Raw genomic sequence first — 113,299 nt, 5'->3', positions numbered from 1 at the left:
CGCATTGATGGCACATGAGACGCTTCAAAAATCGATGCTCAACCATGCGCGCATCGCAGTGCTCACAGCCAATCTGATGCCCGCATGCCCGGCACAGCGTCACCGGCGCATAGCCCCGGCGATTTAGGAAAATCAGCGATTGTTCCCCTACAGCCACCCGCGCCGAGATCTCATGCTGCAAGCTTGGCGACACCCAGCGCGACCCCGGCAAATCCTCGCTGCGCATATCTATCGCGCGCATATCCGGCAGCACCGCCGCCCCAAAGCGTGAGGTCAGTTCAAGCCGTTGGTACTTCCCGGCCTCCGCATTGGCCCAGCTTTCCAGCGACGGTGTGGCCGACGCCAGCACCACACGCGCCGCACAGACAGAGGCCCTTAACACGGCCATATCGCGGGCGTTGTACAACACGCCATCTTCCTGCTTGTAGGATGTGTCGTGTTCTTCATCCACGACGATCAGCCCCAGATCGCGATATGGTAAAAACAGCGCCGACCGCGCGCCGACCACCAGTTGTGCGCCACCTTCGCCGACCATGCGCCAAACCCGGCGACGCTCGGTCATGGTGACGCCAGAATGCCATTCCGCAGGCTTTGCGCCAAATCGCGCTTTCACACGGGTCAAAAATTCTGAGGTCAGCGCAATCTCGGGCAATAACACCAATGCTTGTCGTCCGGCACGCAGACAGGCGGCAACTGCCTCCAGATACACTTCCGTTTTGCCAGACCCGGTCACACCCTTAAGCAAGGTCGTCGCGTAGCCATTCCCCTGGCTCAAGCGCGCCACAGCACTGGCCTGATCTTCGGTCAACTCTTTGCCCGGCAGGTTGGGGTCAAGCCGCGCGAAAGGTGTGTCACGCGGCGTATCCTGCTCAAACACCGCATCCTTTGCCACCAGCCCCTTGATCACCGATGCGCCAACCCCGGCCTGTTCAGCCAGTTCTTTCAAGGTAAACACCTGATCGGCAAACTCTTCCAGCACCGCCAGTACTTTCTCGCGGGCAGGCGTCATGCGGTCCACCTCACCGTGGCCCAGTTTGTAAATCTTGCGCATCGACGGCGGATCCCCCAACCCCGGTGCGCGCGTTGCCAACCGCAACATCGCAGGCATCGACGTCAACGTGTAAGCCCCCGCCTTCATCAGGAACTCTCGCATGTCCTCACGCATTGGCGGCACATCCAGCACCCGAATGACCGACCGCACTTTGGAGATATCCCAATCCCCGCGCCCCGACCCCCAGATCACACCCAGTACTTTGCGCGGCCCCAAAGGCACCTCAACAAAAGCGCCTTCAAAGCACCCACCTTCCGGTGCTTTGTAGTCCAGCACCCGGTCCAACGGTTGCGTGGTCAGCACGCCAACCAGCTCACCCTCGTGAAAAAACCCCGCACTCACACTTCCGGGCCTCCACGACATGCGTTACACCAGCCCCAACCGACACAGGAGCAAGCCATGAAATTCTTCGTAGACACCGCCGAGATCGACGCCATCAAGGAACTCAATGACCTTGGAATGGTAGATGGCGTGACCACCAACCCATCCCTGATCATGAAATCAGGCCGCGATATTCTGGAAGTCACAAAAGAAATTTGTGATCTGGTAGATGGCCCTGTCTCGGCCGAGGTCGTCGCAACAGAGGCCGATGACATGATCGCCGAGGGCCGCAAGCTGGCTAAAATTGCTGACAACATTGCTGTGAAAGTTCCACTCACTTGGGCTGGTCTTAAAGCCTGCAATGTACTGACGAATGAAGGCAACATGGTCAACGTGACATTGTGCTTCTCTGCCAACCAAGCGCTATTAGCCGCCAAGGCGGGCGCCACGTTCATCTCTCCCTTTATTGGGCGGTTGGATGACCTCAACTTGGACGGCATGGAGCTGATCGCAGATATCCGGGAGATTTACGACAATTATGGTTTCGAGACGCAAATTTTGGCGGCCTCGATCCGCAGCGTAAACCATATGTCCGACGCCGCCAAGATCGGCGCAGATGTCGCAACTGCACCTCCGGGCGTGATCAAGCAAATGGCAAACCACGTCCTGACGGATAAAGGCCTTGCGGCGTTTATGGCGGATTGGGCCAAAACGGGTCAGAAAATCCTCTGACCTCACAGAAACGTGACGCCCTGAGGGGGTTTGTGAATCCGGCTGGCTCAACTACCCTTGCGCGGCAGAGGGAAGACCTATGAAGAAGCAACGCAACCGCGGCAATCAGAAAGCCAAGCGCAAGACCGTCACCCAGACGGCCGAGCCAGAGTCGTTTGACCGACGCAAACTGCTGCGCAATGTCGCCATTGGTAGCGTTGCTCTAGCTGGGGTTGGGGTGTTTAGTGTGCGCGCAGTTCGGGCCACGATGTTCGAGCACGACCTGTCCCGCATTGGTCAGGGTCGGCCTTCGGTTGTGCAAATCCATGATCCCCAATGTCAACTTTGCACCACTTTGCAACGGCAAGCCCGCAAAGCTCTGGGTAATTTTGAGGAAGACGATATCGACTATGTGGTCGCTAATATCCGCACGCCCGAAGGTCAGAGTTTCGCCAACTTCCATGGCCAGCCCCATGTCACACTGATGCTGTTTGACAGCCGTGGTAATGTACGCGAAGTGCTAAATGGCGTCCGTCAAGCGTATGAATTGCGCGAAGCTTTCGACGCCCATATCAAGGCTGATCGTCGCGTTAATTAAATTATTATCAGTTGTTTAACGGCAATATAACGCACGGCTCACGCCGCGCCTGCAATCAATAAGAACCTTTTCTCTTTCATCAAAAGGTATCCGCCTCGTGTTGAGGTGGCCGGCACTGTTGTGCCGGATGTTTAACAAGTAATTTTGAGAGGAAATTTCCATGGCTGTAAACAGAAGACAGCAATCTTTCATAGCCCGAACCGCCGCCGCTGAAATGGCGCGGGATCGGGAACACCCCAACCATCTTGCCAATGGTGATGAGCAGAAGTTCTCAGGCGCAAAATACGCGCTGAGTTTCACCAAGGGGCTCGATCACGACGATACAACCGGGTTGATCAAGGAGGCTGACCACTTCAAAGCGTTCCGTGAAGCAATTGATGCGGGCCATATAGACGCTTTCACCAACCGCGTGCCAGTGCCAGCCTGCGAGCCTAAGCGTCGATTATGGGAAGCCCCGACCGCAGGCACGGCCTATGATCTGGAAGGCCCCGACTGTCAGGCCGTGACCATGGCGCCTGCTCCTGCCCTTGGCTCGGACGAGCTTTCTTTTGAGATGGCCGAGGTCTATGAATTGGCTCTTTTACGCGACGAGCCACTGGAAAACTTCTCGACCACAGGCAGCGCCACCGTGCAAGCTTCGGTCGACCGTCTCAATGGATATGCCTACGCGCAAGATGGCTTCCCCGTGCGACCACGCAAGGCGGACGGCAAAACGATCACGGCTCAGACCGCCTTCCGTGGGTCTTCGCGCGGGGTCGAGGTTGGGCCTTACGTCTCGCAATTCCTGCTTCTGGGTAACAATGCACTTGGCGGTACGGATACGCATGTTGCGGGAAATATTGGCTACGGCGCGCTGACGATCTGCCAGAAGCTGCCCAAAGCAAAACAGATTGATTTTATGACTACCTGGACAGATTGGCACAAAGTTCAGCAAGGGTGTGATGTCAACGACGGTTCGCCCGGTCAGGAATTCGTCTCCGATCAACGGACCTTTATCCGTACCCCACGCGATTTGGCGACATATGTGCATTTCGACGCGCTTTATGAAGCTTACTTGAACGCTTGCCTGATCCTGTTGGGCATGAAGACACCGTTTGATCCTGCGTTTTCAAATGTTGCCGGGATGCGCGATGGCTTCGCAGCCGGGGATGGGTCAAACAAACGGCAATTGAATGCTGGCGGTTTCGCGCTTTATGGGGGGCCGCATATTCTGACCCTTGTCACCGAGGTCGCAACGCGAGCGCTGAAGGCCGCGCGGTTCCAGAAGTTCAACACCCATATCCGGGCGCGCCCCGAGGTGTTGGCCGCGCGCATCCACAAGACTGATCATCTTGAGACGCACTATCCGCAATTTTGCGGTGATCTTGCCGCAACACGCGCGGGCATTGATCCAACAGTGCAAGAGATTTGCAAAAAGAACCCCGGCAAGAACAATGCGCTTCTGCCTATGGCCTACGCGGAAGGCTCACCAATGCACCCATCCTATGCTGCAGGTCATGCGACCGTTGCCGGGGCTTGCGTTACCGTGCTGAAAGCCTTCTTCGACACCGGTACTGTTTTGACAAACAGAGGCGGCAATGCCGCTTTCCGCCACCCAGAAACAGGGGATACGCCCATTGCCTATCAGGCCGATGCAACCGGCTGCATGCTGTCCCCTCATGAACCGGATTGCCCGCTGACCTTGGAAGGTGAGCTGAACAAGCTCGCTGCCAATATCTCTATCGGGCGCAATATGGCGGGGGTACATTTCTTCTCGGACTATTATGACAGCGTGCGCATGGGGGAAGAAATCGCCATCGGACTTCTGCAGGAACAGGCGATCTGCTACCCGACCGACCCATTTGTGATGTCTGTGCCAAAATTTGATGGCGAGACTATACGCATCGGAGCCCGATAAACAAAAGCCCCTGCGCAGACGATGAAAACCTGCGCAGGGGCCATCTGCAAAACCGCCTGTCCCTTAGTCAAATCCCTTCACTGTGTCCTCTGCGGATCAGATCTGGCAAAAGCGAAACTGCGAGGATGAAATCCCGCGCGTCCCGCAGTATAGTCAGAAAAAAGACGTCGAAAAATGAGGACAGAAAATGAGCAGTGAAGCCCAAACGCTTGATGCGTTGCGCGAAAAGATTATCTCAAAGCCAGAAGTTATTCTTGAAGATCAAGATCTTATGAAAGCCCTTATCACAGCGAATGAACGCGCGCTGGGGGGCAATATCGTTGACCTGCGTGGCATTGCCATGGATCGTCTGGAACGCCAGCTTGGTCATCTAGAAGACACACACCGCACGGTCATCGCTGCTGCCTACGACAATATCAGCGGGATGCATATGGTCCATAATGCTGCCTTACGCATTTTAGAGCCTACGGATTTCGCACAGTTCCTGAACATCCTGACGCGCGAATTACCAGATATTTTACAAGTTTCCCGCACACGCCTGATTTTGGAAAGTCAGGACAGCCCCGATAGTCTGGGGTTCGAAGCTGTCCTATCCGTGGTCGAACCCGGCGTGGTCGACCATTACATCAGCGCTGGACGTGATATTGCGATCCGCCCCGTAACGCTGCGGCAGGTCTCGCCGGCATCGGAAGATGTCTACGGCATCGCAGCTACGCGTATTTCATCCGAGGCGCTGCTGAAACTTGACCTTGGCGAAGGCCGCTTACCCGCCCTACTGGCGATAGGGTCCGAAGACCCAAGCCAGTTCCGCCCCAGTCAGGGCACCGATCTTCTGGCGTTCTTTGGCGCTGTGTTTGAACGGACCTTGCGTCGCTGGCTGGCATGAGCCTGATTTCGCCCGCGGCACGCGATAGGCTTGAGGCGTGGCTGACCCATCTCAAAGCGCTGGACAATGTCGCTGACAACACAATCGAGGCCTACCGCCATGATGTTGTAGGCTTCCTGAGTTTTTTGGCCCAGCATCTTGGGGAGGCAACCGGCCTTGCCCCGTTGAGACAGGTCAAGCAGATCGACATGCGGTCCTGGATGGCATCCGAGCGATCCCGAGGCGTTTCGGCGCGCAGTCTTGCCCGGCAGCTTTCAGCAGTGAAAAGCTTCTATCGCTGGTTCGCAGAACGCGACGGGTTCGAGGCCACAGCCGTATTGGCCACCCGCGCCCCGAAATTTCACAAAAAGCTGCCCCGCCCGTTGGCCAAAGACGCAGCGCGCGCCATGATCGACATGGTCGATACGCAGGCTCGTCAGGATTGGATTGCAGCCCGCGATACGGCAGTTGTAACCTTGCTTTATGGGTGCGGATTGCGAATTTCCGAGGCTCTGTCACTGACCTATGCGGACACGCCCTTGCCCGATGTCCTGCGCATCATCGGCAAAGGCGGTAAAGAGCGCATCGTTCCCGTTATCGATCCCGCCCGTAATGCTGTCGCGCAGTACGTGAAACTTTTACCTTACGAGCTGGCCCCAAAAGATGCCCTGTTTCGTGGCGCCCGCGGAGGGCCGCTCAGCTCACGATTGATCGCCAAAGCCATGGAAAGCGCCCGGATGCAACTTGGCATGCCAGCAACAGCGACACCGCACGCCATGCGCCATTCCTTTGCAACACATCTGCTGGAGGCTGGCGGCGATTTGCGCGCAATACAAGAATTGCTGGGTCACAGCTCTTTGTCCACAACACAGGCCTACACCGCAGTCGACACAGTCCGCCTGATGGAAGTTTACGACCGTGCCCACCCGCGCGCCACCGGTTGATACACTGCCTTAAAGGCAGCTGGGTATATGTCAGGAACACAACAAAACCTCACGCCATTGTGTAAAACTTTTTAACCACATTTCCGATCAGCTATGCGAACAAGGTGCGACATTTTGTCGATGATGTTTATTCACACCGAAGGAAGACCACATGACTTTTCGCCTTGGCTTTGCAGCCGCTGCTATTCTGACCAGTTCTGTTTTTGCAACCACAGCTTCCGCTGCTGATTGCTCTATCGATGTCGAAGACCCGTTCGAGTTGGAAGAAGCGGGCGTTAACGCGCTTTATGACTGCATCAAAGATGCCATGGCAGAAGGCTACGCCAAAGAGGGCGACGAAATTGGCAGCACCTACCGCAGCTGGACCGTCACCTCGACCCGCCCTGCCGTTGCAGGACCGCACGGCAATCGCTTTCTACAAACATTCGCTAATGATATCGCAGCAGAGCAGTATCTGAAATTCGAAGAAGAAGGCGTTGTTATGCCAGTGGGCTCTGTGCTTGCCAAGGAAAGCATCACGATCAACAAGAAACAGGAAGCCAAAGTTGGCCCACTGTTCCTGATGACCAAACTGGAAGCCGGTGGTGCACCAGACGCTGGTGACTGGCTCTATGGCGGTATCCAGCCCAATGGCAAGCCTATGAAGGTCAAGCAAAGCTTTTGCCACGACTGCCATTCAGGCTGGGCCGATCAGGATAGCCTTGGGTATCCTCTGGAAGAAGTGCGTGTGTCGAACTAAGCCCACGCCAATCTGAAGTTTAAAAACCCCGGCCCCGCGCCGGGGTTTTCTTTTGGCAGCAAAGAAAACTACTGAAGGTTTTGCGGCAACCCATCCGTGATGTCGTAGTAATCGCCCTTGTCTGCAACAAAGATATGCATCGCAAGTGCCGTGCGCGTTGGTGTATCAAATGCGCCCATCGCGATGGCCGTCCAATCCTTGAAAACTGGATCCCAGAACAAGGACGACCCGCAGGTCGTGCAAAATCCGCGCCGCACCTTCTGGGATGACTGATACCAGGTTACGTTCCCTTCACCGTGAACTGTCACCACATCGCGCGGCACATCCACGGACACTTCAAAATGCCCTGAGTGCTTGCGGCATTGTGAACAATGGCAGGCACTTGGAGCGGGAAGGTCGCCAGCAACTTCAAAACTCACCGCACCACATAGACAGCTTCCTTTATGCATCCGTTGTTCCTTTCAAGAATTCACTCGATTTGGCAAAATGGAATACGCATGAGATATGCAAAGACAGAGCTACCCTGCAAGGCCATGCACTTTGAATAAGCCGGCAATCAAACCACTTAAGGCATATTTCTGCCAGCTTTCTCTTTGCAAAACCCGCTGCTTTGGGCCATGACGGTTTTATGACTTCACAGATGCGCGCCCTCTCCGTTCACCTCCTTACTGCTACCGGCGCCGTCTTCGCAATGCTCGCCATGCTTGCTGCCGTCGAGCAGAAATGGGCTCTCATGTTCGTTTGGCTTGTTGTGGCGTTCGGTGTGGACGGCATCGACGGCCCGCTTGCGCGGAAATATGACGTCAAGAATAACGCACCGCAGTTTGACGGGGTGCTTTTGGATCTAATCATCGACTATCTGACCTATGTGTTCATCCCTGCCTTTGCCCTGTTCAAATCGGGCCTCATGGATGGTTGGACAGGCTGGTTTGCAATTATCGTTATCACCTTCACTTCAGCCATGTATTTTGCTGATACGCGCATGAAAACGAAAGACAATTCCTTTTCTGGCTTTCCTGGCTGCTGGAATATGCTGGTCTTGGTGATCTTCGCGATTGAGCCCAGTTTTTGGGTCAGCCTGACTTTGGTGACGGTGCTGGCAATCGCAATGTTCGTACCGTTGAAATTTGTCCACCCTGTCCGAACCGAGCGCTGGCGCGCTGTCACCCTGCCCATGGCCTTAGGCTGGACATTCTTCGCCGGTTGGGCGGCCTGGGTCGATTTTCACCCTCAAGCATGGGCATTGTGGGGATTGGTTGTGACCAGTCTCTATCTGACATTTGCCGGGATTGCGCAGCAGATCATCTATGATTTCGGCAAGGCCGCGCGCTAGATCAACAAAGACGCAGCACCTTCCAGTTTGAGCAAGGCCACCTTTGCTTCCACCCCGCCTGCACCGGAAAATCCGCCCAGCCCATTTGCGGCCAATACCCTGTGACAGGGGATCAGAATAGGGATAGGATTTGCCCCACAGGCCTGCCCGATAGCCTGCGCGCTGACGTCAAGATCCTGCGCGATATCGCCATAGGTTCGTGTTTCCCCGTAAGGGATCGCACAAAGCGCTGCATAAAATTTTTCCTGAAATGCCGTCCCGCCGGGCGCCAGCGGGGCTGAAAAATTTTCCAGCGCCCCGCTGAAATAAAGCTTCAGCTTTCGAACCGTATCACACAGAAGCAGTGTCTCTGTCGTTTCGTCGGATTTTCCCCATTCAAGCCGCGTGATGCTGCCCGCATCTTCCCAGATGGTCAGAGGCCCCACTGGGCTGTTCAGGCTCGCAGCCTTCATAACGCGCGACCAGTGACAGCCATCATGGTAGCGCTCATGGTCGAGACCAGAACCTGCGCATCCGAGCTCACCGCATAAGCGTGCCCCTGCACAAAGGTTAGCGTCCGTCCTGACTTGACCACCTCGCCCACAAAGCGGAACCGTGTGCCCTTCGCCGGAGCAAGGAAGCTGGATTTGAACTCTACCGTCAGCACTTCGGCCGCCGGTTCCATCAAGGTGAAGGCCGCATAGCCGCAAGCGCTATCAAGCGCCGTTGTCACGATGCCCGCATGCATGAAGCCATGCTGCTGCGTCAAGTCGTCACGAAACGGCATCTCCAGTACAACCCGTCCCGGTTCCAGTTCAGCCAGTACGATACCAAGCGCACCCATCACGTCTTGTTCCGCGAAACTCGCACGTGCCCTTTTGTCGAAATCAGGATTACGCGGCTGCAACAAGATCACCCCAATGCTTCATCACATCTTCCGCATACACCTGAATGCGCATGCGTCCCAACATCCGGCAAAATCTTCCAACAACGCTGGCATTTCTCGCCATCGGCTTTGGCAAACACTGCTGCGATACCTTTGGCGTCATCCAACGTGAAAGCCTCAGCGGGGCCAGCATCCGTTGAGACCTGAATGCTTGACGTGATGCATATATCGTCAAACGCAACCGTCTTCAGTACCTCTGCCGTATCCGCGTCAACAAACACCGTCGGTGCAGCTTCCAGCGAAGATCCGATCACCTTCTCGGTCCGTTGCACCTCCAACGCACCTGTCACCACACGGCGCACACGGCGGACTGTTGCCCATTTCGTCGCCAGCGCCTCATCGCGCCACGCGACAGGCGTTTCGGGGATATCCTGCAAATGCACCGATGACGCATCGCCGGGGAAGCGTTCCAGCCAAACCTCTTCCATTGTGAAGACCAGCACCGGGGCAAGCCATGTGGTCAGGCGGTGGTAGAGAATATCCAGAACCGTGCGCGCCGCACGGCGTCGCGCTGTATCGCCGTCACAATACAAGGCATCTTTGCGGATATCGAAGTAAAACGCCGAAAGATCAACCGTCGCAAAGGTAAACACAGCCTGAAATACGCCCTGAAAATCGTATTTCGTATAGCCGTCACGCACGACCTGATCCAGTTCAGCCAACCTGTGCAGCACCCAGCGTTCCAGCTCAGGCATATCCTGCGGCTCAACCCGGTCTGTCTCGGAAAACCCGCTGAGCGAGCCAAGCATGAACCGCATCGTGTTGCGCAGACGGCGGTAGCTGTCAGCGGTTCCTTTCAGGATTTCCGGACCGATCCGCTGGTCATTCGTGTAGTCCGTCTGAGCCACCCAAAGCCGCAAAATATCCGCACCGTATTGCTTCACGATCTGCTCTGGTACGATAGTATTTCCGATGGATTTGGACATCTTCATGCCCTTCTCATCCAACGTGAACCCATGGGTCAGCACGCCCCGATAGGGTGCACGACCAATCGTGCCGCAAGCCTGCAACATCGAGGAATGGAACCACCCGCGATGCTGGTCTGTCCCTTCCAGATAGAGATCCGCCAACCCATCCTCGGACCCGTCCGCCCGGTCACGCAACGTGAACGCATGGGTCGAGCCGGAATCGAACCACACATCCAGAATATCCATAACCTGATCGTAGTCTTCCGGGTCGACGCTATTGCCAAGGAACCGCTCTTTCGCGCCGTCCTTGTACCAAGCATCTGCGCCTTCAACCTCGAACGCCTCAAGAATACGGGCGTTGACCTCGGCATTGCGCAGCAGGAAATCGTCGTCGGTTGGCAGCGCGCCCTTCTTAGTAAAGCAGGTCAAAGGCACACCCCAGGCCCGTTGCCGCGACAGCACCCAGTCGGGTCGCGCTTCGATCATTGAATGTAGCCGGTTGCGCCCGGTCTTGGGCGTCCAGGTCACCAGCTCATCAATACTGCGCAACGCCCGTTCACGGATGGTTTTGCCATAGGTATCCTGCCCGTCGCCCACCGGACGGTCGACAGCCGCAAACCATTGCGGCGTGTTGCGATAGATCACCGGCGCTTTCGAACGCCAGGAATGCGGATAGCTATGCTTGATCTTGCCACGCGCCAGAAGGCCACCGACCTCGATCAGCTTGTCGATGATCGCGGTGTTGGCATTGCCCTCTTTACCATTGGGCTTAAGGATCGCCTTGCCGCCAAAGAAGGGCAGGTCATCGCGGAACCGCCCATCTTCCATGACATTATAAGTGATAAACTGCTGAAGCATGCCCAGATCACGGTATAGCTCAAACTCCTCCATCCCGTGGGACGGCGCACAATGGACAAAGCCGGTGCCTTCTTCATCAGTCACAAAATCGGCGGCACGGAAATCGCGGATGTCATCCCATTCGCCATCGCCGCCTTCGGCCCCCTTCAGCGGATGGGTAAGCTGGATCTTGGCCAGATCGTCCGGCTTCACATCACACAGGCGACGATACATCGTATCGTCCAGACGTGCTTTCGCCAAGACATCGGCAGCCAGCTTGTCAGACAGAATGTATCGCTCACCGATCCGCGCCCAGCATTCCTCGGGACGTCCGGTGATCTCATAAAGACCATAGGAGATATCCTCTCCATAAACGACCGCCTTGTTGGACGGCATCGTCCAAGGGGTCGTGGTCCAGATCACTACAAAAGCATTATCAAGCGTTACATCGCCTGTATTCACCACCCGGAATTTCACCCAGATGGTCGGGCTTTCCTTGTCGTGATACTCCACCTCGGCCTCGGCAAGGGCGGTTTTCTCGATAGGCGACCACATCACGGGCTTCGATCCCTGATACAGCACACCGGTCATCAGAAATTTCTGGAATTCCTCGGCAATGACCCGTTCCGCATGGAAGTTCATCGTCAGGTAGGGATCATCCCAATTGCCTGTGACGCCCAACCGTTTGAATTCTTCGCGCTGAATATCCACCCAACCCGCAGCGAAATCGCGACATTCCTGACGGAATTCGACGACATCAACCGCGTCCTTATCGCGGCCTTTCTGGCGGTATTTCTCTTCGATCTTCCACTCAATCGGCAGACCGTGACAATCCCAACCGGGAATATACCGGGCGTCATGACCCATCATCTGCTGGGACCGTACCACCATATCCTTCAGGATCTTGTTCAACGCGTGGCCGATATGCAGATGCCCGTTTGCATAGGGGGGCCGTCATGCAGGGTAAAGGGCGTGCGCCCCTCTTTCTCGCGCAGTTTGTCATAGACCCCGATCTTTTCCCAACGCTCCAACCAGTCTGGCTCACGCTTGGGCAGACCAGCGCGCATGGGGAAATCGGTTTCGGGCAGGTTCAGGGTAGATTTGTAGTCAGGTGTATCGGCGCACATATGGAGCGTCCTCAGGTCAGATAGTCGGAAATAAAGCGGAACGGTGCGAGGGTCTCAAACACCTTTGCCCGGCGTCTCATATATCAGAGCGCCGGGGATATAATTCGAATGATGATCACCAGAACATGGTTCATGGGTCGGCTTATAGCCCTACTATATCAAAGGGTCCAGAGCTTGCGAAAACCCATATGAAAATCGCACCCGTCGTGTATATGCGGGTCGGAATGAGACAGAGACTACACATAGGCATCGCTGGGGCTGGCATTGGCGGATTGACTGCTGGCGCGCTTCTGGCAGCGCAAGGGCATCGCGTGCAGGTCTTTGATCAGTTTGCGTCACCGCAACCTGTGGGCTCTGGCCTTGTGATACAACCAGTCGGTCAAGCAGTGCTGGACGCTATCGGCGCAGGCGACGCTGCACAGGCCAAGGGCAACCGCATCAGACGCATGCTGGGACATGAAGCTGATAGCGGCCGCCGGGTTCTGGACGTCTGGTATGACTGTAAAGACGATGGGCAGCGGTTTGGATTGGCAATCCACCGCGCCAGCCTGTTCGATGCGATTTTCAACGCAGCGATTGCAGCAGGGGTAACGCTGGTCTCGGACCATCCTGTCGCAAGCGCGAATGCAGGCCGGATCACCTTTGAAAATGGCACCGTCGCTGGTCCCTTCGATTTAGTGATAGATGCATGCGGCGCTAAATCACCCCTGACCCCGATCCGCACCCGTGCCCTGCCCTATGGCGCGATCTGGGGCACGGTGCCGTGGCCCGAAACCAGCCTGCCCAAAGATCAGCTCAGCCAAACCTATCGCAAGGCAGACCGTATGATTGGCACCCTGCCCATCGGAACGCTGCCAGGCGATGACGCCCCGCAGGCCGCCATCTTCTGGTCACTGCCAGCTGACAGCTTTGATGCATGGCGCGCCGCACCTTTAGAAATATGGAAGGCCGAGGCAACAACGCTCTGGCCTGCCTTTGCCCCATTCTTGCAAACGGTGACACAACATGACCAGATGACCATGGCACGCTACGCTCATGCCACCTTGCGCAAACCTTACGGCAACCGGCTGGCGGTTATCGGTGACGCTGCCCACAAAGCCAGCCCACAATTGGGGCAAGGGGCCAATATGGCCCTGCTTGACGCCCATGCCTTGGCCGAGGCTTTGAAAAACTATCCTGTGGAGGACGCCTTGCCAATCTACGCGCAGGCCCGGCGTTGGCATGTGCGCATCTATCAGGCGATGAGCTGGGCCTTTACACCACAATATCAATCCGACAGCCATGTGTTGCCGATACTGCGGGATCGGCTGATCTTCCCGATCTCCCAAATCCCGCCTGTTCCTCGCCTGCTGACCCGCTTGGTCTGCGGAGACATGCTGCCCCCGCTCGCTTCGTTATCACGGTAAGGGCAGGTTTGATGGGGCCTGTTCAGCACCAGTCAGCATCAGATAAGCAAAGTCACTATTCGCAAAGCGAGTGATCATATCCTAACCCGGAAATAACCCGGTTAGCGCGCGTTTCACCAGCCCAGTTACGGAGGGGCGTTTCTCGGTAACAAACGGCAGCGGGCGGCAGACTTCGATAGCGGCCACACCCACCCGCGCGGTTAAGGCACCGTTGATCACACCCTCGCCAAAACGGCGCGACACCTTGGCCAGAACACCACCCCCGGCGATAGAGCCGATCAGGTCGTCGCCTACGGCGACAGCACCTGTTGCCACCAGATGGGTCAGCACAGCACGGGTCAAACGCCAGCTTCCCAATGTGCCGGATCGACCACCATAGATTTCAGCGATGCGGCGGATCATCCGCAGGTTCGAGGTCAGCGCGACCACCAGATCAGCCAAAGCCAGTGGTACAATCGCGGTAACGGTAGCAACCTGACGGGCAGCGGCTTCAACCTCAAGGCGGGCCAGTGCATCAAGCGGCCCCAGCAAATGTTGCTCAGCCAGCCCAAGTGCTGCATCCGCATCGAAGCTGTCGCTGGCACGGGCCGCCATGGCGCTACGGGCAGCGGCAAGATCTGCGCGGTTTGCATAGAGACTTAGCAGCCGGTCACTGACTGCACGCGCAGCTTTCAAATCACCTGTGGACAGTGCCGCATCGGCCTGCGTCCGCAGACCGTCAATCCGTTTCAGGCGGCCAAGCGCCAACCATTCCCGCCCGGCGATCAGAAGTAACGCCAGAACGAATAGCCCGGTCAGCACAGTGGCGGTCCAACCAAGGATAGGGCTGCGCTCGATCAGCCCCGTGACGAACTCCCACGCGGCAACAGATGCCGCGAAACTGACCAGCGCCAGCAGCGATGACCAGAAGAACCGCGTCAATCCCGACGACCGGCGCGTCGCCAATGTAGCAAGCGTTTGCATTGCGCGGCCCGTTGGCACGGGTAGGTCCGCATCGGGAACTGGGGGTGCGGTGGCCGGTGTTTCGGCCTGCCCCTCGTCCAGCTCGATCAAGACCGGACCTGTGGATTTCTGGGTCATCTCAAGCGATCTCCAATCAGGAATTCTGTGGCCTTGTCCAGCCTGATGTGAGGTGGACCTTCACCCGGTTTCAACTCTTGCCGGGCCGGAGCAAAAGACATAATCGAATAATCCGCATCAAGCCACGCAGTCTGACCGTCACGCGCACGGCAGAGCAGTTGGGCCGGATTAGATGGCAAATGGCCGGGAAAGAACGCCGCGTGCTTGCCAGTCTCCAGCAAGCGCCCCCGCACCACGTCAAGCTTTTCGCCACCATGATCGATCGTGTCTTCGACCGTTGTGCGCAGAGCAGCAATAGACATCGCAGCCGTCTGTGCCCCGGCAAAGTCGGCGCGGTCACGGGCCTCGCGTAGAAGCGCATCCATAATCGCGGTCAGTTTTCCATGTTGCGCATGGTGCAGGTGGTCCGCTTTGGTGGCTGCAAACAGAATTTTCTCGACACGCTTGCCAAATAGGATTTGCGACAGCCACGCATTGGGGCCGGGGCGGAAGGCACCCAGAATATCGGCCATGGCACGGCGCAGATCATCTACCGCTTGTGGGCCTGCATGGATGGCGCCCAGTGCATCGACCAGCACGATCTGGCGGTCAATGCGAGCGAAATGGTCCCGGAAGAACGGCTTGACCACCTTGGATTTATAGGCCTCATACCGGCGTTCAAATTCCCGATACAAGCTGTTGCGCGGCGTGGATTCAGGGCGCGGCAAAGGTGCGAAGGTCACAGCAGGCGATCCTTCCATATCGCCCGGCAGCAGGAACCGGCCGGGGGTATAGTCGCTGAGACCTGCTGCCCTGATCGCTGCCAAATAGGCCGTATAAGCTGCTGCAAGCGCCTGTGCTTGCGGCTCATCCAGCTTGGCAGCAGGATCAGTCGCCGCAACCAGCGTCAGGTAGTCTTTCGCATCCTCGCGGGGTTTGGCACGGGCAAGGCTTTCATCAGACCAGTCAGCGAAGGATTTCTCTAGCAGGCCCAGATCCAGCAACCATTCGCCGGGGTAGTCAACGATATCCAGATGCACAACGCGCGGCCCAGAGAAGCTGCCGAGCAAGCCCGTCGGCTGCACCCGCAATGAAAGGCGCAGCTCCGAAATAGTGCGGGTCGAGTTGGGCCAAACCGGATCAGCGCCAGTCATCGCAGCCAGGTGAGTTTCGTAATCAAATCGCGGGATCGTATCGTCGGGCTGCGGTTGCAGATAGGCGGCTTGAATAGCACCCTTGGCCGCAGCGGTCAGTTGCGGCATCCGGTCCCGGTTCATCAGATTGGCGATCAGTGACGTAATGAACACCGTCTTACCCGCGCGGCTCAGACCCGTAACACCCAAACGGATTGTCGGCTCAAACGCACCAGTAAATGTCGAGGTGACACCTTCGATGCCGCGGCCCAACCCCTCTGCAATGTCATGAAGTATCACGTGAATTCCTTTTGTCGCCGCCTATACATAGGCCGCACAGGGCGATCTGTGTAGGGGGAAGGGGCTTGGCAGCCTCAGCCGCAAAGGCTATTCGGTCAAAATGCCCAGATATGCCTTGAGAATTGAATATAACGGCACGCCTTTTGCCGGGTGGCAACGGCAGGACAATGCGCCATCCGTTCAGGGAGCTGTGGAAGCCGCGCTCCGCAAGCTGGAACCTGACTGCCCCGGTATCGCTGCGGCTGGGCGCACAGATGCAGGCGTGCATGCTTTGGCACAAGTGGCTCATTGCGACATGGCAAAGGACTGGGATGCCTTCCGATTATCCGAGGCGCTGAACTATCATCTGAAACCAGCCCCCGTGGCGATATTGCAGGCGGTGCGCGTAGCAGATGACTGGCACGCCCGGTTTTCAGCGACCGAGCGGCGCTACCTGTTTCGCCTTCTCTGCCGTCGCGCCCCCGCAACCCATGAGGCAGGTCTCGTCTGGCAGATCAATCATATGCTGGACCTTGAGCCGATGCGCGAAGCCGCCGCGCATCTGATCGGCAATCATGATTTCACCACCTTCCGGTCGACCATGTGTCAGGCAAAGTCGCCAGTAAAGACGCTGGATGAGCTGCGGATCGAACGGCTGGACGTAGCTTACGGTGCCGAATTCCGCTTCCACCTGCGGGCGCGGTCATTTCTGCATAATCAGGTCCGCAGCTTTGTGGGCTCTCTGGAGCGAGTAGGCGCAGGCAGCTGGCATCCCAATGATATGAAGCACGCACGAGAGGCTTGCGACCGCGCGGCCTGCGGCCCCGTTTGTCCGCCGCAAGGGCTATATCTGGCAGAGGTTGGTTATCCGGAAGATCCATTTGCTAAGACCGCAGCAGGGCTCTGACGGTTTGCAGGGGCCTTTGAAAGACGACCACCTAAAAAATAAATTTCTAACGTATTCTAACATGCTTTTGATCTGCTTTTTAAGAAGTCCTCAGCTAAACTGACGAAAATGTCTTTTGTTCGGAGACCGCGATGCGCCTTCTCGTTTGTTTTGCAACTTTGCTGGCCTTCCTACCCCTGCACGTCTCGGCGGATCAGACCTGCCAGGATCAGACCCCATGTGTTCTGGGGGACAGGTCTTATCACGTGAAGGTGCCCGAGAATTGGGATGGCGTGACACCGATGCCCGTTATGCTGCATTTCCACGGCTGGGGACGGCAAGGAACGCTGGTGGTCAAACACAAACGCATTGCCGGCGCGACAGACCCACGCGGTGTATTGTTACTGGCCCCGAACGGCCTTGGCAAAACTTGGGATTTCTGGCGCAGTGGTACGTCGGATGTGGAGTTTGCGGATCAGGTTCTGCAAGACGCGGCAAAGCATTATCCGATCGATACAAATAACATCATCGTATCGGGCTATTCCTACGGCTCGGCCATGGCGTGGCGCTTCGTTTGCGAACGTGGTGCAAAGGTGAAGGCGCTTCTGGCCGTCTCTGGCTCGATCAATCAGGACGAAAACTGCGATACGCATCCGCAAGAGGTCCGCCATGTGCATGGTAAGAAAGACAATGTGATGGATTTCCCAATGGGTCCGGGGGGCGACACAACTTATCCGGTGGCCTTATGGCGAGCCCGGATGGGGTGTGCGACACCAACCGGCACCAATGCCTATGCAACGACAGAAAAGGACAAGTTCAATCGCACCATCTGGGCCACTTGCGACACCGGTGTCAGCGTAACGCTTGACCTGCATGAACGCGGCCACTTCATTCCACGCGGCTGGCTGGCCCAACAACTGGATGAGGTTTTGCCGCGAAGCTAACAGTCGCGGAGCGTCTGGTTGCAGGTAAGCCATAAAGCGTCGGCATCTATTCGCGCTTGTCAGGCAAATGGCCAAAGCCCACGGCAACCCTGTTCCAAGCATTCATCTGAGAAATAATCAGCGTCAGATCGACGATCTGCTGATCCGAATAATGAAGCTTTAACGTCTCAAACAGTTCAGCCGGAGCACCGTTTTCGGGAAGGCATGTTATAGCTTCGGCCCATGCAAGAGCAGCTCGTTCGCTTTCCTCGAAGAAACGACATTCGCGCCAAACAGCAAGACAATCAAGTCGTTGCTGCGTTTCACCAGCAGCCCTTGCCTGAACTGAATGCAAATCGACACAGTAGACACAACCATTTATCTGAGAAACCCTCAATTCAATCATTGCGCGCAACTGATTATCGATAGAATCCATATGCTCTTTGGATGCCAACATACTTTTGATTGCTGGACCATTTATAGCGACATAGTTTAGGCGTTCGGTCATTGCGGGGGCTCCGAGTATGTTGCTATCTACATAATAGAAAAGTCTGCTCGACATTAAAGATTATAGAAACAGCCGCGCATTATATGCGATACGTAAGATCAAGCGCTCTACGGCTTCAACCTATATCCCGTCCTGAATATCCACGCGATGACACCTATGCAGACGGCTGTGAACAGACCAATAGCCAGCAAGCTGACTCCAATTGGCACGTCGGATACTCCGAAAAAAGACCAGCGGAAACCTGAGACCAGATAGACCACCGGGTTGAACATCGCCACGGTCTGCCATGCCCCGGGCAGCATCGAGATGGAATAAAAGCTACCGCCCAAAAACACCAGTGGCGTGATGACCAGAAGCGGGATCAGCTGTAATTGCTCGAAATTCTGCGCCCACAGCCCAATGATAAACCCCAGCAAGGCAAAGCTGAGGCACGTCATGACCAGAAAGGCCAGCATCGCCACCGGATGGACAATGCTGAGATCAACAAACAGATGCGCTGTGGCAAGGATGATCACACCGATAAACAACGCCTTGGTCGCCGCCGCACCAACATAACCGATGACAATCTCGAAAAAGCTGATCGGGGCAGAGAGCAGCTCATAAATCGTGCCAATGAATTTCGGGAAATAGATACCGAAAGACGCGTTCGATGTGGCCTGCGTCATGACCGACAACATGATCAGCCCCGGCACAATGAACGCGCCATAGCTGACGCCTTCGACCTGCTCAATACGGCTGCCGATGGCGGCACCGAACACCACAAAGTAAAGCGAAGTCGAGATCACCGGCGAGATGAAGCTTTGGGTCAGCGTCCGGAAAAACCGCGCCATCTCAAAGATATAGATAGACTTGATTGCCTGCCAGTTCATGCGGCATCCCCCACAAGACCTACAAAAATATCCTCAAGCGAGGATTGCCGCGTCGAGACATCCTTCAGGACCAAACCTGCCGCAGCAATGTCGCCCAGCAACTTGGTGATGCCAGTCCTCTCAGCGCTGGTGTCGTAGGTATAAATCAAAATCTTGTCATTCTCGGCCAGCTTCAGATTATAGTCAGACAGCGCCTCCGGGATGGCCATAAGCGGGCTTTGAAGCTCGATCCGCAGCTCTTTCTGACCCATCTGCGCCATCAGCGCCTGCTTCTCCTTGACCAGCAGGATTTCCCCGCCATTGATCACGCCAACCCTGTCGGCAATAGCCTCGGCCTCTTCGATGTAGTGGGTCGTTAGAATGATCGTAACCCCATCGTCCTGAAGGCCACGTACCACTTGCCACATGTCCTTGCGCAATTCGACATCCACTCCGGCGGTCGGCTCATCCAGAAACAGAATGCGCGGTTCGTGACTAAGTGCCTTTGCGATCAGCACGCGACGTTTCATGCCGCCGGACAATTCCCGGATGCGGGCATCTTTCTTGTCCCACAGTGACAATTGACGAAGCACTTTTTCCAGATAGGCAGGATCAGGCGACTTACCGAACAGGCCACGCGTGAAGCGAACCGTGTTGATAACCTTTTCGAACGGCTCAAGCGTGATTTCCTGTGGGACCAACCCGATCAGACGGCGAGCCTCGCGAAAATCAGTGATGATGTCATGCCCACCAACCGAAACACTACCCGAAGACGGGTTGACCATGCCACAGATGACCGAGATCAGCGTCGTTTTTCCAGCGCCATTCGGCCCCAAAAGGGCAAGGATTTCGCCCTGTTCAATCTCAAGCGAGACGCCTTTCAGCGCCTCAAATCCGCCCTCATAGGTTTTGGCCAAATCTCTGACAGCAACGATGGGCGCCATATCAGCACGCATCCCGAATGGCGCGCATATTTGCACCGTATACATCCGGGGCCTCGACCGAACCGCCTTTGAAAACGGCAGAGCCTGCAACCAGCACATCAGCACCTGCCTTTGTCACCAAAGGCGCAGTCTCAGGGGTAACACCCCCATCAATCTCGATATGGATAGGGCGATCACCGATCATAGCCCGAAGTTTTTCGACCTTCGCAATCTGGGAGTGGATAAATTTCTGCCCCCCAAAGCCCGGGTTAACGGTCATCACACAGATCAGATCGACCATATCCAGCAGGTGCTCTACATGGCCCGCAGGGGTGCCGGGATTCAAGGCAACACCGGCTTTGGCTCCGGCCCCACGAATGGCTTGCAGCGTGCGGTGGATATGCGGGCCGGCCTCTGCATGGGCGGTGATGATGTCAGCACCGGCTTGTGCAAAGGCTTCGATATACGCATCCACAGGTGCAATCATCAGATGCACGTCCATGACCCCTTTGATATGGGGACGGATCGCCTTGCAGGTCTCAGGCCCGAAGGTGATGTTGGGCACGAAATGCCCGTCCATCACGTCCACATGAACCCAATCCGCCCCTTGCGCCTCAATTGCTTCGCATTCCTTGCCAAAATTGGCGAAGTCAGCGGACAGGATGGAGGGGGCGATTTTTATGGATCGATCGAAGGTCATGGTAAGGGTCCTTTGGTGGATACCCTTCCCTATCCCCGATAGGCCGGTACGGGCAAGACTGGATAACCAAGAATACTGACAGACCGCAGCCAATGGCTTTCCTCACCTTGCAACTGACGCCTGTGCGTGGCACGGTTTTGTCTTCCACACAGGTGAGGTTTTTCTTGAAACTGGCCACGCAGAAACACGTTAAAGCCGCACCTGCGCAATTGCCGCAGGTTCATCTGCCGCGCAATCCCGGTATGCCCCTTGATCTGGACTGGGTCGCGCGGGTGCAGGCGAATACCTCTGCGATTGAGCGGCGCGCGGCGTCTTTGCCCGGACGCAGATCCGTCAAGAAAGCGCATCAGGCGGCATGGCTGCTGAAGGCCGTGACCTGCATCGATCTGACGACTCTGTCAGGCGACGATACAGCAGGCCGGGTCCGCAGGCTTTGCGCCAAAGCGCGCCAACCCGTGCGGGCAGACATTCTGGAAAAACTGGGTGTTGAGGGGATCACCACCGGCGCGGTCTGCGTCTATCACGACATGATTGCGCCCGCAGTTGAAGCCTTGGAAGGCTCTGGCATCCCTGTCGCTGCCGTATCTACCGGATTTCCAGCAGGCCTGTCGCCGTTCCATCTGCGCGTGGCCGAGATCGAGGAAAGCGTGAAAACAGGTGCAAAAGAAATCGACATCGTCATTTCTCGCCGCCATGTGCTGACCCAGAACTGGCAAGCGCTGTATGACGAAATGCGCGCCTTCCGTGCGGCCTGTGGCAACGCTCATGTGAAGGCGATCCTTGCAACAGGGGAGCTTGGGTCACTGCGCAACGTCGCTCACGCTTCGCTGATCTGCATGATGGCGGGGGCGGATTTCATCAAGACCTCGACCGGGAAAGAGGCAGTCAATGCGACCCTGCCGGTCTCGCTGGTGATGATACGTGCCATCCGCGACTATTTCGACGCGACCGGCTTTCATGTGGGGTACAAACCGGCAGGCGGCATTTCCAAGGCGAAAGACGCCATCATCTATCTTGCGCTTATGAAGGACGAACTTGGGGTGCGCTGGTGCCAGCCAGACCTGTTCCGCTTTGGCGCGTCATCCCTGCTCAACGACATAGAACGGCAGCTAGAGCATCATGTAACCGGTGCATATTCGGCCTCGTACCGCCATCCACTCGCTTGATTCTTGAGGGATAAGTCATGACCATAAAAGAGATATTCGAAACAATGGATTACGGCCCCGCCCCCGAAAGCGCTGCACAGGCCCATGCATGGCTTGACGGACATGGGCGCAAGTTCGGCCATTTCATTGACGGCGCATTTACCAAGCCGGGCAAGGGGTTTGACACGAAGAACCCCGCAACCGGCAAAACGCTGGCGGCTATAACGATGGGGCGGCAAAAGGATGTGGATACAGCCGTCGCCGCTGCGCGCAAAGCGCAGCCTAAATGGGCAAAGCTGAGCGGGTTTGAGCGGGCTAAATACCTGTATGCGCTGGCCCGCGCCTTGCAAAAGCATTCCCGCCTGTTCGCAGTGTTGGAAACACTGGACAACGGTAAACCAATCCGCGAGGCGCGCGACATCGACATCCCCCTTGCCCAACGGCATTTCTACTACCACGCAGGCATGGCGCAGCTCATGGCGTCTGAGCTGCCCGACCGTGCGCCGCTTGGGGTCTGCGGGCAAATCATCCCTTGGAACTTCCCGCTACTCATGCTGGCTTGGAAAATCGCGCCAGCCCTGGCGATGGGCAATACGGTTGTTCTGAAACCAGCGGAATATACCTCGCTGACAGCGCTGCTCTTTGCCGAGATCTGTGCGCAGGTTGGTCTGCCTAAAGGCGTGGTGAATATTGTAACCGGCGATGGCTCTGTGGGTGAGATGATCGTTACGGCTGAGGTAGACAAGATCGCCTTTACCGGCTCGACCGAGGTGGGCCGCAAAATCCGCGAAACCACTGCTGGCACCGGCAAATCCCTGACTTTGGAGCTTGGTGGCAAGTCCCCTTATATCGTTTTTGACGATGCCGATCTTGATTCAGCTATCGAGGGTCTGGTCGACGCAATCTGGTTCAATCAGGGTCAGGTGTGCTGCGCGGGCTCACGCCTTTTGGTGCAGGAAGGCATTGCCGAGCGCTTCTATCGCAAGTTGCGCAGCCGCATGGATGGCCTGCGCATTGGTGATCCGATGGACAAATGCATCGATGTCGGTGCGGTGGTAGACCCGGTGCAGCTTGAGACGATCAAAGAATTGGTCGGCGGCAATTCCGAGGGCGAAACCTATCAGACAACCGCCCCGGATGGCTGCTTCTACCCACCCACCCTGATTACTGGCCTGACGACGTCGTCCCATCTGATGCAGGAAGAGATTTTCGGGCCTGTTCTGGTCTCGACCACGTTCCGCACCCCCGACGAGGCTGTGACGATGGCCAATGACACCCGCTATGGTCTGGCCGCAACCGTGTGGACCGAGAATGTGAACCTTGCGCTCGACATTGCGCCCAAGCTGGCGGCGGGGGTTGTCTGGGTCAATGCCACAAACCTGTTTGACGCAGCGGCTGGGTTCGGCGGCGTTCGGGAATCCGGCTTTGGCCGCGAAGGCGGCTGGGAAGGGCTTGCGGCCTATACCAAGCCGAAAGCGGCAGTAAAGCCCGCCAAACCTGTGACGGCTTTCACCGGCACAGGCGCTCTTGGCGATCCGATTGACCGTACAGCGAAGCTTTATATCGGCGGCAAGCAGGCGCGCCCCGACAGCGGCTATTCCCACATGGTCTACGGCCCCAAAGGCGACGCTTTGGGAGAGGCCGGATTGGCCAATCGCAAAGACATTCGCAACGCAGTCGAAGCGGCTCAGACGGCCAAAGGCTGGGCCAAGACAACGGGACATCTGCGGGCGCAGATTTTGTACTATATCGCCGAAAACCTCTCTGCACGCGCAGATGAATTTGCCGCCCGGATCAAATCTATGACCGGCAAACCCGGCATGGCCGAGGTAGACGCCACCTTGCAAACCCTGTTCACCTATGCCGCCTGGGCTGACAAGTTCGACGGTCAGGTCCATGGCGTCCCGATCCGCGGGGTTGCTTTGGCGATGAAGGAACCGGTGGGCGTGATTGGCGGGCTTTGCCCGGATGCGACACCGCTATGGGGGCTGGTTGAAGTGGTGGCCCCCGCCATCGCCATGGGCAATCGAATGATCGCCTGCGCATCAGAGCCGTTTCCGCTGGCCGCGACGGATTTCTATCAGGTGTTAGAGACGTCAGACCTGCCCGCCGGTGTGGTCAACATCCTGACCGGATCTCACAAAGAGCTCGCCCCGCATCTGGCGGCGCATAACGATGTTGATGCAGTCTGGTCCTTTTCTTCGACCCCTCTTGCGACAGAGATCGAACGCGCCTCAACCGGAAACCTGAAACGCACCCTGATTGCTCCCGCGCCCGGAACAGTGAAAGACATGCTGGGACAGGCAACCGACGTAAAAAACATCTGGGTCCCTTACGGGGAATGACGCCAAGGGCTGTTAATCGGTCCAAAATTACGCGTCCCAGAATTCGGCGCGCAAGATCGTCACCGCAGCGGGATTCATTTCATGCACCAGCTACTTGCGGGGCTTGCCCTTCCATGTATCAAGCCAGGCACGCAACCGTCCGCGTTTTTCTTCAGTATAGCCGTCTACAGCATCCCATGCCTCGCCGGCATCTTCGATGACGGGATCAATCTTTTCACGGCGAAACCACTGGCTCAGACGGTATAATCCCAGACCCAGACCTGCCAGAATAACTATAAGGAATATATTGATCCACGGGATCAGAAAACGGTCCGGATCATCAATCGCGCGCACGCCAACGGCATTAGGGAAAATCGAAAACCACTCATTACGCCACCCATAATGGGTGATCACGACCCATTGCGGATCAGCTTTGCTGCTTTTGAGATCATCCGCTTCGGTCTGCAAGTTTGAGCTGTCGAGCTTGAAGTAAGGCGGCCAGCCAATGCCCGTATCCTCGTTACGGTAGACCATGACACCTTCACCGGACCGGATCATCCCCAACAGATAAGTCCGCTTGCGCACAGCATTGATGAAACGCACATCCCGATTGACGCCACCGACCTGCTGCCCGGTATCAGGACTGGCCCAGAAGATAGAGTTCTCACCGAAATCTATGCGCCGTACTTCTGTCCCGACGATGCGCGCAATATCCTGTTGCGGCAATGTGTAGTGCAGGAAAGCGAAGATCACTGCCCAAATGCAGAAGATGAAGCCGCGTTTCACATAGATCATAAGTTCAGCCTCACTGATAGTTCACAAGATAGACCAGCAAGCCGATCACCAGATAGGGCACGATGAAAACCCCAAGTATCAACTTGCGCCGCAAAGAGCCATCATACTCGGCCAACCCTTGCTCAATGAACGCCTCTCGATCACCTTCGCGGTTTTCTTCATCCCATTCCTCGCCCAGCTTGCCGCGCCTGACCGAGCGAGACCAGGCAGACAGGACGAAATAGACCACCAACATCAGCACAAAGGAAAACAGCATCAGCCGTAGAATTCCAAGTATCATCTGCCCCTCCTGATTGCACCCCATGGGCCGACAATATCCACGATATCCTGTGGAGCGGGCTCCTCCATCGGCTCATCGCCGCCGAACAATGCCTCGCGCGCACCGGCCTTGTCCACTGCATATTCCCGGTCCAGAAAATCCGCGACATAAGTTTTCTTCTGATCCGGCCAGTCAGCATAGGCCGCATAGAACAGCTCTTTGTGACAGATAAACAGCTGGCGGACATCCAAAGGGCATAGTTCAGCCAATAGCATGTTTACCAAATCCCGGTCCTTATGGGACTTGGCGCGCAACGTGTAGAAATAAGCCGGGTCTTGCGAATTGATCCGTGGCCACGGCCCACCCCCTTCGGCCCAGCGCAACAGCTTGCTCAGCGTTTGGAACTCCGGCGGCAACAGCCTGGCATAGCGTCGCGCCAGCCCGCGCAGATCATGACGGCGCAACCCGGTCAGATCGACATCCATCGTGGCCGCGACATCAATAATGATGAAATCAAGCTTCTGGCGCAAAATAGCGACCGAGTTCACACCCTTCGCTTTGACAATCGGTTCCACCAGATCATTTAAGTCAAAGAAAGCAGCGATCTTGTTACGGTCCTCAAACCCCATCTGAAACGCAATCGGCAGCTTGCCAACCTTGTCCGCGTCCAGCGCAATCGCGGCCGGATGCTCCATCTCGCGGAAAACATAGAGCCCGCCGAAATGCGAGGTCCAGAAATTCTCCTGTCGATATTCCGTCCGGTTCAGCGATATCGGCGCACGGGTCACATCGCCGGTTTTCTTGGCCAGCGTGATCATATCGGCGATCAGCACATCATCCCACCAGCCATCATCGCGGGTGCGAAATTCTTCGATCATCTCACCAAACTTGGCCGCTTCAGCCACATGCCCGCCGGTTGTATCTGCCTCAACACTGATCTTGCGAATATCAAACAAATGCGCCGCCTTCGAGACCGTATAAACCGAATTCACCAGCTCCCCGGCTACGGCGTCGCGTGCCGTCAGTGCAAAAAGCTGCGCCTCGTTTTCCTCGATAAACTGGCGCAGGATACCGCGCGATGTGGAAAATTTCGCCTCCAGCAGCGGCGCAGTTTTTTGTTCCGTGCTCAACAAAATGAACTGCCGGTTGCAGCCGTTTGGGTTCAGATAAAGAGGATCATCCAGTTCATCGCCAATTTCGGGGGCATAGCCCGAGATATCGATGTGGAAATCCGTCAGCTTCGTGGTCTTGCCGGTCAAATGTTTCAGCGCCCGGTTATAGCGATGCACCAGCGCAGGGCTGGCTACATGGAACAGATTGCCAAACATCAGGCCTTTTTCGATCAACCGCATCATGGCTGCGACCCTTCTGTTGCGATCATATGATCGCTGCGGTTCCTGTTGACGGAAATAGCAAGCCCAAGCCATGACAACGCCAGAAGCGGGCCCCAAACCAACGCCGTCAGGGCAGAGCGTGAGGCAAGATCCTGCAAGCTGGTAGCAGCGGTATTCAGCAGGGCCATGAAAATGGCCATTCCCGTTGCAAAGATAATGAGCGCGCTCAGCGCAATTGCTCGCACCACCTTGCCATGGGACAACGTGCTTTTCGGCGTCAGCCAACGCGGCAAGATCAACGCCATGAGGCTCAGCGTTGCCAATGGCAGGCCCGTATTTATCAGCGTGATCGCGTCGCTCATGATGTGCGCCCTTGTGATCTAAGCCGCATTGCGCGGATGATATAGGCAATGACCATAAGTGGCAGCCAGACAATCGCGGTCAAGGCTGTCCAGTACCACGCCCATGACCCAAGCCGGGACACCCCGCCATCCGCCATCATCAGCGCGCCCAGCCAGACCATATGGTAACAGAACAAAATGACAGCGGTGAACAGGCCCGCAATAACCATGTGCTTGCCAAATTCCGCCGCGCTCAGCGCCGGACGCTTCGCCTGCCAGAAGCCCATCAGAATGCCCACAATGGCTGGCACACCCCAGGATATGAGAGCAAGAGCAATCATGCAGACGACCCTCGACTACGGGCAATCAGATATAACAAAACCGCAGGAACATAGGTCGCGATAGAGAACATAATCGCATAAGAGGCGAAGACCTCCCAATACCCGTCACTGGCATGAAAACAGTTGATTTCGCGCGGAGTGGAAAACCCGCAGACCGAACCGGTAACACCCCAAGCCAGAAGGACGGGACCGATCAGCGTCGCGATAAGGACGAGCGTTTTGGTCATGTGGCCATGCCCCCACCGCGCCAAACAGAAGTTCCAAGCCCCAGCGTATTCAAAGAACGTGCAGTCCCCTCCCTCTTCCCCATGGGAAGGGGGCCATGTTGCTGAACGGATTTATAGCTAATCAACTTACACACGATCCAGTTTGCTCTTGGCTGTCTGCAGTATTTCTTCGGAATGATGGCAATACTTTACACCAATATCGTCGTCAGGATCACCGAAAGCCGTCTTTGTATAATGATCCGCATTATCCTTCAAATTGTGTTCATAATCATCGGGGAAACCACGTTGACGTTCTAATTCCCGATGGGCAAAGAATACATCTTGCTCCACCTTTCGCATCTGTCTAAAATTCTGTTCGAGGGTTGTATCCCAAATCACGTCACTCTCGATTATCAGCGTATAAAACTCTGCTAGACCATCTTCCATATTATTAATCCGCATATCAATTGCAGCATTGAACGCAAAATCTTGGGATGGAAGCTCTTCAATCTTAGGTAATAAATCTACTGCAACCTGCATCTCACTTGCCGACACAAAGCGAGCTCTTAGGTGATCAAATGCATCTTGTCGATTTCTTAATGCTAGTAATAATTTTCGTGCATGACTGCTATCTTGTTCCCATTGGCTTTGCTTCTTCCAGCGATCTAACCCCATAAAAGCGGCAACAGCAGCGGCTACAGCCGAACCTGCTACAATTATATTGCCTAAAGCACTAATTGCATTGGCGATACTCTCGCTCACCCCTTCCCCTCCAAATACCGCTTCTTAGCAATCTCCTGACGTCCAAAATCACGCACCATCGCATCAATCGCCACTTCATCTGACTTGTCAGCATAGCGGAACTCTGAATCCGCGTAACGGTTGATTTCTTGCAGCACCATGTCGACCGTGATCGGCTGGCGCAGTTCTTCGATCATACCTTTCTTTTCATCGTAGGGTTTGAACAGGAACAGGTCGGGTTCTTCCATCCATTCATCAGGCAGTTCGAAATCCATCGCGCGGACCTTCACCGCATCGGTGATGTTCTTGATCGCACGCCCCGTAAACCGCTCATCGGCTTCCTGAATGCCCTTCAGATAGGCACCCATTTTGGCGATCGTATCCAAATCCCCAATGTCCGAGGACACTTTATCGAACACGCGCAACAGCCCCTCTTCATGGGGGCGCCCGTGGCTATCGAATGAGGCTGCAACGGCTTTCTTGATCTCTTGCGCGGCAAACACCTCGTGATCGCCCAAGGGAATGTCATGGTTCTTGCCCATCAGAAGATAGAGGATGTCGATGTAATCATCCTGCGTGATCGGCCCATCCACCAAAAACCGCGCCCCTGCCCGTTGGCGCAGCGCATCATCCACATTTTCAGGGTAGTTTGAGAACATCCCAAAGGTGCAGTTGCCCCGCACCACTGTATTGGCCCCGGCAAAGCTTTCCATCAGCACCGCCGTAATCTCTAGCTGGCCCGCGCTGGATTGCCGGTCTCCGCGTTTGCCCGCCAATTGGTCAATGTCGTCGATTGTCCCAAACCCGATGACGTTCGGGTCCAGCACGTTGTTGATAAATGCCTTGGCGTTCTGCCCGGATTTACCCTGATAGCTGTCGATATTATCCGTCGACAGGTTCTGATACCGAAAAGCATAGCCCGCCGTCTCGCAATAGCCTGAGATCAGGCCCGCCATCATCTGAATAAGCGTCGTCTTCCCTGTGCCCGGCTTGCCATCGCCCATGAAGGTAAAGATAAACCCGCCAAGTTCCGCAAATGGGTTCAGCTTTCGGTCGAAATCATAGGCCATCAGCATCTTGCTGAGCTTCATAGCCTGATATTTGGCAATATGGTTGCCGACGACCTCGTTCGGCTTCTTGAAGGTCATCGTCAGTTTCGACCCCTTCGCCGTGCGCGCCGGGGTAAAGCCATTCAGCGTCAGTTCATCTTCCTCAACCCGGTAAGAGGCATTGTTGAACCCCTCCAGCCGTCCTGCCGTGCTTGCACGCATCGCGACCTTGTCCATCAGCTGCTCACAAAACGCCAGCATCGTGGCGATCAGAAGCGGCTCATCCGTGGCAAACTGACCAAGCTTCTGATCCAACTCCCAAATCGCGCCATGCAAAGCCAAAGGTGCATTGTCGGTCAGAACTTCATCAACACTGCCAACTTCTACACTGGCTTCCGTCGAATGGGACGACAACAGATAGGACGTCGCATTGGCAAACGTATAAAGCGCTACAAGGGACTCAGCCGCTAAAAGCTCGGTAAATTCGGTCGACCGCTCCGTAGGCAACCGTCCCTCAAGATTGATCCGCTTCAGCTCTGTCAGTGGCGTCTGATCCGAATAGGTTTCACCAAGCGCCAGAGCGATAGACAAAGCGCGGCGCAACGCATGTGCCACCGCAGCTTGTGCAGGTGATGTCAAAGGATCGTCATCATCGCTCTCGGCGATCCGGTCCAAAATCCGCACGCCAGACGCAGGTGCCGCAGTACGCGTCAAAAGCCCGGGCGTGGTTGAACGGAACCGCCGCCGCGTCGCCGCCACATCGGGCGATTTCTCAGGCGTTTGCAAAGACAGCCGCGCCTGCGCAATCCGTGGTGTATGGTCAAGCTGCATCAGCATCTCTGCCGCTGGCATATAATGCTTGCGGATGTCGTCTTCCTTCAATTCCATCAAATCAGCTGAAACGCTCACGTTAAACCCTCATCATTGTTTTAAAAATACTCCCGCCGGAGGCATCGGATTCTCATATCACCGGTAGCTCACAACACGCCCCGCTGGCGAGACAACGAATTTCCGCACATTCGCAAACCCTGCTGGCTGCTTTTCGGCCAGCACCTGAAACGGGCGTTGCGGCAGAATGATCGACCGCTCTATCGAGGTCGCCCCGGTCTCGGCCCCGCGGCCAGCAAACGGGTCAAGCTTGAAAATCTCCCGCTCGACTGAGCTGAACCAGCCCTTCTTCTCCAGTTCCACCCGCTCACTGCGTAAATCCTCGACCGTCCACGCCAGCGTCCAATCCTCACCCGGCCCGCTTTGCGCCTCTTCCAGCACCTCGCGGATCGGCCCGGATTGCCGGGTAAAGGCCGATGAATACATCGGTCCCAGATGAATACGCCGCAACCGCTTGGGATGCAGGTCGTCAAAGTCGCGGTCAAACCCCTGCGCAATCGTCAAAAGCTTCAACCCGGCCGAGCCTTGCGCGCTCAGATGCGCCTGTGCCGCAGGCCAGCGTCGCGCATCTTTCGGCAAGGCCACCTCGCCAGAATCCTCAATATGCATTAGATAGATCGTCGGGATATTTTGCTGGCTGTCGTAAACCGCCCAATGCAGCAAATAGGACCGGCGCGCGCCCTCATTGCCCGTCCAGATCGCCTGCGCATCATTAGTGGGCCAGAACAGATACCCCGCCCGCAACGCCTCGTAATAAAGCCGTTGGGACATCGCATATTGTAGCTTCGTGGGGATTTGCAGCTCGCCCACAATCTCGCGGATCATCTCGTCCTTCAGCGCATCGACCGAGCGCATGCCGGCCAGATGCCGCTCCGCCTGTTGCGCATCATTGGCCATCTTCATCAGTTCCGAGAACACCGGAAAACCGCTCTCGACCCGATCAATCGACAATGACCCAAAGAACTGCCCCGTATCGCGGCCCGTCAGCAAGTATTTATGGCTCAGCGCCCGGAACGTATACGTGATATTCTGCACATAGGCCGAGATGATATTGACGTCTGCCTTTGAGAACGTCCGCTCCGCCTCCATCTCACCTGCCACCCGCACCAGATGGCCCGTGATCCGCTCAAACTTTGCAAAATACCGCCGCGCGGCCTGATTATCAGTCAAGCCAGCGTGGTCTTGGGTAAGGTCGACAGATTCAGTCATTAATACTCTTGAGTATCCATTCTATTTTTCCACGAGGTCCGAGTGTGAGGCAAAAACAGTCTGCAATAACGCACTGAACGTGGTGTGCTAGGCAGACCTTGGTTGCACGACTTCTGATCTACCTCATTATAATGTTCTATCTATGGCGCTGTTGCCGCGAAGCATCGCAAACCAACAGACAGAAAAGCCACCCAATGACGGTCGCAGGGCTCACTCCCCATAAAGATTCTTGTCATGCTTCTCGACAATCTTCTGGAACCGTCGGGCAAAGCGTTCATCCGCTTTGGCTTTCTGCTCCAACACGTCGCGGGCAAAGACCATGTGGTCCTCATGGGCCTCCATCATTTCGGCCATACGCTTGTTGGTGGCAGCGCCGATCCCGGCCATGGCGGATTGCGCTTCCTGATCTGTCTGCACACCGATTTCGTTGATCTGGTGCGCCACATCCTGCTGTTGCGCCGTTTTCAACGACTTGGTCAAAGCATCGTACAGCACGACCCGCTGCTTGGTGTCCGTTTCCAGCTTGTTGATCAGCACCATCTGCGTCGCCGCCTGGTTTTGTAACGAGTCGATCCAGGTCTTGCCCTTTTCGATATAGCGTTCCAGCGTTTGTGACTTAGCCAATTGCACCTGTTCCTGCTGCACCATCTCATTATAGCGCGTGTTCAGGTCAGCAAGCTGCGTTTCCAGCTTGGTACGCGCAGCCGCGTCCTGTTCAACGGAAATCTTGTTTTCCAGCTCTATGATCTGCGGATCCATCCCCAGAATTTCAGCGCGCAGAGTCTCAAGTTCGCCCACCGTCATCTCACGCTCATCCAGCGTCCCGGTCAGGTTGCCTTCAACCTTCGTCTTCTGCTCGTTCAACACATTCAGCTGCGTCGTCAAAAGCTGCGTGATCACATCCGATTTGCCGATCAGATCTTGCAACTTGTCATCGATCGAGGCCGTGCGCATCCGTTCCTGACGCATGCTCTCGGACTTGCCCTTTGAGAAAATCCCAACAAAGCTTTCCCAACCTGTCTTGTCGCGCATCGCCGAAAAATCCTCGGAAAAGCCCGAGGTCACATCATCCAGACCCATGATCAGCTCGGCGATATTGGCATTCATCAGTTCGGTATGGGTGTGAACCTCTTCCAGCGAGGCGTTTTCAATATCCAACGTAATATCATCGCCTGATTTCATCTTCGCGCGCGCAGTCTCAATCCTGCTGGTCAGCTCGGAAATCTTGGCTTGCGCCTCTGCTACCTGTTCCTGGCTTTCGCGCACCTGCGCGTCAAAATCGGCCATATACTACCATCCCTCTGACTAATGTAATTGATATTTACATAAGAAAGGATATGCGATTTTTAAAGGCGTTGCTATTCCGAAAAGCGCTGCAACCCCACGAAAATCAATATATTTTATCTCAATAAATGGAAACGCAGGCGCTTGTCCTCCCCCATTTGCAGGGGAAAACAAGGCGGCGATAAAACCTTAATTCACTGTGCCAAAGCTCCAGAACAGCATCTCACCGGAATGATCGTCAACACCGTCATTATCGGTCAAAACCCATGCGGCCCCAGCGCCCCAAGCGGTTTGTCGGTGTAAAACTACGTTTGTCAGGGGATCAGCAATCGCATCATCGCACTGTCAGGGGATCTCAACCCATCGATCACATCAAAATGGTGCCGTCCCGACAGGATCAGATAATCTGTTTCCCACGCATCGGCAAGCCAGCGCGCCTGATCCAGAAAGGCCGGACGCTCGGCTCGGCCCACAACAACGCTGGTTTGCACATGATCCAAAGGCTGCCCCAATACCGGGCTTTCCGCCGCGGCCTCAGCCGCATCCAACCGCAAATCCTCATTCATTGTCAGCCCAAGCAGGGGCCGCAGATCACTCACGGGCGAGATCGCCTGAACCCGCACAACCCGCTCTGCCACGGATGCAGGCAGAACCCCCGCCATCGCCATCCGCGCCACCAGATGTCCACCGGCAGAATGTCCGGCCAGAACAATCGGCCCCTCCACCTTCGCAGCCAGTGCTGCCACCGCGCGGGCAATATGTGCCGTAATCTCGCTGATCCGCACCTCTGGCGCCAATGGGTAGCCCGGTAACGCCACCGCATATCCCCGCGCCAACCCGCCCGCAGCAAAATGCGACCAGTCGGATTTGGCCCGCGCTTTCCAATAGCCGCCATGCACAAACACCATCAGCCCTTTTGCAGTCGTATCAGGCCAGAACAGATCATATCGCACCCGCGCATGATCCCCATAAGCAACATCCAGATCGCAGCGCATCGCGGCCCGAAACGCTTTGGCATCAGCATCCCACCGGGGCGGATACGTCTGAGCATCTGGAATAAATGCTGCGTTTTCATAGGCCTGATCACGTTGCTCCTGACTGCTCATAAAATAATTTCCTTTCCCACCAAGGATTGACCTCGCCCATGCGTCCTACCATCACTATGCGCATGAAAACCAGTGATGAGGCATTGGCCCAAGCGGCCGCGGGCGGCGATGGGGAGGCTTTCAGCCTTCTGATCCGCCGTCATTACGACCGCCTCTTTAGGATGGCATGGCGCTTGACAGGCACACAACATGACGCTGAAGACCTGACACACGACATCTGCGCCGCCCTGCCCGCCAAGTTGCGCAGCTATCGCGGCGACGCCAAATTCACGACCTGGCTTTACCGTGTGACCCTGAACGCCGCCACTGACCGCGCCCGCAAGGCACAACGCCGCATCAGGGCGCGACAAGGTTGGGGCGAAGACCACCTGCGCCGCGTAGCTGAAACTGCCGAAGCGCAGGAAGCGCAGGATTGGCTAAGCAACGCAATGCAGGACCTGCCGGACGAGCTGCGTGAAACAATTGCCCTGACACTGGGTGAAGAGCTGACACAGAAAGAAACAGCCGAAATCATGGGACTATCCGAGGGAACAATCGCCTGGCGCATGTCGGAAGTAAAACGCCACCTGCGCGAGATCGCCCAGAAGGAGGCCAGCTGATGACCGATGACCTAGACAGATTGCGCCGCGCCCTGGGGGATGCCCCTGCACCCGATCCAGCTGCGAAAGAGGCTACGCTGCGCGTGGCCGAAGAAAATTTCGCCCGTCTCCAAGGATCAGGGGAATTCACGCGTCCTACAGAAACAGATGGCCCCCAGCGGCCCGGTTTTCTGAAAGGACTCGTGATGAAACTGAAACCCCGTTCCTTGCGCCCGCTGATGCTGGCTACCTCCAGCATTGTGATTATTGGCGTTGGTTATGCATTGATACTACCTGTCAGTGGGCCTGATTTCTCTGTCGTCAGTGTAACGAGCGAAATCGCAGAAGGCCGTATGCAGGTCAGCGAAGTGCCAGCCGAGCAAACAGAAGAAATCTTGCCAAACAATTCTGATGCAGTCGCTGAAACGATCCGGCCCCAAATTGATCCGGAGCGCATTCCAAGAGTTCTGCAACAGCCGGAAGCTTTGGACGATCAGGCTGTGACGGAGCCCTCAGAGCGCCCTCAGCCTCCGGCAATAGAGGCTGATGCCGATACGGAGGCAAAAAGCGTTGAAAGAGCTGAAGTGCCGTCCGAAGCAATAGCAGAAGAACAAAGCGCAGCTCCACCGCCCGCCCCGCCAGCGGTTATGCCTGAGACGAAGCAAAGATTGTCGGAAACTACACCCGCACCATCCCAATCACAGCTTAGATCGGACCAAGGGGCTTTACCAAGTTCTGGAGGGTTATTCGCTGGCGCTATGTTTGACGGTGGTGGAAGAGCTTCAGCACCAACCCCTGACGGTATTGCCCCCGAAGCCCCGGCCAATGACCGCTTTGCCAATGAAGCCTCGAACCCACTCAAGATTACAACCGAAGAGCCCGTTTCGACCTTCTCAACAGATGTGGATACGGCATCTTACACCTGGGTGCGCGGATCGCTGCAAAGGGGCGCTTTGCCAAGTCCCGATGCCGTGCGTGTTGAGGAAATGGTGAACTACTTCCCCTATGCTTACCCCGCCCCCGAAGACGGCGTACCGTTCAGCACCTCTGTCTCGGTACTGCAAACCCCGTGGAACGACGGCACACAGCTGGTTCATATCGGCATTCAAGGTGCGTTGCCTGCTGTCGAAGACCGCCCACCGCTGAACCTTGTGTTTCTGATCGATACTTCCGGGTCCATGAATACCGCCAACAAACTGCCCTTACTGGTCCAGTCTTTCCGCCTGATGCTGGCTGAGCTGCGCCCCGAAGATCAGATCGCCATCGTCACTTATGCAGGCAACGCGGGCACCGTGCTGGAACCGACCCCAGCCGGTGAAACTGCCAAGATCAACGCGGCGTTGGCGAACCTGTCCGCAGGTGGCTCCACTGCCGGGGCGGCTGGGCTGCAACAGGCCTATGCGCTGGCCGAACAGATGTCAGACGACGGCGACGTGTCCCGCGTGATCCTGGCCACGGACGGGGATTTCAACGTCGGCCTGTCCAGCGTGGACGAGATGAAAACCTTCATCGAAAAGAAACGTCAAAGCGGGACCTACTTGTCCGTACTGGGCTTCGGACGTGGTAATCTGAACGACGCGCTGATGCAGACGCTTGCCCAGAACGGGAATGGTCAGGCCGCCTATATCGACACATTGTCCGAAGCCCGTAAGGTGCTTGTCGATCAGTTAACCGGCGCGCTGTTTCCCATCGCAGGGGATGTGAAGGTGCAGGTCGAATTCAACCCCGCACATATCGCCGAATATCGCCTGATCGGCTACGAGACCCGCGCATTGGCACGTGAAGATTTCAACAATGACGCAGTGGATGCCGGCGATATCGGCGCAGGGCACACTGTCACAGCTTTGTACGAAGTCACACCTGTGGGCTCCCCTGCGGTCCGCAACACACCACTGCGCTACGGCGAAGCCAGACGTGAACCCTTCAGTGAAGACAGATCAGAGCTTGGCTTCCTGCGCCTGCGTTACAAGGAACCGGGCGAAGGCCGCAGCCAGTTAATCGAAACACCCATCGCGACTGCGCTTAGCGCGGCCAATGCCGAGGCCAGCTTTGCGACGGCAATCGCGGGCTTTGGTCAGCTGTTGCGCGGCACAAATTACCTTGGTGATTGGACCTATACCGACGCCATCGCCCTTGCCAACAGCGCCAAAGGCGATGACCCGTTTGGCTACCGCACCGAGGCCATCACATTGATGCGCCTTGCGGAAAGTCTTGCTAAGGCAGAGTAACCTGTTCCATCTGTCCCCAGTATATCTGCCAAAGCAAAGGCCGGGCAATTCAGTTTGCCCGGCCATCTATACGTTCTGCGCATGGTCAAAATGATCCGCTAAATCAACGCATAGATCGCCGCCCCCGCAAGGACAATATTCGCAATAAGCCCGCCCACATAGGCCAGCGTCCGTGGACCACCCGCAGGCCGCCCAATGCCAGCATAATATATCCCCCAAAAGACAAGGCGGAAACACAGGTAGATAATCGCCAGCCAGTTGACCAACACCGCTGACACCCCAGCCACAACAGCCGCAACAAGCGCCCACCCGAAGGCTGGCAGGTTCTCGACCGAGTTGGCATAGGTTCTGATCGCCCTGAAACTCAGGCTTGAATGATCAAACCGGGCTGGCATACCGGGAACCTGTTCTTCCTTGATATACGCAAGTGGCGCGCACAGAAAGGATTGCACCAATGCAATAAGGGCAAGCGTCGCAAGCACAAGAAATGACGACTGATAAGCCGCAACATAGGGCACGGCTTCAAAAAGCGTTTCCATAAACGAATACTCCGGGTGGTTGGTTTACATTTCCATATCTATGGCTTGGGCGATTTCGATACTGCCACCAGCGCTTAGATGCGGACAGGGTTTCGCAAGCTCAATCGCTGCATCAATACTGTCCGCCTGAATGACCGTGATACCAGATAGCGGATTTGAGCCGCCATTATCAGCGACGCTTCCATCTGTATCTATTGTCTTGGACGGCCCGACAGGCATTCCCGGATCGACCATAGCGTCGCCCAAGCCCTGGCTCCACGCGCGCCAGGCTGTCATATGGTTAGCACCGTCCTCTTTCGTTTCAAATTTCGGGGAGCCATGATAGGCCAGCACGAATTTAGGCATGGGAAGTCCTTTCAGGTTTTGTTGATACCACGACCTTGCCACGCAACTATATATGTTCAAGAACATATATAGATTTCTGCTATAAAAGCAGAAAGCCGGAGGACCGCCATGCCCTACAGCACTGAACACAAGCAAAAGACACGCGCCAAAATAGTTGAAACAGCGCGTATTCTGTTCAACATCCACGGCTTTCAGGGCGTGACCATCGACATGATCATGAAAGAGGCAGGGCTGACCCGTGGCGGATTCTACAATCATTTTCAAAACAAAGAGGCGCTCTACAGCGCTGCGGTACACAGCTTCCTGATGGGTCGCGGTGCCGAATGGCGTGACGAAGCGGGGATTGATCCGACCCGACTTTGTCCAGAAATGGCGCAGCATATGCTGGACAGTTACCTGTCGAATAAACATCTTGGCGATATCGAAAATCAATGTCCGATGATTGCACTGCCATCCGACGTGGCGCGCGCCAGTCCGGATGTGCAAAACGCCTATCAGGAACTTCTGAGTGCGATGGTCTGGCTATTCGAAAACAGCCTTGAAGATGAAAACGGCGCGGCGCGGCAACGGGCCTTGGCGATGGCCGCGCTATGTGTTGGCGGTATGGTATTGGCACGCACGCTACCAGACTCTGCCCTTGCCGACGAGATCCGCGAAGCAGCCCATCTGACAGCAAGCCAGTTGCAATAGCCCCATGAAAAAGGCCGGACAAACTTGCCCGGCCCAGTGTCACAATATTGCTACCCTTAGTGCAGCTTCGCCTGCACTTCACCAATCGCATCGTCAATCAGTGCGTTCTGATCGGCTTTAGTCGTCTTGGACGCGACCACATCTGCCGCCGCCGCAATTGCTACGGAAACCGCACTGTCGCGCACTTCCTTGACGGCCGCTGCCTGAGCCGACGCGATCTGTTCTTCAGCCGCCTGCAACCGCCGCGCGATCGAGCCTTTCAAGTCCACTTTCGCCTGATCCGCCGCCGCCTGTGCATCTTTCTTGGCGGTCTCGATAATGCGTTCGGCCTGTTCAGCCACTTCGCGGTGCTTACGCTCATAGCTGGCAAGGACGGTCTGCGCTTCTTCGCGTAAGGCCCGTGCTTCGTCCAATTCAGACCGGATCGTCTCGGCCCGCTTGTCCAGCATGCCGCCAATCATTCCCGGTACTTTGAAGTAGAACAGGATGCCAATGAACAACAGGAACGCCAGCAGAACCACGAAGTCCGTGTTGCCGAGTGAGAAGAACGGACCTTTCGCAGCCAGCGCAGGACCGGGGATCAGAGCCATAAGAAGAACAAGTTTTCTCATGACGCGCCACCTTTCATCCGTGCCGTGACCGCTGACGTAATAGACCGTGCGTCGATCTTGCCCGGTGCAACTGCCGCAACAATATCCTTGGCGATATCTTTTGCCACTGTCGCAGCGCTGTCCTTTGCGCCATCACGGATTGCCGCGATTTCTGTCTCGGCCTCTGCCGAGCGGGCTGCGATTTCAGCGTCTGCCTTGGCAATCGCCTTGTCCAGATCGCCTTGAATGCTGGCGCGGGTTTCTTCCACGATGCGGTTCGCCTCAGCACGGGCATCGGCTAGCGCTTTGTTATAGGCCTCTTCGGCCTCAATAGCCTTTTGCTTAAGGTCTTCGGCTGCCGCGATGTCATTGGTGATCGTGCCCTGACGTTCCGCCAAAACCGATGCAATCCGTGGCAACGCAATGCGCGATAACACGAAATAAATCGCGATTAATGTAAGAACCAACCAGAAAATCTGGTTTGGAAAGGTCGAGAAATCAAGCTGCGGTAGACCTACCGCCTCTGTCGCCTCGCCTCCATGGGTTTCCGTGGCCATCGGCCTCTCCTAAAACCTTGTCGGATTACATTGGGGGTGCCTGTCAAAGGCAGCCCCCAACCGTAAGGATCGTTAGCTGTCTCTTAGACGGCGAACATCAGCAGCAGAGCTACGAGGAACGAGAAGATCCCCAAAGCTTCTGCAAACGCGATGCCGATAAACAGTGTCGCTGTCTGGCTGGCAGCAGCCGATGGATTACGCAACGCCCCTGCCAGGAAGTTGCCAGCAACGTGGCCCACACCAATAGCAGCTGCGCCCGAACCGATTGCGGCCAGACCAGCGCCGATGAATTGGCCCATTTGTGCGATATCGCCTTCCATGTCTTTTTCTCCTTACGATGGAATTGATAAGTTGAGACGGGGATCACCCCGCCATGCGTTAGTGATGCGGGTGAAGTGCGTCTTTCAGATAAACACACGTCAAAATGGTAAATACGTAAGCCTGAATGAAGGCCACCAGAACCTCCAGGCCGTACATTGCTGTCACAGCAAGGATCGAGAAGGGCGACAGGATTGTCACAGCGGCAAATCCGGCAAACACCTTGATCACCGCATGGCCTGCCAGCAAGTTACCTGCCAGACGAATGGAATGGCTGACCGGACGCACAAAGTACGAGATCACCTCGATCACCGCCAGAATAGGTCGCAATGGCAACGGGGCAGAGCTGACCCAGAACAGGCCCAGAAAGCTTGTGCCGTTCTTGATGAACCCCAAAACCGTCACCGCAATGAAAACCCCGAACCCCAGAACTGCTGTGACAGCGATCTGCGCTGTTGTTGTGAACGCTGTTGGGATCAGGCCAAGGAAGTTAGCCACCACGATAAACATGAACAACGTCATGATATAGGGGAAATACTTCACACCATCCTTGCCGGTCACGTCTTCAACCATCTTGTAGACAAAGCCATAAGCCAGCTCGCCAATGGACTGCGTGCGTGATGGGATGATAGCCCTGCGCCGTGTGCCAAGAACCAGAAGCAAGACAATGCACACAACCGTCAAGGCCATCCACAGGGTCACATTGGTAGGCGTATACCAGTTGATCGCGCCAGCGCCGAACAAAGGTTCGACCACAAACTGATCCATTGGGTGAAATTCAAGACCGCCGCCGCCATGTGTGTCGTCTGCCACGTTTCTCAGTCCTCTTTCTTCGTGCGCGCCGCATGGGCCGCCTGATCTTCTGCCACTTCCTGCGCGGTCCGAAGCATCACCTTCACCCCCGCCGCAAGACCCAGCAATATGAACAGCACCATGAAAATGGGCAATGTACCAAACAAGGTATCCAACCCGTATCCGATGCCAAAACCGATCCCAAGACCGGCCACAAGCTCTATCACCATCCGCCAGGCCAACTGCGCCTGAGAATAATGCTCATCCATCCGGGCTTCAGGCTCCTGCGCCTTTTTGGCGGCATTTATCCGGTCTTCCAGCGCATCAAGCTGCGCTTTTTTCGGATCTTCTGCCATTAAACAGCCCTTGGACGTTTGGCGCAGTGATAGAAACACTCACGCGCAGAGTCAATCCGCACCAAGAACTCCGCAACCAACTGAAATAAAACAAATTATTTCAGACTTTCTGAATGGAGTCCTACAGCACCCGAAAATCCTTATTCAACCAAATGGTTGACGATTATGCCGGTTGGCGACAAGACAGACCTATGACAGATGCTCTTGATCAGGTCTTCGCGGCCCTTGCCGACACCACCCGCCGCCGCATTCTGACGATGCTGCTGGAAGATGATATGGCCGTCACCGATGTGTCTGAGCCATTCGAGATGTCGCTGGCCGCAATCTCCAAACATCTTGGCATCCTGACCCGCGCCGGGCTGATCTCTCAGGAAAAACGCGGCCGGGTGAAATGGTGCAAGCTGGAACCGGACGCCATGCGCAGCGCCATCGTCTGGATCGAAAGCTTCGGCCAACTGGAGGCCCTGAATTTCGACGCGTTTGAGAAATTCCTTGAAGGCGAGCTTGAACCGGACCCCTGACCCACCGCACGGTGGTCCTACGGCTTCTTAACCAATCGGGCGTATATCCCGCCTCGGACGTCCAAACGGTGAGAGACCCTCACCATCCCAAGCAGAGATCCGGTTCTCAAGACAGCCCCCGAGCCACCAGCTCATATCGGGCCGAGGAACCACCTGATCATCTTGCGCAAAACACCGGCTTAAAGACCCGGTTTCAGGTATGGGGGCAACCCCATGGGGATCGCATATTCGGCGGGCCCGCCTATCTTGGTTGAGGATGGGGCAAGATGCCCCGGCAGCCTATATCCAGTATGAGATGTAACGCCCTTCCCCCAACGCCAAGCGGTTGGCGGGGCGGTTTGGCGTGTGCGCAATGATGACGCGCGCTTCCCAGCAAGGCCTCTACAACGATACCCATTCCGCGTTCTTGCGCGAGGATGCCACGCAGGCCTCGATGAATTTCATCCCGGCAAGCCCGTCTGACACAGTTGGGAACAAAACATCCTCGGGAATTTTCCCGCTCTTCTGTCGCATTGCATGAATGGTACACGCAGCCTCGGTGTAGATGTTGGCAAAGCCTTCCAGATAACCCTCGGGATGGCCGGGCGGTATGCGGGTCAGCGGTGTCGGCGTCGCCCCAGCCCCGGCCCGTGTGATCAGCTGACGCGGCGCACCCAGGGGTGTGAACCATAGCTGATTGGGATTTTCCTGCTGCCATTCCATCCCACCTTTGGTGCCATAGATGCGCAGTTTCAGCCCATTCTCGTGACCCGTTGCGACCTGACTGGCCCACAACATACCTTTTGCAGCGGGCGCACCGCCCTTGGCGCGGAACCGCAGCATAACCTGTACATTGTCATCCAGCTGACGGCCCGGCACGAACGTATCCAGATCGGCGCTCAGGCTGTCCACCTCCAGCCCTGAGACGAAACACGCAAGGTTATAGGCATGGGTGCCAATATCACCAACGCATCCACCCGCCCCGGATCGCGCCGGATCAGTGCGCCAGACCGCCTGTTTCTGACCAGTTTGCTCCACCGGTTCGGCCAGCCAGTCCTGCGGATATTCGACCTGCACCAACCTGATATCGCCCAGCCTGTCCTGTTCAACCATCTCACGGGCCTGACGGATCAAGGGATAGCCTGTGTAGTTATGGGTCAGCACAAACAGCTTGCCGCTTTGTTCAACCAGTTCTGCCAATGCCACCGCATCCGCATAGGTCGAGGTCAGAGGCTTGTCACAGATCACATGGATACCCGCCTCAAGAAACGCCTTGGCAACCGGATAATGCATGTGATTGGGAGTGACGATCGACACCGCTTCGATCCCATCGGGCAAAGCGGCCTCGGCTTTTGCCATCTCTTCAAACGCGCCGTAAGACCGCGCCAATCCCAGCTCTTTGGCAGATGCCTCAGCGCGATCAGGGTCAGAGGACAACGCGCCTGCAACCAGATCATAATGCCCGTCCAGACGTGCTGCGATCCGATGGACCGCGCCGATGAATGCACCTTGTCCGCCGCCGACCATGCCAAGGCGGATTGGGCTTTGCCCGCTCATCAGTCGATCCCCATCATTGCGCGCAATTGTCCGCGGTCAGTTTCACCCCCCGCGAAATCATCAAAAGCCTTTTCCGTGACGCGAATGATGTGATCGGTGATAAACGGCGCGCCCTCAGCCGCGCCATCCTCGGGATGCTTCAGGCAGCATTCCCATTCCAGAACAGCCCAGCTGTCATAGCCATATTGCGCCAGTTTCGAGAATATCCCAGCGAAATCCACATGCCCGTCCCCCAGCGACCGGAACCGACCGGCCCGGTTGATCCAAGGCTGATAGCCGGAATAGACACCTTGCCGCCCGTCGGGGTTGAACTCTGCATCTTTCGCATGAAAGGCCGTGATCCGTTCATGATATATGTCGATGAAAGCCAGATAATCCAGGTGTTGCAGCAGAAAATGCGACGGGTCGTAATTGATGGTGCAGCGCTTGTGGCCATTCAGCTTATCAAGAAACATCTCGAATGTCGCACCGTCAAAAACATCCTCGCCGGGGTGAATTTCATAAGCAACATAAACGCCTTGATCCTCATAGACATCCAGGATCGGCGCCCAGCGCCGCGCAAGCTCGCTGAAGGCTTCGTCAATCAACCCTTCGGGCCGCTGCGGCCACGGGTAGAGATAGGGAAAGGCCAGCGCACCCGGAAAGGACACGCTGACATCAAGCCCCAGATTGCGCGACGCTTTGGCGGCCAACAGCATCTGGTTGACCGCCCATTTCTGCCGCGCCTGCGGGTTGCCATGAACCGAGTCCGGCGCAAACCCATCAAACTGGCTGTCATAGGCAGGGTGCACAGCAACAAGCTGGCCCTGAAGATGTGTGGACAGCTCGGTGATCTGCACGCCCGTCTCAGCGCAGATGCCCTGAACCTCGTCGCAATAGGTTTTCGAACTCGCGGCTTTCTCAAGATCGAACAGGCGCGCGTCCCATGTGGGGATCTGCACGCCTTTATAGCCCAGATCCGCGGCCCATTTGGTAATTGCAGGCAAGGAATTGAACGGCGCGTCATCCCCTGCGAACTGTGCCAGAAAAATCCCCGGTCCTTTCATCGTGGCAGCCATGCTCATCCCCTTTCGGTCATTTTCGTGCGGGCAGTCATTTGCGTGCTGGTCCTTCGCGTTCGGCAGAGGCCGCCCAAAGGTTGATGTCAGCGTCCTGTGCGTATTTATCGATCTCGGCCAATTCAGCATCGGTGAAGCTCAGATTGGCAGTGGCCTTGGCACAATCGACCACCTGTTCCGGCCTGCTGGCCCCGATCAGTGCCGTGGTCACACGCTCGCCCCGCAAAGCCCAAGCCAACGCCATCTGCGCCAGCGTTTGCCCGCGGGCCTTTGCGATCTGGTTCAACGCCTTGATGTTATCAAGCGTGTCTGAGGTCAAAAAACCTGGCTGTAGCGATTTATCCTGTGCAGCGCGGCTGCTATCCGGCATGCCGCCGAGGTATTTATCCGTCAGCATACCTTGGGCCAAAGGCGAAAACACGATGGAGCCGACGCCAAGATCATCAAGCGTGTCCAGAAGCCCGTCTTCCTCGATCCAGCGGTTGATCATCGAATAGCTGGGCTGATGGATCAGGCAGGGCGTGCCAAGGTCGTTCAGAATTGCCACGGCCTCGCGCGTGCGCTGCGAATTATACGATGAAATCCCCGCATAAAGCGCCTTGCCGGACCGCACGATCTGATCAAGCGCGCCCATGGTTTCCTCAAGCGGCGTGTCCGGGTCAAAGCGATGCGAATAAAAGATATCGACATAGTCCAGCCCCATGCGTTTGAGGCTTTGATCACAGCTTGAAATCAGGTATTTGCGGCTGCCCCATTCCCCATAAGGCCCCGGCCACATGCCATATCCGGCCTTCGAGCTGATGATCAGCTCATCCCGGAACCCGGCAAAATCGGTACGCAGGATTTCACCAAATGCTTCTTCTGCCGATCCGGGGGGCGGGCCGTAATTATTGGCAAGGTCGAAATGGGTGATCCCCAGATCGAAGGCCTGCCGACAGATTGCACGTTTGATGTCATGGGGCGTGTCACCCCCGAAATTGTGCCAAAGCCCCAGCGAGATTGCAGGCAATTGCAGCCCGGACCGCCCGCAACGGCGATACGGCATCTGGTCATAACGGGTATCAGATGGGGTCCACATGGTCAGTTCCTCACAAGCATGAATTGCGCTTCGTCAATGCTCAGCGCGGCAGGGCGATCACAGGACGTCGCCAAAGCCACAGGTTGTCCGGTTTCGCCAGACTTCAGGATCGAGGTCATCACGTCCACCACATGCAGCGCAAAGTCGAGCCCACATCGATGGGGCCTGTCCGTCAGAATGGCGGTCGCCATATCCGCCAACCCGGCAGTCCGGTAATTGGCCATCATGCCATTGTTGTGCTGCTGGTTCGGTATACCAAGCGGATGTGCGTAAGGCTCGATCTCAACGGCGTCCTTGCCTGCAGTCATCCGCAAATCACCGCCAAAGAAGTTTGGGTCGGGCATGAACAGGGTGCCGGTCTCGCCATAAAGCTCCATATTGCCGTGGTCATGGCTCCAGACATCCCAGCTTGTGCCAAGGGTTATGACAGCACCGCTTTCGAACTCCAGAAGTGCGTGGATCGTCGTGGGTGTTTCGACTGTGATCGTCTCGCCCTTGCGCGCCGCAGAGCCGATGGTGCGGGACTTGGACGGCGTCGACGACATCGCCACAACACGCGCAACCGGGCCGATAAGCTGCACCAGATTGGTGATGTAGTATGGCCCGATATCCAGCACCGGGCCTGCACCGGGTTTAAAGAAGAAGTCAGGGTTCGGGTGCCAGTCTTCCATCCCGTGGCCCATCACATGGGCCGTGCCGCTGGTAATCTTGCCAACAGCGCCGGTGTCGATCAGATGGCGGGCATGTTGATGCGCGCCGCCCAGAAACGTATCAGGCGCAGACCCCACGCGCACGTCTTTGGCCTTGGCGCGCTGTTTCAGATCCTGCCCTTCTTCCAGGGACAAAACGAAAGGCTTTTCCGAGTACACATGCTTGCCCGCTTCCATGACCGATTTGGACACTTCGTAATGCGCGGCCGGGATCGTCAGGTTTACGATGATATCAATGTCATCCGCAGCCAGTAAGCCTTCCACCGTATCGGCGCGCAGATCAAACACCTCTGCACGGGCTTTTGCAGCATCGGGGTCCATATCAGCACAGGCGATGACCTTGATGCTGTTGAACAGCGCCGACAGCTCCATATACGCGGCAGAGATATTGCCGCAGCCGATGATACCGACATTCAGCGATTTGGTCATGCCAACCCCCTGACAGTCTCGATAGACCGTTGGGCAAACCGGGCATGATCGTTTGGTTTGTCATGCTCCATAATGAAGTAGGTTGCGGGTGTGGCGCGCAAGGCGGTCATCAGACCTGCCCAATCCATAGTGCCGTGGCCAACATCGGCCCAGCCGTCCTCATCTGCGCATGTCCCGTTGGCGGCGATGTCCTTGACGTGAACCGCGCTGATCCGGTGGCCATGACGCGCGATCCAATCCATTAGGTCGCCCCCGCGCACAATCCAGGCGATGTCGGCTTCCCAGGACAGGTCCGGCCCGCCCTTGAACATCTCCTCCATCGGGATCGATCCATCGGCCTGCGGGATGAACTCGAAATCATGGTTATGCCAGCCATAGATCAACCCGGCGTCCCGAATAGCAGCGCCCGCCTTTTGCACGCGTTCCCCGAAAGCACGCCAACCCGCAGCGTCAACAGGGCGTTGATCCGCGGCAATATGCGGACAATAGGCGGCTTTCATCCCGACAGATTTGGCAAGGGCAACTGCCGCGTCCGGATCGTTTTCCAGCATATCCAGACTGATATGCCCGGTGGTCATGGCCAGCCCCGCATCTTTCAGCGCACCCGCAAGGCTGTCATCATAGACGCCGCCGAAACCTTCGACCTGCGTGTAGCCAAGCCCCGCCACCATGCGCAACGTGTCAGAAAGCGGTGGATATTCACGCGAAGAATAGAGCTGGTAGGAAAAATCGGTCATCAAAAACTCCGGGTAAGGTTTAAAGGCGTAATTCGGTGTCAGTGTCAAAAACAGAGGCCATGGCTGGGTCAAATCCGATCAGCACCTCCTGCCCGGCTTGCAAGCCAGTTTGTCCGTCAACGCGGAAGCGGAAATCCTGAGTGCCAAACTTGCTCCAGACCTGCGTGTCAGAGCCCATAGGCTCGATCACATCGATATGCGCGGTCATGGTGAACGGCATCGCAGCTGCGCTGTCACCATGGTGAATATGCTCGGGACGGATACCGATGGACGCCTTGCGCGTGCCGGGCGGCGCTGCAAAATCGTAGCGGTCCATGGGTATGGCGATGCCTTCGGTCACAAACGCCTTTGCGTCCGTCATCTCACCCTCCAGAAAATTGATGCTGGGAGAGCCGACAAAACCGGCGACATATTTATTGACAGGCTTGTTGTAGATCGTGTGCGGGTCGGACAATTGCTGAATGGCTCCGCCCTTCATGATTGCGATACGGTCGGCCAGTGTCAGAGCCTCGATCTGGTCATGGGTCACATAGATCATCGTGTTGTTTTCCAGCCTCTGGTGCAGGCGCTTGATCTCGACACGTAGTTCTGCACGCAACTTGGCATCAAGGTTGGACAGGGGTTCGTCAAACAGGAATACATCCACATCGCGCACCAAGGCCCGCCCAATGGCAACCCGTTGGCGTTGCCCGCCCGACAGTTGCGCGGGTTTGCGCTTAAGCAAGGGCTCGATATGCAAAATTTCCGCTGCGCGCTTGATCCGTTGCGCGATTTCATCACGCGGCATACGGGAATTTTTCAACCCAAAGGACAGGTTCCCCTCGACCGTCATTTGCGGGTAGAGCGCATAGGATTGGAACACCATGCCAATATCGCGGTCTTTCGGTTCCAGCCATGTGACGTTCTTATTATTGATAAATATCTGCCCGGCAGTCACATCCAAAAGCCCTGCGATGCAGTTGAGCAAGGTAGATTTTCCGCAGCCCGAAGACCCCAGCAGCACCAGAAATTCGCCCTCTTCAATCTCGATATTCAGGTTCTGAAGCACTTTGATTGCCCCGAAGCTCAAATCCAGATTTCTGACAGATACGCTTGCCATGTTCAGCCTTTCACCGCACCGGCTGCAATGCCGCGTACAAACAGTTTGCCAGAGATGAAGTAGACCGTCAGTGGCACCAACCCGGTCAGGATCGTGGCGGCCATATTGACGTTATATTCCTTCACCGCTGTGGTCGTGTTGACGATGTTGTTCAATTGAACCGTCATCGGATAGCTGTCCGGCTTCGTGTAGATCACACCGAACAGAAAATCGTTCCAGATGCCCGTCACCTGCAAGATCATCGCCACCACAAAAATCGGCAAGGACATGGGCAGCATGATTTTCAGATAGATGCCCCAGAACCCCGCCCCATCAATCCGCGCGGCCTTGAACAGCTCTTCTGGGATCGAGGTGAAGTAGTTGCGAAACAACAGGGTCAGGATTGGCATTCCGAAAATCGTATGCACCAGAACCAGCCCCCAGAGAGAGCCATAAAGACCGATCTCACGCAGGATTATGACCAGCGGGTAAATCATGACCTGATAGGGAATAAAGGCACCGAATATCAGGATAGTGAAGAAGACATTCGCCCCTTTGAATCGCCAGTTTGCCAGCGCATAGCCATTGACCGAGGCAATCAGGATCGACAATGTGACCGACGGCACCGTGATCCAGACAGAGTTCCAGAACCCCCGGCTTAGTCCATCGCAATTCAGACCCGTACAGGCGGATGACCATGCCCTGACCCATGGCTCAAACGTAATCTCTACGGGTGGGGAAAAGATATTGCCAAGCCGTATCTCGGGCATGCCTTTAAGAGAGGTTACAATCATCACATAAAGCGGCAGCGCATAGTAGACGGCAATGACGATCAGCGTGCCGTAAAGAAAGATATTACGCCGTGACAGGCGCTTTTGGGGCCGCGGACCGGCGGGTTCGATCAGCGCAGCCTCAGCCATGTTTCCGCTTTCCAAATTCAAGATAGGCCCATGGGATCAGCACAATCAGGACGCTCAGCAACATCATCGTGGACCCGGCAAAGCCTTGCGCAAGGTTCTGTTTGAAGAACATTGCATCGTAGACATATTTCGCAGGCACCTCAGAGGCGAAGCCCGGTCCGCCTCTGGTCTGGGCCACGACCAGATCATAAACCCGCACGATACCGGCGGCGATAATGACCAATGTGGTAATAAAGACGGGCCGCATCATCGGGATGACAATGAACAGATAGGTTTTCCACATCGGGATGCCATCCACGCGCGCGGCTTTCCAGATATCCTCGTCAATGCCGCGCAACCCAGCCAGCATAAGGCACATGATCAGGCCAGTGCCTTGCCACAGCCCGGCAATCAGAATGCCGTAGATGACAATCTGCGGATTATACAGCGGGTCAAAGGTAAAGCTCTCAAACCCCAAGGACCGCACGACATGCTGGATGCCTAAATCAGGGTTCAGGATCCACTGCCAAACCAGCCCGGTAACAATGAAGGACAGCGCAAACGGATAGAGAAAGATGGTTCGGAACACGTTCTCAAACCGGATTTTCTGATCCAGAAGGGCCGCGAGCATGAACCCGATGACAAGTGAAAAGATCAGCGACAGGACACCGTAGATGGCGATATTCTCGATCGAGACAAGCCAGCGTCTGGTGGACCAGAGCCGTTCATACTGATCAAAGCCGACAAAATTCAGCTTCGGCAGCAATCTTGAACTGGTGAAGGAATACACCACCGTCCAGACCGTGCCGCCCAAAAACACGCAAAGCGCCGTCGCAATCATCGGAATTGCAGCGATCTTTGCGCTTAGGTTGCGAAATAACTGATTTGGTCGTGCGTCAGACATGTGCTTCTGCAGTGAAATGGTTTGGCGGCGGGCCTAGGAGGAGACAGGCCCGCCAGTTTGCTCAATCAGCGTTTTCGATGATTGATGCGTAGCTTTCCTGTACATCGGCAGGACTCATGCCCGGATCGTTCCAGAACTCAACGATCAGATCTTCCATCTGGCCTTGCGTATCAGCCGAGAACACCTGATCCCCGCTGGGAATGGAGTTGCCGCCTGCCAGAATTTCCAAACCCTTCTTCATGCAATCATTCGCAGCGCTCAGATCAATATCACCGCGGATCGGCAGTGAGCCTTTCTTGAGGTTGAAAGCCACTTGCGTTTCAGGGGCCACCATGACCTTGGCCAGTTCCAGCTGCGCGGCTGTCTTTTCCGGGTCATCCAGTTTTGGGAAATAAAACGCATCGCCATTTGTCTGGATCGTCTGATTGACGCCAAGACCCGGCAGGCAGGAATAATCTTCACCCGCGACCTGCTCTGCGATCTGGAATTCACCTTGCGCCCAATCGCCCATGATCTGGCCACCCGCTGTTCCCTGGATCACCATATTGGTGGCAAGGTTCCAGTCCTGAATATTGGCCCCTTCGGCCAGTTCGCGGGCCAGGCTCAGCTGTTCAAACACTTTCGTCATCTCAGGGCTGCGCGCGGCTTCGGCGTCTTTTTCGACATTGACCTTGGTGAACAGCTCAGTTCCGCCAACGGCGACCATCATGACGCCAAACATGCCATTGATCTGCCATGCCTGATTGCCAACGGCCAGCGGCACAATACCTTTTTCTTTCAGCGCAGGGGCGCTTGCGACGAATTCATCCCAGTTGGTTGGCACCGGCACGCCTGCATCGGCATAAGCCTTGTGGCTCAGCCAAATCCATTGCCACGAATGAATATTGACCGGCACGCAATATATCTTGCCATCCAGCGTGCAGCTTTCCAAAAGGCTTGCGGGTTTGATGATATCTTTCCAGCCTTCGGCCTCGGCCACCTCGGTCAAATCCTGCATCAGGCCAGCCTCGACCAGTTCTTCAGCTTGCCGCCCGTGGTTGAACTGCGTAGCGCCCATCGGATCACCTCCGGTAATCCGGCTGATCATGATCGGACGCGCCGTGCTGCCGCCGCCGGCAATCGCGCCATCGACCCATGAATTGCCGGTGGCATCAAACGCCTTGGCAAATTCCGCCACGGCCTGCGCTTCACCGCCAGATGTCCACCAATGGGTGACTTCCAGTTCGGTGGCATGGACTGCACCAGCGGCAGCAATAGCAGTGCTGCATGCAAAAAGTGTCTTGAACAGTTTCATATGATTTATCCTCCCAAAGATGTTCCCGAGCCTGATCCGACCTGCGCATCGGCCCCTGAAATAAGTCTTCAGCCTCCCAGCTGATGTAATCGATTACACCAAATTTTGCAGATAAGGTGTTTGTTCTTGTAATCGATTACATATAGGGTGCGATTTGCGCCGTCTTGAGTCAAGTATTTTCAGGATGGGCTGAATTGCAGGTGGATTATGGCTCAGGATACGGCCCCGAAAATCAAGGATGTCGCCCGCATTGCCGGGGTCTCTACGGCGACTGTCAGCCGCGCGCTGAGCAAACCTGAAACCGTTGCAAAGGAAACACGCGAAGCCGTTTTGGAGGCCGCCAGGAAGACCGGCTACCGAATCAATCTGGCTGCGCGCAACCTGCGCAGCAACCGCACGGGCGCTATTGTTGTGCTGGTGCCAAATCTGGGCAATCCGTTCTTTTCACAGATCCTTGCCGGGATCGAGCAAACTCTGGCCCGCAACGGGCTCAGCGTGCTGATGGTGGACACGAAACACTCACAGGCAAGGCCAGAGCTTGTGTTCGAATATCTTCATCACAGCCGGGCAGATGGCATCATCTGTCTGGATGGCTCTATCGCCATGACGCAGCTTGAAAACAGTCGCGTCAGGCTGCCCATCGTGTTTGCCTGCGAATGGCACGAAACGGACAGTTACCCTTCGATCCGAATAGACAATGCGCATAGCGCGCGGCTTGCGATCCGGCATCTGATAGAATTCGGCCATCGTGACATAGGATATATCGATGGGCCCGCCGGGAATGTCTTGTCCAGCACACGCGGGGCGGGCGTTCTGCAAGAGCTGAAAGCGCAGGATATCGACATCGTGCAAGACTGGTTTTTTGAAGGAGACTTCACACTGAATGCAGGTGTTGCGGCCGCGCAGAAATGGCTGGCTTTGCAGACCCGGCCCACGGCTTTGTTTTGCGCAAATGACGAAACCGCCTTTGGCGTGATTTCAGAACTCCACCGCAACGGTGTCAGTGTGCCAGACGATGTATCTGTGATCGGATTTGATGATATCGACTTTGCGCAATGCTTCATCCCGCCGTTGACGACAATTCACCAACCGCGAGAAGCGCTTGGCATCGCCGCCGCGGATTTGTTGATCAAGCGGATTGATCAGAATGCAGACAATGCAAATATTGTGCAAAACAGCCTGCCGACAGAGCTGATCATTCGTGGCAGCACCCGCCGGATTGCATCGCGGTGACAGGATGTGCATGCGCCGCCTTGTGAAGACATACCCCCACAAAGCGGCGCCCTGTTGATCAGGCGACGTCGAACTGCAACGCTTTAACCTGTTGGAACAGACCAGTTTCACTGAGTTTGTTCAGAACAGCCTGTGGCACGGCTTCATCCACATAAAGCAGCGCGATTGCATCCTGACCTGCCGCCGCACGACCAAGGGTAAAGTTCGCGATATTGACGCTATTCTCGCCCATCGTCTGGCCCAACGTCCCGATGATACCGGGCACATCGTTATTTGTCGTATAGACCATATTTGCACCGATCTCGGCATCGATATTGATACCTTTGATCTGGATGAAACGTGGTTTTCCGTCGGAAAACACTGTGCCCGCGATGGAGCGTTCCCGTTTATCGGTGATGGCCTTGATCTTGATATAGCCGTCGAACACCCCGGACTTGTCCTGCGTCGTCGTACTGATCTTGATGCCGCGCTCTTTGGCGATCACGGGGGCAGATACCATGTTCACATCGGGGTTCGCAGCTTTCATGATACCTGCGATGCCTGCACAGTTCAGGGCCTCAAGGTTCATGCGGCTGACGGTGCCGTTATAGGTGATCTGGATTTCCTTTACCGGCTCGTCCGTCATCTGACCGATGAAAGCGCCAAGATGTTCAGACAGCTTGACCCACGGTCCCATCACGGCTGCTTCCTCGGCAGTAACCGATGGCATGTTCAGTGCGTTTGAAACGGCACCTGTCAATAGATAGTCCGACATTTGTTCGGCCACTTGCAGAGCGACGTTTTCCTGCGCCTCGGTCGTGGCGGCCCCAAGGTGGGGGGTGACGACAACATTGGGCAGGTTGAACAACGGGCTGTCGGTGGCAGGCTCGACCGCGAAGACATCAAAGGCGGCCCCCGCAACGCGACCGTCTTTCAACGCGTCTGCCAGTGCATCTTCATCCACCAGACCACCCCGCGCGCAGTTGACGATGCGCACACCCGGTTTCAGCTTGGCGATGTTTTCTTTTGACAGGATGTTCTTGGTCTTGTCGGTCAACGGGACGTGGAAAGTGATGAAATCGGATTTTTCAAGCAGCTCATCCAGCTCAACCTTGCGTACGCCCATTTTGGAGGCACGGTCTTCCGACAGGAAAGGATCGTAAGCAATGACCTTCATCTTGAGGCCATGCGCGCGATCACACACGATAGAGCCGATATTCCCCGCGCCTATAACGCCAAGGGTTTTGGCTGTCAGCTCAACCCCCATGAAACGGGATTTTTCCCATTTTCCTGCATGGGTGGAGCTGTTGGCCTCGGGTATTTGACGGGCGACGGCCATCATCAGGGAAATAGCATGTTCAGCCGTGGTAATCGAGTTGCCGAAAGGGGTGTTCATCACGATGATCCCTTTCTTGGAGGCCACTGGAATATCGACATTGTCCACACCAATACCAGCACGGCCGATGACTTTGAGCTTGCTGGCGGCGTTGATCAGCTTCTCGGTGGCTTTCGTGGCGGACCGGATAGCGAGGCCATCATATTGGTCGATCACCGAGAGCAGTTTTTCCTTGTCCTTGCCAAGATCGGGTTGGAAATCCACATCGATGCCACGGTCACGGAAAATCTGGACGGCAGTTTCAGACAGTTTGTCAGAGACGAGAACTTTGGGGGCCATGATAAGGCTCCTTCATATATGAAATACGGATATGATTGATTAAGCGGCTTGAAATTGGGCGGCGATTTCGACCTCGAACGCCCAAGCGAGCCAGGGCAGCATGGCGTCGATATCGGCGGTCTCAACCGTGCCGCCGCACCAGATGCGCAGGCCTGGAGGTGCATCGCGATAGGCGCCGATGTCATAGGCTATGCCTTCGGCCTCCAACCGTTTGGCAATGGCTTTGGCAAAGGCCGCGCCATCTGTGATCCGCGTGTCGGTAAATTTCAGACAGACGGAGGTGTTTGAGCGTGTCGCAGGATTTTCGGCCAGGAAATCGATCCAGTCGTGAGTGTCTACAAACCGGGTGATGGCCGCTGTATTGGCATCGGCACGGGCGATCAGGCCTTGCAGCCCGCCCACGGATTTTGCCCAGTCAAGCGCAAACAGATAATCCTCAACCGCCAACATCGATGGCGTGTTGATCGTAGCACCTTCAAAAATACCTTCGATCAGCTTGCCACCTTTGGTCAGGCGAAAAATTTTCGGCAGCGGCCACGGGGGCGTGTAACTTTCCAGCCGTTCGACCGCGCGGGGCGACAGGATCAGCATGCCATGCGCCGCTTCGCCACCCAGCACTTTTTGCCAGCTGAACGTGGTTACATCCAGACGGTCCCAGGGCAGGTCCATAGCGAAAGCGGCCGAAGTTGCATCGCACAATGTCAGGCCAGCACGATCTGCGGGAATGGCGTCGCCATTCGGGATACGCACACCAGAGGTCGTGCCGTTCCACGTAAAGCAAACATCCTTGTCAAAACCGACTGTCGCAAAATCGACGATCTGGCCATAGTCAGCAGTTTTGACCTCGGCCTCGATTTTCAGCTGTTTGACCACATCCGTGACCCAACCCGCACCGAAGCTTTCCCACGCCAACATTTCCACAGGGCGTTCGCCAAGCAGGTTCCACATGGCCATTTCATAGGCACCCGTATCCGAGGCCGGGACGATGCCGATCCGGTAATCGGCAGGCACGCCAAGAATCTCGCGCGTCGTCTCGATCGCGGCTTTCAGCTTTGCTTTACCAATGGCAGCGCGATGCGACCGACCCAGCGGGGCGTCGGTGAGCTTATTAACAGTGAAGGTGGGGGGTTTGGCGCAAGGGCCAGACGAAAAACGCGGATTAGCCGGCCGCGTGGCCGGTTGTGTCGTGGTCATAATGTGTATCCTCACAGATATATGCCCTTCGTTGGGGAAGGGTGTCCCACGGACCGGGATACGGGCGCGGGCGGGGTTTCACAAGCCGAAAAACGTCGCTATAGCGCCGCTTGAGCACATGTTTGCGACCATTTGATCCACGATAGGAAACCTCTGTATGTATATCGCGACACTTCTGACCGCGCCTGCCACGCCAGCGCTGGAGCCTGCCCTGGTCGAGTCGTTGCGCAATGCTTGGGGCGGTGGCGATGCCGTTTGGCTGATGCCCGATGTCGCGGCAGAGTTCGCCTTGACGGCTGAACCGGACAACCTGTGGGATGTATGGCGCGATTTGCAGGGCATGGGCATTGATCTGGTGCTGCAACCCGCCGAAGGACGGCGCAAGAAGATGCTGCTGGCCGATATGGACAGCACGATGATCCAGCAGGAATGCATTGATGAGCTGGCCGATGCGGCAGGCGTAGGCGCGCATGTTGCGCAGATTACGGCCCGGGCCATGAATGGCGAGATCGGGTTCGAAGGCGCTTTGCGCGAACGGGTCGGGCTGCTGAAAGGGTTGGATTTCGCTGTAATAGACACTGTTTTGCGGGATCGGATCACGCATATGCCCGGCGGGCAGATATTGGTCGCCACAATGAAGGCGCATGGGGCCTATGCGGCGCTGGTCTCGGGCGGATTTACGTCTTTCACCGAAGCGGTTGCAGCGACGCTGGGCTTTGACGAAAACCGCGCGAACCGCTTTGTGGTTGAGGATGGTAAGCTGACAGGCCAAGTCGAGCAGCCCATTCTGGGGCGTGAAGCCAAGGTCGAGGCGCTGGAACAGATCACCGCGCGGCTGGGCATTGCCGAGGCCGATGTTCTGGCCGTGGGGGACGGGGCCAACGATCTGGGTATGTTGACCCGCGCGGGGACCGGCGTTGCGTTACACGCCAAACCAGCGGTGCAGGAACAGGTGCAGGTGCGGGTCAACCATGGCGATCTGACGGCGCTTTTGTTCCTACAGGGATATAGCGCCGACGCGTTTGCGCCCTGAACGCATTTTCACGGTTGCACCTGCTTGGAAAATCAGGACAATCGGTTCATGGAAAAGTCCTCTCTTACATCATGGGTAGATTGTGCAGCGCGGCTTGTCGCGGTCGCTGCAGGGCGCGAGGCCGCTGATCTGGTGATCCGGGATGGGGCTTGGGTCAATGTCCATACCCGCGAAGTGCTGCAAAATCACGATCTGGCGATTGCCGAGGGACGGTTTGCCTATTGCGGGCCGGATGCAGCCCATTGCATTGGCGACGAGACGCAGGTGATCAAGGCAGAAGGGCGCTACATGATCCCCGGCCTGTGTGACGGACATATGCATATCGAGTCGGGCATGCTGACACCGGCGGAATTTGCGGCGGCTGTAATCCCCCATGGGACGACCACCATGTTCACGGACCCGCATGAAATCGCCAATGTGCTGGGCCTGCGCGGTGTGCGATTGATGCATGATGAAGCTCTGTTGCAGCCCATTTCGATCTTTACCCAGATGCCAAGCTGCGCGCCAAGCGCGCCGGGGCTCGAGACGACAGGCTACGAAATAGGCCCCGATGACGTGGCCGAAGCCATGACCTGGCCGGGGATCATCGGCTTGGGTGAAATGATGAATTTCCCCGGCGTGGTGAATGGCAGCCAGCAGATGCTGGCGGAAATTGCCGCGACGCAAAAGGCGGGCAAGACTGTCGGGGGGCATTATGCCTCGCCTGATCTGGGGCCGGATTTTCATGCCTATGCAGCGGGCGGGCCTGCCGATGATCACGAGGGCACCTGCGAAGCAGATGCGATTGCGCGGGTGCGTCAAGGGATGCGCTCGATGATGCGGCTGGGGTCGGCATGGTATGATGTCGAAAGCCAGATCACGGCTGTGACCGAAAAGGGACTGGATCCGCGCGGGTTCATCCTGTGCACCGATGATTGCCATTCCGGCACGCTGGTGGGTGAGGGGCATATGAACCGGGTGGTGCGCCATGCCATTGCCTGCGGCTGTGATCCGGTGGTGGCGTTGCAGATGGCAACGCTGAATACTGCGACACATTTCGGGCTGGAACGCGAGCTTGGTTCAATCTCGCCGGGGCGGCGTGCGGATGTGATCCTGACCTCTGATCTGGTGAGTTTGCCGATAGAGCATGTCATTGCGCGCGGGGTTACGGTGGCACACGCGGGGCAAATCGCCGTGGACTGCCCCCATCTGGACTGGCCCGTAGATGCGCGCGAAACCGTGAAGCTGGGCCGTATGCTGAAGGCCACGGATTTTGAGATCAAGGCCCCTCCAGGGGCAGACAGCGTTACCGCAAAAGTCATCGGTGTGGTCGAAAATCAGGCCCCGACCAAGGCGCTGATCCGGAAAATTCCCATTGAACAGGGTCTTTTGAAGCCATCCGGCGCGGTTTGCCAGATTGCCTTGGTCGAACGGCATCGCGGAACGGGCTCTGTGGTTAATGGACTGGTCGAGGGCTTTGGGTATCAGGGGCGGATGGCCATGGCCTCGACCGTGGCCCATGACAGCCACCATATGATTGTCGTTGGCACCAACCGTGAAGACATGGCGCTGGCCGCAAACAGGCTGGGCGAGGTCGGTGGCGGGATCACTGTCTTCAAAGATGGCGTCGAATTGGCGTTGGTTGAACTGCCGATTGCCGGGTTGATGTCGGATGCACCCGCCGCACAGGTCGCCGCCAAAGCGGACCGTATGGTTGCAGCAATGGCAGAATGCGGCTGCACCCTGAACAACGCCTATATGCAGCATTCCCTGCTGGCTTTGGTCGTGATCCCTGAGTTGCGGATCTCAGACCTTGGACTGGTAGATGTCACGAAATTTGAAATTACTGACCTTTTTGAGGAAACCGGATGAACGCGTCTGACCCGAACCTGCCAATTGAAACACCTGATATCCCCGCGCCCAAGCGGTTTACAGACCCGGTCAAAGCGGTTGATCGGTTGTGCGAGGTGTATGAGATTGCAGCGCGGTATCTATGTGACAGGTTCGGATCAACGGTTAACGGGCCCATGCCCGCAAGCCGGTTTAGAGCCTATTATCCGGAAATTCGCATCACCACGACCACATTTGCCCAAGTAGACAGCCGCCTGAGCTTTGGCCATGTCGCGGGGCCGGGGCGATACGCAACCACGGTGACGCGGCCTGATCTGTTTCGCAACTACCTTGAGCAGCAACTGGCGCTTCTAATCGAAAATCACGGGGGCGGCGTGGAAATCGGGGCATCCCTGACGCCGATGCCGGTACATTTTGCAGTGGCCAATGATGCCAATATTACCGTGCCGCAGGAAGGTGTGATGCAATTCACCCTGCGCGATGTGTTCGACGTGCCTGATCTGGCGACGACGAATGATGACATCGTCAATGGTTATGTGCAGACGAATGAGGATGGCTCTGGCCCGCTGGCGGCGTTTACGGCGCAGCGGATCGATTATTCGCTGGCCCGGCTCAGCCATTACACGGCCACGGATGCGGAGCATTTTCAGAACCATGTGATGTTCACCAACTATCAATTCTATGTGGAAGAGTTTGAAAGCTACGCGCGGCAAGCTCTGAAAAACCCTAAGTCGGGGTATACCGCCTTTGTCAGCACCGGAAACCATATCCTGACCGATCCCGAGGGTCAGATCCCCGCGACGGCCAAGACACCGCAAATGCCAACCTACCATTTGAAACGGGCGGACGGATCAGGGATCACGCTGGTCAATATCGGCGTAGGACCGTCCAATGCCAAAACGGCGACAGATCATATCGCGGTGCTGCGCCCCCATGCCTGGCTGATGGTCGGGCATTGCGCAGGGCTGCGGAATTCGCAGAGCCTTGGGGATTTTGTGCTGGCCCACGCCTATCTGCGTGAAGACCACGTGTTGGATGATGACCTACCTGTCTGGGTGCCCATCCCTGCGCTGGCCGAGATACAGATCGCGCTGGAGCGTAGCGTAGCCGAAGTGACAAAACTGGAAGGTTATGAGCTGAAGCGCATCATGCGGACAGGTACGGTCGCCACTATTGATAACCGCAACTGGGAATTGCGTGATCAATCCGGTCCTGTGCAACGGCTGAGCCAAAGTCGGGCAATTGCCCTGGATATGGAAAGTGCGACGATTGCAGCCAACGGATTCCGGTTTCGGGTGCCTTATGGCACGCTGCTTTGTGTCAGCGACAAGCCACTCCATGGGGAATTGAAGCTGCCGGGCATGGCCTCGGACTTCTACAAAACCCAAGTATCGCGGCATCTTTTGATCGGAATTCGCGCGATGGAGCACCTGAGCGAGATGCCTTTGGAGCGGCTTCACTCTCGAAAATTGCGCAGTTTTGACGAAACTGCCTTCCTGTAGAGCCCGCTAACCCTACGTAAAGTCGGAAAAAGCCAAAAAAATAGGGGTTTTTTGACACTAATTGTTGTGTCGGCCCTCTATATTCAGTTAGACAGGCTCTATAACACCCCAAACTCGGGGATATACGAGGGAGACTGAAACCAATGGCATCAAAACCAATGACCAAAACTCAATTGGTCGCATCACTGGCCGAAGAAGCCGATCTTGACAAAAAAGCAGCAGGTGCCGCTTTGGAAGGTCTAATCGGAATTATCACACGCGAAGTATCCGGCGGTGGCGCGGTAACTTTGCCCGGCGTGGGCAAAATCTACTGCCGCGAACGCCCGGCACGCATGGTTCGCAACCCGGCTACGGGTGAGCAAATCCACAAGGATGCGGACAAAGTTGTTAAGATGACGATTGCCAAAGCGCTCAAAGACAGCGTTAACGGCTAAGCTTGCGTCTGACGCAGGGAACTTCAGGGTCGCCTTAGGGCGGCCCTTTTTCATGGGAACAAAGTTTCACAACATGGATATTCGCGCAATCTTAATGGGGCTGGCCTTTGCCTGCATGTGGTCAAGCGCCTTTACCTCGGCACGGATCATTGTTGCGGACGCCCCGCCCCTGACGGCTCTGGCCATACGGTTCCTGATTTCGGGTCTGCTGGGCGTGGTGATCGCGCGCGCCTTGGGGCAAACTTGGCGTCTTACATCCGGGCAGTGGCGGGCGATCATTATCTTCGGGCTATGTCAGAATGGCCTGTATCTGGGTCTGAATTTCGTGGCGATGCAATGGATCGAGGCATCTCTGGCAGCGATCATCGCCTCGACCATGCCATTGCTAGTGGCGCTGATCGGATGGGTTTTGTTCCGCGAAACGGTGCGGCCCTTGGGCATCGCAGGGTTAGCAGCGGGTCTTCTTGGCGTGGTCTTGATCATGGGAACACGCCTGTCAACCGGGGTTGATATATACGGGTTGGCGATGTTGGGTGTCGGCGTGCTGGCGCTGACATTTGCGACCCTGGCTGTGCGCGAAGCTTCGTCCGGTGGGAATTTACTGATGATCGTCGGGTTGCAAATGCTGATCGGCAGTGCCGCGCTTGCGGTCTTTGCAATCCCGCTTGAGACATTCGAGGTTCGGTGGAGCTGGCAGTTGATAGTCGCGTTCATCTACACGACGCTGGTGCCAGGACTGGGCGCGACATGGGTGTGGTTCGTTCTGGTCGGACGGATCGGCGCTGTGCGTGCATCGACCTTTCATTTTCTCAATCCGTTTCTGGGTGTGGCCATCGCAGCAGTGTTGCTGAACGAAAAACTGGGGGCAATGGATGTCATCGGAGTGTCGATCATTGCTGTTGGCATTCTGGCTGTGCAGGTGTCGAAACAAAGGGGCTAACCCGCCCGTGATCACCGAGTGTTTATGTGCAGGTGATCAGACCTTGCGCCATGGTATGCGCACCCATGTCAGAAAGGTCGCCTCATGCCCATAACTCGCCGCCTATTCACAACCGCGCTTGCCAGCGCTGCAATCCTACCCGCGCAGGGGTTCGCACAAAGCACTGACCCCCTTGCGTTACAACAGGCGCTGGTTGACGGATCACCGGACCAGTTTCTGGATGCACTTGGACAGATCGAGGCGCGGGGCAATCCGGATATGGCGGCGGGCCTGATACAGGCCTTGCGCTTTACGCGTGGTTCGAAAACACAGATCGTCGAGACACTGAAGGCGGTGACTGGCGCTGATGCGGGCAGCACGTGGTTTGATTGGATGCTGTGGCAGGAACAAAACCCGCAGATTGTGCCGCACTCGTCTTTCATTGAGTTCAAGCGGGGTCTGTTTCTACAGATTGACCCGAATTTTGATGTGTTCCTGAAACCCAAACATCTGCAGCGCGACCGGATGAAAATCCGACTGGAAGAGATCACATGGGGCGGCGTGCGCAAAGACGGTATACCGTCGCTGGACAACCCCACGCTGATCGCCGCTTCGGACGCGACTTATATGCGCGATGATGATCTGGTGTTTGGCGTGTCAATCAATGGCGATATCCGCGCTTACCCGCTGCGGATTATGGGCTGGCACGAGATGTTCAACGAGGTTATTGGCGGCGTTCCTGTTGCTCTGGCCTATTGCACGCTCTGCGGGTCCGGTATCCTGTTTGAAACCAAGCTTAAGGGGCGGGCAAAACCGCTAATTTTCGGCTCATCAGGATTTTTGTATCGGTCCAACAAGTTGATGTTTGACCGGGCGACACATTCCCTGTGGAACCAATTCACTGGCAAACCTGTGTCGGGCGATCTGGTCACAAGTGGGATCGAGTTAAAACAACGCCCGGTGGTGATCACCACATGGAAATCATGGCGCCAGTCTAACCCGCAAACGCGTATTTTGTCTTCGCAAACAGGACATCGCCGCGATTACGGGTCCGGTGTTGTCTATAATGACTATTTTGCCTCGTCAGAGCTGATGTTCCCGACAGTCGTAGATCAGCGGCAGCATCGCCAGAAAGACTATGTCTTTGGTGTGCGCTTGTTTGGGGGTGCAAAAGCATGGCCGTTGACAGCATTCCAACGCAAGAAAGTCATCAATGACGGTATTCTGGATACGCCACTGGTTCTGATTGGCGATGCAAAAACCCGCACCGTGCGCGCGTATGAGCGGGGCGACCGGCAGTTCAAACAGTCTGGTGGCAAGCTTGTCGCGGATAATGGCGAGGTCTGGCGTGTCACAGAAGATGCGCTGCAAGGCGCAGACGGGACAATCTTGCCACGTGTAGCTGGTCATATCGCCTATTGGTTCGCCTGGAATGGTTATTTGGGCGCTGAGAGCGAGCTTTATCGCGGGTAGTCTAGCCGATTTTTCCTTGGTTAGAGCCTATTTGCCCCCGGTGCAGCAGCAGATGATCCAAGATAACGCAAGCCATCATCGCCTCCCCCACGGGGACAGCGCGGATGCCGACACAGGGATCATGACGGCCTTTGGTGATGATTTCGGTCGCTTCGCCTGATTTGGTGATGGTCTTGCGTGGCGTCAGGATCGAGGAGGTCGGCTTGACCGCAAACCGGACCACGATGTCCTGTCCGGTCGAGATGCCACCCAGGATACCGCCTGCATGATTGGAGCTGTATTCAGGGCCATCAGGCCCCATGCTGATTTCATCAGCGTTTGCCTCACCCGTGAGCATGGCAGCTTGCATACCGGCGCCGATCTCGACCCCTTTGACGGCGTTGATGCTCATCATTGCGGCGGCCAGATCAGTGTCTAACTTGGCATATATCGGCGCGCCAAGACCTGCGGGTGCGCCTTGCGCAACCACCTCGATCATTGCCCCGACCGAGCTGCCCGATTTACGCAAACCGTCAAGATAATCTGCCCATGTTTTGGCTGCGACGGCGTCAGGCACCCAGAACGGATTCTGGTCGATCTGATCCATGTCACGTTTGTCGGTGCGGTGCTCGCCCATCTGCACCATGTAGCCGGTGATGCGCAGATTGGGGGCCAATGCCCTGATCGCTTCGCGCGCGATGCCACCGGCGGCCACCCGTGCGGCCGTTTCGCGGGCGCTGGAACGGCCACCGCCGCGATAATCGCGAATACCGTATTTCTGCCAATAGGTAATATCGGCATGGCCGGGGCGGAATTTCTGAGCGATGTCACCGTAATCCTTGGAACGCTGGTCGGTGTTCTCGATCATCAGCTGAATAGGCGTGCCAGTGGTGACACCCTCAAAAACACCAGACAGGATGCGAACCTCGTCCGCCTCGCGGCGTTGAGTGGTATATTTATTCTGCCCCGGTTTACGCTTATCGAGCCAGTGCTGGATCATCGATGCCTCAAGCGGCACACCGGGCGGGCAGCCATCCACGGTCGCCCCCAAGGCTGGCCCATGGCTTTCGCCCCAGGTGGTCACGCGGAAAAGATGGCCAAAGCTGTTGATCGACATGGATAGGCTCCTGTTTGGGATGGGTCTAACGGGGTGCCTTTACGCTCTCAAGGGGTTTCGACTTGCCGTACTTCGTTTTGGGGCATAGATACAACGTCACCTCGGGGGGCTACGTCAGTAGCTGAGATTGCGAAAGCTGACCCGTTGAACCTGAACCGGTTAAAACCGGCGGAGGGAAGGTTTGAGATGGTCTCATCCTTGATACTCCGTCCGGCGTTTTGGAGGATGAAGATGAAAAAGACCCTTCTAAGCGTAGGACTGATTGCATTTGCGGGCGCGGTTTCGGCCGAGACGCCGGTGCTGACGATCTACGCCCCTGACTACTTTACATCCGAGTGGGGTCCTGGCCCCAAGATTGAAGCCGCGTTTGAGCAAACCTGCGCGTGCGATGTGCAATATGTGGCGGGCGATCTGCTGCCGCGCCTGTTGCTGGAAGGCGAGCGGACCAAGGCGGATGTGGTGATCGGGCTGAACACGGACGTGACCAAGAAAGCCCGCGAAACGGGCCTGTTTGCGCCGCATGGGCAGGACACAAGCGATCTGACGATGCCGATAGAGTGGACGGATGATGTGTTTCTGCCGTTCAACTGGGGACATACGGCATTTGTCTATGACAATACCAAGCTGGAAAACCCGCCTCAGTCTTTCGAAGACTTGTTGAATGCACCCGATGATCTGAAGATCGTGGTTCAGGATCCAAGATCCTCGATCTCGGGGCTGGCACTGATGCTTTGGGTGAAGGCGGTTTATGGTGACAAGGCGGAAGATGCATTCGCGCGGTTGGCACCGAAAGTGCTGACAGTGACCAAAGGCTGGTCGGAAAGTTACGGCATGTTCACCGATGGCGAGGCGGATATGGTGCTGAGCTACACGACATCGCCCGCCTATCACATCATCGCAGAAGAGGATGACACCAAGTCAGCCGCGATATTCGAGGAAGGCCATTACTTCATGACGGAACTGGTGGGTAAAATCGCGGGCGCTGACGAACCGGAACTGGCTTCGGCCTTCATGGATTTCGTGCTGTCCGGGACATTCCAGGAAATGATCCCGACCGCAAACTGGTCGTTTCCCGCCAAGTTAGAGCCTGAAAAGCTGCCCGAGGGTTTCAAGAAGCTGGCTTTGCCGGAAAAAGCATTGTTCTATTCCGAAGATGAGGCAGCCGCTTTGCGGGATAAGACATTGGAAGAATGGCTCAGCGCCTTCAGTCAATAAGCGCAGTCACTGTCAGCGGGGCGCTTGTTATCGTCCTGCTGCTGACCCTGACCTTTGGAACACTGGGCGCGGTGGCGTTTCGCGCCGACAGTCTGTCCGGGTTAAGCACGCGGGACTGGGCTGCTGTCCGCTTTACCGTGGTTCAGGCATTTCTGTCGGCGCTTCTGAGCGTTATTCTGGCAATCCCCGTAGCGCGCGCGCTGGCACGGCGGCAGTTCTGGGGGCGCAGTGTGCTTGTCACATTGCTGGGTGCACCATTTATCCTGCCGGTGATCGTTGCGGTTCTGGGGCTTTTGTCCGTCTTCGGACGCAACGGATTGCTAAGCCAAGCCCTGGGGTTTGCAGGGCTAGAGCCTGTTTCGATTTATGGTGCCCATGGCGTGGTGCTGGCGCATGTGTTTTTCAACCTGCCGCTGGCAACACGTCTGATATTGCAAGGCTGGCTGGCCATCCCGGCGGAACGGTTTCGTCTGGCGGCGTCATTGGGGTTTGGTGCGCGCGATATCTTGCGTCATCTGGAATGGCCGATGTTGCTGGCGGTGGTGCCCGGTGCGTTCATGGTGATCTTTCTGATCTGTACGACCAGCTTTGCCGTGGCCCTTGCCCTGGGCGGCGGGCCGAAGGCCACGACGATTGAGTTGGCGATCTATCAGGCGTTTCGGTTTGATTTCAACCTGTCGAAAGCGGCCTTGCTGGCGCTTGCGCAATTTGGCTTATGTGCCATTGCTGCGGTGATATCGCTCTGGGTCAGTATCCCCGCCGGACAAGGCGCAGGGCTGGACCGGGTTGTCGCGCGGCGCGACGGGTCGCGAATATTGGATTTTACGGTGCTGCTGTTGGTAACGCTGTTCCTGATCACGCCGCTGGGCGTGATTGCCGTCAAGGGGCTTGGCAGCGTCCTAAGCTTACCCGCCAGCACCTATGGGGCGGCGGGCCGGTCGGTTTGCGTGGCTTTGGCCTCGGCTCTGTTAACCATCGCACTGACCTTGCCGCTGGCCTTGCTGGCGCAGCGCGTCTCGAAGCTGATTGAAGGCGTCGGGTATCTGTCTATCGCTGCATCGCCCTTGGTAATCGGGACAGGGTTGTTCATTCTGGTTTACCGTTGGGCGGACCCTGTGGTGCTGGCCTTGCCAATTACCATTCTGGTCAATGCCGCGATGAGCTTGCCTTTTGCCCTGCGCGCCATCGCCCCGGCCTTGGCCGAGGTCGAGCGCGATTATGGCAGGCTGTCCGATAGTCTGGGCCTGACAGGCATGGCGCGGATGCGGTTGGTTATCCTGCCCCGTTTGCGTCGCCCACTTGGGTTCGGTGCAGGTCTGGCGGCGGCCTTGTCCATGGGTGATCTTGGGGTCATTGCCTTATTCGCCGACCCTGACAGCGCGACGCTGCCACTGGCGATGTACCGGCTGATGACGGCCTACCGGATGGACGACGCCCATGGCGCAGCCTTGCTTTTGCTCTCACTAAGCCTTTTGTTGTTCTGGGTTTTTGACCGTGGAGGGCGCGTGAATGCTGACATTTGATGGTGTGCAGATCGTTCAGGGCGCGTTTCGCCTGAGCGCTAATCTGACTGTACCTGCCGGGGCGCGGGTGGCGGTGATCGGGCCTTCGGGTGCAGGTAAATCGACATTGCTCAGCGTCATCGCCGGGTTTTTAACCCCTGTAAGCGGTCGGGTGCTGATCAACGGAGCTGACGTGACCACCCTGCCCCCGGGTCAGCGGCCCGTATCAATGGTGTTTCAGGACAGCAATCTGTTTCCGCATCTAACCGTTGCGCAGAATGTGGGGTTAGGCATTCGCCCGAACCTGAAGCTAAGCACTGCGGAGCGTGAACAGGTGGAACAGGCCCTTGCCCGCGTTGGTCTGACGGGGTTTGAAGCCCGCAAACCCGGTGCTTTGTCGGGAGGACAGCAAAGCCGTGTAGCGCTGGCGCGGGTGCTGCTCAGGGATGCGCCGCTGGTGCTGTTGGATGAGCCCTTTGCAGCGCTTGGACCAGCGCTGAAGGTTGAGATGCTTAATCTGGTAGCTGATATCGCCGCTGAGCGGAATTTGACCCTGATGATGGTTACGCATGACCCGAAGGATGCACGACGCGTCGCGGGACACGCTGTTTTGGTTGCAAATGGGGTTGCGCATGCCCCGGTTGAGACTGAGACCTTGTTTACGAACCCACCAGAAGCATTGCGTGCCTATCTTGGGGATAGCGGGTAGGGCCGAAAAAATGACGCCGGTCCATATACCTGGGGGGCGAGGACCGGCGTCAACACTTGGGGTAGAACGAGAGGCCCCAAGTCGGGAGGCCCGCAAACAGTCACGATTTGCGGGTATTTGATGGCGTTCAATCAGGCCAAAGCGCATGTTTCCCGTGCAACGGGTCTTGGGTCAGAAAGGCTTTGCTTCAGCACAAGGGCTGCAAGAACCGGTGCCAATGCAAAAGGTATTCCGGCATCTACGATCTTTTGCAGAAATGCCCTTGGGTTGTCCTGAAACTCGGAAACGCAATTGCGCCAGTGTGTGATCATCTGATCAGCAGTCTGGGCAGAGATTGCCGAAACCCCGTGTTGCAACCCATCCACGGCATCGGCCTGCATCTGCATATCCGGGTTGCCGGCCAGTTGCGGATCGTCTGCCACAAGATCAAGACGGACACCGAGTTCATAAATCAGCATTGATGGATCGAATCTTATCAACGCGTCTGCGGTATCGCAGGCTTTTGAGATCTGTGCATTGTAATCAAGGCTTTGCGCACTTGTAATGCGGGCCAGCGCGATCTGGATGGCATGAAAAACGGCGGCGCAAGCGCTTGCGTTAAGATAGAGGTCGGAATGCCAGTCTTGTGGATCAACCCCGATCTGGGACAGGTCGACATAGGCAATTGGCGCGCGCAGGTCCTGCAATGTAGTAAGTTCTACCAAACGGGCATTCAGATCTTCTGTGGCTTTATCAGCGCTGAAAGACGCGCCCTTGCCGACCAGCAGAATTGTGGCATTCGGGCAAGCCGTCTGCACGAACAGGATGAAGCGTTCGCAGGTCGCAAGGCATATATCAATCTGTTCAGGACAACTGGGCAAGATCGGGCACCATGGCGAGACCAGAAGGACCGGTGCTGACTTCCCTTCAAGCGCCTGAACCACTTGTTTCGGATCGTTCAGCACATCCCCTCGGACATATATATAGCCCTGAGTATCAGCCAACTGCGTGATCATGCCCTCCAGAGTATCAGCGCACTGAATGCCCTCGGCCCAGGCACTTTCGAATTTCTGAGGAGGGTCAATGACCCAGACCGGGTGAGGTTGCAACGCCCATTGCAAGCGGGTCTTGAAATCCAGATGGGCCAGATAGGGCATGATCTGATGCTCCTCGCTATTGCGGTCATGAATGCGGCGGGACAGTTCTTTGCGGGTGATCGGTGCAATGGTCATTTTACTTCCCCAGTTTCATCAGATTTGTGGTAGAGTGATCCGGGCGGGGGCACATTTGAAACTCGTTACCCAGAGAAGAAATCCCCGCCCGAACCATGCCCGTTATGCGAAAGGTCGCGGTGCAAGCACGCAAGCCACCTCAAGCAAGTTGGGCATCCCGAACACCGCACGATCTGCGGAGGATGGATCGTTTGGTGTCAACGCGCCGGGCTCAGTCTCAGGCGCATTCTGTTGAGAACAATCGTCAGCATGGCAGGTCTTGGCGATGTTCTGATTTGCGTCGGGTACATTATCGCAAGGGAGGTTCGAACGACCCCGGCCAGACGTGCTCAGCACCTGACCGTGGATTGATTTACCAAGAGCTGTATCCGGCGCGATCTGCTGGCTATGTACGAGCTGATATGGCATTTCGGGTCTCCCTTGCGTCACTTGTTAAGAACAACATCGTTCGTTGACGCAGGGTCAGAAAACCCGATTGCCTGTGAGCCAATCGTTAAGGAAGTGTGAAAGTTGAGTTAAAATCATCAAAAATGATGAAATTTTTTGGTTTTTCCCCTTTTCAAACGCATTTTTGCACGCGGCTTCGGGGCAAAACAAAGCATGACTTGTGAGATGGCGACTCACCCATGCAGAAACACAACTATCGTGATCTGTGTGTGAAGGGTCAGCAAACGGGCGAAGTTGATCTGTGGTCAACTTGAACCGATGGTTACTGTTACGAACGATAACTGACCTAGGCTCCTTTGAACCATTCGTCACGATCTGTACAAACGGTGGCTTCACCGCTTTTCTCAAACTTGGGTCAGTTTGTGACGTGAGGGCCAAAGCTATCTGACGACCTACCCGTGCTGAAACACCCGGCTTGGGTGTAGCTCACCCGCTTTATAGCGTCCCACGGCTACAGCTTTGCCCTGATAAGAAGCCCAGGCTTCGTCGCCGTATTCGACATCTGATGCCATCACCATGCCGGGGTTGCCGTTTTTCATCTTCGCGGCGCCCTCTGCCGTGCAGGGCAGTTCGGGCAGGTCGAACAGACCGGCCTCAAGCGGGATCAGGTAACTGTCGAGCCCGTCTGTTTTTGCGTGTTCCTCGACCTGATCCAGTGTGACGGCATCGTCGAGCTCAAACGGGCCGGACCAGAGGCGGCGCAGGTTCTGGACATGGGCGTAGCATCCAAGCGCCTGCCCCAGATCACGGGCGACAGAGCGGACATATCCACCCTTGCCACAGACCATATCAAGTGTGGCATGGTCCGCATCGGGACGGGCTACAAGCGTGAGTTCATCCACATAAAGCGGACGGGCTGCGATTTCGACGTCTTCGCCATCGCGGGCCAGTTTGTAGGCGCGTTGCCCATCGATTTTCACAGCCGAGAATTTTGGCGGTACTTGCAGAATATCGCCCTGGAACTGCGGCAGGGCTGCGATGATCTGATCGTCCGTCGGGCGGGTATCGCTTGTTGCAATAACTTCGCCTTCCACATCATCAGTGTTGGTGGCTTGACCCAGCCGTATGGTGAAGCGGTAGGCTTTCAGAGCATCCGTGATATAGGGAACGGTCTTCGTGGCCTCGCCCAGTGCGATGGCCAGAATGCCTGTCGCCTCGGGGTCCAGCGTGCCGGCGTGGCCAGCCTTTTTAGCGTCCATAGCCCAGCGCACTTTGTTGACCACCGCGCTTGAGGTTATACTAGCCGGTTTGTCGATCACCAGCCAGCCCGAAATATCGCGGCCTTTACGTTTGCGTCCCATAGGGTTTTCCTTTGTCTCAGGCGGGCGCTATAGCGACACCTGAGCACGCTCGTCAATCGATGACAGCAATAATCGGGCCCATCGGCAAACCGCCGTCGGAGCGATTGAGTTGCGGTGCATGCAGGCGCGAGACCTTACCGTCAAAGTAAAGCGCATTTGGCAGCTTCAGATGATCGCGGAACAGGCTGCCGAAGCTCCAGAAGTTCACCGGTTCGTTCGAGATGGCAAAGACCACCCTGTCGCCATTGGCGGATGTACCGACACCGTTGCGAATGAACCGGGAGGATGATCCCTTGGTGAATTTCGGATGCATCTTGCCATCAATCACCAGCATCGGGCCGGATTGGGTTGCGAAGGTGCATTGCGGTTCTTTGTCGATGAACGCCAGAGTTTCGTATACACGCGCGCTGCCGGAATGGATGCAGAAAATACCGTTGGGCAGAAGGCCGAAATTGCCGGGGCCTTCATTTGGAATAACGCGCATCACCTCTTGGCCGTTCTCGACATAATGCCCGACTGGCGACCGATCCTGATGATACATCCCGGCATTCATGCCGAAAGACAACGTTTCGACATCCAGTGTCGACTCGACATTCTGGAAATTGCCATAGGGCTTGTCATTTGCGTCGTTCAAATACAGCCGCAGCGCTTCGGTCGCGGGGTCAATTTCGCAGATCGTATAGCTGGCGTCATTATACGTAATATCTTCACAGGTCACAGCGGCCGCGGGGGAGGCGAGAAAGAGCAGGAAAATAAACCAGCGCATCAGTCGTCAAGATCCTGTTTGACATGGGTTTGACCGAACAGACGGCGGGTTTCGTCCATCTGATCGAACGTCTCATCAATCCGAAAGCGCAGATCAGGCGTAAATTTCAGCGCAGTGACTTTACCGATTGCACGGCGCAGCTCACCCTTGTTGCGTTTGAGGGCATCAAGCGCTTCTTCCTTGCCGTGGCCCCCAAGGGGCAGCACATAGGCGGTCGCGATTTTCAGATCAGGAGAGGTCTGCACCTCACCCACAGTGATCGACATGCGGTTCAGGTCCGGGTCGTGAATATCACCTCGGTTCAGAACATCAGCAAGGGTTCTGCGGATCAGCTCTCCGACGCGCAACTGCCGTTGCGATGGTCCTGCGCCTGCAAAATGTGTGTTCTTTCCCATACTAGCCACTTAATCCCCTTGTCAGCCCCTTGCAACCGGCCATAAACCTTTCATCAACCTGAAGGAGCTTTCGATGACCGATATTCCCGGCATTGTGATAACCGGTGCCTCTGGCCGCATGGGCCGTATGTTGATTGAAACTGTGCTGGCCAGTGACAAGGCGCGCCTTGTCGGGGTGACAGAACGCGCAGGGCATGACTGGGTTGGCCGTGATCTTGGGGAAGCTTTGGGCGGTGCCGCAAACGGCGTACCGGTCAGCGATGATCCGATTGAGGTCATCGCGCAGGCGCAGGCTATCATTGATTTCACCTCGCCAGCAGCAACGGTCGCCCATGCAGAACTGGCAGCCCAAGCGCGTGCGGTGCATGTTATTGGGACAACCGGACTTTCGGACAATGATCTGAAAAGTATCGGAACAGCTGCCCGACACGCCCCGATTGTGCGCGCCGGAAATATGAGCCTCGGCGTCAACCTGCTGGTGCAGTTGACCCGCCAAGTCGCCAAAGCACTGGACGAGGATTTCGATATCGAAATCGTTGAAGCCCATCATCGCCATAAGGTCGATGCCCCGTCCGGGACAGCGTTGATGCTGGGCGAGGCCGCGGCGGACGGGCGCGGTGTGACCCTGGAGACCCATTCAGATCGTGGTCGTGACGGCATAACCGGCGCGCGGGACCAAGGCAAGATCGGCTTTTCGGCCATTCGTGGTGGCGATGTCGTGGGTGAACATGATGTGATCTTTGCCTCTGAAGGGGAACGTGTCGTCCTGCGCCATCTGGCAACGGACCGCGCCATCTTTGCCCGCGGGGCATTAAAAGCAGCCCTTTGGGCACAGGACAAAGGCCCCGGAGAATACGATATGATGGATGTGTTAGCTGTCGAACGTTAGATGACTTTGACCTTCACATCATTAACTGACCCGAAATGGTAACAGCAGACCTTGGTGCATGATGCGGCGAAGGTTACTAAAGAGTCGATTTTGTTAAAAACTCTTTTTTGATCGGCGCGTCTATCTCTGATTCAATTCCTGTATTGAGCGGTAGGATTGACGATGATGGAACCGAAGCAAGAAGTGCAGGCGGCTTTGTTTTATGAGTGTTCGCTAGAGGATCATGTTCCGCAAGATCATCTGCTACGGTCGATTGATGGTTTCGTTGATCTGAGCAGTATTCGGTCTCACCTTGCAGATTTCTACAGCCATACAGATCGCCCATCTATCGACCCTGAGCTGCTAACTCGGATGCTTCTTGTGGGGTACTGTTTTGGTATCCGGTCCGAGCGACGCTTCATGAAGCACCATCAGATGCGCCGGCGTCGGGCATGTCGTGTTCTAGAAGTTGATCGATCATCGGTCCGGTATTTGTCCCGCGGTGGTGATGATACTGGCCTGCATGATGCAATCAAACGATTTGCGCGCGAACAGCGGTGGTTTGAGTAAGAAAAACCACATATGACTTGGCGCGTTCAGTCAGCGCTATCTCGTCCCGGATCGTTTCAAGCGCCACTTCCAGAGGCGCAAAGCAGCCCAGCGCAATCCTAAAATAATCACCAATCCGATTGGACCTCCGGGAAAAATAAGGGCTTTGCTTACTGTGCCGCTCGGGCCATAGCATATATCGTTTGACACACCTTGCAGCTCTGCAGGCTCCACAGCGCAATCTAAGTGGATATCCAGTAGTTGCCATAAGAACAGGCAAACTAGTACGCAAGACACTATGTTCACAGCACGCGGGCCTAGATAATAACCGACAGCTAACATCGGTCCTATAATCACGAAAAAGATAAGGATTCCGGCGATTAAGATTGAGAGTAAAGCAATCATTTGCATTTGCGTTCCTCCTTCCAGGCATAAGTTTCGTTCGCAATCAGTATAAATTTAGAGGAAATTTTTGGTAACCGTGCTTTCATATGAGAGCAATGACGGGCAAACGAAGAATGGCTGCATCTATACCTGGTAATCGCCTTCTTTCTGTTCCGGGTGGTCCACGCGGTCTTGCAACGCGACGAACATCGATTTTAACCTTGCAGATCGCCAACCAGTTAACCGACCCAGGTGATATTTGGCGCGACATTAGGGAGGAGTATATTCTGTCAATAGATAAGGCTTACTCTTAGTCAAGAAGCCAACAAATGCTTCGGTAAGGTTCAATGTAAAATAAGAATAGACAGGCTAGCCACATTAACATCAAGGACATGACCCGCGCAGGTGTTCGGCCAGGTACTGGCAAACAAGACATACAAATGGAAACACCTAGTAATACAAAAAACCCAATAAAAACAATATATAAGCCAGTTGAATACAACGATTCTACAAAAATATTTTTGGGATCGTCAATACTGGGCACAGGTATGTGACCCAAAATATATGTGGCAATAAGCCATGCAACCAGAACACAGCCAGTGAGCACGACCGGACTTATTATCATTATTCTCCAAAAGTATGTCGAAGCCGTGGAAACCATTGTTATCCTGTAGGTTTGAGTTTGGATCACGTCATCCAGACCGTAAAATTACTTGGCGTGTCTCCACACTCACGACCTTAATTTACGGCATCTCAGGAGAACGGTCTAGCATATTGATCGCAACAGCGTTCTGGCGTGGCCAACCTAGGTGTTGTTTCCGCTGTATTAAGGAGCGCTGGATACGTTGGTATCAAACAAGGGTTAAACCAATGCGTGTTCTTCTTTTTCAGCCAATTCGAAAGGCCTCTGTGGATGGCTCCTGCATTGCAAGACATTTTTGACGTTTATTGCGGCGTTTAATCAGTACAGTCGTCTGTCCGGCCTGTTCATGTGGTGATCTGCCACTGGCCTTGATGATTTCCGCAAGCGAGGTTCCAATCGGCTTCACGGCCTTCGAGGGCCAACGTCATTCCCGGAGTGTCCTCGCTCTTGGTTGACTTAGTCCGCATCATCACGTCATGCGCCTTGCATCTCTGGCAGGTGTCCCGATCAGGTGACCGGCTGCCGGTAATTCTCCTGTCTCGTCAACATTGCCCAGATCACGCGCGCGGTTTTGTTTGCCATGGCAACTGTTGCAAGTCGAACCGGCTTTCCAGCGAGCATCCTCGCTGTCCAGATATCGACTTTCTCGGGATGGAGTTTTGCCATCAATGCGCGCGATGTCATGCCAACGATAAGAAGTTTCCTGAGGTAATGATCACCTTTCTTGGTAATCCGCCCAAGCCTCTCTTTGCCGCCACTGGACTTGTTGAGCGGGGTTAAGCCCAGCCAAGCGGCCAGATCTCGTCCGGTTTTGAACTGTTTGGCGTCGCCGACGGTCGCCACGATGGCCGACGCCGTAATTGGACCAATCCCAGGCACCTGCATCAGTCGGCGTGCGTTGGCATCTCGCCGAGCATGGCTCTCGATCAACTTGGAAAAGCCTTCAATTCGGGCGCTGAGCCCAAGGAGTTGATAACACAAGGTGCCGAGAACCCCGTTCGCCAGTTCGGGAATTTTAGGTTGATCACCGTCCAGGTGGCTTTTGGAAAAGCGGGCCACAGCCTCAACCCCGGTTGGGAGAACATAGCCAAACTCACGCAGCATCCCCCGTATCATGTTTGAGACCTGGGTTCTCTGGCGGACGATGAGTTCGCGCGTGCGGTGGGCGGTCAAAAGAGCTGGCTGGTCTTCGGTCTTGATCTCAACAAATCTCATCGTCGGGCGGCCAACCGCTTCGCAGATTGCCTCTGCATCCACTGCGTCGGTCTTTCCGCGTTTGACATATGGCTTGACGTAAGTTGCTGGCATCAAACGGACATCGTGCCCTAACTTGCGAAGTTCACGGCCCCAATGATGGGCCGAACCGCAGGCTTCCATACCGACCACACAAGGCGGTAGGCCCTCAAAGAACTCTAACAGTTTTGCGCGTTTGATCTTCTTGTTGAAGACCTTGTCGCCAGTCACAGAAACTCCGTGAACCTGAAAAACATTCTTGGCCAGATCCAGTCCTATGGTTTTTACTTGCATTGGGTGGCTCCTCTCAAAAGCAGATTTCGACACCTGCATTATGGCGCATTGCGACGCCGGGTGGAGCAGGAGCCATCCACTTCATCCGCTCCGGTCTCTCGCACTTCTGCGATTGTGGTTGCGGCCAGTCGTTCCACCAAACTGCGTTCAATGTCTTCCAAAACCGACGCCACCTTTCTCTGCAAGATATTCTCTACCGAGCAAGCGGAAACCGCCTCCTGTTCACCCGTAGCAACAAGGCTTTCATCAAGCGCGAGGTAAACATCAGCTAATGTGATCTCGTCAGGTCCGCGTGCAAGACGCCATCCTCCGGCGTGGCCTTTCTCGGACGTCAGTAAGCCTGCTTCACGCAGCTTTCCCAACACGCGGCGTACCACAACTGGGTTGGTCCCAGCATGCTCGGCAATATCAGCCGATGTCCGCATGCGTTCCGGGTCACCCGCCATATGACCAAGTGTGTGCAGGGCGAGAGACAGGCGCGAATTGCGTTTCATAGGCAGGTATTCTCCGAAGTGGAGGATAATGTAACTTCTTCTGTTGCGTTAATCTAGTAACTACGTAAGTTACCTGACTTGTAGGGCATTCATTGGAGTCGACCATGTCAGATACTCGCCTTCCCGTCACCGTACTTTCCGGCTTTCTCGGCGCGGGGAAAACCACGCTTTTGAACCGTGTTTTGAACAATCGCGAAGGTCGTCGGGTCGCGGTAATTGTCAACGACATGTCCGAGGTGAACATCGATGCAGATCTGGTGCGGGCAGACACTGAGCTAAGCCGCACAGATGAGACGCTGGTCGAGATGTCGAACGGTTGCATCTGCTGCACACTGCGCGACGACTTGTTGGATGAAGTCCGGCGGCTCGCAGCCGAAGGACGCTTTGATTATCTGCTGATCGAGTCGACAGGCATATCCGAACCACTACCGGTGGCAGCCACCTTCGATTTCCGCGACGAGTTCGGTGATAGCCTCGCCGATGTGTCTCGCCTTGATACAATGGTCACGGTTGTCGATGCGGTAAATCTGCTGAACGATTATTCCAGCCATGATTTCCTGCGTGATCGTGGTGAGACAATGGGTGAGGAGGATGAGCGCACACTGGTCCACCTGCTGACCGACCAGATCGAGTTTGCGGATGTTGTGATCCTCAACAAAGTGACCGATGCGGGCCCTGACAGAGTGGATGCCGCGCGTAAGATCATTCGCAGCCTCAACGCCGATGCGAAGATCATTGAAACGGATCATTCAGATGTCTCTGGGGACTCTATCCTTAATACTGGCCTCTTTGATTTCGCTCAAGCGCATGAGCACCCAATGTGGGCCAAAGAACTTTACGGTTTTGCCGATCATACGCCTGAAACCGAAGAATACGGCGTGGCGTCATATGTGTATCGCGCGCGGCAGCCGTTCATCCCCGAAAAGGTCTTAGAGGTTTTGAATGGTGACCTGCCGGTGTCATTCGGGCAAAGGGGCATTTTTGGATCGCAACGCGGCCGGAATGGGTTGCGGAGTTCTCGCTCGCGGGGTCGCTGTCCAGCGTCAAGCCGCTTGGTACGTGGTGGGCCACGGTACCCCCGGAACGTTGGCCTGAAGATGAAAGCGCGCGCAGTTATATGCAAGCCCATTGGCAAGAACCGTGGGGTGATCGACGGCAAGAGCTTGTGTTTATCGGTGCTGGTATTGACTGGCCCGCGATCAAGGCGCGGCTTGATGCGTGCCTTGTGCCAGAGCTGGTTGCGCGCAGTACGGATGCCTTGCCAGACTATGTTGATCCATTTCCGAATTGGCGGCGTGCGGAGGCGGCGGCATGAAGCGCAACTTGGGTGAAACATCGCTGCGCGCGAGACGTCGATCTGTCGATCCGATGCATACCTACGACGCGCTGCCGACGCCGCTGCGGCAATGGCTTTCTCAGGCGGCACTCCCTTGGTCACCTGTCTCAGCCCGCAAAATCTGGACGCGCGCGCAAGCGAAGGGCCTGAGTGCTGATGACGCGCTGGCGCTACTGCGCCGCTCTGAGGCCCAAACGCTCGCACGCGATAAACGCGCGGTCCGTCAATCAATCTATCAAACTGAATAAGGAACTTCTTATGTCGTTCATGACACGGCTTGCCGTTGCTGCAATCCTTTCTCTTTCTACCGCCTTGCCTGTCGCTGCACAGGAGGGAACGCTCAATATTTCTGTAGGATTCATTTCCAGCGACCCGGTCCCTGACCCTCGGGCGGGCTACAATGGCTGGATGTCGAACCAAACCGGCGTGACCGAAACCCTGATGGGGATTGATTATGAGTTAGACCTTTATCCGCGCTTGGCAGAGGGGATCGCGCAATCCACACCAACAACGTGGCGTGTAACGTTGCGCGAAGGTTTAGCGTTTCACGACGGCGCGCCCGTGACTGCACAATCCGTCGTCGATGCTATCACACCGATCTCTGACGAAAATCACCCTGGCCACAATGCACGCATTGCGAGCCTGTTGGATCTTGCGTCAATGTCGACCGATGGCGATCTGGTTGTTGTGTTTGAGACAAACAGCCCTAACGCGGCCTTCCCATGGACATTGTCAGAGCCGGGCATTGCCATTCTCGGCGCAGCATCAGAGGATTACCCGATCAACGGCACCGGCCCTTATGTTTTCCAAGAGGCGGTCCCGGATCAGCTTTACCGGGTCGCGGCAAACAGCGACTACCGCCTTGGCGCACCGGGTTTTGAAGAAGTGCGCGTCGTCAGCATCCCCGATCCCGGCGCATCTGCGCTGGCATTTGAAGCGGGCGAGGTTGATATGGTGATCAACTATCCCGAAACGGATTTCGCGCGCATTCAGGAAACCGGCGCACTTGGCTTTGCGGCTCCAACGGCACGGCTCTATTTCTACACAGTAAATGCAGCCAGCGGCCCTATGGCGAACCCGCTGATCCGGCGTGCTGTGTCTGCCGCGATTGACCGTGACGGGATCGTTCAAGCCGCCCTGTCTGGTGTTGGTGGCGTCCCTGCGGGTACAGTTTATCCGGCTGGCATGGGATGGGCGGCGGACATTGATCCGGTTTATGATCCGGCCTTGGCCGAGGAACTGCTCGCCGAAGCGGGTGCTGTCAAAGAAGGCGGCGCATGGATGCTCGACGGTGCGCCGTTGGAAATTGACATCGTGACGTATTCCTCTCGCGCGGCATTGCCGCCAACAGCGGAGCTGACCCAAGCCTTTCTGCAGGCCATCGGCGTCAAAGCCACAATCAGCGTTGGCGAATACGGGGCCAGCAACGATGCAATTGCGGCGGGTGATGCTGACATGTTCCTGCAGGCTTGGGTGACGACACCACAAGGTGACCCTGGCGCCGTTCTTGAGGAGCTGCTGAAATCTACTGGCGGGTCAAACGCTGGCAGCTACAACAACCCGGAATTGGATCAACTGCTGGCCGATGGCCGCACGACCTTTGAACAAGAGGGCCGTGAAGCGATCTATTACAAAGTGCAAGAGATCATCGCCGCAGACGCCGCGATGATCCCAGTATTTCACGTCAGTCAAACCAATGTCGCACGCGCGGGCTTGACGGGCTATGCGGTTCACCCGACAGAGACCTATTGGATCACGCACGAGACGAAACTGACCGAATGACCATCGCCGCAACTGGCCTGAGCGCTATCCGCTCGGGTCGCACCATTCTTCATCCCACGGATGTGGATATCAAGCCCGGCGAGCGCGTCGGGCTTGTCGGTGCGTCGGGGTCAGGAAAATCGACGCTGGGCCATGTGTTGATTGATGCTTTGCGCGCTCAAGGCGCGCGTGTCGCCCACATACCGCAAAGTCCGGATGAAGCGCTTGATCCTTTGCGGTCAATGGCCTTTCACTGGCGCGAAGCGGAACGCGCACTATACCTTGCGCCAGACCCAACCCGCCAACAGACGCTGTTCAATGCATTGCATATTGAGGGCGATGATCTGCGCAAGCGCCCGTGGGGATGGAGCCGGGGGATGCAACAACGCTTTGTCATCGCAATGGCTTTGATCGGCACGCCTGATTTGCTTGTGATGGACGAACCAACCTCTGCGCTGGATCCTGTTGTCGCGGCGGGCACGATGGATTTGCTGGATGAGTATCTTACAGATCGCCAAACAGCACTGTTGTTGATCACCCACGACCTTGGGCTTGCTGCCAATAGGGTCCACCGCTTGATGGTTATGGATGACGGCAAAATTGTCGAAGATGCACCCACCGAACGGTTTCTCCTGGCTCCAACGACACAAGCCGCCAAGGCGCTTTGCGCACATCGCAACTGGCTGGAACTGCCATGCTAGAGGTGGATCAGGTCTCTGTCAGATACAGTTCAGTTGTGACGCTAAAAGACGTGTCATTGTCGCTTGCTCCAAGCCGAACGCTCGCGGTGGTCGGCGAAAGTGGCGCAGGCAAATCGACGTTGATCAATGCCATCCTCGGGCTTGTTCCGTGTGCTGCCGGACACGTGACATGGGACGCGAAACCTGTGCGCAATTGCCGACCAGCGCTTGTCATGCAAGAACCGCGCAGCGCGTTTAATCCCCATATGTCGTTAATCCGCTCTGTGAAAGAGCCGTTGCGAAGGCGGGTACTAGATAATGATCGGCTGGCGCGTCTTTGTGCCGGTCTGGAGATTGCGCCAGACCTGCTGGATCGACGCCCAACCGAGGTCTCAGTCGGACAAGCGCAGCGTGTCGGGATCTTGCGCGCGCTGATTGCAGCCCCGCCGTTGGTTCTGTTTGATGAACCACTTTCCGCATTGGATGCGGTGACACAAAAGCACACCGCACGGCTGATCGCGCAAATACAGCGTGAAGAAGGGTTTGCCGCTCTCATCGTGACGCATGATCTTGGTTATGCTGCGGCCTTCGCAAACGAGATTGCGGTTCTGCGAGCCGGTCGCATCGAAGAACTCATGTCCGCGCGGGCCTTTGTTGAAGCTCCACAAACCGCCTATGGCCGGACCTTGCGAGACGCCGCGTTTGCACTTGGGGCATTGGAACGCGTTGCATGATCCAGATTATCGTGAGCCTGCTTCTGCGCGCTGTTGTGGTCCTAACTGGAACGGCGTTGGCGACATTTGCATTGTTGTGGCATGCGCCCGGCGATCCCGCGCTGGCGACTGCGATGGCTCGGCATAACGCGATCGTCCCAACCGCAGTGATTGATCTGGTCCGCGCTGAGGCCGGTTTGGACGCTGGATTTTTTCAAGCCTTCCAAGCATGGATAACGCCTTTGTTGATGGGTGACTTTGGACAATCTTCCGTGACAGGACGTGATGTTTGGCCGGAAATGGTGACGGCCATATCCCATACTGTACCGCTCGCATTGGCGGCGCTGTTCTTTGGTTTGGTGGTATCTGTCCCACTTGCGCTGATTGCCACACACAAACAAGGTGGCTGGCTGGATCGGGGGGCCGTGGCGTTGGCATCCATTGGTGTGGCGATCCCGGCCTTTTGGCTAGGCCTTCTTTTGATCTTGCTCTTTGCGGTGCAATTAGACTGGTTGCCGGCGATGGGCGCGCGCACCTCGGCACATATGATCTTACCCGCACTGACGCTGGGCTTGGGCGTCGCGGCATCGCTCACGCGCATCCTGCGATCAGGCATTCTCGAAGCACGTGATCAGGCGTTCCTGCCAGCCTTACGGCGGCGAGGCGTGGTCAATCGTGACATTGAACGCGACCATGTGGCACCCCACGCAGCGATCCCCTTTGTAACTGTCTTGGGCTTAGAGCTGGCGTTCCTGTTGGAGGGGCTTGTCGTGGTTGAAGTCATCTTTGCCCGTCCCGGCCTTGCCAGTTTCCTCGTGGACGCAATTGGTGCCCGTGACTTTCCAAAGGTGCAAGCGGCGGTGCTGGTTACGGCCGTGGTCTTCGTGGTCGTCAATCTGTTGATCGATCTGCTTTACCGCACCCTCGATCCCCGGATCGGGGAGCATGATGCGTAGCGTCGCCGGGCTTGTTCTTATCCTTGTCGCACTCGGGGTGTTCGGCCCGATGTTGGCTCCCGTTGATCCAACACAAATAGACATTCCGAACCGTCTAAGCGCGCCAAATCTTCAAGCCTGGTTGGGAACAGATGCCATGGGCCGCGATATTCTGTCCCGGTTACTGCATGGGGCGCGATGGTCGCTGGGGCTGGCTTTTTTGATCTCGGTGATCGGGCTGGTGATTGGCACATTGATAGGGCTGCTCGCAGCCCTTGGTGGCAAGGTGGTTGATTGGATCGTAATGCGCACAACAGACACGTTTCTTGCCTTTCCAGAACTGGTTGCGTCGGTCGTGATTGCAGGGGTTTTGGGCGCGAGCACAGGAAGCCTGATCTTCGCGCTGACTGTCACAAGTTGGATGCGTTATGCGCGAGTTGCGCGCGCCATTGGGTTGTCGTTGAAGACACGCGGCTATGTGGTTCAGGCACGTCTTGCAGGCGTTTCCAGTTTGGGCATTGCGCGGTGGCACTACCTGCCGTCGTTACTACCCTCCCTGACAGTGGTCTGGACCGGCATGTTCGCACGGGCCATTCTTGGCATATCCACGCTTGGGTTCCTTGGCTTTGGGGTGCAACCGCCGATGCCCGAATGGGGGACGATGCTGCTGGATGCGCGTATCCATATGCGCTCGACCCCGCTGCAAATGATCTGGCCCGGCTTGGCCGTGGTGATTTGCGTGCTTGCCATCAATTTGGCGGGTGATGCGCTGCGCGACGCACTGGCAGAGCAGGACCATAAGGCATGACTGACACAGATCGCCCACGGCTCGGGATCGGATTGCGCATCCTGTCCGGCGTGCTTTTCGCGGGGATGGTTGTTTGCGTCAAAGCTGTCAGCGAGGGCGTGCCACTTGGCGAGATCGTCTTTTTCAGGTCCGCCTTCGCTATCATACCGTTGATCGTTTTCCTCTGGCTGCGAGGCGAGTTCCCACAAGGCTTGGCGACCAAACGTCCGATCGGTCACCTGATCCGTGCAAGCTTTGGCGCGCTCGCTTTGTTTGCATCTTTCGCTGCCATTGCGCGATTAAGCGTTGCCGAAGTAACATTGATCGCGCAACTCTCCCCAATTCTGATGGCTGTCGCCGCAGTGGTTCTGCTGGGCGAGCGTTTGACAATTTGGCGGGTCAGCGGGCTTGTCTTTGGCTTTACCGGGGTCATCGTCATGGTCTGGCCGGAGCTGGGCCATAGTAGCGCATCTGGCGGACGCCTCATAGGTTTTGGTCTCGCCATTCTATCTGCGGCCCTTGCTGCGATTGCGTTGATTATGGTGCGCAGCCTCAACCGCACTGAAAGCCCAGGGGCAATCGCGCTTTATTTTGTGCTGGCGTCGATGATCGGCGCTCTCCTTACTTTGCCATCAGGGTGGATCATACCAAGCAGCTGGACACTTTTCTTGCTGATCGGTTCAGGTCTTTTTGGTGGCTTCGCACATATCGCAATGACACTTGCGTTTCGTTATGCTGAAGCGACACGGCTTGCCCCATTTGAGTACATCGCGATCTTATGGCCAATTTTAGCCGACCTTTTGATCTTCAGGTTGTCACTTTCAACGAGCTTTCTGTTCGCACTGCCCTTGGTCTTGCTAGGGGCCGCGATTGCAGCTGCTGAAAAGAACAAGGCTCTGCCACTGAATAGAGCGCGATGAGGAATGCACTGCTGTGCCTAGTTGTTTAGTCCCGGCATGTGGTGGGTCGGATCGACATTGAAGCGTTCCGGTTCGGTTGTCCAGATTTTGCAGATGTATTCGAATGGTGTGAGGCCTTGCAGCGTCTTCAATCGGCGTGCGTAATTGTAGGCTGCAATGAAGTCGGTGACGTGCGTTTCAAGCTGTGAATGTGTGTCATAGTGATATCGCTTGACCGTCGCCTCTTTGATTGTCCGGTTCATGCGTTCAACCTGGCCGTTCGTCCACGGATGGTTCACCTTTGTCAGGCGGTGGTCGATCTCGTGCTCGCGACAAACGCGATCAAAGATGTGCTCGAATGCGGATGTGTCCTGTTTGCGATTGGTGAACTGGATGCCGTTATCCGTCAGGATCGTGTGGATCCTGTATGGCACGGCGGCAATTAGATTGCGCAGGAATTGGGCGGCAATCATCTTGCCCGCCTTCTCATGCAGCTCGACATAGGCAAACTTGGAGGTTCGGTCGATGGCCACGAACAAACGGATCTTCCCCTCTCCAGTGCGTACTTCTGCGATGTCAATGTGGAAATAGCCAATCGGGTAACGTTTGAACTTCTTCTTCGGCTTGTCGCCCTCTTCTTCGGCTTGTCGCCCTCGACATCTGGAAGACGGCTGATCCCATGCCGCTGCAAGCACCGATGCAATGATGATCGGGTGAGATGCGGAATGCTGGGCTGCAGCGCATAGAGACAATCATCCAGAGGCAGCAGCGTGTGCCGCCGGAACGCGACGATGACGGCTTCCTCTTCGATGCTGAGAACCGTGGAATGGGCTTCCTTCGGCCCCATAGCAGCGTCTTGAACGCTGTCACGCTTGCGCCACTTTGCGACGGTCTTGACGTTGATGCCCAGTTCCCGACTCAGCGCCGCGTTCGAAGCTTGCGATCGCTGTATGAGAGCTCGGACGGCGTGCGTGGTCTTGGCGCTCCCGTGAAGAATTTGTCCCATAGTTCACCCTTCTGATGGTCACAAATCAGTAGACCACCACATGCCGGGACTAAACACCTAGTGACGTTAAGTGACCGAAAGCGGCCGTTGGAATTTGTTCACCGAACGGGCGCTTCGTCTCGCATCTTACCAGTTCGTGGCTGTCACAATGAAGGTTCGGTCAGGGTCAGAGATGTTTGACGTTTGGGTCAGTATTGCGTGACGCGGCTCATTGGTCGGATTCAGAAAACTGGGGCATCGGGTTAAAGATGCGCGACGTTCCACAGTGAAAATTCCTCCGATTTGAGTTGAACGGTAATACTTGCGCATGGTGCAGCAGGTTTGGATGTAGGCGTTTATTGAGCGGATTATCGCGCTCATCAAATTACTGGAACTTTGCTATTGAAGCTGATTCAAATATAGTTGATCCGCAGGTTAAGTCGCTGATGCATTAAATATAAGCAGTGCTTGTTGAAACTGTAATTGTTCTTAAGACAGATGTTTTAAAACGCTTGAAATATTGGATATTTGAAATGAGATTTTTGCTTATTCCAGTGATTTGCGGCCTAGTTGCATGTGTCCCAATCACTTTAGATGAAGGCGACCAGTACCCACCAACCGGACCAGACCCAATCGTTATTGGTGAAGAGACTGTCCCCCAACCTGGTGGAACGGGCAATCCGACAATCATAATAGTTAATCCACAAGGCGATATTTCGGGGCGAAGCGATTTTTGGCCAAACGGTCCAGATGGTCCTTTTGAGACGGTTATCGGCGTAACTTCCACGAATGACGTCCTGCCGTCGGATTGCCTTCGAATTTCACCGGCCGACCCTGATCGTTATGTGTTTGCAGAGCAATGTTTGGAAAAACGAGGTAAGGGGCTGTTCTTTCTACCAGAGCAATGTCGTGTCATGTCCCTGTTGCGTTCTGGCAATCTGGTCCCGGTTTATCGTGCGCGCTGTATGATAAACGAAGGGTATTCTCTTACGGCCTGAACATTCGCGCGCAAATCGACCGTAAAGCAAGTTTAGGGGCAAACGGCCCCGGGTTTCTTTGTGCTGGACACACTCAGATTGAAAGCACCGGGGCCGGATGATTTTAGAACAAGAAGTCAGCTTCGTTGAAGAATATATCCTGTATGCCTTGAAGGGCTGTTTCCACACTGCTGAGGTCGATTTGGCTTACGTCACTGGCAAGATCAAAACCGGGTTTATCAGAGCCGGAGAAGACAAAGCTGTCGACATCGCTTGCCATCATATCGGTATCTGAAACGTCGGACGTCATCAGATCAATTGGCAGCAGAACACCATCAATGACATGCGCAATACCGTTTGAGGCCGCAATGTTGGTTGTGATGATATTCGGGTTTGCCACGTCTGGATCTGCGTCGACCAAGGCCGCACCATCAACCCCGAGTTCACTGCCCAAGAGCGTTTCGATTGTGTCTGAGGATAAAACCGCATCTTCATCAAGTCGTCTCGGGGCGACGTGATACAGCAAGATGTCTGTCAGCAGAGGGATCGGATTGCCGTCATCTGACAGATTTGTCAGGGCTTCAACTATGAATGCAAATGCTTCGTCTTCTGCTTTCCCTTCATAACCCAGCGTTTGCGCCAGACCAATGAAGGCCGCATCATTTGGTGCGAATACCGTGAGATCAGCATCAGGGTTGTCCAGTGCCCCAGCAAGATCGGCGGCTTGGACCGCATTAAGAAGCAGATCGAAGTCCGTGTTGTCGGTGTCAAACTCTCCACCACTGGCGGCAACGATTTGTGTCAGCGAACCTAGTTCGGTTGGCGGCTCGGGGGTGTTGCCTGGAATATCGATTGGCAAAAGAACACGGTCGATGCCCTGTATTACACCGTTTGACGCCTCAATATCAGCGGCAACGATGTTAGGATTATCAATGTCCGGTTCATTGTCGATAAGCTCTGAGCCTTCTGTGCTGAATGTCGCACCGTCAAGCAGGGTCGTTATGGTGTCTGCTGCGTCTATCTCAGCCGCGGTCTTGGCAGTTGGGGCAACATGATACAGCAGAACATCTGTCAAAAGCGGGATAGGGTCCCCGTCGCCCAGCTCTGTCAGTGCATCAACGATGGCAGCAAAAACGGCATCTTCGTCAGACGTATCGCCAGTATATCCAAGATCAACAGCAAGTTGCTTGAACGCTGCATCTGTTGGGGCAAAGACCGTGACGTCATCCAAACCCTGTACGGTTTCTACCAGATCAGCGGCTGATAGAGCTTTGACCAGCAGATTAAAATCGTCAGAACCGCTTGCGATTTCGACAATATTCTGAGGCGGCTCTACTGGTGGTTCAGTCGGTTTAGGTAAGTCACCGAATTTGTCCTTCAGCTCCTCTTTAAGTTTCGCGATTTTCTCTTGGATTTCCATTTGTCTCATGTTGATTTTCGACAGGATGTCATCTGCCTGATCGAATTGAAACTCTGGCAGACGAAAAGATGGAAACATGAAATTTGGCATGAGTTATCTCCATTTATAAGTTACTGGGGAATTGTTCGTGTCTTCACTTCGGCAGCAGGACAGAGTCGATCACGTGAATGATGCCATTGGATGCAGCAATATCGGCAGTGACGACATTCGCTTTTTCCACGCGAACGCCATTACGCCCATCTAGGTGAAGCTTGGAGCCTTGTACCGTCGGCACAGATCCACGCGTCCCGGCAATATTGGCGGCTGGAAGGCTGCCGGCGACGACATGATAGGTCAGGATCGATACAAGCTTGTCCTTATTTTCTGGCAGCAACAGGCTTTCAACTGTTCCAGCAGGCAGTTTTGCAAATGCCTCATCGGTTGGTGCAAAGACCGTGAAGGGTCCAGGACCTTTCAATGTATCGACAAGGTCAGCGGCCTTTACTGCAGCGACCAATGTGTTGAATGAACCGGCAGCAACAGCCGTATCAACAATGTCTTTCTGGGTTGAGGATGAAGTTGCAGCACAGCCTGACACAACTGCTGCTGCAACAAGCGCGGCGCTGGCTTTCAAAAAACGACGACGGATCATTTGGGTCTTCCTTGTATTTGCCACGACTGATATCGGGGCGCTGAGATTGTGTGTGAATTTTTCCCACAAGCGCTAAACTGTCGCAGGTTGCCAAAAGGTCAAGAATTTTGTGGAAAAAAATCCCACAGTTGATAATTATTGGATATGGCTGATCAAGCAACAGACTTAGGATCGACCGCGTTTTTGCGGGTTTTACAGGGGCTTTTGCGCCCTCTGGTCCGCACGCTTATAGCACGCGGACTCACCGCGCCGACGGTCTATCGCCTGCTCAAAAAGGTTTATGTAGAGGTGGCGCACGAAGAATTTCGTATCGACGATGCCCCGCCAACCGATAGCCGTATCAGCCTTTTGACAGGTGTTCATCGCCGTGACGTGCGTAGCATTTTAACTGACACGCAGGATCGTTGGGAAGAAACCCGGCAAAAGACAACAGTCTTCTCTACCGTTCTTGGCCAATGGATGGCCAATCCTGATTACCTGGACGCGTCGGGCACGCCGCGAGTATTGTATAAATCCGGTGAAGATGGCGCTGATTTTGAAAGCCTCGTGAGATCTGTAAATCGTGATGTGCGACCGCGCACTGTTCTGGATGAACTGTTGAGACTGGGCCTTGTGTCTGAAACAGAAGATGGCGCTTTGAAGGTGACAGCTGACGCAATTCTGGGGCCATCTTCGGATGATCATAAAATGGTATTCTTCGCCTCAAATGTTGGGGATCATCTTGCCGCAGCAGCCGAAAATCTTTTGTCAGACAAGTCCCCTTTTTTGGAGCGCGCAGTTTTCTATAACCGCCTTACGGCTGCATCGGTTGATCAGGTTGAGGCCGAGGCGCGCAAGCTTAGTCAGAATGTTCTGGTTGATCTGAACAAAATTAGCTCTGAGCTGCAAAACAGTGACCGAACTGCATCTGATAATTCAGAGCGTTTTCGCTATGGGGTCTATTTTTACCGTGAAAATATTAAAGCGGTCGCGGAAGACAAAGAGGGTAATGAGTAAGATGAAACCGATACGGCGGCGCCAGTTTATCGGGCTTTTGGGGGCCGGGCTTGTATCTGGCTGTGCGCCCGCAGTTCAGGTCAGCAAGGGCGAAGTGGACCCTTTTGAGGGTGGGATCGGCGGGACAGGTATTGTCGGCCTGATGACTGATTTTGGCAGTGTTCTGGTCAACGGTCTGAAGGTAGAGCTGAACGGATCCACGAATATCCAAACAGCATTTGGTCGCGCCTCCGAGACCGCGCTTGCCATTGGTGCGCCGCTTACAATTTCTGCATATCGCACAAGGGACCGGTTGGTCGCGCGCCGGATTGCCATCACGTTCCCTCTTGTCGGGGAAGTCACGCGGGACAAATCTGGTGTGACCGTCAACGGTAGCCCAGTTCGTCTTGAGGCGGGAAGTTCCGGGCGTCTTGTGCCGGGCACCCGTGTTGCGCTGAGCGGCGTGTGGGATGCTTCGGGCCTGATTGCAACGCGCGTTGACCCGACGCCGCAAACTCAGGACCTTGTTGCAGGCACTGTTGTAGAAAATGGACCAACCGGGTTTAAAATTGGCAAAACTGTTATTGATTTGTCCGAAGGCCGCTTGCTGCCGCCCGTTGGAAGTTATGCGACTGTGATCGGTATATATAAGAATGGCAAATTGACCGCGCAGCGTGTCACGCAGGGCCGATTTGGTGCCGAAGCATCCGGGTTCAGACAGCTATCCGTCGAAGGCTTTCTGGAGCCAATAGCCGAAGCCCCCGGATATCGTATCGCTGGCCTTGGCCATAGCTTTGACAGAAACGTTAAACTCTCGGAATTGGCCGCAGAACGGGCTGTCTATTTCGGGCGCTACGATGGCAAGTTCCGCGCTGCCGCAGGCTATGTGCTTCCGCAGAATTTCGCACAACGACGGTCTGTCCTGACAGATCAGTATCTCGAAAAGCCTGCGGATAATGTATTATACAGGCTTTAAGAGCGGCTGAGAAATTACAGTCCGGCGTGATATGTTCGCACTGCGAAGTCGTGCCAAAAGGGAATTTGACGTTGCACGCGTCGCCCGTATTTCAGTGTTCATGACCATCAGGTCGCAAAATCTTGCCAAGTCAGGAAATTTGGGGCCTGACATCCGGGCGAAAATACGGTAACAGAACTTATACGATTCATGACGGAGAATGTTGATGATTTATTTCAGGATCCCAAGCCTACGCTGAAAAGCCGGTCCTGAAGGGGTGGCTTAGCCCCGCCCAACATATCATCACATTTTATCCCACGCCCTATGGAGGGCATCATGTTTCGAAAATTCGAGAATCTCGTAAATCCATTTGTTACTGTTCCCGCTGGTACGCCGCCTGCGACGCTTTGGGCGTATGTCAAAACACAATTGACCCCTTTCAAAAGATGGCTTCCCTGGATGGCGCTGACAGGTTTTCTGGTCGCTATCATGGAAAGCGGTCTGATTTTCTATTCAGGCCGGATAATCGACCTGATGAACGCATCCGGACCTTCTGCATTCTGGGCAGCGCATAAGGTTGAAGTCATTCTGGCGGTGCTGTTCATTCTGCTACTGCGGCCTTTGGTTATTACCTTCAACCACCTGTTTCTGGAACAGACGCTTGCGTCAAACCTGCAGGAACAAACGCGCTGGCGGGCGCATAAGCATTTGCTGGGGCAATCGTCGAGCTTCTTCCAGAACGATTTTGCTGGCAGGCTGTCCAATCGCGTCATGCAAATGGGCCCCGCCGTTGAGGACAGCACCTATATGGCCTTCGAGGGGATATGGTTCGCAGCCACATATGTGATGGGCGCGATCCTGATCCTTAGTCAGATCGATATACGTCTTGGTTTGCCATTGGCAATCTGGCTTGTGGTCTACATTCTTTATGTGCGACGCATCGCAGTCCGTGTGGCCTCTGCGTCCGAGAAATGGTCCGATGCGCGGTCTTTGGTGACGGGCAGAGTCGTAGACGCCTATGCCAACATCGAGACTGTTAAACTCTTCTCGCATGGTGGTCGGGAAGAAGAATATGCCTTGTCTGCCATGCGCAGGTTGCGGCTGCGGTTTCAACGGTTCCTGCGCCTCATGACCGAGCTTTCCTTCGGGCTGAATGCAATCAATGGCATGTTGATCATTGGTGTCGTTGGCCCGGCGATATGGCTGTGGACCCATGATATCGTGTCCGTGGGTGAGGTCGCAGCGGCGACCGCCCTGACGATCCGCCTCAACGGGATGAGCGGTTGGATCATGTGGGTGACAATTCGTCTGTTTGAGCATGCCGGTGTGATCCGTGAAGGGCTGCGATCCATTGCCAAGCAGCAGGATGTGGTGGACAGGCCGGGGGCCCGCCCATTGGTCGTGCGCAATGCTGAAATTCGGATTGAAGACCTGACCCACCATTATGGCAAAGAACAGGGCGGTCTGGACGGTATCAGTCTGACAATTCCCAGTGGGCAGCGTGTGGGTCTGATCGGCAGATCAGGTGCGGGTAAGTCCAGCCTTGTGAACTTGCTTTTGCGGTTCCGCGACGCGGAGGCGGGCCGTATCCTGATCGATGGTCAATCCGTAGCAGATGTGACGCAGGACAGCCTGCGCAACCAGATCGGTATGGTCACGCAGGACAGCTCTCTTTTGCATCGGTCCGTCAGGGCAAACATCCTGTATGGTAAGCCCGATGCGACCGAAGAGCAGATGGTTGCAGCAGCCAAGCGCGCCGAAGCGCATGATTTTATAACAGAGTTGGAAGACCCCGAGGGTCGCCGTGGCTATGCCGCGCAGGTTGGGGAACGGGGCGTGAAGCTTTCTGGCGGGCAGCGCCAGCGGATCGCGATTGCGCGTGTTATCCTGAAAGACGCCCCAATCCTGATACTGGACGAGGCGACTTCTGCGCTGGACAGTGAGGTTGAAGCTGCAATCCAGAAAACGCTCTATGGTGTGATGGAGGGCAAGACCGTGATCGCTATTGCCCACCGCCTGTCTACGATTGCTCAGATGGACCGGATCATCGTCCTTGATGAAGGCCGGGTTGTCGAAGACGGCCCACATGAGACGTTGCTTAGCAAGAAAGGTCTGTATGCAAGCCTCTGGGCACGACAATCTGGCGGATTTATAAGATGACGCTTCGCGCAGATTTGCAGGCCATTTGCGACCGCTTTGTTGCGTTAACTTAGATGGAAAAACGGGCGGCGATGCCGAAAGGTGCGCCGCCCGTTGATTTTCCGTCAGGTTGGTTGTGACACCCAATAAAGCCCGAACAAAAGCAAGGCCGCAGACAAGGCACAGGCCAAAGTGCGAACCGTGTTCCAAAATGTCCAACGCGGCAAATAGGTGCCAGTCCAATACGTCCGGGTCGCGTCTTCCGTAAGTTCCATGCCGGCCAGGGCTTCGTTCATCGGGACGTTAAAGAAGACTGTAACCGCGAAGCACCCGATCAGGTAGACAGTGCCGGCCAGCAGGAACAGCATTCCCGGTGCACCGCTCAGATAGATTGCGCTGTAAATGACGATCAAAAGCGACACGGCTGCCATCCCAAGAAACAGGGTCATGAAAACCCAGCGAAATACCTCGCGGTTGATGACTTGCATTGCTTCGACCCCGCCTCCTGTATGGGCCAGCGACCGCATGATGAAATCTGAAAAAGCAAGGAAAACGCCGCCGATGAGCGCATAGGCAAGGATGGCGATTTGCGTCAGAAAGAAAAAGAATGGGGACATTGGGAAGTCTCCTTTTGGGCTGGATAATGTGGTGGAAGAACTTGGTCTCCCACCAAGGGGCGGGGCTTCAGGCTGCTGCAGACCACTTGCCTGCCATGGCCGCAGCCTTGGCAAATTCGGTGAAGTCGCGGGGCGGTCGGCCAAGCGCGCGCTGCACGCCATCGCAAATGTTGGCGTTGCGACCGTCCAGCGTTTCACGGGCAATTGCAGTGAAGACATCTGCCACGAAGTCACCACCCGACTGCGCTACATTTGCGTGAAAGTCTTCAAAAGTGATCGGGATATGCTGAATCGGCCGCCCAATTGCCTGTGACAGCGTCTCGGCCATGTCCGCGAAACTCATGAGCCAGGGGCCCGTTACCTCGTAAAGCTGGCCCGAATGGCGTTCTTCCGTCAGAGCAGCCACCACGACATCGGCAATGTCGTCTATATCGATGATAGGTTCTTCGATCATGCCACCGGGCATGGGAAGGACGCCGGAAAGGATCGGATCGCGCAAATAACCCTCGCTGAAGTTCTGCGCGAACCAGGACGCGCGCACGAGTGTGAAATTAACACCAGAATTGCGGACGACGTCTTCTCCCAGTCGCGCGTGATGCTCACCCCGGCCCGACAGAAGCACAAGTCGCTCGACATTCGCGTCTTTGGCAATCTTGCACAGCCCCTCGACTTTTTCGACGGCACCGGGAAAGGCGAGGTCGGGGAAGTATGTGACATAGACAGACGAGACGCCCTGCAGCGCCGGTCCCCAGGTCTCGGGTGTCTCCCAGTCGAAGGGGATCGCTGCGCGGCGTGTCCCATGCCGCACGGGCATACCCTTGGCCTTTAGGCGCGCGGTAACGCGTGAGCCGGTTTTGCCAGTGGCGCCGATAACGAGAATTGGTTTGGGTGTCATAATGTTGCTCCTTGGCTTGACGTGATGACCAAGGGATAGGCGATGCCTATGCTGCCGTATTGACCGCGATTGCCAGCGTTTTGACCGTCGTTGCCAAAGCGTCTTCAGGCCGTTGGGTGGTTCTTGCGATAGCTGACGGGCGTGCGTCCAACCCACCGCTTGAAAGCGCGGGTGAAGGAGCTTTGCTCCGAGAAGCCCGTCAGAAAGGCGATCTCGGTAAGTGAATATTGTTCGTCGCGCAGAAGGCCTTCGGCTAGTTCGCGCCGCGTTGTCGCGGTCAGAGTCTGGAAACTCAGCCCATGTTCGGACAATCGTCGGTGAAAAGAGCGCGCGCTCATGCCAAGACCACGCGCAATATCAGCCATCTTTGGCAGCCCTTCGCTCAATGAACGTGCAATCGCGTTCTTGGTCAGTGTTTCCAGCGTGTCATCATCGCCGATTTCTCTGAGTTCCGCCTCCAGATGCGACAGCAGGAAGCGCGTAATCCCCTCGTCACCAAGAATGTTGTGCTGCGCAAGCGCCTCGCGCGAAATCAGAAGTGCGTCGAGGTCAGAACCAAAATACACCGGGCAGCCGAAATAGGCTTCGTGGTGTTGCAGCGTCGCGGGTGGGTCATGTGTAAGATACACCTCAATCGGCGCAAACCGGGTCGGGCAAACCTGACGGCTGATCGACACTGCGCTGGCCAATGTGGCTTCGTTGGACAGCCGCATCCCAAGCCTTCGCGGACCTGAGCGGTGCAGAATAAAGAGCGTCCCACGATCCGTCTGCCTCAGTTCGTACTCCACCACGCTGGTCCACAGGCGCGCATAACGCTCAACGCGAGAAAACGAGCCCATCAGGGTTGGCGCTGCCTTCCATGCCAAGCCCAGCGCTCCGTAATCATCACAGCGCATCGAAGCCCCGCCTTGCAGCGGAAGCTTCGTGACATCGGCCTGCTTTGCAATGTTTTCCAGCAACTCATAATATACGGTGTCGGGCATCATGACCTTCGGATCCCAGGGCGCATCGTGGTCAAGGCCAGCCAAGCCAAGAAGGGCCCTTGCGTCGATCCCGGGCCCTGCCGCGGCCACCATCTTGCGGGCAAAAAGTGACGTGATCATCCCCATATGGAATATATTAAAGCATTGTCTTTTTGTGTCACGCCCAAGATAGAACTGACTTGGACATCGATTGTGACCTGCGCCGATTTCGAGTTTCGATGGGGCCGGATTGTGGCCACCCAGCCTTCTTGGCAGGCTTTGCACAGCGTGTCAGTCAGTCATAGGTTTCACCTTTCGCATAAGCATCCACTTTGTCAGCAAGGCGGTTAACGGCCGCATGCAGAAGGATCGTGAAAACTGCCAGCACAATGAGACTGGCAAACATCAGGTCAGTCTTGGCACGCCCATTCGCAAGCAGCATGAGATAGCCAAGACCTTTTGAAGCCCCGACCCACTCCCCAATAATGGCCCCGATGGGCGCATAAACAGCAGCAAGCCGCAGCCCGGACCCAAGCGCAGGCAGCGCCATGGGGATGCGGACATGGCACATCGTGCGCCATGTGTTGCCGCCCATATTACGTGACAGGTCCAGAACATCGCGGTCTGTTCGCGCGAGACCATCGTAGAAAGCAGACGTCACCGGGAAATAAATGATAAGAAGGGTCATCACAATCTTCGATCCCAACCCATAGCCAAACCAAAGCGTCAACAGCGGAGCAAGTGCAAATACGGGGACAGCTTGCGAAAACACCAGAAGCGGCATGGTCAGCTTGCGCGCCCATGATGATAGCGCCAGCTGGATTGCCGTTATGGCCCCAAGCGCTGTGCCCAGCAAAAGCCCCAAGACAACCTCGGTAATTGTGACAAGGGCATTTTCTGCCAGAAGAGCGCGGCTTGCGACCATGGTTTGCGCAACTTTCAACGGCGGTGGCAGGATGAATGGTGGCGGCCCAAGAAGCCAGATCGCGGCTTGCCAGAGGGTCACACCAAGCAAACCCGCCAGAGCAATGTCGCGCACCTGTCTCATGCCGCTTGCCGTCCCAATCGCTTAAAGAGCCGCGCTTGAAGATCAAGTGTCTCGGGCGCGTCAAAAGGGCGGATCGGCCTTGTGGCCGGGGCGGGGATAGCAGTGACACCGCCTTGATCCATCAGCAGAACCTGATGCCCAAGCCGGGCTGCTTCAGCAGGGTCATGCGTAACCAGCAGAACGGTGCGACCGCTTAAAACCTCGACAGCCAGTTCCTGCATCTCGGCACGTGTGCGCGCGTCGAGGGCAGAGAACGGCTCGTCCAATAGTACAATCGGACGGTTCTCCATCAGCGTCCGGGCAAGCGCCACCCTTTGGCGCATTCCGCCAGAAAGCGCTGCAGGTTTCTTATGAGCGTGCCCGGTTAGCCCCACCTTTGTAATCAAGTGCTCCGCCCTCTCACGATCGGGGCGCTCGCCCCGCAGCTTCGCCCCAAGTGCTACATTGCCACGCACATCAAGCCATGGCAGAAGCAGGTCTTTCTGGGCCATAAAGCAGCTGCGCGCCGCAACCATGCCACCATCCGAGGCTATGATGTCACCATCGAAGGCGGCTTCGGGCAAAAGCCCTGCGATCACCTTGAGAACCGTAGACTTTCCAATGCCCGATGCCCCTAAAAGGCAGCTCCATTGGCCTGCTTCCAACGTGAAAGTAACGCCCTTGAACACAGACACACCGCCCAGATCAAGACTGCCAGAAAACTTGATGGCGGGTGCCGGGGTCATACGTAATCCAGCCCCATCTGCCAGAAATTGACTTCCAGCCGCGTGGCGGTGGTGAAACGGGTCTGAAGATGCGCCCAACGAAGTGACGTCTCGGGGGTTTCACCCAATCGGCGCGCAACGGCCCCGTCAAGCATCTGGCCGATGGCCTTGCAAACGTCTTGGTACTCGGCGCTCGCATAAGTTGCGATCCAGTCGCCGTAAGCTGTGTCGTCCGCCTTCTCATCGGACAAGCGCGCCCCGATTTCTGCATAGCCAAACACACAAGGCGCAAGGGCTGCCATCAAGTCGAGGAAGTCGCCGGAAACACCGGCATCCATCACGTAGCGCGTATAGGCAAGGTTTGCGGGATGCTCATCCGCGTCAAAAAGCGCCTGTTCAGAGATACCCTCCTTGGCGCAGGCCGACACATGCAGCTGCATCTCGTGATTGATCAACGCATCCACCGTGCTGGCAGCCGTTTTCATCTCGTCCAGCGTTTCGGACTTAACAATCGCAAGCGCCCAAGCGCGCGAAAAGTGGCGCAGGAAGATATAATCCTGGATCAGATAATACAGGAATGCGGTCCGGGGCAGGGTGCCATCGGACAAGCCCTGCACAAAACTATGGCGGGTATAGTCTTGCCAATGTTTCCCCGCACCCTGTCGCCAAAGCGCGAAGCTGTTTCCGTAAGGGGCTGCCATGTTCATTCCGCCTCAAGGGCAATGGCCATTTCGCCGACCGGGTTTTTGCTTGGAATAAGGCCCGCCTCAAAAAGAAAGGTCTCGAAAGCTGCGTAGCGTCGTTCATCCAACGCCATCGGACGCAAGGCAAAGCGAGGCAGGGTATCGACCCAGACACGGGCGTTCAGCTCATCCTGAAGCTCGCTCGATGTTTGCGAAAACAGCGTCCAGCTTTCATCAGGATGGTTAACGATATATTGGGTTGCCTTCTCGGTTGCGACAAGGAAACGTTCGATCTTGTCGGTATCCATCAGCTCTGGGTTCGCCACATAGATCAGCTCATCATAGGCGGGGATACCTTCCTCCTCGACGAAGAAACATTTGCCGGGCACCTCTTCGATATCCATCTGGTTCAGCTCAAAATTGCGGTACGCGCCAATGACGGCATCAACTTGCCCTGACATCAGCGAAGGCGACAGCGACCAGTTCACATTGACCAGTTCGACCTCATCCAGCTCAACGCCATGGGTTTTCAGGACGGTGCCCAGAAGCGCTTCTTCGACACCAGCAACGGAATAGCCGATCTTCTTGCCGCTTAGATCAGCGGGCGTTTTGATCGGGCCGTCCTCAAGCACAAGAAGGCAATTCAGCGGTGTCGCCACCAGCGTTCCGACCCGCACAAGTGGCAAACCCTCATGCACTTGTAAGTGCAGTTGTGGTTGGTAAGAAATCGCGAGGTCAGCCTTTCCTGCCGCAGCCAACTTGGGCGGATCGGACGGATCAGCAGGTGCTATGATTTCAACGTCGAGCCCGGCATCTTCGAAATACCCCAGCTCTTCGGCGACGATGATCGGCCCATGGTCGGGGTTGATGAACCAGTCCAGAAGAACGGTCATCTTGTCTTCGGCCAAAGCTGGCGCTGCAATACATATCGATGCAGCCGCGATCATAGATGTGAGTTTCATGAAGGATCCTTTGGTTCAGGTGGGTTTGGCATATCGCCCATAGCGACGAGTGAGATGTCGCCATCCCAGTAGGTTTGCAGAACGCGCGCAGACCGCCAGGCGCGCAGACCGGTACGACAACACAGAATAGCGCGCTGGTTTTTGGCGGGCACGGGGCGTTGATCGGTTGCAAAATCTGCAACCGACCGTCTTAGCGCCTTCGGGGCGACCACAGCGGGCGCTTCGGCTTTACCCCTCAGATCAACCACAAGGTCGGTGTGCCGGATATCCTGCACGTCCAGGAATTTCAAAGGCGCGGCAGAAGGTTCCTGTGCATGAAGAAAATTGAACCCACCCGTTTTCAGCGTTGCACCATCAAGCGTCCGCAGATGCCCAATGGGGCTGGGGTCTGTCCCAAGGATCAGTGACATTGCAATTTGTGCCTGCATGGTCCCCAGAATGCCAACGACCGGCCCCATAACGCCTGCCGTAGCGCAGGTTTCTGTGTTTTCCGGAAGGTCTGGAAAGACTGCGCGCAGGCTCGGCGCACTGGCGCAAAAAGCCCCGACATACCCCGACGTTCCAAGCGCCGATGCACTTATCAGCGGTTTGCCCAGATCATCGCAGATATCAGACAGAATGTAGCTGACAGCAAAGCTGTCAGCGCAATCAAGAACAAGGTCGGATGCCGCAACCGGACCCGCCGCATTGGCAGGTGTAAGCGGTTGCGCAATTTCAATTATGTCACAGCCAGAGTTCAACGACCTGAGCGACTGCCCGGCGGCGGCGACCTTTGGTTGGCCGATCTCGGTCTCCCGAAACAGGATTTGTCGATGCAGATTGTTTTCCGAGACCACATCACCATCTACAAGCGTCAATGATCCCACACCCGCGCCAACCAGATACTGTGCTGCCGGACATCCAAGCCCGCCGACCCCGACCAGAAGGATGCGCGCTTTATGCAGCGCGTCTTGGCCGTCGCGACCAATTTCTGGCAGAGTGATCTGTCTGGCGTAGCGATCAGTCATGACACGCGGGTCACTTCTATCCATCGTCTGATCTGGCCTTCCGGGTCATCCGAGAGGGTGATATCGGTCACTGCCGAGACGATATCCGCGCCATGATCAAAGGCCCCTTGCGCGCGATCAGTCTTCATTCCACCGATGGCAACCAGAGGGATATCACCGACCAGCTTTTTCCATATTGTGAGCTTTTCCAGACCCTGCGGGGTCCACTTCATCGCCTTCAGGATCGTTGGGTAGACAGGACCAAGGGCGATATAGTCTGGTGCCAGCGCCAGCGCGCGACGAAGCTCGGACTTGTCATGCGTGCTGATCCCCAGTTTCAAACCACCTTGGCGGATTGCGCTGATGTCGGCGTCATCAAGGTCTTCCTGACCGAGATGGATGAAATCACACCCCTCCTCAAGCGCCAGTCGCCAGTAATCATTGACGATAAGCTGGCAATCATGGGCGACGCAAATTGCCTTTGCCCGCCTGATTTCAGCACGCGTTTCGGTCTCGGATTTGTCCTTTATGCGCAATTGCACCAAGCGAATTCCAAGCGGGACCAGTCGGTCAAGCCAATCGCTGCTGTCAAAGATGGGGTAAAACCGGTCCAGCGTCATTCCAGAAACGCCTTTCCCAGAACAGGGGTCGACGGGCTGGCCATGTCGCACGGTTCCATCGGGTCGGCCTGAACGGCCGCTTTGCCTGCATTGATCGCATCCGCAAAGGCACGCGCCATCACAGCCGGATCGCCGGCTTTGGCGACAGCCGTGTTTAGAAGGACCGCATCAAAGCCCAACTCCATCGCGGCGGCTGCATGGGACGGAAGGCCAATCCCTGCATCCACAACAAGCGGCACATCGGGGAAATGCGCACGCATGGCGCGCAGACCAAAGGGGTTATTGAGCCCCTGACCAGACCCAATAGGCGCACCCCAAGGCATCAGAACCTCGCACCCTGCATCAAGCAGGCGATCTGCAACAATCAAATCCTCGGTCGTGTAGGGAAAGACCTGAAACCCGTCTTCGGTCAGAATTCTTGCGGCTTCCACCAGACCAAACACATTTGGCTGAAGCGTGTCGTCTTCGCCGATAACCTCCAGCTTGATCCATCGCGTATCGAAGACTTCGCGCGCCATATGCGCGGTCGTGACGGCCTCTTTGACAGTATGGCACCCCGCAGTGTTGGGTAGCATCAGCACGTCCAGTTTCTGGATCATGGACCAAAAATCCTGACCGTCCCGGTTAAGACCACTTTCCCGCCTGAGCGACACAGTGGCGACGCTGGCCCCCGATGTCTCAAATGCCTTGGTCAAGGCAGCCGGCGAAGGATACCCAGCCGTTCCCAGCATAAACGGGGATCTAAGGTGGGTTCCGTAAAACAGACGCGCCATGGTTCAGCCACCCTGCATGGGGGCCAGTACCTCGACCTGATCGCCATCGCTCAACTTGGTATCAGCACGATCCCCTGCCGGGATAAACATCCCATTGACCGCTGTGGCAATCTTGGCGCCCCCAAACCCGAACTCTTCCACAGCTTCCGCCAAGGTCAGTGCGCCAGTCATCTTTGGTTCGCCGTTAAGCGTAAGCTGTGTCATCGCTGAACTCCGGTATTTTGTTGTGAAGCACCAAGTCTGCCACCATGCGGGCAACGGCAGGTGCAAGCAGGAACCCATGGCGGTAGAGGCCATTCACGCGGATAACATTTCCATCGCGCCGAATTCTGGGAAGGTTGTCGGGGAAAGCCGGGCGGGCATCAACGCCAATTTCGATGATTTCAGCCTCGCCGAACGCCGGGTTCAGCGCATATGCCGCGGACAAAAGTTCAAGAACAGACCGGGCAGTGGCGCGGGTTCGGCCCGACGTCTCGATCATGGTGGCGCCAAGCATGAAGACACCATCACAGCGCGGCACCAGATAGATCGGAATGCGCGGATGAAGCATACGGATCGGGCGTTGAAGCGCGACATCGGGACAACGCAACATCAGCATCTCGCCTTTGACCCCCCGAAGGTCCGTCAGGTGATCCCTGGCCACCAAGCCCCGACAATCGATTGTCAGCGCAGAGATATTGTTATCAGGCGGGGCAGCTTCGCGGATGTCGAACTCCGTGCCGCCCTCGACCAGTTTCTCTGATAGGCGCGCAAGTGCTTGCCGGGGTGACAGATGCGCCTCATCTTTAAAATACAGCCCCCGGTTTGAATTTGTCAGGTCCGGCTCAAGCGCGCGCAAAGCGGTCCGGTTGACGTCCTGATGACCCGTTGTGCGCCGCGCGAAGCGGTTGAGCTCGCTTTCGTCACGCCCCAGTGCGACAACCAGCGATCCGTTCCGTGTGACGCAGCCTGTATGCGATTGCCACCAGTCAAAAGCTTCCTGACCAAGGCGGACGACAGGTTCTTCGGCATTTTCCCCTTCGCACCATGGGGCAAGCATACCACCGGCCCACCATGAACAGGCGTCAGGGGATGGTGGCATGGTGCGGTCAACCAGCCGGACCCTCAGCCCCCGCGAAACCAGTTCCGTTGCAACACAGAGCCCCGCAACGCCAGCCCCAATGATGGTGACATCAATCATATGTCCCCCCAAAGAGCGTGAAAATGATGAACTGGTCCGTGGCCCTGACCAACCTCAAGGTCATGGGCATGATCAATCGCCGCATTGAGATAGCGATGCGCTGTACCAACAGCCTCTGCCAGCGGTTTGCCCAAGGCAAGCTCAGCGGCGATTGCTGCTGAGAATGTGCAGCCAGTTCCATGGGTGTTCTTGGTCGGGATGCGCGGCGCGGAAAAGACGTAATCCGCGCCCGTCGCCTCAACAAGAAGGTCCGTACACACATCCCCGGACGCATGGCCCCCTTTGATCAGAACCGCGGCGGGTCCGAGGTCAAGAAGGTGCTTGGCCTGTTCCAGCATTTCACCCGTCGTCTGCGCCTCAGTCCTCCCGGTCAGAACCGCCGCTTCAGGAAGGTTCGGGGTCACGACGGTTGCTTTTGGAAGGATCAGTTGTTTGAGGGCATCTACAGCTTCACTCTGCAACAGGCTGTCGCCCGACTTGGCGATCATGACCGGATCAAGAACCACAGGCGGCCCATCAGGCGCAAGGGTATCTGCAACAGCTTTGATGATGTCAGGGGAAAAGAGCATTCCGATCTTGATCGCATCCACATCGATGTCACTTAGAACGGCCTTGATTTGATCTTCGACAATTTCTGCTGGTATTTCGTGAACGGCAGAAACAGTGCGCGTGTTCTGTGCGGTTACGGCTGTAATAACACTGGCACCATAAACACCAAGGGCGGAAAATGCCTTCAAATCGGCCTGAATACCGGCACCCCCGCCACTATCTGAACCCGCGATTGTCAGTGCAATTGGTGTTTTCACGTCTGCTACACTCAGGACTTCGGGGACAAGCAGACAGAAAGGTATGAGCCGGTTATGGCTCCCCGTTCCCTACGCCGGCATTGCCCGGATCAGGTTTGACGGGTTTATGCGATTGCACTTCTCAGCCCTTTAATCAGAGCACCCCGACGGTTATGGCCTGAGTATCGGATCATCCGGCTTGACGCAAGGGCCTCAAAGCCGCTCCACTTTTTTCTTAGGCTTTTTAAGTGGTCCAAGCGCGCACGAAATAGATTAAGGTGCCGCGTTCTTTAACTTAGCCACCGTTTGCGTCGCCGGTAGCTGCGTACATCACGGAAACTTTTGCGGCCCTCTTCGCTCATACCAAGATAGAATTCCTTCACATCCGGGTTTTCACGCAGCTCATCTGCGGGGCCGTCCATAACGACACGGCCCGATTCCAGAATATATCCGTAATGTGCAAATCGCAGCGCTACGTTGGTATTTTGCTCGGCCAGCAAAAACGACACGTTTTCACGTTCGTTCAAGTCTTTTACAATACCGAAAATCTCTTCCACCAGTTGTGGTGCCAACCCCATCGATGGCTCATCCAGCAGGATTGTCTCAGGTTTCGCCATCATCGCGCGGCCGATCGCTGTCATTTGCTGCTCGCCGCCGGATGTATACCCAGCCTGAGATTTCCGCCGCTCTTTCAGCCGCGGAAAATACTCATAAACCTTTTCCAGATCAGCGGCCAAGTCACCGCCCCGGCGCGTATAGGCCCCGGTCATCAAGTTCTCTTCCACGGTCAGATGCTCAAAGCAATGCCGCCCTTCCATCACCTGAATAACGCCGCGCTTGACCATAGATGCCGGGTCCAGCCCTGCCACGCTCTCACCGCGATAGGCGATAGAGCCTTTTGTGACCTCGCCACGCTCGGAATGCAGAAGGTTCGAGACCGCCTTCAGCGTTGTCGTCTTACCTGCACCATTGCCCCCAAGCAGCGCCGTAATGCCCCCTTGGGCAACTTTCAGCGACACGCCTTTGAGCACTAAAATCACATGATTATAGATAACCTCAATGTTGTTAACCTCTAACAGGGGCTTCGTTTCTACCTCTGTTTTCGCGGCATCCAGCATCTCAACACTCCATCAAGGTTAATGCGCCCCGACCGGCCTTTTTGGCTGGTCGAGGCAATAGCTTTATGAACAGCCCGGTGTAATGCCGCTCTCGGCTGCAAAGGCTGCCGAGTCTTCCTCGATCAGCGGTGCAAGCACGTCCTGATCTGCTGGGAAGTAATCGGTGATCTTGTTCCACACGCCCGCAGACGCGTCCCATTGCGCCACAGCGCCAAGACCATTCCCGCCGTGGTTTTCGCAAGACACTTTGAACTCCGGTCCGAAATTCGGAAGGCCAATCTCGGCCATCTTCGCCTCGGTCATTTCCAGCGCTTCCATACCTGCCCGCATATCCTCGGGCGTGATATCTGCATTGCCGGAAAGCTCTTGCGCGGTTTTCGCAGCCTCGGCTGCAAGCATCGCTGCGTACATACCGCGGTTATACAGCGCAGTGCCAAGCTGATCACCAGCCCCTGCTGCTTTACCTGCATCCACCACATATTTCTGCAAATCGTCGTAAAGCGGATAATCTTTACCAAGGTTGTGGAAGGTCAGTGCTTTGTAGCCATTGGCCTTATCACCAGCAGGCAGCACGTCATTTTCCGAGCCGGACCACCAAATGCCGATGAAATTTTCCATCGGGAAACGGATATTCGCAGCTTCCTGAATAGCAACCTGATTCATCACGCCCCAGCCCCACATCAACACATAGTCAGGCTTTTGCTGGCGAATTTGCAGCCATTGGGATTTCTGCTCCTGCCCGGGATGGTCCACGGGTACTTCCAGAAATTCAAACCCGTGCTTCTTTGACAGTTCGGTCAGGGTCCGGATCGGTTCTTTGCCATAGGCAGAGTTATGATAGACCAGCGCGATCTTCTTGCCGTTGATATCGCCGCCATTCTCTTCAAGAATATGCGTCACGGCATGGCTTGCACCATCCCAGTAATTTGCCGGGTAATTGAAGATGTTGCTAAACACCGCGCCGTTCTTGGCCGAGGTCCGCCCGTAACCCATCGAGTGAACAGGGATGCCGTCGGCAGTGGCTTTCGGGATCAACTGATAGGTGATGCCGGTAGACAGGGGCTGATAGACCAGCGCGCCTTCGCCTTTGGTCGCCTCATAGCATTCAACACCTTTTTCCGTGTTGTAGGCGGTCTCGCATTCCACCACGCGCACGGGCACGCCACCTATACCGCCGTCACGTTCATTCAACAGAGTAAAATAGTCCTGATACCCGTCCGAGAACGGAATTCCGTTGGCTGCATAGGGTCCGGTACGATAGCTGAGATCGGGGAAGACGAGATCGGCCAAAGCCGGTCCCGCCGCCATCACAGAGACCAGAGTGAGTGTCGTTAGTTTCATTGGTTTTTCCTCCCATTGGTTACATCAGATTATTGCCGGGTTATCCCGGTCGTATCATTGACCCGCATCAATGCGGGAAAGGCCAAAGCCTCAGTTTTTCCTTTGCCAATCGCCATAGCTGCGCCAATCCGTGCGGCTCCAGAATCAGGAACATGATGATCAGCCCGCCCGAGATGATGAATTGTAAATGCGCGGCCAGGTCCGTAGGCCAGCCAAGCCCGCTCACAAAGATGTTTTTCAAAAACACAGGCAACAGAACCATAAAGGCCGCCCCTGCAAAAGAGCCGAAGATCGAGCCAAGCCCGCCGATGATGATCATGAACAGAACAAGGAACGACTTGTCGATCCCGAAGCTTTCACCGACCTCTGCCGCGCCCAGATAAACGCTGAAGAACAGCGCCCCTGCGATGCCCACGAAAAAGCCGGACACCATGAAGGCTGTCAGTTTTGCCTTCATCGGGTTGACCCCGATGATCTCGGCCGCGATATCCATATCCCGGATTGCCATCCATTTCCGCCCAACCGAGCCGCGCGTCAGGTTGCGCGCAATAAGCGCTGCTGCTGTGACGAAGAGCAGGCAGATCATGTATTTCGCCCAGGCATCTGTATTCGGCCCTGTCACGATAATCCCGAATACGGAACGTTGCGGCGCGGAAATCTGCCCCGAGGCTGAATAATTGTAGAACCACGGCACTTTGTTGAACAGCCACACAAGAAAGAACTGCGCCGCAAGGGTTGCAACCGCCAGATAAAACCCTTTGATCCTGAGACTGGGTAGCCCGAATAGCGTCACAACCGCTGCTGTGATGCCCCCTGACAGGATCACATGAATAATAATCGAGACCTCGGGAAATGCCGTCATCAGCTTATAGCAGGAATACGCCCCTACGGCCATGAACGCCCCGGTGCCAAGGCTCACCTGCCCGCAATAGCCCGTCAGAATATTCAGCCCAATCGCGGCAATCGCATAGATCAGGAAAGGCACAAACACCGCGTTTGCCCAGTAATCATTGATGATGAACGGGATGACCAGAAAAGCCACCGCCAACACAACATAGTATCTGTAACGATCAAATTTGATCGGAAAGGTCTGGCTATCCTGCGGGTAGGTTGTGGAGAAGTCTCCGGCTTCACGGTAGAACATTACTTAGGCCTCCCTTCTGAACAGATAAAGTCGACGGAGGTAGAACAAACCACATCCCAGACCAATCGAGATCAAGCTGGCAACGAACGAGGATACAAATGATTGGATTGTATTCACAATATAGTAAGTATCTCCAACAGTCTCATTTGAGTCAGATAAAGCCACAGCAAACCTCCACTCACTAATAGCCAAAGCTATCGAAATGACCGCAAGCAGAGCACCCCAGATGATCAAAGCCCATTGAACCAGCAAGAGCATCACGTTACCAACTTTACGCATCAGACCCGCTCAATGATCTTCTCCCCGAACAGCCCCTGAGGTCGGAACACCAGGAATAACAGTGCCAGTACGTAGGCGAACCAGTTCTCGGTTGCGCCGCCCACCATCGGTCCGATCAGAAACTCAAACAGCTTCTCGCCTACGCCGATGATTAGCCCGCCGACAATGGCGCCGGGAATGGACGTAAAGCCGCCCAGCATCAGCACCGGCAGGGCCTTCAGCGCGATCAGCGACAGCGAGAATTGCACGCCTGATTTTGCCCCCCACATGATACCCGCGACCAGTGCCACAAAACCGGCAATCGACCATACCAGAACCCAGATATAGTTCAGCGAAATCCCTACGGATAAAGCCGCCTGATGGTCATCAGCAACGGCCCGCAGGGCACGTCCCTGTTTGGTATATTGCGAAAACCCGATCAGCCCGGCCACCAGAATAACAGCCACAATCGTCGCCGAGATGTCGAGGTTATCGATAAAGAACCCATAGCCGAATGCCTCAAACGTGGTCACATCGATCCAGTCATTGATCCCCTGCGGCAGCCCGACATCCAGCTTCTTGATATCCGAACCCCACATCAGATCGCCCACGCCTTCAAGGAAATAGGCCAAACCGATGGTCGCCATGAACAGAATAATCGGCTCTTGATTGACGAGATGGCGGAAGATGAATCTCTGCACAGCCCAGGCGAATGCAACCATCACCAGAATTGTCAGTACAATCGCTAGAAGTGCTGGGACATGCCAGCCGAAATGATGCAGATCCGTGCCGAAAATCGCATTGATCAGATGCGCAAACGGTACTTGCCCCTCCATGATCCCCACCAGCGTCAACGCCGCAAATAGCGCCATAACCCCTTGGGCATAGTTGAAGATACCCGACGCTTTGAAGATCAGCACAAAGCCCAACGCGACCAACGCATACAAGACCCCGGCCATAAGCCCGTTCAGGATGACTTCTATTGCGAAGAGAAGTTGGTCAGGCATCGCAGCCTCCTGTCAAAAGGTTACGCTTCAAGCTCGGTCTCCTCAACGCTGAGGGAAATGCCGGAGCCAGATGAAGAAAGCTTCATCCGCACATCTATCTTTGGCTCTCGCCAATCGGTGCTTCTTAAGGTCAAAGCACCATCCTTGTTTTCTACTTCTTCATATCGTGCGAAGATATCAGGCTGATTGCTCCAGTTCAGAAACGCGTTGGCAATCTCTGCTGAAGGTTGATCCCCTTCGGCTTCAAGGCTGACAGCGCACCACCGCGCCCGTCCGCCATACCCGTCTGATACGGTTAGAACGTAGGTTTCATCGTCGAAGCGATATTCTGAATATGTGTCGCCATCGTTTTTAAAGTTCTTATCGGGGTCCAAATCGTCGGGCTGGCCCAACGCGACGTTTTCCATTGGAACCAGACAGCGGTTTGCGAACTCTTCCCAAGCGCCGGCATGCGCTACACCAACCGCAGCCAGAAGCCCGACAGACGCTCCGACAAAAGTCCGATAAAATTCCGATAATAGTCCGATGCCGGTTTTGGCTGGAAAATCAATCATGCGCGACCCCCAGATAGGCATCAATCACCTCTTGATTGTTGCGCACGTCATCAGGTGTTCCGTCGCCGATTTTCTTGCCGTAATCCATCACAACAACCCGGTCTGACAGGTCCATCACAACGCCCATGTCATGTTCGATCAGCGCGATTGTGGTGCCGAATTCATCATTCACATCAAGGATAAAGCGAGACATGTCCTCTTTCTCCTCGACATTCATGCCCGCCATCGGCTCATCCAGAAGCAACAATTTTGGTTCCGCCGCCAAGGCCCGCGCAAGTTCTACGCGCTTTTTCAGACCATAAGGCAAGCGCCCCACCGGCGTTTTCCGAATTGCCTGAATTTCAAGGAAATCTATAATTTTTTCAACGGCTTCGCGGTTCTCAGTTTCTTCCTTCTCGGCTTTGCCAAACCAAAGCGCCTGAGACAGCATCCCGGTTTTCATATGTGTCAGCCGTCCGGTCATCACATTATCCAGAACGCTCATGCCCTCGAATAGCGCGATATTCTGGAAGGTCCGTGCAATCCCTTGCTGCGCCACTTGATAGGGCTTCATCGCAGGCCGCTTGGCCCCGTGAAACCAGACCTCCCCTTCCTGCGGATGATAAAAGCCCGAGATCACGTTGAGCATCGAGGATTTCCCCGCCCCATTCGGGCCAATGATAGCGCGGATTTCCCCCTCATGAATGTCGAATGAGATATCCTTGATTGCCACCACACCGCCAAAGCGCAGTGTGATATTCTTCATCTCCATCAGGGTGCTGCCGATCTTGCGACCGTCTGCCGTGGTGTAGTTTCCGCCACTCAGATCGTTCATCACTCAGCCGCCATCTTCTGTTTGATCTCCACTGTATTCGCGTCCCGTATCTCCAAAGTCGCTTTGATCGAGCCTTTCCGTCCGTCTTCATAAGTGACTTCGGTCTCGGTCGAGACTTGGGTTGATCCGTCATAAAGCGCTGTAATCAAGTCAGAAAACTTTTCTTCAATGATCCGCCGCCGAACTTTCAAGGTCCGCGTCAACTCTCCGTCATCTGCATCGAGTTGTTTGTGCAGCACCAAAAACCGATGCACCTGACAGCCCGCCAGCATGGGGTCTTCGGCGACAGAGCTGTTCACCTCTTCGACATGGGCCTGCATCATCTCCAGCACGCGAGGATGGCCCGCCAATTCCTGATAGGAGGAATAGGCGATGTTATTGCGCTCTGCCCAATTGCCCACCGCGGTCAGGTCAATATTCAAAAAGGCCGTGCACATCTCGCGCGCATTCCCGAAAACAACGGCTTCAAGAATGTTGGGAAAGAACTTCAATTTGTTCTCGACATATTTCGGTGCAAATAACGCGCCATTGGCCATCTTGCCGACATCCTTGGCGCGGTCGATGATCCGCAGGTGCCCAGTACCTTCCTCGATAAATCCGGCGTCCCCGGTTGCAACCCAGCCTTCCGCATCTTTGGTGTCTGCGGTGCTTTCGTCGTTCTTGAAATATTTCACAAAGACACCTGGCGAGCGGTAGAATACTTCGCCATTCTCAGCAATTTTCAATTCTACGCCGGGCGATGGCACGCCCACAGTGTCAGACCGGACCTCGCCATCAGGCTGCTGAGTGATAAACACCGACGCTTCGGTCTGCCCGTAAAGCTGCTTAAGATTGATACCCAAAGACCGATAGAAATCAAAGATTTCCGGGCCAATCGCCTCGCCCGCCGTGTAGCCCACACGGACGCGGCTAAACCCGAGCGTGTTCTTCAGCGGTCCGTACACCAGCAAGTCGCCAAGCTTATATTTCAGCTTATCGCCAAAGCTGACCTCCTTGCCATCCAGCAATTCGGGGCCAACTTTCTTGGCATGGGCCATGAAGTGGTGGAAAAGCCATTTCTTGAATGTCCCGGCATCCTCCATCCGGATCATCACATTCGTGAGCTGAGTCTCAAACACGCGCGGCGGGGCAAAGTAATACGTCGGTCCGATCTCGCGCAAATCGTGATGCATTGTCTCCGGGCTTTCGGGACAATTCACACAAAAGCCTGTCCAATAGGCTTGTCCGATCGAAAAGATGAAATCACCCACCCAAGCCATCGGAAGATAAGCCAAGATCTCATCCCCCGGAACCAGGTGATCAAACTCTGAAGAGTTCTTCGACGTCTCGATAATATTCCGGTTTGATAGCACCACGCCTTTGGGTCGCCCCGTTGTTCCCGACGTATAGAGCATCACGCATGTATCATCGTACCCACTGGCCGCCTTGCGCGCCTCAAGCTCTTTGTCAAAGCGTTCATGCGCCGCGCGGCCCGTGGCTTGCACATCATCAAACGCATTCATTCGTGTGTGATCATATTTGCGCATACCGCGGCGGTCGTAATAAATGATATGCTCAATGCCAGAGACGGTCTCTTGCACCTCGATTACTTTGTCGACCTGTTCCTGATCGCCTGCGATCACAAAGCGTGCGCCGCAGTGTTCTAGCACATAGGCCATCTCCTCAACGACCGCGTCCTGATAAAGCGGCACGGGAACCGCGCCGACGGACTGAATGGCGACCATTGACCAGTACATCGCCGGACGGTTGCGACCAACGATTGCGATGAAATCGCCTTGAGCAACCCCCAATTCCAACAGCCCCAAAGCCAGTGCGCGGATTTCTTCGGCGCTCTCGGCCCAGGTCCAGCTTTGCCAAATGCCAAATTCTTTTTCGCGATACGCTGCCTTTGAGCCGAATTGCGACGCATTGCGGTCCAACAAACGGGGAATGCTTACAAGATCAGCCGTAGCTGTTGGTGATGCCAAGTTTTCCTCCCATACCGATGTTACGGCATCCGAAATTTATTCGGTTTTTCAGATATTGGGGCCGGAGGGCCGCATACGTCAATCAGTTTTTTGAACAAGCGTTCAAATAATTAAGAAATGGCTTGTCAGAAATGACTTACGGCGGATGCCAGAACGTGCAAACCGGTGATCAGGTCGTCTTCAGATGTGTCTTCCTCAAAAGCATGACTGATTCCCCCGATTGAGGGTACAAATAGCATTGCCGCAGGAATCATACGTGACACGTTCGTTGCATCATGTAGCGCACCTGAGGTCATCTGACGCCATTTGCCAGATGCCTGCTGCTCGGCGGCAGTCTCAAGGCTCTGGCGCAACCGCGCGTCCATTTCTACGGGTTCCAATCCTAGAAGCGGGCCATACCCCAACCCTAAGCCACGGCGTTCGGCAATTTCCGAGACCGTTTCGCGGATAATCTCTTCCATACGGTTAAGGCGGTCAGCATTGCCATCGCGCCATTGCATTGAAAACGTCACCTGTCCCGGCACAATTGATGAGGCATTGGGACGCAACACTACATGCCCGATGGTCCAGACAGTCTGAGGCGTCACGACATTGCGCAACCGCTCATTCAGCTGTTCCGAGAATGCGGCCAACCCTTGAAACGCATCGCGTCGTAAATGCATTGGCGTTGTGCCGGCATGGTTCTGCTGGCCTGTCAGGGTGATTTTCATATCCCGGATACCGACAATATCGGTGACAATCCCGATGGCTTCGCCGCTTTGATCCAACACTGGTCCCTGCTCGATATGCGCTTCTATGAAGCCAGTGAAACGGTCATGCCCTAGCATTGACCCGTGATCAGATGGGCCATCGTTTTGCGCGCTTCACCGAATTGGGTGCCATGCGCATCGGTCAGAGTGTCGGCATCCTCAAGGTCCAGACCACCGGCCCAAACCGTACTACCAGTGGTGACGCCAAAGCGCCCTTCTTCGTCCTGAAACGACACGACCGAGACCGCTGGTCCCCCTTGTTCACGCGATGCCCGCGCAATCTCCAAAGCGGAAATCACGCCATAAGCGCCATCAAGCCAGCCGCCCTCGGGCTGGCTATCGGTATGCGAACCCATAAGTAGCGATAACCGCCTTTCGTCAATATGGCCTGCGGCGAAGGTGCGCTTTGAGTTTGGAGAAGGCCATTTCGATCGGATTTAGGTCGGGGCTGTAGGCGGGCAGGAACAGGAACCAGCAGCCTCGCTTGCGCATGGCTTCGGCGGCGCGCGGGCTTTTGTGGGTGGACAGGTTGTCGAGGATGACGACTGTTCCGGGATCAAGCACTGGAGCCAGCTGTGTGTCGACGTAAGTGTCGAAGGTAGGTCCGTTCATCGGACCATTGATCACCCAAGGAGCGATCAGCCCGTCTTGCGTCAGACCGGCAATGAATGTCTGCGTCCCCCATCTGCCAAAGGGAGCGGTGCCGTAGAGCCTCTCCCCGACTGGAGCTCGCCCGCGCAGGCGTGTGAGGTTGGTCTTCACCGCCGTCTCGTCAATGAAGACCAGTCTGTGCGGCTCCTGGCGCATGCGGGGCTGACGGCGCGTGATCCAGTCACGGCGGGCTTGACGCACCACGGGCCGATCACGCTCTGCCGCGATCAGTCCTTTTTTTATATGAAAGCCCGGCGCGATGGAGGGCGCGGTGCAACGACGATAGCTGAACGTCTACGCCATGTGTTTGCAGGAGGGCAGCAGCCAGTTCCTTGAGCGTGATATCCGGTTCGGCCTTCACGATCTCCAGCAGAAAATCCCGGTGCGGCGCAAGCTTGCCAAATTGACCAGACGGGCGGCCTTGAGGCTTGGGCGCTATCGCGCCGCGTTCACGATGCTCTGCCGCAAAACGGACCGCCGTCGCAGCGCTAACTCCAAAAAGCCGCCCAGCCGAACGCGCTGAGTTTCCCTTGGCAATGTAAGCGCAAATCCGTTCCCGAAGGTCCAAAGAGTAGGGTTTGCCCATGATCCACCTCCCAGAGGAAGTGAAGCACACAAACAGCTCCGTGTGAATCCCCCTTCGATTCAGATCAAACGCAAACCGCTTTAATGCTGTGGACAAGCGATACGTGATAAGCCCGCAACGCTTACAAGTCGCTGGTGCGTGGCATATTAAATGGATGAAGATCTAGCAAGCTGAACACTGTCGATGTCAGGAAGCATAAAATTTCGGAGGAGAAATCGTAAGAGAGATACTTGATGTTGCTCATTAGGTTTGGCGGTGACCTACTCTCCCACGTCTTAAGACGCAGTACCATCGGCGCGACGGCACTTAACGGCCGAGTTCGGGATGGGATCGGGTGTTTTGCTCGCGCTATGACCACCAAACCAAAGGAACAACATCAAATCCAAGTCAAACTGCATGTGCAGCTCTTTTGAAATCCAGCTTCTACTGGATCAAATCAAGCCTATCGAACAATTAGTACCGGTCAACTGAACGCATTGCTGCGCTTACATCTCCGGCCTATCGACGTAGTGGTCTACTACGGTTCTCAGGGATACCTTGTTTTGAGGGGGCTTCCCGCTTAGATGCCTTCAGCGGTTATCCTTTCCGATCATAGCTACCCAGCACTGCCATTGGCATGACAACTGGTCCACCAGTGGATCGTTCACCCCGGTCCTCTCGTACTAGGGGCAACTCCTCTCAAGTATCCTACACCCACGGCAGATAGGGACCGAACTGTCTCACGACGTTCTAAACCCAGCTCACGTACCTCTTTAAACGGCGAACAGCCGTACCCTTGGGACCTGCTCCAGCCCCAGGATGAGATGAGCCGACATCGAGGTGCCAAACGGTGCCGTCGATATGGACTCTTGGGCACCATCAGCCTGTTATCCCCGGCGTACCTTTTATCCGTTGAGCGATGGCCCTTCCACTCGGGACCACCGGATCACTATGGCCGTCTTTCGACTCTGCTCGACTTGTCAGTCTCGCAGTCAGGCTGGCTTCTGCCATTGCACTCAACGACCGATTTCCGACCGGTCTGAGCCAACCTTCGCGCGCCTCCGTTACTGTTTAGGAGGCGACCGCCCCAGTCAAACTACCCGCCACACAGGGTCCCGGATCCGGATAACGGACCGCGGTTAGACATCAAGCAGAACAAGGGTGGTATCTCAAAGGAGGCTCCCCAGAAACTGGCGTTCCTGGTTCAAAGCCTACCACCTATTCTGCACATGTTGTGCCTGATGCCAGTGTGAAGCTGTAGTAAAGGTGCACGGGGTCTTTCCGTCTAACCGCGGGAAGCCTGCATCTTGACAGGCAATTCAATTTCGCTGAGTCGATGTTGGAGACAGCGGGGAAGTCGTTACGCCATTCGTGCAGGTCGGAACTTACCCGACAAGGAATTTCGCTACCTTAGGACCGTTATAGTTACGGCCGCCGTTTACCTGGGCTTCAATTCGGAGCTTGCACTCCTCCTTTTAACCTTCAGGCACCGGGCAGGCGTCAGACCCTATACGTCGTCTTGCGACTTCGCAGAGCCCTGTGTTTTTAGTAAACAGTCGCCACCCCCTGGTTTGTGCCCCCAGTCAATACTTGCGTAGAAACTGGGCCTCCTTCTCGCGAACTTACGGAGGTATTTTGCCGAGTTCCTTCAACATCGTTCTCTCAAGCGCCTTGGTATTCTCTACCAGTCCACCTGTGTCGGTTTAGGGTACGATCTTACAGTGGGGCTATTTCCAGGAACCTCTTAGCAGCCCATTCAATCCGATAAGGATGAACTACCTTCGAGATCCGTCACCACCACATGGCCCAGGAATATTAACCTGGTTCCCATCGACTACGCCTTTCGGCCTCGCCTTAGGGGTCGGCTTACCCTGCTCAGATTAGCTTTAAGCAGGAACCCTTGGACTTTCGGCGACAGGGTCTCTCACCCTGTTTGTCGCTACTCATGTCATCATTCTCACTAGTGATCTCTCCACCGGATGGCTCACGCCCCGGCTTCACAGAAAACACATCACCTTGTTAAGGAACTTATTATTAAGATTTTGATGGCTCGACACCAAATTTTTTCCAGTAATCGAGCATGTAAGGAACGGGGCCTTGACCATATCTGAAGCGCTTGCCCCAGACCTCGTCTTGCACCACATCGATCGGGCGCGGGTCACCA

General features: G+C 55.8%; 109 protein-coding genes, 2 rRNA genes, 5 pseudogenes and 2 riboswitches (2 of these 118 cut by a window edge). Of the genes and pseudogenes, 40 read left to right on the top strand and 76 right to left on the bottom strand.

Annotated features, from left to right (window positions below; all coding sequences use genetic code 11):
- Positions 1–1,414, bottom strand: the 5' portion of a protein-coding gene (locus ACZ1HF_RS14575; RefSeq protein WP_472658192.1) for a primosomal protein N'. 791 nt of this gene lie to the left of the window's left edge; only the first 1,414 of its 2,205 coding nucleotides appear in the window; it begins with the start codon at positions 1,412–1,414; its stop codon lies beyond the left edge, outside the window.
- Positions 1,415–1,450: 36 nt separating this feature from the next.
- Here ACZ1HF_RS14575 and fsa point away from each other — a divergent pair, with 36 nt between their 5' ends.
- From fsa to ACZ1HF_RS14545, 6 genes are all read left to right on the top strand, one after another.
- Positions 1,451–2,104 (top strand): fructose-6-phosphate aldolase, encoded by a 654-nt coding sequence (gene fsa / locus ACZ1HF_RS14570; RefSeq protein ID WP_472658191.1) that lies wholly within the window; start codon positions 1,451–1,453, stop codon positions 2,102–2,104.
- A 79-nt stretch (positions 2,105–2,183) separates the two neighbouring features.
- Entirely contained in the window at positions 2,184–2,681 is a 498-nt protein-coding gene (locus ACZ1HF_RS14565; RefSeq protein ID WP_472658190.1) for a thioredoxin domain-containing protein, read from the top strand.
- Positions 2,682–2,841: 160 nt separating this feature from the next.
- Complete coding sequence (locus tag ACZ1HF_RS14560; protein ID WP_472658189.1) at positions 2,842–4,578, top strand: vanadium-dependent haloperoxidase; 1,737 nt, start codon at positions 2,842–2,844, stop codon at positions 4,576–4,578.
- 187 nt (positions 4,579–4,765) lie between these two features.
- Positions 4,766–5,464, top strand: a complete 699-nt coding sequence (locus ACZ1HF_RS14555) for a DUF484 family protein (protein ID WP_472658188.1) — start codon at positions 4,766–4,768, stop codon at positions 5,462–5,464.
- On the top strand, positions 5,461–6,387 hold the full coding sequence (locus ACZ1HF_RS14550) for a tyrosine recombinase XerC (RefSeq protein WP_472658187.1): 927 nt from the start codon (positions 5,461–5,463) through the stop codon (positions 6,385–6,387). The genes ACZ1HF_RS14555 and ACZ1HF_RS14550 overlap by 4 nt, the downstream gene beginning before the upstream one ends.
- A 151-nt stretch (positions 6,388–6,538) precedes the next feature.
- Positions 6,539–7,126, top strand: a complete 588-nt coding sequence (locus tag ACZ1HF_RS14545; protein ID WP_472658186.1) for a cytochrome P460 family protein — start codon at positions 6,539–6,541, stop codon at positions 7,124–7,126.
- 68 nt (positions 7,127–7,194) lie between these two features.
- On the opposite strand, the gene ACZ1HF_RS14540 is transcribed toward ACZ1HF_RS14545, so the two are convergent.
- Entirely contained in the window at positions 7,195–7,575 is a 381-nt protein-coding gene (locus ACZ1HF_RS14540; protein WP_472658185.1) for a GFA family protein, read from the bottom strand.
- Positions 7,576–7,754: 179 nt separating this feature from the next.
- On the opposite strand from ACZ1HF_RS14540, the gene ACZ1HF_RS14535 reads away from it, so the two are divergent.
- Positions 7,755–8,459, top strand: coding sequence for a CDP-alcohol phosphatidyltransferase family protein (locus tag ACZ1HF_RS14535; RefSeq protein ID WP_472658184.1), 705 nt, complete (start codon positions 7,755–7,757; stop codon positions 8,457–8,459).
- Here the strand turns inward: ACZ1HF_RS14535 and ACZ1HF_RS14530 are convergent.
- From ACZ1HF_RS14530 to ileS, 3 genes and pseudogenes are all read right to left on the bottom strand, one after another.
- Positions 8,456–8,911 (bottom strand): methylated-DNA--[protein]-cysteine S-methyltransferase, encoded by a 456-nt coding sequence (locus tag ACZ1HF_RS14530; protein WP_472658183.1) that lies wholly within the window; start codon positions 8,909–8,911, stop codon positions 8,456–8,458. The two genes, ACZ1HF_RS14535 and ACZ1HF_RS14530, sit on opposite strands and share 4 nt — an antisense overlap.
- A complete protein-coding gene (locus ACZ1HF_RS14525; RefSeq protein ID WP_472658182.1) occupies positions 8,908–9,354 on the bottom strand; it encodes a PaaI family thioesterase in 447 nt (148 codons plus the stop codon). The genes ACZ1HF_RS14530 and ACZ1HF_RS14525 overlap by 4 nt, the downstream gene beginning before the upstream one ends.
- Positions 9,351–12,256, bottom strand: a pseudogene (ileS, locus tag ACZ1HF_RS14520) (isoleucine--tRNA ligase). Before ileS ends, ACZ1HF_RS14525 begins: the two are co-directional and overlap by 4 nt.
- 224 nt (positions 12,257–12,480) lie before the next feature.
- On the opposite strand from ileS, the gene ACZ1HF_RS14515 reads away from it, so the two are divergent.
- The gene (locus ACZ1HF_RS14515; protein WP_472658181.1) at positions 12,481–13,662 is read left to right on the top strand and encodes an FAD-dependent oxidoreductase; all 1,182 of its coding nucleotides are present in this window, start codon (positions 12,481–12,483) and stop codon (positions 13,660–13,662) included.
- 81 nt (positions 13,663–13,743) lie between these two features.
- Here the strand turns inward: ACZ1HF_RS14515 and ACZ1HF_RS14510 are convergent, their stop codons facing one another.
- Together ACZ1HF_RS14510 and ACZ1HF_RS14505 are read right to left on the bottom strand one after the other, a co-directional pair.
- The gene (locus tag ACZ1HF_RS14510; RefSeq protein WP_472658180.1) at positions 13,744–14,742 is read right to left on the bottom strand and encodes a YcjF family protein; all 999 of its coding nucleotides are present in this window, start codon (positions 14,740–14,742) and stop codon (positions 13,744–13,746) included.
- Entirely contained in the window at positions 14,739–16,154 is a 1,416-nt protein-coding gene (locus ACZ1HF_RS14505) for a YcjX family GTP-binding protein (RefSeq protein WP_472658179.1), read from the bottom strand. The genes ACZ1HF_RS14510 and ACZ1HF_RS14505 overlap by 4 nt, the downstream gene beginning before the upstream one ends.
- A 100-nt stretch (positions 16,155–16,254) precedes the next feature.
- Between ACZ1HF_RS14505 and truA the strand changes: the two genes are divergently transcribed.
- Both truA and ACZ1HF_RS14495 read left to right on the top strand, forming a co-directional pair.
- A complete protein-coding gene (gene truA / locus ACZ1HF_RS14500; protein WP_472658178.1) occupies positions 16,255–17,040 on the top strand; it encodes a tRNA pseudouridine(38-40) synthase TruA in 786 nt (261 codons plus the stop codon).
- 131 nt (positions 17,041–17,171) lie between these two features.
- Complete coding sequence (locus ACZ1HF_RS14495; protein ID WP_472658177.1) at positions 17,172–17,963, top strand: CE1 family esterase; 792 nt, start codon at positions 17,172–17,174, stop codon at positions 17,961–17,963.
- Positions 17,964–18,009: 46 nt separating this feature from the next.
- On the opposite strand, the gene ACZ1HF_RS14490 is transcribed toward ACZ1HF_RS14495, so the two are convergent.
- From ACZ1HF_RS14490 to rpe, 4 genes are all read right to left on the bottom strand, one after another.
- A complete protein-coding gene (locus ACZ1HF_RS14490; protein ID WP_472658176.1) occupies positions 18,010–18,450 on the bottom strand; it encodes a carboxymuconolactone decarboxylase family protein in 441 nt (146 codons plus the stop codon).
- 107 nt (positions 18,451–18,557) lie between these two features.
- A complete protein-coding gene (locus tag ACZ1HF_RS14485; RefSeq protein ID WP_472658175.1) occupies positions 18,558–19,319 on the bottom strand; it encodes an ABC transporter permease in 762 nt (253 codons plus the stop codon).
- Positions 19,316–20,242: an ABC transporter ATP-binding protein gene (locus tag ACZ1HF_RS14480; RefSeq protein ID WP_472658174.1), complete on the bottom strand. Its 927-nt coding sequence runs from the start codon at positions 20,240–20,242 to the stop codon at positions 19,316–19,318. The genes ACZ1HF_RS14485 and ACZ1HF_RS14480 overlap by 4 nt, the downstream gene beginning before the upstream one ends.
- 1 nt (position 20,243) lies before the next feature.
- The gene (gene rpe, locus ACZ1HF_RS14475) at positions 20,244–20,921 is read right to left on the bottom strand and encodes a ribulose-phosphate 3-epimerase (RefSeq protein ID WP_472658173.1); all 678 of its coding nucleotides are present in this window, start codon (positions 20,919–20,921) and stop codon (positions 20,244–20,246) included.
- A 92-nt stretch (positions 20,922–21,013) separates the two neighbouring features.
- Between rpe and deoC the strand changes: the two genes are divergently transcribed.
- Together deoC and ACZ1HF_RS14465 are read left to right on the top strand one after the other, a co-directional pair.
- A complete protein-coding gene (deoC, locus tag ACZ1HF_RS14470) occupies positions 21,014–22,087 on the top strand; it encodes a deoxyribose-phosphate aldolase (RefSeq protein WP_472658172.1) in 1,074 nt (357 codons plus the stop codon).
- A gap of 17 nt (positions 22,088–22,104) precedes the next feature.
- The gene (locus ACZ1HF_RS14465; RefSeq protein ID WP_472658171.1) at positions 22,105–24,411 is read left to right on the top strand and encodes an aldehyde dehydrogenase family protein; all 2,307 of its coding nucleotides are present in this window, start codon (positions 22,105–22,107) and stop codon (positions 24,409–24,411) included.
- A 90-nt stretch (positions 24,412–24,501) separates the two neighbouring features.
- Here the strand turns inward: ACZ1HF_RS14465 and ACZ1HF_RS14460 are convergent, their stop codons facing one another.
- The 11 genes from ACZ1HF_RS14460 to ACZ1HF_RS14410 all read right to left on the bottom strand — a co-directional run bounded on the left by ACZ1HF_RS14460 (position 24,502) and on the right by ACZ1HF_RS14410 (position 33,943).
- A complete protein-coding gene (locus ACZ1HF_RS14460) occupies positions 24,502–25,185 on the bottom strand; it encodes a DUF1523 family protein (RefSeq protein ID WP_472658170.1) in 684 nt (227 codons plus the stop codon).
- Positions 25,186–25,195: 10 nt separating this feature from the next.
- Complete coding sequence (locus ACZ1HF_RS14455) at positions 25,196–25,465, bottom strand: hypothetical protein (RefSeq protein ID WP_472658169.1); 270 nt, start codon at positions 25,463–25,465, stop codon at positions 25,196–25,198.
- Entirely contained in the window at positions 25,462–26,799 is a 1,338-nt protein-coding gene (locus ACZ1HF_RS14450; RefSeq protein ID WP_472658168.1) for a DUF6638 family protein, read from the bottom strand. The genes ACZ1HF_RS14455 and ACZ1HF_RS14450 overlap by 4 nt, the downstream gene beginning before the upstream one ends.
- Positions 26,796–27,140, bottom strand: a complete 345-nt coding sequence (locus tag ACZ1HF_RS14445; protein ID WP_472658167.1) for a hypothetical protein — start codon at positions 27,138–27,140, stop codon at positions 26,796–26,798. Before ACZ1HF_RS14445 ends, ACZ1HF_RS14450 begins: the two co-directional genes overlap by 4 nt.
- Positions 27,137–27,460: a hypothetical protein gene (locus ACZ1HF_RS14440; RefSeq protein WP_472658166.1), complete on the bottom strand. Its 324-nt coding sequence runs from the start codon at positions 27,458–27,460 to the stop codon at positions 27,137–27,139. The genes ACZ1HF_RS14445 and ACZ1HF_RS14440 overlap by 4 nt, the downstream gene beginning before the upstream one ends.
- Entirely contained in the window at positions 27,457–27,687 is a 231-nt protein-coding gene (locus ACZ1HF_RS14435; RefSeq protein WP_472658165.1) for a hypothetical protein, read from the bottom strand. Before ACZ1HF_RS14435 ends, ACZ1HF_RS14440 begins: the two co-directional genes overlap by 4 nt.
- Before the next feature lie 126 nt (positions 27,688–27,813).
- Positions 27,814–28,428: a hypothetical protein gene (locus ACZ1HF_RS14430; protein WP_472658164.1), complete on the bottom strand. Its 615-nt coding sequence runs from the start codon at positions 28,426–28,428 to the stop codon at positions 27,814–27,816.
- Positions 28,425–30,365 (bottom strand): ATP-binding protein, encoded by a 1,941-nt coding sequence (locus ACZ1HF_RS14425; protein ID WP_472658163.1) that lies wholly within the window; start codon positions 30,363–30,365, stop codon positions 28,425–28,427. The genes ACZ1HF_RS14430 and ACZ1HF_RS14425 overlap by 4 nt, the downstream gene beginning before the upstream one ends.
- 57 nt (positions 30,366–30,422) lie before the next feature.
- Positions 30,423–31,553 carry a hypothetical protein gene (locus tag ACZ1HF_RS14420; RefSeq protein ID WP_472658162.1) on the bottom strand — a complete coding sequence of 377 codons (1,131 nt, stop codon included), beginning with the start codon at positions 31,551–31,553 and terminating at the stop codon, positions 30,423–30,425.
- A 210-nt stretch (positions 31,554–31,763) separates the two neighbouring features.
- Positions 31,764–32,840 carry a hypothetical protein gene (locus ACZ1HF_RS14415; RefSeq protein ID WP_472658161.1) on the bottom strand — a complete coding sequence of 359 codons (1,077 nt, stop codon included), beginning with the start codon at positions 32,838–32,840 and terminating at the stop codon, positions 31,764–31,766.
- A gap of 311 nt (positions 32,841–33,151) precedes the next feature.
- The gene (locus ACZ1HF_RS14410; RefSeq protein ID WP_472658160.1) at positions 33,152–33,943 is read right to left on the bottom strand and encodes an alpha/beta hydrolase; all 792 of its coding nucleotides are present in this window, start codon (positions 33,941–33,943) and stop codon (positions 33,152–33,154) included.
- A 62-nt stretch (positions 33,944–34,005) separates the two neighbouring features.
- On the opposite strand from ACZ1HF_RS14410, the gene ACZ1HF_RS14405 reads away from it, so the two are divergent.
- Positions 34,006–34,542 (top strand): RNA polymerase sigma factor, encoded by a 537-nt coding sequence (locus ACZ1HF_RS14405; RefSeq protein ID WP_472659057.1) that lies wholly within the window; start codon positions 34,006–34,008, stop codon positions 34,540–34,542.
- Positions 34,542–36,749 (top strand): vWA domain-containing protein, encoded by a 2,208-nt coding sequence (locus ACZ1HF_RS14400; protein ID WP_472658159.1) that lies wholly within the window; start codon positions 34,542–34,544, stop codon positions 36,747–36,749. The genes ACZ1HF_RS14405 and ACZ1HF_RS14400 overlap by 1 nt, the downstream gene beginning before the upstream one ends.
- A gap of 98 nt (positions 36,750–36,847) precedes the next feature.
- Here the strand turns inward: ACZ1HF_RS14400 and ACZ1HF_RS14395 are convergent, their stop codons facing one another.
- Both ACZ1HF_RS14395 and ACZ1HF_RS14390 read right to left on the bottom strand, forming a co-directional pair.
- On the bottom strand, positions 36,848–37,288 hold the full coding sequence (locus ACZ1HF_RS14395) for an MAPEG family protein (RefSeq protein WP_472658158.1): 441 nt from the start codon (positions 37,286–37,288) through the stop codon (positions 36,848–36,850).
- Positions 37,289–37,312: 24 nt separating this feature from the next.
- Positions 37,313–37,633: a YciI family protein gene (locus ACZ1HF_RS14390; protein ID WP_472658157.1), complete on the bottom strand. Its 321-nt coding sequence runs from the start codon at positions 37,631–37,633 to the stop codon at positions 37,313–37,315.
- 108 nt (positions 37,634–37,741) lie between these two features.
- On the opposite strand from ACZ1HF_RS14390, the gene ACZ1HF_RS14385 reads away from it, so the two are divergent.
- Positions 37,742–38,323 (top strand): TetR/AcrR family transcriptional regulator, encoded by a 582-nt coding sequence (locus ACZ1HF_RS14385; RefSeq protein ID WP_472658156.1) that lies wholly within the window; start codon positions 37,742–37,744, stop codon positions 38,321–38,323.
- Between the two features lie 56 nt (positions 38,324–38,379).
- On the opposite strand, the gene ACZ1HF_RS14380 is transcribed toward ACZ1HF_RS14385, so the two are convergent.
- The 5 genes from ACZ1HF_RS14380 to ACZ1HF_RS14360 all read right to left on the bottom strand — a co-directional run bounded on the left by ACZ1HF_RS14380 (position 38,380) and on the right by ACZ1HF_RS14360 (position 40,936).
- Positions 38,380–38,934 (bottom strand): F0F1 ATP synthase subunit B, encoded by a 555-nt coding sequence (locus tag ACZ1HF_RS14380; RefSeq protein ID WP_472658155.1) that lies wholly within the window; start codon positions 38,932–38,934, stop codon positions 38,380–38,382.
- The gene (locus ACZ1HF_RS14375) at positions 38,931–39,470 is read right to left on the bottom strand and encodes a F0F1 ATP synthase subunit B' (protein WP_472658154.1); all 540 of its coding nucleotides are present in this window, start codon (positions 39,468–39,470) and stop codon (positions 38,931–38,933) included. Before ACZ1HF_RS14375 ends, ACZ1HF_RS14380 begins: the two co-directional genes overlap by 4 nt.
- 83 nt (positions 39,471–39,553) lie before the next feature.
- Complete coding sequence (locus ACZ1HF_RS14370) at positions 39,554–39,790, bottom strand: F0F1 ATP synthase subunit C (RefSeq protein WP_472658153.1); 237 nt, start codon at positions 39,788–39,790, stop codon at positions 39,554–39,556.
- A gap of 58 nt (positions 39,791–39,848) precedes the next feature.
- On the bottom strand, positions 39,849–40,556 hold the full coding sequence (locus tag ACZ1HF_RS14365) for a F0F1 ATP synthase subunit A (protein ID WP_472659056.1): 708 nt from the start codon (positions 40,554–40,556) through the stop codon (positions 39,849–39,851).
- A 50-nt stretch (positions 40,557–40,606) separates the two neighbouring features.
- Complete coding sequence (locus ACZ1HF_RS14360; protein WP_472658152.1) at positions 40,607–40,936, bottom strand: AtpZ/AtpI family protein; 330 nt, start codon at positions 40,934–40,936, stop codon at positions 40,607–40,609.
- 191 nt (positions 40,937–41,127) lie between these two features.
- On the opposite strand from ACZ1HF_RS14360, the gene ACZ1HF_RS14355 reads away from it, so the two are divergent.
- Complete coding sequence (locus ACZ1HF_RS14355) at positions 41,128–41,457, top strand: ArsR/SmtB family transcription factor (RefSeq protein ID WP_472658151.1); 330 nt, start codon at positions 41,128–41,130, stop codon at positions 41,455–41,457.
- Positions 41,458–41,838: 381 nt separating this feature from the next.
- Here the strand turns inward: ACZ1HF_RS14355 and ACZ1HF_RS14350 are convergent, their stop codons facing one another.
- The 9 genes from ACZ1HF_RS14350 to ACZ1HF_RS14310 all read right to left on the bottom strand — a co-directional run bounded on the left by ACZ1HF_RS14350 (position 41,839) and on the right by ACZ1HF_RS14310 (position 51,180).
- A complete protein-coding gene (locus ACZ1HF_RS14350; RefSeq protein WP_472658150.1) occupies positions 41,839–42,993 on the bottom strand; it encodes a Gfo/Idh/MocA family protein in 1,155 nt (384 codons plus the stop codon).
- Positions 42,993–44,051 (bottom strand): sugar phosphate isomerase/epimerase family protein, encoded by a 1,059-nt coding sequence (locus ACZ1HF_RS14345; RefSeq protein WP_472658149.1) that lies wholly within the window; start codon positions 44,049–44,051, stop codon positions 42,993–42,995. The genes ACZ1HF_RS14350 and ACZ1HF_RS14345 overlap by 1 nt, the downstream gene beginning before the upstream one ends.
- Before the next feature lie 34 nt (positions 44,052–44,085).
- Positions 44,086–45,129 carry an L-glyceraldehyde 3-phosphate reductase gene (gene mgrA / locus ACZ1HF_RS14340; protein ID WP_472658148.1) on the bottom strand — a complete coding sequence of 348 codons (1,044 nt, stop codon included), beginning with the start codon at positions 45,127–45,129 and terminating at the stop codon, positions 44,086–44,088.
- 2 nt (positions 45,130–45,131) lie between these two features.
- The gene (locus ACZ1HF_RS14335) at positions 45,132–46,268 is read right to left on the bottom strand and encodes a Gfo/Idh/MocA family protein (protein WP_472658147.1); all 1,137 of its coding nucleotides are present in this window, start codon (positions 46,266–46,268) and stop codon (positions 45,132–45,134) included.
- The gene (locus ACZ1HF_RS14330) at positions 46,265–47,005 is read right to left on the bottom strand and encodes a sugar phosphate isomerase/epimerase family protein (RefSeq protein WP_472658146.1); all 741 of its coding nucleotides are present in this window, start codon (positions 47,003–47,005) and stop codon (positions 46,265–46,267) included. Before ACZ1HF_RS14330 ends, ACZ1HF_RS14335 begins: the two co-directional genes overlap by 4 nt.
- Positions 47,006–47,024: 19 nt before the next feature.
- A complete protein-coding gene (locus ACZ1HF_RS14325) occupies positions 47,025–48,104 on the bottom strand; it encodes an ABC transporter ATP-binding protein (protein WP_472658145.1) in 1,080 nt (359 codons plus the stop codon).
- 2 nt (positions 48,105–48,106) lie between these two features.
- Positions 48,107–49,003: a carbohydrate ABC transporter permease gene (locus tag ACZ1HF_RS14320; protein WP_472658144.1), complete on the bottom strand. Its 897-nt coding sequence runs from the start codon at positions 49,001–49,003 to the stop codon at positions 48,107–48,109.
- Positions 48,996–49,886 (bottom strand): carbohydrate ABC transporter permease, encoded by an 891-nt coding sequence (locus ACZ1HF_RS14315; RefSeq protein WP_472658143.1) that lies wholly within the window; start codon positions 49,884–49,886, stop codon positions 48,996–48,998. Before ACZ1HF_RS14315 ends, ACZ1HF_RS14320 begins: the two co-directional genes overlap by 8 nt.
- A 61-nt stretch (positions 49,887–49,947) precedes the next feature.
- Positions 49,948–51,180 (bottom strand): ABC transporter substrate-binding protein, encoded by a 1,233-nt coding sequence (locus ACZ1HF_RS14310; protein WP_472658142.1) that lies wholly within the window; start codon positions 51,178–51,180, stop codon positions 49,948–49,950.
- A gap of 207 nt (positions 51,181–51,387) precedes the next feature.
- Between ACZ1HF_RS14310 and ACZ1HF_RS14305 the strand changes: the two genes are divergently transcribed.
- Positions 51,388–52,413, top strand: coding sequence for a LacI family DNA-binding transcriptional regulator (locus ACZ1HF_RS14305; protein WP_472658141.1), 1,026 nt, complete (start codon positions 51,388–51,390; stop codon positions 52,411–52,413).
- Between the two features lie 58 nt (positions 52,414–52,471).
- Here the strand turns inward: ACZ1HF_RS14305 and serA are convergent, their stop codons facing one another.
- Entirely contained in the window at positions 52,472–54,067 is a 1,596-nt protein-coding gene (serA, locus tag ACZ1HF_RS14300) for a phosphoglycerate dehydrogenase (RefSeq protein ID WP_472658140.1), read from the bottom strand.
- A gap of 39 nt (positions 54,068–54,106) precedes the next feature.
- A complete protein-coding gene (locus ACZ1HF_RS14295; protein ID WP_472658139.1) occupies positions 54,107–55,261 on the bottom strand; it encodes a phosphoserine transaminase in 1,155 nt (384 codons plus the stop codon).
- 157 nt (positions 55,262–55,418) lie between these two features.
- Between ACZ1HF_RS14295 and serB the strand changes: the two genes are divergently transcribed.
- The 6 genes from serB (at position 55,419) to ACZ1HF_RS14265 (ending at position 62,452) form a co-directional block, all read left to right on the top strand.
- Positions 55,419–56,294 carry a phosphoserine phosphatase SerB gene (serB, locus tag ACZ1HF_RS14290; protein WP_472658138.1) on the top strand — a complete coding sequence of 292 codons (876 nt, stop codon included), beginning with the start codon at positions 55,419–55,421 and terminating at the stop codon, positions 56,292–56,294.
- 48 nt (positions 56,295–56,342) lie between these two features.
- Positions 56,343–58,145, top strand: a complete 1,803-nt coding sequence (locus ACZ1HF_RS14285; protein WP_472658137.1) for an adenine deaminase — start codon at positions 56,343–56,345, stop codon at positions 58,143–58,145.
- Complete coding sequence (locus ACZ1HF_RS14280; protein ID WP_472658136.1) at positions 58,142–59,626, top strand: AMP nucleosidase; 1,485 nt, start codon at positions 58,142–58,144, stop codon at positions 59,624–59,626. The genes ACZ1HF_RS14285 and ACZ1HF_RS14280 overlap by 4 nt, the downstream gene beginning before the upstream one ends.
- Before the next feature lie 143 nt (positions 59,627–59,769).
- Complete coding sequence (locus ACZ1HF_RS14275) at positions 59,770–60,060, top strand: HU family DNA-binding protein (protein WP_472658135.1); 291 nt, start codon at positions 59,770–59,772, stop codon at positions 60,058–60,060.
- A gap of 73 nt (positions 60,061–60,133) precedes the next feature.
- Positions 60,134–61,000 carry a DMT family transporter gene (locus ACZ1HF_RS14270; protein ID WP_472659055.1) on the top strand — a complete coding sequence of 289 codons (867 nt, stop codon included), beginning with the start codon at positions 60,134–60,136 and terminating at the stop codon, positions 60,998–61,000.
- Between the two features lie 84 nt (positions 61,001–61,084).
- On the top strand, positions 61,085–62,452 hold the full coding sequence (locus ACZ1HF_RS14265; RefSeq protein ID WP_472658134.1) for a DUF3179 domain-containing protein: 1,368 nt from the start codon (positions 61,085–61,087) through the stop codon (positions 62,450–62,452).
- 1 nt (position 62,453) lies between these two features.
- Here ACZ1HF_RS14265 and aroC read toward each other — a convergent pair whose 3' ends face one another.
- Positions 62,454–63,548 (bottom strand): chorismate synthase, encoded by a 1,095-nt coding sequence (aroC, locus tag ACZ1HF_RS14260; RefSeq protein WP_472658133.1) that lies wholly within the window; start codon positions 63,546–63,548, stop codon positions 62,454–62,456.
- Positions 63,549–63,640: 92 nt separating this feature from the next.
- Positions 63,641–63,742, top strand: a riboswitch (TPP riboswitch).
- A gap of 37 nt (positions 63,743–63,779) precedes the next feature.
- Here aroC and thiB point away from each other — a divergent pair.
- The 3 genes from thiB to thiQ are packed head-to-tail and all read left to right on the top strand — an operon-like array spanning position 63,780 to position 66,974.
- Positions 63,780–64,763 carry a thiamine ABC transporter substrate binding subunit gene (gene thiB, locus ACZ1HF_RS14255; protein WP_472658132.1) on the top strand — a complete coding sequence of 328 codons (984 nt, stop codon included), beginning with the start codon at positions 63,780–63,782 and terminating at the stop codon, positions 64,761–64,763.
- On the top strand, positions 64,739–66,286 hold the full coding sequence (locus ACZ1HF_RS14250) for a thiamine/thiamine pyrophosphate ABC transporter permease ThiP (RefSeq protein ID WP_472658131.1): 1,548 nt from the start codon (positions 64,739–64,741) through the stop codon (positions 66,284–66,286). Before thiB ends, ACZ1HF_RS14250 begins: the two co-directional genes overlap by 25 nt.
- Positions 66,273–66,974 (top strand): thiamine ABC transporter ATP-binding protein, encoded by a 702-nt coding sequence (thiQ, locus tag ACZ1HF_RS14245; RefSeq protein ID WP_472658130.1) that lies wholly within the window; start codon positions 66,273–66,275, stop codon positions 66,972–66,974. The genes ACZ1HF_RS14250 and thiQ overlap by 14 nt, the downstream gene beginning before the upstream one ends.
- Before the next feature lie 131 nt (positions 66,975–67,105).
- Here the strand turns inward: thiQ and ACZ1HF_RS14240 are convergent, their stop codons facing one another.
- The 5 genes from ACZ1HF_RS14240 to rbfA all read right to left on the bottom strand — a co-directional run bounded on the left by ACZ1HF_RS14240 (position 67,106) and on the right by rbfA (position 71,094).
- Positions 67,106–68,185: a hypothetical protein gene (locus ACZ1HF_RS14240; protein ID WP_472658129.1), complete on the bottom strand. Its 1,080-nt coding sequence runs from the start codon at positions 68,183–68,185 to the stop codon at positions 67,106–67,108.
- A gap of 102 nt (positions 68,186–68,287) precedes the next feature.
- Positions 68,288–68,593, bottom strand: a complete 306-nt coding sequence (locus ACZ1HF_RS14235; protein ID WP_472658128.1) for a hypothetical protein — start codon at positions 68,591–68,593, stop codon at positions 68,288–68,290.
- Positions 68,594–69,024: 431 nt separating this feature from the next.
- A complete protein-coding gene (truB, locus tag ACZ1HF_RS14230; protein WP_472658127.1) occupies positions 69,025–69,933 on the bottom strand; it encodes a tRNA pseudouridine(55) synthase TruB in 909 nt (302 codons plus the stop codon).
- A gap of 52 nt (positions 69,934–69,985) precedes the next feature.
- Positions 69,986–70,699, bottom strand: coding sequence for a phosphodiester glycosidase family protein (locus ACZ1HF_RS14225; RefSeq protein ID WP_472658126.1), 714 nt, complete (start codon positions 70,697–70,699; stop codon positions 69,986–69,988).
- Positions 70,699–71,094, bottom strand: coding sequence for a 30S ribosome-binding factor RbfA (rbfA, locus tag ACZ1HF_RS14220; RefSeq protein WP_472658125.1), 396 nt, complete (start codon positions 71,092–71,094; stop codon positions 70,699–70,701). Before rbfA ends, ACZ1HF_RS14225 begins: the two co-directional genes overlap by 1 nt.
- A gap of 73 nt (positions 71,095–71,167) precedes the next feature.
- On the opposite strand from rbfA, the gene dapB reads away from it, so the two are divergent.
- Together dapB and ACZ1HF_RS14210 are read left to right on the top strand one after the other, a co-directional pair.
- Positions 71,168–71,983, top strand: a complete 816-nt coding sequence (gene dapB, locus ACZ1HF_RS14215) for a 4-hydroxy-tetrahydrodipicolinate reductase (protein ID WP_472658124.1) — start codon at positions 71,168–71,170, stop codon at positions 71,981–71,983.
- Positions 71,984–72,145: 162 nt separating this feature from the next.
- A pseudogene (locus tag ACZ1HF_RS14210) lies at positions 72,146–72,424 on the top strand (transposase); the annotation flags it as partial.
- Positions 72,425–74,045: 1,621 nt separating this feature from the next.
- Here ACZ1HF_RS14210 and ACZ1HF_RS14205 read toward each other — a convergent pair.
- Positions 74,046–75,065, bottom strand: coding sequence for an IS110 family RNA-guided transposase (locus ACZ1HF_RS14205; protein ID WP_472655593.1), 1,020 nt, complete (start codon positions 75,063–75,065; stop codon positions 74,046–74,048).
- A gap of 38 nt (positions 75,066–75,103) precedes the next feature.
- Positions 75,104–75,559: an RrF2 family transcriptional regulator gene (locus ACZ1HF_RS14200; protein ID WP_472658123.1), complete on the bottom strand. Its 456-nt coding sequence runs from the start codon at positions 75,557–75,559 to the stop codon at positions 75,104–75,106.
- A gap of 104 nt (positions 75,560–75,663) precedes the next feature.
- Between ACZ1HF_RS14200 and ACZ1HF_RS14195 the strand changes: the two are divergent.
- The 8 genes and pseudogenes from ACZ1HF_RS14195 to ACZ1HF_RS14160 all read left to right on the top strand — a co-directional run bounded on the left by ACZ1HF_RS14195 (position 75,664) and on the right by ACZ1HF_RS14160 (position 82,691).
- A pseudogene (locus tag ACZ1HF_RS14195) lies at positions 75,664–76,874 on the top strand (GTP-binding protein).
- Positions 76,871–77,143, top strand: a complete 273-nt coding sequence (locus ACZ1HF_RS14190; protein WP_472658122.1) for a DUF6525 family protein — start codon at positions 76,871–76,873, stop codon at positions 77,141–77,143. Before ACZ1HF_RS14195 ends, ACZ1HF_RS14190 begins: the two are co-directional and overlap by 4 nt.
- Before the next feature lie 10 nt (positions 77,144–77,153).
- Positions 77,154–78,677 carry an ABC transporter substrate-binding protein gene (locus tag ACZ1HF_RS14185; protein ID WP_472658121.1) on the top strand — a complete coding sequence of 508 codons (1,524 nt, stop codon included), beginning with the start codon at positions 77,154–77,156 and terminating at the stop codon, positions 78,675–78,677.
- Positions 78,674–79,357, top strand: coding sequence for an ATP-binding cassette domain-containing protein (locus ACZ1HF_RS14180; RefSeq protein ID WP_472658120.1), 684 nt, complete (start codon positions 78,674–78,676; stop codon positions 79,355–79,357). Before ACZ1HF_RS14185 ends, ACZ1HF_RS14180 begins: the two co-directional genes overlap by 4 nt.
- On the top strand, positions 79,321–80,070 hold the full coding sequence (locus ACZ1HF_RS14175) for an ABC transporter ATP-binding protein (RefSeq protein ID WP_472658119.1): 750 nt from the start codon (positions 79,321–79,323) through the stop codon (positions 80,068–80,070). The genes ACZ1HF_RS14180 and ACZ1HF_RS14175 overlap by 37 nt, the downstream gene beginning before the upstream one ends.
- A complete protein-coding gene (locus ACZ1HF_RS14170) occupies positions 80,067–81,005 on the top strand; it encodes an ABC transporter permease (RefSeq protein WP_472658118.1) in 939 nt (312 codons plus the stop codon). The genes ACZ1HF_RS14175 and ACZ1HF_RS14170 overlap by 4 nt, the downstream gene beginning before the upstream one ends.
- The gene (locus tag ACZ1HF_RS14165) at positions 80,998–81,792 is read left to right on the top strand and encodes an ABC transporter permease (RefSeq protein ID WP_472659054.1); all 795 of its coding nucleotides are present in this window, start codon (positions 80,998–81,000) and stop codon (positions 81,790–81,792) included. Before ACZ1HF_RS14170 ends, ACZ1HF_RS14165 begins: the two co-directional genes overlap by 8 nt.
- Positions 81,789–82,691: a DMT family transporter gene (locus ACZ1HF_RS14160; protein ID WP_472658117.1), complete on the top strand. Its 903-nt coding sequence runs from the start codon at positions 81,789–81,791 to the stop codon at positions 82,689–82,691. The genes ACZ1HF_RS14165 and ACZ1HF_RS14160 overlap by 4 nt, the downstream gene beginning before the upstream one ends.
- A gap of 17 nt (positions 82,692–82,708) precedes the next feature.
- Here ACZ1HF_RS14160 and ACZ1HF_RS14155 read toward each other — a convergent pair.
- A pseudogene (locus ACZ1HF_RS14155) lies at positions 82,709–83,676 on the bottom strand (IS481 family transposase).
- A gap of 443 nt (positions 83,677–84,119) precedes the next feature.
- Here ACZ1HF_RS14155 and ACZ1HF_RS14150 point away from each other — a divergent pair.
- A complete protein-coding gene (locus ACZ1HF_RS14150; RefSeq protein WP_472658116.1) occupies positions 84,120–84,653 on the top strand; it encodes a hypothetical protein in 534 nt (177 codons plus the stop codon).
- 103 nt (positions 84,654–84,756) lie between these two features.
- Here ACZ1HF_RS14150 and ACZ1HF_RS14145 read toward each other — a convergent pair whose 3' ends face one another.
- Together ACZ1HF_RS14145 and ACZ1HF_RS14140 are read right to left on the bottom strand one after the other, a co-directional pair.
- Complete coding sequence (locus ACZ1HF_RS14145) at positions 84,757–86,142, bottom strand: fasciclin domain-containing protein (protein WP_472658115.1); 1,386 nt, start codon at positions 86,140–86,142, stop codon at positions 84,757–84,759.
- Between the two features lie 43 nt (positions 86,143–86,185).
- A complete protein-coding gene (locus ACZ1HF_RS14140; RefSeq protein ID WP_472658114.1) occupies positions 86,186–86,683 on the bottom strand; it encodes a fasciclin domain-containing protein in 498 nt (165 codons plus the stop codon).
- Between the two features lie 144 nt (positions 86,684–86,827).
- Here ACZ1HF_RS14140 and ACZ1HF_RS14135 point away from each other — a divergent pair, with 144 nt between their 5' ends.
- The 3 genes from ACZ1HF_RS14135 (at position 86,828) to ACZ1HF_RS14125 (ending at position 90,773) form a co-directional block, all read left to right on the top strand.
- Complete coding sequence (locus ACZ1HF_RS14135) at positions 86,828–87,679, top strand: DUF6502 family protein (protein ID WP_472658113.1); 852 nt, start codon at positions 86,828–86,830, stop codon at positions 87,677–87,679.
- Entirely contained in the window at positions 87,672–88,634 is a 963-nt protein-coding gene (locus ACZ1HF_RS14130) for a DUF5666 domain-containing protein (protein WP_472658112.1), read from the top strand. Before ACZ1HF_RS14135 ends, ACZ1HF_RS14130 begins: the two co-directional genes overlap by 8 nt.
- 315 nt (positions 88,635–88,949) lie before the next feature.
- Positions 88,950–90,773, top strand: coding sequence for an ABC transporter ATP-binding protein (locus ACZ1HF_RS14125; protein WP_472658111.1), 1,824 nt, complete (start codon positions 88,950–88,952; stop codon positions 90,771–90,773).
- A 104-nt stretch (positions 90,774–90,877) separates the two neighbouring features.
- Here the strand turns inward: ACZ1HF_RS14125 and ACZ1HF_RS14120 are convergent, their stop codons facing one another.
- The 25 genes and pseudogenes from ACZ1HF_RS14120 to ACZ1HF_RS14000 form a co-directional block, all read right to left on the bottom strand.
- On the bottom strand, positions 90,878–91,369 hold the full coding sequence (locus tag ACZ1HF_RS14120; RefSeq protein ID WP_472658110.1) for an anthrone oxygenase family protein: 492 nt from the start codon (positions 91,367–91,369) through the stop codon (positions 90,878–90,880).
- Between the two features lie 67 nt (positions 91,370–91,436).
- Positions 91,437–92,264, bottom strand: coding sequence for an NAD(P)H-binding protein (locus ACZ1HF_RS14115; RefSeq protein WP_472658109.1), 828 nt, complete (start codon positions 92,262–92,264; stop codon positions 91,437–91,439).
- 104 nt (positions 92,265–92,368) lie between these two features.
- The gene (locus ACZ1HF_RS14110; protein WP_472658108.1) at positions 92,369–93,367 is read right to left on the bottom strand and encodes an AraC family transcriptional regulator; all 999 of its coding nucleotides are present in this window, start codon (positions 93,365–93,367) and stop codon (positions 92,369–92,371) included.
- A 154-nt stretch (positions 93,368–93,521) separates the two neighbouring features.
- Positions 93,522–94,274: an ABC transporter permease gene (locus ACZ1HF_RS14105; RefSeq protein WP_472658107.1), complete on the bottom strand. Its 753-nt coding sequence runs from the start codon at positions 94,272–94,274 to the stop codon at positions 93,522–93,524.
- A complete protein-coding gene (locus ACZ1HF_RS14100; RefSeq protein ID WP_472658106.1) occupies positions 94,271–94,999 on the bottom strand; it encodes an ABC transporter ATP-binding protein in 729 nt (242 codons plus the stop codon). Before ACZ1HF_RS14100 ends, ACZ1HF_RS14105 begins: the two co-directional genes overlap by 4 nt.
- Positions 94,996–95,679 (bottom strand): thiaminase II, encoded by a 684-nt coding sequence (gene tenA, locus ACZ1HF_RS14095; RefSeq protein ID WP_472658105.1) that lies wholly within the window; start codon positions 95,677–95,679, stop codon positions 94,996–94,998. Before tenA ends, ACZ1HF_RS14100 begins: the two co-directional genes overlap by 4 nt.
- A 2-nt stretch (positions 95,680–95,681) precedes the next feature.
- Positions 95,682–96,623 (bottom strand): ABC transporter substrate-binding protein, encoded by a 942-nt coding sequence (locus ACZ1HF_RS14090; RefSeq protein ID WP_472658104.1) that lies wholly within the window; start codon positions 96,621–96,623, stop codon positions 95,682–95,684.
- On the bottom strand, positions 96,620–97,630 hold the full coding sequence (locus ACZ1HF_RS14085) for a ThiF family adenylyltransferase (RefSeq protein WP_472658103.1): 1,011 nt from the start codon (positions 97,628–97,630) through the stop codon (positions 96,620–96,622). The genes ACZ1HF_RS14090 and ACZ1HF_RS14085 overlap by 4 nt, the downstream gene beginning before the upstream one ends.
- A complete protein-coding gene (locus ACZ1HF_RS14080; RefSeq protein WP_472658102.1) occupies positions 97,627–98,229 on the bottom strand; it encodes a thiamine phosphate synthase in 603 nt (200 codons plus the stop codon). Before ACZ1HF_RS14080 ends, ACZ1HF_RS14085 begins: the two co-directional genes overlap by 4 nt.
- Positions 98,226–99,002, bottom strand: a complete 777-nt coding sequence (locus ACZ1HF_RS14075; protein WP_472658101.1) for a thiazole synthase — start codon at positions 99,000–99,002, stop codon at positions 98,226–98,228. The genes ACZ1HF_RS14080 and ACZ1HF_RS14075 overlap by 4 nt, the downstream gene beginning before the upstream one ends.
- Positions 99,003–99,005: 3 nt before the next feature.
- A complete protein-coding gene (thiS, locus tag ACZ1HF_RS14070; RefSeq protein ID WP_472658100.1) occupies positions 99,006–99,206 on the bottom strand; it encodes a sulfur carrier protein ThiS in 201 nt (66 codons plus the stop codon).
- A complete protein-coding gene (locus ACZ1HF_RS14065; RefSeq protein WP_472658099.1) occupies positions 99,187–100,182 on the bottom strand; it encodes an FAD-dependent oxidoreductase in 996 nt (331 codons plus the stop codon). Before ACZ1HF_RS14065 ends, thiS begins: the two co-directional genes overlap by 20 nt.
- Positions 100,179–100,988 carry a bifunctional hydroxymethylpyrimidine kinase/phosphomethylpyrimidine kinase gene (gene thiD / locus ACZ1HF_RS14060; RefSeq protein WP_472658098.1) on the bottom strand — a complete coding sequence of 270 codons (810 nt, stop codon included), beginning with the start codon at positions 100,986–100,988 and terminating at the stop codon, positions 100,179–100,181. Before thiD ends, ACZ1HF_RS14065 begins: the two co-directional genes overlap by 4 nt.
- Positions 100,989–101,037: 49 nt before the next feature.
- Positions 101,038–101,144, bottom strand: a riboswitch (TPP riboswitch).
- Between the two features lie 113 nt (positions 101,145–101,257).
- Positions 101,258–102,085, bottom strand: a complete 828-nt coding sequence (locus ACZ1HF_RS14055; protein ID WP_472658097.1) for an ABC transporter ATP-binding protein — start codon at positions 102,083–102,085, stop codon at positions 101,258–101,260.
- 63 nt (positions 102,086–102,148) lie between these two features.
- A complete protein-coding gene (locus tag ACZ1HF_RS14050) occupies positions 102,149–103,426 on the bottom strand; it encodes an ABC transporter substrate-binding protein (protein WP_472658096.1) in 1,278 nt (425 codons plus the stop codon).
- A gap of 67 nt (positions 103,427–103,493) precedes the next feature.
- On the bottom strand, positions 103,494–104,570 hold the full coding sequence (locus ACZ1HF_RS14045) for a branched-chain amino acid ABC transporter permease (protein ID WP_472658095.1): 1,077 nt from the start codon (positions 104,568–104,570) through the stop codon (positions 103,494–103,496).
- A gap of 278 nt (positions 104,571–104,848) precedes the next feature.
- A complete protein-coding gene (locus ACZ1HF_RS14040) occupies positions 104,849–105,835 on the bottom strand; it encodes a branched-chain amino acid ABC transporter permease (RefSeq protein ID WP_472658094.1) in 987 nt (328 codons plus the stop codon).
- Positions 105,836–105,855: 20 nt separating this feature from the next.
- Positions 105,856–106,389, bottom strand: a complete 534-nt coding sequence (locus ACZ1HF_RS14035; protein ID WP_472658093.1) for a hypothetical protein — start codon at positions 106,387–106,389, stop codon at positions 105,856–105,858.
- Positions 106,382–107,203, bottom strand: a complete 822-nt coding sequence (locus tag ACZ1HF_RS14030) for an ABC transporter ATP-binding protein (protein WP_472658092.1) — start codon at positions 107,201–107,203, stop codon at positions 106,382–106,384. Before ACZ1HF_RS14030 ends, ACZ1HF_RS14035 begins: the two co-directional genes overlap by 8 nt.
- The gene (locus ACZ1HF_RS14025) at positions 107,203–109,170 is read right to left on the bottom strand and encodes an AMP-binding protein (protein ID WP_472658091.1); all 1,968 of its coding nucleotides are present in this window, start codon (positions 109,168–109,170) and stop codon (positions 107,203–107,205) included. Before ACZ1HF_RS14025 ends, ACZ1HF_RS14030 begins: the two co-directional genes overlap by 1 nt.
- Positions 109,171–109,295: 125 nt before the next feature.
- A pseudogene (locus ACZ1HF_RS14020) lies at positions 109,296–110,284 on the bottom strand (hydantoinase/carbamoylase family amidase); the annotation flags it as partial.
- Positions 110,285–110,297: 13 nt separating this feature from the next.
- A complete protein-coding gene (locus ACZ1HF_RS14015) occupies positions 110,298–110,774 on the bottom strand; it encodes an IS630 family transposase (RefSeq protein WP_472658090.1) in 477 nt (158 codons plus the stop codon).
- A 7-nt stretch (positions 110,775–110,781) separates the two neighbouring features.
- On the bottom strand, positions 110,782–111,156 hold the full coding sequence (locus ACZ1HF_RS14010) for an IS630 transposase-related protein (RefSeq protein ID WP_472658089.1): 375 nt from the start codon (positions 111,154–111,156) through the stop codon (positions 110,782–110,784).
- Positions 111,157–111,403: 247 nt separating this feature from the next.
- Positions 111,404–111,518: ribosomal RNA gene (gene rrf, locus ACZ1HF_RS14005) — 5S ribosomal RNA — on the bottom strand.
- A 70-nt stretch (positions 111,519–111,588) separates the two neighbouring features.
- Positions 111,589–113,299: ribosomal RNA gene (locus ACZ1HF_RS14000) — 23S ribosomal RNA — on the bottom strand; it runs 1,962 nt beyond the window's last position.

The organism is Litoreibacter sp. GN1-5, assembly GCF_055693805.1.
The sequence above is the reverse complement of the archived record's forward strand: the minus strand, read 5'-3'. Positions and strand labels throughout refer to the sequence as shown.

Excerpts from the sequence above, each read along its gene's own strand:
- fsa (WP_472658191.1), top strand. The coding sequence starts at position 1,451 with ATGAAATTCTTCGTAGACACCGCCGAGATCGACGCCATCAAGGAACTC.
- ACZ1HF_RS14565 (WP_472658190.1), top strand. The coding sequence starts at position 2,184 with ATGAAGAAGCAACGCAACCGCGGCAATCAGAAAGCCAAGCGCAAGACC.
- ACZ1HF_RS14560 (WP_472658189.1), top strand. The coding sequence starts at position 2,842 with ATGGCTGTAAACAGAAGACAGCAATCTTTCATAGCCCGAACCGCCGCC.
- ACZ1HF_RS14555 (WP_472658188.1), top strand. The coding sequence starts at position 4,766 with ATGAGCAGTGAAGCCCAAACGCTTGATGCGTTGCGCGAAAAGATTATC.
- ACZ1HF_RS14550 (WP_472658187.1), top strand. The coding sequence starts at position 5,461 with ATGAGCCTGATTTCGCCCGCGGCACGCGATAGGCTTGAGGCGTGGCTG.
- ACZ1HF_RS14545 (WP_472658186.1), top strand. The coding sequence starts at position 6,539 with ATGACTTTTCGCCTTGGCTTTGCAGCCGCTGCTATTCTGACCAGTTCT.
- ACZ1HF_RS14540 (WP_472658185.1), bottom strand. The coding sequence starts at position 7,575 with ATGCATAAAGGAAGCTGTCTATGTGGTGCGGTGAGTTTTGAAGTTGCT.
- ACZ1HF_RS14535 (WP_472658184.1), top strand. The coding sequence starts at position 7,755 with ATGACTTCACAGATGCGCGCCCTCTCCGTTCACCTCCTTACTGCTACC.
- ACZ1HF_RS14530 (WP_472658183.1), bottom strand. The coding sequence starts at position 8,911 with ATGAAGGCTGCGAGCCTGAACAGCCCAGTGGGGCCTCTGACCATCTGG.
- ACZ1HF_RS14515 (WP_472658181.1), top strand. The coding sequence starts at position 12,481 with ATGAGACAGAGACTACACATAGGCATCGCTGGGGCTGGCATTGGCGGA.
- ACZ1HF_RS14510 (WP_472658180.1), bottom strand. The coding sequence starts at position 14,742 with ATGACCCAGAAATCCACAGGTCCGGTCTTGATCGAGCTGGACGAGGGG.
- truA (WP_472658178.1), top strand. The coding sequence starts at position 16,255 with ATGCCCAGATATGCCTTGAGAATTGAATATAACGGCACGCCTTTTGCC.
- ACZ1HF_RS14495 (WP_472658177.1), top strand. The coding sequence starts at position 17,172 with ATGCGCCTTCTCGTTTGTTTTGCAACTTTGCTGGCCTTCCTACCCCTG.
- ACZ1HF_RS14490 (WP_472658176.1), bottom strand. The coding sequence starts at position 18,450 with ATGACCGAACGCCTAAACTATGTCGCTATAAATGGTCCAGCAATCAAA.
- ACZ1HF_RS14485 (WP_472658175.1), bottom strand. The coding sequence starts at position 19,319 with ATGAACTGGCAGGCAATCAAGTCTATCTATATCTTTGAGATGGCGCGG.
- ACZ1HF_RS14480 (WP_472658174.1), bottom strand. The coding sequence starts at position 20,242 with ATGGCGCCCATCGTTGCTGTCAGAGATTTGGCCAAAACCTATGAGGGC.
- rpe (WP_472658173.1), bottom strand. The coding sequence starts at position 20,921 with ATGACCTTCGATCGATCCATAAAAATCGCCCCCTCCATCCTGTCCGCT.
- deoC (WP_472658172.1), top strand. The coding sequence starts at position 21,014 with ATGGCTTTCCTCACCTTGCAACTGACGCCTGTGCGTGGCACGGTTTTG.
- ACZ1HF_RS14465 (WP_472658171.1), top strand. The coding sequence starts at position 22,105 with ATGACCATAAAAGAGATATTCGAAACAATGGATTACGGCCCCGCCCCC.
- ACZ1HF_RS14460 (WP_472658170.1), bottom strand. The coding sequence starts at position 25,185 with ATGATCTATGTGAAACGCGGCTTCATCTTCTGCATTTGGGCAGTGATC.
- ACZ1HF_RS14455 (WP_472658169.1), bottom strand. The coding sequence starts at position 25,465 with ATGATACTTGGAATTCTACGGCTGATGCTGTTTTCCTTTGTGCTGATG.
- ACZ1HF_RS14450 (WP_472658168.1), bottom strand. The coding sequence starts at position 26,799 with ATGATGCGGTTGATCGAAAAAGGCCTGATGTTTGGCAATCTGTTCCAT.
- ACZ1HF_RS14445 (WP_472658167.1), bottom strand. The coding sequence starts at position 27,140 with ATGAGCGACGCGATCACGCTGATAAATACGGGCCTGCCATTGGCAACG.
- ACZ1HF_RS14440 (WP_472658166.1), bottom strand. The coding sequence starts at position 27,460 with ATGATTGCTCTTGCTCTCATATCCTGGGGTGTGCCAGCCATTGTGGGC.
- ACZ1HF_RS14435 (WP_472658165.1), bottom strand. The coding sequence starts at position 27,687 with ATGACCAAAACGCTCGTCCTTATCGCGACGCTGATCGGTCCCGTCCTT.
- ACZ1HF_RS14420 (WP_472658162.1), bottom strand. The coding sequence starts at position 31,553 with ATGACTGAATCTGTCGACCTTACCCAAGACCACGCTGGCTTGACTGAT.
- ACZ1HF_RS14415 (WP_472658161.1), bottom strand. The coding sequence starts at position 32,840 with ATGGCCGATTTTGACGCGCAGGTGCGCGAAAGCCAGGAACAGGTAGCA.
- ACZ1HF_RS14410 (WP_472658160.1), bottom strand. The coding sequence starts at position 33,943 with ATGAGCAGTCAGGAGCAACGTGATCAGGCCTATGAAAACGCAGCATTT.
- ACZ1HF_RS14405 (WP_472659057.1), top strand. The coding sequence starts at position 34,006 with ATGAAAACCAGTGATGAGGCATTGGCCCAAGCGGCCGCGGGCGGCGAT.
- ACZ1HF_RS14400 (WP_472658159.1), top strand. The coding sequence starts at position 34,542 with ATGACCGATGACCTAGACAGATTGCGCCGCGCCCTGGGGGATGCCCCT.
- ACZ1HF_RS14395 (WP_472658158.1), bottom strand. The coding sequence starts at position 37,288 with ATGGAAACGCTTTTTGAAGCCGTGCCCTATGTTGCGGCTTATCAGTCG.
- ACZ1HF_RS14390 (WP_472658157.1), bottom strand. The coding sequence starts at position 37,633 with ATGCCTAAATTCGTGCTGGCCTATCATGGCTCCCCGAAATTTGAAACG.
- ACZ1HF_RS14385 (WP_472658156.1), top strand. The coding sequence starts at position 37,742 with ATGCCCTACAGCACTGAACACAAGCAAAAGACACGCGCCAAAATAGTT.
- ACZ1HF_RS14380 (WP_472658155.1), bottom strand. The coding sequence starts at position 38,934 with ATGAGAAAACTTGTTCTTCTTATGGCTCTGATCCCCGGTCCTGCGCTG.
- ACZ1HF_RS14375 (WP_472658154.1), bottom strand. The coding sequence starts at position 39,470 with ATGGCCACGGAAACCCATGGAGGCGAGGCGACAGAGGCGGTAGGTCTA.
- ACZ1HF_RS14370 (WP_472658153.1), bottom strand. The coding sequence starts at position 39,790 with ATGGAAGGCGATATCGCACAAATGGGCCAATTCATCGGCGCTGGTCTG.
- ACZ1HF_RS14365 (WP_472659056.1), bottom strand. The coding sequence starts at position 40,556 with ATGGATCAGTTTGTGGTCGAACCTTTGTTCGGCGCTGGCGCGATCAAC.
- ACZ1HF_RS14360 (WP_472658152.1), bottom strand. The coding sequence starts at position 40,936 with ATGGCAGAAGATCCGAAAAAAGCGCAGCTTGATGCGCTGGAAGACCGG.
- ACZ1HF_RS14355 (WP_472658151.1), top strand. The coding sequence starts at position 41,128 with ATGACAGATGCTCTTGATCAGGTCTTCGCGGCCCTTGCCGACACCACC.
- ACZ1HF_RS14350 (WP_472658150.1), bottom strand. The coding sequence starts at position 42,993 with ATGAGCGGGCAAAGCCCAATCCGCCTTGGCATGGTCGGCGGCGGACAA.
- ACZ1HF_RS14345 (WP_472658149.1), bottom strand. The coding sequence starts at position 44,051 with ATGGCTGCCACGATGAAAGGACCGGGGATTTTTCTGGCACAGTTCGCA.
- mgrA (WP_472658148.1), bottom strand. The coding sequence starts at position 45,129 with ATGTGGACCCCATCTGATACCCGTTATGACCAGATGCCGTATCGCCGT.
- ACZ1HF_RS14335 (WP_472658147.1), bottom strand. The coding sequence starts at position 46,268 with ATGACCAAATCGCTGAATGTCGGTATCATCGGCTGCGGCAATATCTCT.
- ACZ1HF_RS14330 (WP_472658146.1), bottom strand. The coding sequence starts at position 47,005 with ATGACCGATTTTTCCTACCAGCTCTATTCTTCGCGTGAATATCCACCG.
- ACZ1HF_RS14325 (WP_472658145.1), bottom strand. The coding sequence starts at position 48,104 with ATGGCAAGCGTATCTGTCAGAAATCTGGATTTGAGCTTCGGGGCAATC.
- ACZ1HF_RS14320 (WP_472658144.1), bottom strand. The coding sequence starts at position 49,003 with ATGGCTGAGGCTGCGCTGATCGAACCCGCCGGTCCGCGGCCCCAAAAG.
- ACZ1HF_RS14315 (WP_472658143.1), bottom strand. The coding sequence starts at position 49,886 with ATGTCTGACGCACGACCAAATCAGTTATTTCGCAACCTAAGCGCAAAG.
- ACZ1HF_RS14310 (WP_472658142.1), bottom strand. The coding sequence starts at position 51,180 with ATGAAACTGTTCAAGACACTTTTTGCATGCAGCACTGCTATTGCTGCC.
- ACZ1HF_RS14305 (WP_472658141.1), top strand. The coding sequence starts at position 51,388 with ATGGCTCAGGATACGGCCCCGAAAATCAAGGATGTCGCCCGCATTGCC.
- serA (WP_472658140.1), bottom strand. The coding sequence starts at position 54,067 with ATGGCCCCCAAAGTTCTCGTCTCTGACAAACTGTCTGAAACTGCCGTC.
- ACZ1HF_RS14295 (WP_472658139.1), bottom strand. The coding sequence starts at position 55,261 with ATGACCACGACACAACCGGCCACGCGGCCGGCTAATCCGCGTTTTTCG.
- serB (WP_472658138.1), top strand. The coding sequence starts at position 55,419 with ATGTATATCGCGACACTTCTGACCGCGCCTGCCACGCCAGCGCTGGAG.
- ACZ1HF_RS14285 (WP_472658137.1), top strand. The coding sequence starts at position 56,343 with ATGGAAAAGTCCTCTCTTACATCATGGGTAGATTGTGCAGCGCGGCTT.
- ACZ1HF_RS14280 (WP_472658136.1), top strand. The coding sequence starts at position 58,142 with ATGAACGCGTCTGACCCGAACCTGCCAATTGAAACACCTGATATCCCC.
- ACZ1HF_RS14275 (WP_472658135.1), top strand. The coding sequence starts at position 59,770 with ATGGCATCAAAACCAATGACCAAAACTCAATTGGTCGCATCACTGGCC.
- ACZ1HF_RS14270 (WP_472659055.1), top strand. The coding sequence starts at position 60,134 with ATGGATATTCGCGCAATCTTAATGGGGCTGGCCTTTGCCTGCATGTGG.
- ACZ1HF_RS14265 (WP_472658134.1), top strand. The coding sequence starts at position 61,085 with ATGCCCATAACTCGCCGCCTATTCACAACCGCGCTTGCCAGCGCTGCA.
- aroC (WP_472658133.1), bottom strand. The coding sequence starts at position 63,548 with ATGTCGATCAACAGCTTTGGCCATCTTTTCCGCGTGACCACCTGGGGC.
- thiB (WP_472658132.1), top strand. The coding sequence starts at position 63,780 with ATGAAAAAGACCCTTCTAAGCGTAGGACTGATTGCATTTGCGGGCGCG.
- ACZ1HF_RS14250 (WP_472658131.1), top strand. The coding sequence starts at position 64,739 with ATGGCTCAGCGCCTTCAGTCAATAAGCGCAGTCACTGTCAGCGGGGCG.
- thiQ (WP_472658130.1), top strand. The coding sequence starts at position 66,273 with ATGCTGACATTTGATGGTGTGCAGATCGTTCAGGGCGCGTTTCGCCTG.
- ACZ1HF_RS14240 (WP_472658129.1), bottom strand. The coding sequence starts at position 68,185 with ATGACCATTGCACCGATCACCCGCAAAGAACTGTCCCGCCGCATTCAT.
- ACZ1HF_RS14235 (WP_472658128.1), bottom strand. The coding sequence starts at position 68,593 with ATGCCATATCAGCTCGTACATAGCCAGCAGATCGCGCCGGATACAGCT.
- truB (WP_472658127.1), bottom strand. The coding sequence starts at position 69,933 with ATGGGACGCAAACGTAAAGGCCGCGATATTTCGGGCTGGCTGGTGATC.
- ACZ1HF_RS14225 (WP_472658126.1), bottom strand. The coding sequence starts at position 70,699 with ATGCGCTGGTTTATTTTCCTGCTCTTTCTCGCCTCCCCCGCGGCCGCT.
- rbfA (WP_472658125.1), bottom strand. The coding sequence starts at position 71,094 with ATGGGAAAGAACACACATTTTGCAGGCGCAGGACCATCGCAACGGCAG.
- dapB (WP_472658124.1), top strand. The coding sequence starts at position 71,168 with ATGACCGATATTCCCGGCATTGTGATAACCGGTGCCTCTGGCCGCATG.
- ACZ1HF_RS14205 (WP_472655593.1), bottom strand. The coding sequence starts at position 75,065 with ATGCAAGTAAAAACCATAGGACTGGATCTGGCCAAGAATGTTTTTCAG.
- ACZ1HF_RS14200 (WP_472658123.1), bottom strand. The coding sequence starts at position 75,559 with ATGAAACGCAATTCGCGCCTGTCTCTCGCCCTGCACACACTTGGTCAT.
- ACZ1HF_RS14190 (WP_472658122.1), top strand. The coding sequence starts at position 76,871 with ATGAAGCGCAACTTGGGTGAAACATCGCTGCGCGCGAGACGTCGATCT.
- ACZ1HF_RS14185 (WP_472658121.1), top strand. The coding sequence starts at position 77,154 with ATGTCGTTCATGACACGGCTTGCCGTTGCTGCAATCCTTTCTCTTTCT.
- ACZ1HF_RS14180 (WP_472658120.1), top strand. The coding sequence starts at position 78,674 with ATGACCATCGCCGCAACTGGCCTGAGCGCTATCCGCTCGGGTCGCACC.
- ACZ1HF_RS14170 (WP_472658118.1), top strand. The coding sequence starts at position 80,067 with ATGATCCAGATTATCGTGAGCCTGCTTCTGCGCGCTGTTGTGGTCCTA.
- ACZ1HF_RS14165 (WP_472659054.1), top strand. The coding sequence starts at position 80,998 with ATGCGTAGCGTCGCCGGGCTTGTTCTTATCCTTGTCGCACTCGGGGTG.
- ACZ1HF_RS14160 (WP_472658117.1), top strand. The coding sequence starts at position 81,789 with ATGACTGACACAGATCGCCCACGGCTCGGGATCGGATTGCGCATCCTG.
- ACZ1HF_RS14145 (WP_472658115.1), bottom strand. The coding sequence starts at position 86,142 with ATGCCAAATTTCATGTTTCCATCTTTTCGTCTGCCAGAGTTTCAATTC.
- ACZ1HF_RS14140 (WP_472658114.1), bottom strand. The coding sequence starts at position 86,683 with ATGATCCGTCGTCGTTTTTTGAAAGCCAGCGCCGCGCTTGTTGCAGCA.
- ACZ1HF_RS14135 (WP_472658113.1), top strand. The coding sequence starts at position 86,828 with ATGGCTGATCAAGCAACAGACTTAGGATCGACCGCGTTTTTGCGGGTT.
- ACZ1HF_RS14130 (WP_472658112.1), top strand. The coding sequence starts at position 87,672 with ATGAGTAAGATGAAACCGATACGGCGGCGCCAGTTTATCGGGCTTTTG.
- ACZ1HF_RS14125 (WP_472658111.1), top strand. The coding sequence starts at position 88,950 with ATGTTTCGAAAATTCGAGAATCTCGTAAATCCATTTGTTACTGTTCCC.
- ACZ1HF_RS14120 (WP_472658110.1), bottom strand. The coding sequence starts at position 91,369 with ATGTCCCCATTCTTTTTCTTTCTGACGCAAATCGCCATCCTTGCCTAT.
- ACZ1HF_RS14115 (WP_472658109.1), bottom strand. The coding sequence starts at position 92,264 with ATGACACCCAAACCAATTCTCGTTATCGGCGCCACTGGCAAAACCGGC.
- ACZ1HF_RS14110 (WP_472658108.1), bottom strand. The coding sequence starts at position 93,367 with ATGATCACGTCACTTTTTGCCCGCAAGATGGTGGCCGCGGCAGGGCCC.
- ACZ1HF_RS14105 (WP_472658107.1), bottom strand. The coding sequence starts at position 94,274 with ATGAGACAGGTGCGCGACATTGCTCTGGCGGGTTTGCTTGGTGTGACC.
- ACZ1HF_RS14100 (WP_472658106.1), bottom strand. The coding sequence starts at position 94,999 with ATGACCCCGGCACCCGCCATCAAGTTTTCTGGCAGTCTTGATCTGGGC.
- tenA (WP_472658105.1), bottom strand. The coding sequence starts at position 95,679 with ATGGCAGCCCCTTACGGAAACAGCTTCGCGCTTTGGCGACAGGGTGCG.
- ACZ1HF_RS14090 (WP_472658104.1), bottom strand. The coding sequence starts at position 96,623 with ATGAAACTCACATCTATGATCGCGGCTGCATCGATATGTATTGCAGCG.
- ACZ1HF_RS14085 (WP_472658103.1), bottom strand. The coding sequence starts at position 97,630 with ATGACTGATCGCTACGCCAGACAGATCACTCTGCCAGAAATTGGTCGC.
- ACZ1HF_RS14080 (WP_472658102.1), bottom strand. The coding sequence starts at position 98,229 with ATGACGCTGGACCGGTTTTACCCCATCTTTGACAGCAGCGATTGGCTT.
- ACZ1HF_RS14075 (WP_472658101.1), bottom strand. The coding sequence starts at position 99,002 with ATGGCGCGTCTGTTTTACGGAACCCACCTTAGATCCCCGTTTATGCTG.
- thiS (WP_472658100.1), bottom strand. The coding sequence starts at position 99,206 with ATGACACAGCTTACGCTTAACGGCGAACCAAAGATGACTGGCGCACTG.
- ACZ1HF_RS14065 (WP_472658099.1), bottom strand. The coding sequence starts at position 100,182 with ATGATTGATGTCACCATCATTGGGGCTGGCGTTGCGGGGCTCTGTGTT.
- ACZ1HF_RS14055 (WP_472658097.1), bottom strand. The coding sequence starts at position 102,085 with ATGCTGGATGCCGCGAAAACAGAGGTAGAAACGAAGCCCCTGTTAGAG.
- ACZ1HF_RS14050 (WP_472658096.1), bottom strand. The coding sequence starts at position 103,426 with ATGAAACTAACGACACTCACTCTGGTCTCTGTGATGGCGGCGGGACCG.
- ACZ1HF_RS14045 (WP_472658095.1), bottom strand. The coding sequence starts at position 104,570 with ATGTTCTACCGTGAAGCCGGAGACTTCTCCACAACCTACCCGCAGGAT.
- ACZ1HF_RS14040 (WP_472658094.1), bottom strand. The coding sequence starts at position 105,835 with ATGCCTGACCAACTTCTCTTCGCAATAGAAGTCATCCTGAACGGGCTT.
- ACZ1HF_RS14035 (WP_472658093.1), bottom strand. The coding sequence starts at position 106,389 with ATGATTGATTTTCCAGCCAAAACCGGCATCGGACTATTATCGGAATTT.
- ACZ1HF_RS14030 (WP_472658092.1), bottom strand. The coding sequence starts at position 107,203 with ATGAACGATCTGAGTGGCGGAAACTACACCACGGCAGACGGTCGCAAG.
- ACZ1HF_RS14010 (WP_472658089.1), bottom strand. The coding sequence starts at position 111,156 with ATGGGCAAACCCTACTCTTTGGACCTTCGGGAACGGATTTGCGCTTAC.